This window comes from Sulfurimonas sediminis (assembly GCF_014905115.1).
Lineage (GTDB): Bacteria > Campylobacterota > Campylobacteria > Campylobacterales > Sulfurimonadaceae > Sulfurimonas > Sulfurimonas sediminis.
In genome coordinates, this window is sequence record NZ_CP041235.1 from 2,067,693 (window position 1) to 2,183,035 (window position 115,343).

Below are 115,343 nucleotides of genomic sequence, written 5' to 3' on the forward strand. Positions count from 1 at the left end.
GTTTTACCGGTTAGGAGTACCTTTTTATCTTTGTTCTCATTTAAAAACAACTGATAAAGATTAACAGTAAAACTTCTAAGAATAGCTATAGAGAAAGGCTCTTTATATGCTATATGGTCATCTTCTTCAGTAAGCATATCTAAGTGATAGTGATATGTTTCCACTCTCCAATGTTGCAGTATCTTTTGAAGAAACTCTTTTGCAGTTGTTTTAAAGTTAGCCATTAAATATTGAGTTGAAATTGTAACTTCACCAGTCTGTGCATTTGTTAATGTTTTCGTCACTTTAATGAGTGATTGAATATTTTGAAAGTTCTCATGATACATAACTAAATCAGCACTTTTATTTTGAAAAACTTCTACTTTTCGAGAGACTCTTTTGTTGTTTTCAGTTAAATAGCTATCTTCATCATCAACTCTATCTGTAGGCTGATTAAACTCTTCTATGGTCTTTATAGCTTTCTCTTTGAGGTGTTTCTGGTTATCTTTGAGTTTTGCTATATATCTGTTACCTTGCTCATCAATAGTGTTGAGAATCTCTGATTGAGTAAGCAGTGCATCAAAGGAAAATATCTGTCCTTCATTGCTAAAAATATTATCGTTTAAAACCTCTTTGAGTGCAGTAATTTCGCTACTCTTATTTTTATCTAAAAACTTGTGAGCAAACACTATTTTTATATCTTTATCCAAGATATTTAGTATTGCTTTATGTCTTTCCTGTGTGTATTGACCATTCACGTCGCTACCTCTCAGCCACTTCCCGTCAATAGCAATATTTTCTTGTGCAATGAATGGAAAAAAGAACTCTCTAAATACTTTTTCCAAAGCATTATTATCTGTGTTTATCAATAAACGATGATATGTTGATTTGGAAGGAATCGTTATCTCTTCTTTATCAAAAATCTCTTTGAGTATTGCATTGTCTTTGTTATATATCATCCATGAAAATATATCCTTAAAAGTTGTATTTCCTTTGATAAGTGCAAAAAGTGTCATGAAAAGAACTTCGTGCAATGAATATTCTATCTTCCCTGTATCTACTCTATAGTCTGGGATACTTTTTAGCGATTCAAGTAAGGCTTTTGTGCGTGTTAATTTGATGGTAAACTCCTTGTTTTAGGAGTCTAAGCAATATTTCTTCCAGTTCTTTTGAATCTATTGATTAAGATTTATTTTATTTTTCGTGGGATTTACCTAAGCTTTGTCGATTAGGGTTTCTCTGCTATAATCTTGGAATGAAAAATTATCTTATTATACTTTTATTCTCCTTTACAACTGTTTTGGCAGGCACTCTCAACATTGCAACTGCGGCAAATGTCAGCTATGCCCTTCCTCAGTTGATAAAAGAGTTTCAAAAAACACATCCGCAAACAAAAATACAAATGACCATCGGCAGCAGTGGAAAACTCACAGCACAGATAATGCACGGCGCACCTTATGACATTTTTCTCTCTGCAAATATGGCCTATCCAAAAAAATTATACGAAAAAGGCTTTGCTCTGAGTAAACCTATTGTGTATGCCCGGGGCGCGCTTGCTCTTTTTAGCACAAAAAAAAGAGACTTTTCTCAGGGAATTGCGCTGGTTCTTGACAAAAACATCAAAACTATAGCCATAGCCAATCCGCAAACCGCACCTTACGGAATAGCAGCGCGTCAGGCACTGCAAAATGCCTCTTTATACAGTAAAATCAAAAAGAAACTGATTTACGGAGAGTCTGTCGGACAGACTGTTGCCTATGCAGTTACGGCAGCTGATTTGGGCTTTATCGCCAAGTCTGCACTCTTTTCTCCCAAAATGAAACAGTATAAAGAAGCTGTCAATTTTAAAGATGTCGATCCTAAACTCTACACACCTATTGCACAGGGCATAGTTTTGCTCAAGCATGCCACAGACAATGCAGACGCACAATCTTTTTACACCTTTTTACTCTCACAACAGGCAAAAGAGATTTTCAAAGCCTACGGATACAGTGTACAATGAGTACAATTACAGCAAAAGTAGCAGCAATCCAAACAGTACAAAACTTACATGTAGTACACTTTACATGTAATGAGAGCACTCTGGGTATGATGAGCCTTGAATTACCAAAAGCACTCACACGCAACACAGAAGTTCTCCTTACATGTAAACCCACAGCCATCGCCATCGCAAAAAATCTCCAGGGAGAGTTGAGCCATGCAAACCAGTTACATGTAATGGTACACTCCATTGAAGTCGGAGAGCTCTTGTCTGTTGTAGTGTTACAATTTCATGACGATATTTTAGAATCCATCATCACAAGTGATTCTTTGAAAAGAATGCAGTTACATGTAGGGGAATCTGTCATCGCTCTGATAAAATCAAGTGATCTGTCACTCAAGGAGATACTCTCATGAGTTTTGAGCCCTTTATACTCTCCTTCAAACTTGCAGCTTTGACAGCTTTTATACTCTTTTGTATTGCCCTGCCGCTTGCCTGGTTTCTCTCGCAGACAAAATCACGAACAAAACCTTTTTTAGAAGCCCTCACTGCTCTGCCTATTGTATTGCCCCCTTCTGTTTTGGGATTTTATCTGCTTTGGGCATTTGCATACAGTTCCCCAATCGGTCACTTTTTTGAAGAGACTTTTGGTGTCAAACTTGTTTTTTCTTTTACAGGGCTTGTTGTGGCAAGCTGTTTTTATTCTTTGCCCTTTATGGTCCAGCCTCTGCAAAACGGTTTTGAGAGTCTTAACAAAAATATACTTGATGCCAGTTACATTGCCGGTAAAAGCAAACTCCAAACGCTGTTTTTTGTCGCCCTGCCAAATATGAAACCGGCGGTACTGACTGCCGTCATTGTCACTTTTGCCCACACGGTCGGAGAGTTCGGCGTTGTCTTGATGGTAGGCGGCAGCATACCGGGTGAGACAAAGGTAGCCTCTGTTGCCATTTATGAAATGGTGGAAAATATGGACTACACTGCCGCACATATCTACAGCGCCATAATGGTGGGCATCTCTTTTATAGTGCTTCTGAGCGTTTACATCTTCAATGCCAGACACAACAGAAGGTTTGGATTATGATACATATAGATGTCACAAAAACACTCCACGGAGCCGAGGGCATTATGCCTTTACATGTAAAGCTTAGCATAAAAGAGGGCGAATTTGTAGCACTTGGAGGAAAAAGCGGCAGCGGAAAAACAACACTGCTTCGCATCCTCGCAGGACTCGAAGAAGCACAAGGGAAGATAAAAGTACATAACACATTTTGGTTGCAAAAAAACAGATCACTTCCAGTGCAACAAAGAGAAATTGGTTTTGTCTTTCAGGATTATGCCCTTTTTGAAAATATGAGTGTAGAAAAAAATCTGCTTTTTGTCAACAATGACAAAAAATTAGCCGAGCATCTTTTAGGACTCACCGAACTCTCCAGTCTCAAAGAACGCTATCCAAACAGCCTCAGCGGCGGCCAAAAACAAAGAGTCAGCATCTGCCGTGCCTTGATGAAAAAACCAAAAATATTACTGCTTGACGAACCACTCTCTGCACTTGACCCCGCCATGCGGACAAAACTGCAAAACGAACTGCTTGTGCTGCATAAAGAGTTTGGCACGACATCCATTATGGTCAGTCATGACCCGAGCGAAATATACCGCCTTGCCTCTCGTGTCATAATGTTACAAAACGGAAAAATTATCAATGACGGCGCACCAAAAGAGGTTTTACTCAAAACACAGGGCAGCCAAAAGTTTTCTTTTGAGGGAGAACTGCTCGATATTAAAAAAGCAGATGTCATCTACATTGCCATTGTAGCTATAGGACAGCAACTCGTCGAGGTTGTCGTCAGCTCCGCAGAAGCCAAAAATCTCCAAATCGGACAAAGTATCAGACTCAGTACAAAGGCTTTTGCTCCGACTCTCACACAAAACTAGAATTTTTCTGCAGTGCAAACACCAGCCGGCACTGAAGTACCGGTTCCGAATTTGTTTTTTCAAAAAGCCCATATTTCAATATTAATTTTGTTGAGTTGGACAGTTTTTCGGAACCGGTACTTCAGTGCCGGCTTTGCGTCTGTAAAGCCTAAAACCTAAATTACAGCAAAAAATTTAGTTTTTCTCACAAGTCACGCTTTAGCATAGAAAGTAGCGGTTATTACACAATATTAATAATTCTACCCCCCCCCGCAACGCCATTAAGTTAAGCCTACAACCACCTAATTTACGAACTTCCTGCTGATTAGTTTCCAACATTTTTCTTCTTCATTTTAAGATAATTTATCGAATTGGTGGCTATGGTGGACTTTTGTATATCTTTATCCAGCCGTGGTTTTGATTTCCTATTTGGTCGAATTACTATTGTATTTGTCAGAAAAAGTTTCTCCATCTGCTCAAGCATATCTTCTATTGGTTCATCCAAATAAAAAAGGTCAAATACCTTATGTTTGATGATATTAAAAGAGACTGCTTTATTTACTTTTTGGATATATTTATTCTCTTTGGTTTTCTCTTTTAGGTCTTGGTTTATGTCGTATGTCATGGCAGATTCATAGTTTGTCAAAAAGATAGTTGCAAAGAAATCTTGTTTTACTGATAATGCACTTTGACCTGTAAAGTTTTCTAAAGAGAGTCTATTTTTTATCAAATCAAAGTATGTCTCAATTCCCCATCTAAGAGAGTATAACTCTTTAAACTCTGATGTTTTAAGTACTTCTCTATCAAGTACATTTGTTGCCAACACTTCTACAGTACCGTTATCTAAAATTACCTGTACAAATCGTATTTTTAACTTTGTAGGTAAATTCAGACTTTTTAGATCATCTCTTATGATTTTAGGAGCATTTATCTCAAGTATCACATCTTTTTTTTCACTATGTGGAGCAAAAAGAAACTTAGCTTTTGAGAAGCTATTTGTTCTAATACGACAAACTATTTTTGTTTTATTATAAGCAACTGCAAAGAGTTCAAATGATGGATAACCTCTATCCATAAGCACTAAATCATCCTCTTTACAATACTCAAAGTGATTCATCGCTAGAGTTCGCTCATCATAAGCTATAAGCTCATTTATTTGACTACTATTTTTATTCTCAATACAAGAATCAAGTGCAATATTATTAAGCACATCAAAGAGGCAAGATACTCGTGCTTGAGAGACATCTTTAGCATAATCTTTTATCTGACATTTAACCTTCATAGGATTAAACTCTTTTTTTACATCCTCTGTATTTGGAAGTGTTACAATAGAACCATCTACAGCTAAGATTCTATATCCTTTATAGGTTTCATAATCTCCATCTTTGTAAAAGATTTCAGCTGCCATCTGTGCAAACTCTTCAAATGCTGTATAGTTAAGTTTCGCTCGTGCTTGCGTATATGCACTATTAGAGATAGTGACATCTTCACCTAAAGCAAGTTGTGTATCATTAATGCTGTTTTGTAAAGATTTATTACTCTTTTTAATCATCATAGTCATAATTTTAGCAAACCCTAGCTTTCTATCCCTTGTAAAAGAATTTATTCCAATTTTATGTTTCATCTGGAAAGATTCTTCTCTTTTTTTGTCTTTAAAAACTCCCGAAATTTCGATAGTTTTTTTTAACATAACCAACCCTTAATATATAAATATATTATACTCAAATAACACTTTCAGATAGCTTTGAAATCCCTATATTAAGTGGTTTGTAAAGATTTTACAAAATGTTTTTTATAGTTTTTTTTAAAACTTCAAGCTATTTTTTAGTTCTTCTCATTGCTTAACTTAATGGCGTTGACCCCCCCCCGTTTATTATAAATAAATATTAATTATATATATGCTAAGCTATATTCAATCAAGATTAGGAAGTATAATGATGTCTGAAAAATATTGGGAAATTTTAGTCGTTGATGATGATGTTGCTGTGCATAATGTGATCAAAAAAGAACTGCAAAATATTTCAATTCAAAACAAACCTGTAAAAATCCTCCATGCACATAATGCTCAAGAAGCCAAAGAACTCTTAAAAGACAACTCCGATACTTCAATCGCTTTTATAGACATATCTATGGAAACACCAGATGCTGGGCTGAAGCTTGTAGAACACATAAGAAATGTTTTGCACAATACAAACTTAAGAATCATTATGATAGACAGCGGAAACTCCCCTGTTCCTGCAAATAAAATTTTTGATTTTTATGATATTAACGGGTACAAAGAGAGAGCAGAGATACTGAGTGACAAATTCTATCTGATTGTCAGAACTGCCCTCAAACAGTACGAGCAGTACAAAGAGATAAAATCCAGCAGAGATGAAATCTACAAGAAAATGACAACCAATAATGTCACCAATCTGCCAAACAGAATCAAACTCTCAGAATATCTCGACACAATGGGAGAAAAATCTCTTATACTCATCAATATAGATGACTTCAGTCTCATCAATGAACATAACGGATTTGACTTCGGCAATGAAGTACTGCGTGCTTTTGCAAAATTTCTGGAGAAAAAATACGGCAGATATGCCCAGGTTTTTCATCTGCATTCCGATAATTTCGCACTCTTGTGTGTTAAACTCGAAAATGAAACAACCGAAGAGAATATTTTACGCATCAAAGACGATATTGCAAAATATATTTTTACCGTCAACGATATAAAAACACGCCTTACCGCAAGCATAGGGATTGCACTCTATGAACGGGGCAATATCATCCAAAAAGCGGAGTTTGCCCTCAAAGAGGCACGCCGTTACGGCAAGAACAGTATTCAAAAATATACAGATAATTTAAACATACTCCGGACAATTCATACCAATTCATTATGGAGCACACGAGTACGCGATGCCCTGCACAACCATAAAATGCATACCTATTTTCAGCCTATTTTGGAAGTAAAAACCGGTAAAATCATTAAATACGAAGCCCTTGTCAGACTTGAATACGAGAATGAAATCTACTCTCCTTTTCATTTTTTGGATGCGGCACTCTACAGCGGGCAGATATTTAAAATATTTCAGTTTGTCCTTGAAGAGGCCTGTAAAAAAGCCACCCAAAGCACTTGCTTTTTTACGGTAAATATCAGCCAGTATGATATGCAGTACCCTGATTTTTTGCAAACAGCAAAAAGAATACTCAAAAAGTACAATCTGCCACACTCCAGAATAACATTTGAAATTCTCGAAAATGACAGTATTGCCCACAATAAAAACATTCAGGCACTTTTAAATGAACTCCATACAGAAGGCTTCCGTCTTGCCATAGATGACTTTGGTGCCCAGTGTTCAAACTTTGGACAGCTGAACAACCTGCCCATAGATTTTATTAAAATTGACGGAGCCTACATCAAAAATATCGTAACAGATGAAAACTCTCAGATAGTTACTACCACTATTATTGACTTTGCCCACAAAAAAGGCATTCCGGTGATTGCCGAGTATGTCTGTTCCAAAGAAGTGTATGATTATGTAAAAGCTTTGGGTGTAGAATATGTGCAGGGGTATGAAATAGCAGAACCGAAACCTGAGTTACAGGAATCAGACTCCTTGTCTCCTTAGTACAGACAAAAAGCCTTTCCTTCTGACAATCCTCATTTAATTGATTAATAAAAGTTTTATGAGCAGCGATATATAATAGTTACTAACGCATGGAGTTCATAATGTCTACAAAATTTTGGGAAATACTACTGGTTGGCAATGATGCTTTTGTCCACGATATTTTAAAGGAAAAGTTGGGAGATGCCGTCATTTTCCATAAAAAACTCAAAGTACTCCATGCACACAACGCAGAAGAAGCACGAAAAATCATTCAAGACAATAAAGATATCGCTGTTGCCTTTATAGATATCAATATAGAAAAGCTGAGCGGCGGACTGCAGTTAATCAACTACATTCGGGCACAAATCAGTACTACTATGCGCATAGTCATTATAGACAGTGTAGACTCAGCTGTTCCAACTGATGAAATTCTTGAGCATTATGATATAAATGACTACAGATCACGCGCCTGCATAGAGTCTCAAAAATTCTTTCTGACTGTACGCGCAGCCATCAAACAGTACCAGCAGTTTAAAGATATCCAAGACAAAAAAGATGAAATTTACACGAAGATGACTACAAACGAGGTGACAAAACTGCCAAATCGGCTCAAACTCTCTGAAAATCTCAGCAGTACAGGAAAGAAATCTCTCATCCTTATCAATATTGATGATTTCAGTGTTATTAACAACCACAACGGATTTGATTTTGGAGACAAGGTTCTGCGGGCTTTTTCCCGATTTTTATTGGAAAAATATACACAGGATGCCCAGATTTTTCACCTTGAAGCAGATGTTTTTGCCATGCTCTATACACAGGGGGACACGCTCACAACCGAGCAGAGAATTACAAAAGTAAAAGATGACATCTACAACCATCTTTTCTCCATCAACGGTATTAAAATACACCTGACTGCCAGTATCGGCGTGGTACTTGATGACTATGGAAACATTATACAAAAAGCAGAATTTGCCTTAAAAGAGGCCCGTCTGTATGGAAAGAACAACCTGAAGAAATACAGTGATGACTTGACAATTCTTCGAACCATTCATTCAAATTCCCTGTGGACAGGAAGAATCCGGGATGCCCTGAGTGAGCATAGGATTCTTACCTATTTTCAGCCTATAAAAAATCTTAAAACAGATAAAATTGAAAAATATGAAAGTCTGGTCCGCATAGAGTATGAGGGTGAAATCTATTCTCCCTACCATTTTTTGGATGCCGCCCGCTACAGCGGACAGCTCTTTGAAATATTTAAAATAATCCTTGAAGAGGCCTGTAAAAAAATTCAGACCAGTGTTTATAATTTTACTGTCAACATCAGTGACTATGACTTGAAACATCCGCAGTTTATGGCAGTTGTGAAAAAAAATATCGAAAAATACAGCATCAGTCCGGAACGACTGACCTTTGAAATTTTGGAAAACAACAGTATCGCAAAACACAAAGAGATTCAAAAAACGCTTAATATTTTGCATGATCTCGGGTGTAAACTAGCCATTGATGATTTCGGTGCAGAATGTTCAAATTTCGGACAACTCAACAACCTAAAAATTGATTTTATAAAAATAGACGGGGTATTTATAAAAAATATCGTTGCAGACAAAAACTCTCAAATCACTGCAAAAACAATACTCGACTATGCTCACCAGAAAAATATTCCTGTAATTGCCGAATTTGTCTGTTCCTTGGAAGTTTATAACTATGTAAAAAAAATGGGTATAGATTATGCCCAGGGTTATGAGATATCGGAACCTAAACCTGAACTGTCTTAATGGCAGTGAACTTCCAGGTCATACTAACACTCAAATGGTACCAGTTTTTAAATATCGTTTTGAAAGTTTGTTAAATAGGGGATTATGGTGCGCAGAGGGGGATTTGAACCCCCACACCCGAAGGCACAACGACCTCAACGTTGCGTGTCTACCGTTCCACCACCTGCGCTTATATTATGCTATTTTTAACAGTTATCACACCCACCTCAACGTTGCGTGTCTACCGTTCCACCACCTGCGCATTTGTGTGGTATAAAAGTGACCTGACTCGTAAAGAGTCAAGTCTGAGGTATATTTAGTAATCTTTAAAGATTATCCTAAATACGGGTTAGCATAAAGTGCGATTAACGCAATTACCAATGCATAAATAACCTGTGCTTCGATCATTGCAAGAGCGATGAACATTGTAGTCATAAGTTTAGCACCAAGACCTGGGTTACGTGCAGTACCAGCGATAGTTGCAGCAGCAGTGTGACCCATACCGATAGCTCCACCTAATGCAGCAAGACCAAGACCGAGACCGGCAGCGATCATTGAGTATGCTTTAAGAGTTTGGTTGGCAACCTCACCGTCATTTGCGAATGCAGCAGCAGAAAAAGCTACTAAAAGAAAAAGAATTTTTTTCATAATATATTCCTTGAAATAATTACAATCCGTTCGGATAGCGTAACCTCATTATATGTAATGAAGCAACCTAAACATAAATGCCCAGATTTCCCTACTAGAAATTGATAAGCGCATTATATGAAAGTTTTGCTAAATATTCTCTTATGCAAGACCTAAAGATATTTTATTTCCTTTAAATTCTAAAATTTCCACCTTCACTTTATCGCCTTCGCTTAAAATATCGCTTACATTGTCCACACGTTTGTCTTTTGAAAGTTTGGATATGTGCAACAGGCCGTCTGTTCCGTCAGGCAACTCTATAAAAGCACCAAAGTCAACGATTTTTTTCACAGTCCCTTCGTATTTTCCGCCTACTTCATATTTTATTTTTTCTTTTTTCGGTGCATTGACAATTTTTTGAATATGCTCTTTTGCTCCCTCTACACCATTTTTGTTTTTACCGGTAATTTTAACTTTTCCCTCTTTTTTATCTATATCTATCGCCACTTCAAATTTTTCAATCATTTCACGGATTGTCTTTCCTGCCTGACCTATAATTTCACCGATAAATCCCGGATCAATATGAAAAAATTCTGTAACAGGGAGTACACCGTCATTAAATTCTATTTTAGCCTCTGCATCAAGCATAATATCAATAATATGCGCACGTCCCTCTTTTGCCTGATACAGTGCTTCTTTTAAAATGTTCAGACTTACACCACCGAGTTTGATATCCATCTGCATAGCGGTAATGCCCTCTTTTGAACCGGTAACCTTGAAATCCATATCTCCATCATGATCTTCAAGACCCATAATGTCAGAAAGAATGGCATAACGCTCTCCATCACTTATCATACCCATGGCAATACCTGCAACCGTATCACTTGTCTCAAGCCCTGCAGCTTTAAGCGCGAGATACCCGCCACACACAGTTGCCATTGAAGAAGAACCGTTTGACTCCAGTATTTCAGACACCAGACGCACTGTCTGTCCATCAAGGTTGAGTATCGGCTCAAGCGCACGTTTTGCTAAATTTCCGTGTCCGAGTTCACGTCTTTTTGTTCCCATAACAGGAGAAGCTTCCCCTACCGAAAATCCCGGAAAGTTATAATGCACCATAAAGTTTTCATTTTGGGTGCCCGAATCTGTCAAGCCTTCAAACATTTGTGCATCTTTTGGTCCGCCCATTGTTAAAACAACAAGAGCCTGTGTCTGTCCACGGGTGAAAAGACAAGAGGCATGCGCAGCAGGCAATACATTTGTGTCAATACTGATAGGGCGTATTTCTGTCAGAGTACGTCCGTCGGCTCTTACTTTCTCATTGAGTATCTGTGCACGTACCTGTTCTTTTTTGACTGCTTCTATGGCTGCTTTGAGCTCAAGCTCATCCCATTCCAGATTATTGGTAAGAATTCTTTTTCTCAGGTTTCGCAAAGCAGTTGAACGCTCGGATTTTGCCATTTGATTCATAGCATCTATGATATCTTGCATATGACGTTCTTTCACAAAAGCCACCATCTCTTCATTTAAACCGTCTGTTTTGAGTTCCAGAGGTTTTATCTCTTTTTGGTACGGTCCAAAGGCCACTTCATATTCAACATTTGAAGCAAAAAGAATTTTTTCTGTTTTATCAAGCACTTCTATCAGTTCATCTTCAGGCATTGCATTGGATACATGTGTATCTACCACTATTGTACCGAGACTCGGGTCCATCATCGGGTCAAGCATCGGCTCGTAGGTCTCTTCAACCTCAACCTTTTCACTGCCGATAGAACGCATCTCTATCATCAGTAAATCTTTCTTCGTTCCTGAAAGGTACAAATCCAGTGTAGAGTTCTTCAGCTGTGAGAGTGTTGGATTCAATACAAGCTCCCCGTCTACTTTTGCTGCGCGAACCGCACATACACTGCTGTTTATATCTATGTCCGAAGTAAAAAGTGCAGCCGAAGCGGCATTAAGAGCAAGGACCTGCATATCAGACTCTGCATCTGCCGAAAATACCATAATGGTAATTTGTGTCGGGTGCCCGAATCCTTTTGGAAACAGGGGACGCAGACTTCTGTCCACTATTCGTGATGTCAGGGTCTCAAAATCACTCGGCTTTGTTTCACGTTTAAAAAATCCTCCCGGAATTTTTCCGGCTGCATATGTTTTTTCTATATACTGTACAGTCAGAGGCAAAAAATCGTCTTTGACAATTTCAGTCTCATCAATCACTACTGTCGCAAGTATTACAGTTTTACCTGATTTAAGCCATGCCGAACCGTTTGCCTGTTTGGCAACATCACCAAAGGAGTATTCTTCCACTCTGTTTTCTAATTCTAATTTTACATCATACGTCATCTGTTATCCTTTAAATCTTTACTGAGTATTTCTTCTATTTCTTCATCGTCCATTATTGTTAAATTCTTATAATATAATGATGTTTCTACATAATCATCTATGTCATACAGAAAAAATATATCATCTACGAATGTTTCTAACAACTCCAAAACATCTCTTGGCAGTACAGGACTGGCAATATAAACTGCTTTTGGTTTCTGGGCCAAAACTGTTTTGAGTGCAGTCATAAACTTGCTTCCTGTCTCACTTCCCTCATCTACAAGTAAAACAATCTTGTTTTTCATAGGAGGAAACGGTCTTCCTTTGCGATACTTGTATATATAGCTAAGTATATCTTCTTCATGCTTTCTATGAGCTTCTCCGTAGATATAATCATACTGTATTCCAAAGGCATTAATCAACTCTTCATTAAGAACAATCTCCTCTGTTTCACTGACTCTGGCAACTTCACATTCAGGATTGTTTGGTGCCATAATTGCTTCTGAAAAAAGAATTTCCAGGTTGTTTTTCAACTTGCCTTTTATCAGTGAAGCCAATTCAAGTCCGCCTTTTGACACTGCAACAATATTCCACGCTTCTTCTTTTAATTTTTGCATAGGCAGTATATCACGAAGCTTTTGTGCTGCATCTTCTCTGTCTTGTAAAATATGCTTATACTTTTGCATCTTTTTGCATCCTATTTTGTATCATCCGGCAATTTATACGATAAAAAAGAGCTGCCGGCATTTGCTTTCATTAAAGGTTTCAATACAACAGTCAAGTATATAAACCTGTCATACACAGAGGAACTTGTACTCCCGACTGTAGTCAAAACAGGTCTGTTGTTTTCGGTATACTGCACTCCAAAATCCCAACATCGCTTTGTGTACAAAAATCCGAAAGAGAAACTTTTTCTCTCTTTTGATTCTAAATCATAATTATAGCTTGTATTGTAGGAATAGTGTTTGTTGTAAGTATATTTTATATTTGATGTGAGATAACTTGTATAGGGTGTATAGGTGGCTGTTTTTGGCAAAAAAGTATTTTTATACAAATGTGAGAGTGCAATTTTCACGCCATACCTGTTGAATGACACCTGATTCAAAATCTTTGAAAACTTCTTTTCTTTATAATTATAAAACATGTTATTGTAATAGGACAAAAAACTTGTTATTTTATAGTCGAGCTCATTTTCCAAATCTCCATACCGTTCTTTTGTATTTTCGTAAGAGATGTTTTGGGAGAGTCTGTGATAAGCAATCTCCCGTGCAGAACTGTCATAAAAATATTGCTGAAAGTTTATCTGTGTATCATTCTCAATTGTTGCTATATTATAAAACTCACATCTTTGTGCATAATTTGGATCTGCCTTATTTGTAAAATCTGAACAGTACTCCATATTATCCTGATAAAAACCATCTTTTTTACTCCAGCCTTTTGCGTTATAACGCACTTCCAGTCCTACAACATGACTAAAGTTTTCGTATCCCTTTGTCAACTGTGTTGAAACAGCAACAGTATGGTAGTTACTTGCATAAAAACCGTCATGATATTCAAAACCAGGAATTGGATTTTGTTCATGTCCGCTAAATTGAGAATGCTGCAGATACAGATTTGCCTTGTATGAAAGATTGATATATTCACCAAACAATGGCGTCTGAAGTGTTACAGGCAGGTTTACATCTGTTTGAATTACTTTTTTGTTTATGATTCTTTGAATATTATTACTCTGCACATCAAATGAGTACAGCATATGATCTTTAAAAAAAGTATCTACATAATGATGGTATTGAACGGTTGGAAGTTTTTGCAGTGTATTGTCATTTGTCTGGAGTGTCAAATCTTCATAATATTTAAAATAGGTGCCTATATAGTTGTCGTTTGTATTGTAAAAAATGTTTACTCTTGAGAGTACCTGTGTTGCGGTTGCCTGCTGCAGGGCATTGTTGTTTTGCGCAAGGTTAATGTAGTCAACATCATTCATATGGTTAATATCTGCATATATGCCGGACTGTCCCGGCAAGTCCAGTCCAAGCCATTGATTCAGAGGATTTGTATTGTCATACTTAAAATTAAATCCGTAATGGGATTGGTTTTGCAGATTATATCTTAAATAATAGTCCTCGTTTTCTTTAAAATATCCTGCTTTGAATTCTCCGTGTGAAACAGCAGAATCCACAAACCTGAAAGTAGTATAGAGTCCCTTTCCTCTTGTGGTTCTGATTTGTGGATTGATTTCCAAATCCCACCAGTTTTGTTCGGCAATGTAAATCGGCTGTTCATAATAAAATCCTTCAGTTGAAGATATGCCAAATGATGGTTTGAGAAGCCCAGTTCTTCGTGTTGTATCTAAAGAATAACCGAAATATGGCGTGTAAAATACCGGGATATCATAAATATAAAGCCGTGCGTTGTATAAATTAATCCATTTGGAATCTGTATTGTAGTCTGATGAGGAAAACTCCATTGTCCATAAAGGGTCTACAGGGTCACATCCACTGACTGAACCTGAAGTGATATCCAGAAATACCCCTTTTGATTCACCCTCATTTGCACTGATCCAGACATCAGATTTGTTCTCAAGCAGATAAAGCGGTTTAAAATACCGCTCTTTTTTTGCCAAATTGAGTTTTGCATATTTTCCGAGTATCTTGTACTTTTTGTTATGATTGAGCCGTACCTTTGTAAAGAGTTCCAAATCTTGCGTCTTTTGATTATACACCGCTCTTTGGGCAGTTAAAAAATAATCTTTGTAAACAACAGTGACTCCTCCGTCCGCATACACAATATTGTTTTTTGATTTGACAGAGGATGCGTATATTTCAATCTTGTCATCTGCAGTCAGAATGCTCATACAGGCAAGCAGGAAAAAAAGAAAATATTTAAGCATCTATCACCAAAGTTTTTGCGGTTTTATCATGCCATGCCTGGCGCTGCGGATCAAACATCCCCCATACAAAACCAAGATAAAAAATCATTTCACTTATAATCCTGAAAACTGCTCTGTTAAGGGCCACTGCAAAGTTCGGATTGTCCAATGTGCGTATATCAATAACCTTTATTTTCATTGCCAGTTTCCCCAGAGTAGCCCCGTACTGCATTACAAAAAAAGTCTGATAGACTATTTTCATCGCAATATACTGCATAACATAGGTATTTGTCAGAATAATAATATCTTCAACCGTCTGTGCATTGGCAAATGAATCAGACATTGCGATAATAAGCAAAAAAGAGAGAAGCATTTCATCTATAAAAAATGCCATTGCCCTTTTTTTAACAGAGGCGAGCTGTAAATGTTCTCGGTTAAGAAGTTTTTCAATCTCTTCATTCAAAATTCAAATTCCTAAAGAGCTTGGTAGGCGATATCTGTACGAAGTTTTTTTCCTGCAAAATGAACCTGTCCACATCTCATGTAGGCTCTGTCACGGGCCTCTTTGATACTCTCACCCAAACCGACACATACCAGGACACGTCCACCCGTTGCGTAGAGTTTCCCGTCCTCCATTGTAACACCGGCAAAAGAGATATGTGTATTTTCTTCTATTTCTTTATGCTTGACATCATCCAAAATAATTTCAGCAGGTGTTGATGGTCCGTAGGGATAATTTTCACTCGCCATAACCACACCGACAGCATACTGGTCTGAAAATTCTACTTTGATCTCGCCCAAACGCTTTGTTGCCGCTTTGTAAAACATGTCAGAGACACTTGAGGTCATTAACGGCATAAGAATTTCACATTCAGGATCTCCAAAACGTACATTAAACTCCAGAGTAACCGGCTCACCGTTTACCACCATAATACCGATAAAAAGCACACCCTCAAAAGGGGCACCCTCTTTTTGCATTCCCTCAAGCGTCGGACGGATAATACGCTCTCGTACTTTTTGGTACAGTGCTTCATCTACAAGCGGAGTCGGGGCATAGGCACCCATTCCCCCTGTATTTGGACCTTTGTCGCCGTCAAGCAGGCGTTTATGGTCCTGTGCAGCCGGAAGTAAAATATAATCTTTCCCGTCACATACTGCAAACATAGAAAGTTCATATCCGTCTAAAAACTCTTCCACGATTACTTTTTTACCCGCATCACCAAAACTTTTTCCGCTGAGCATTTCAGAAATTGCTTTTTTTGCCTCATCATGGGATTGTGCAATAATAACACCCTTTCCTCCACACAGACCATCTGCTTTTACAACGATCGGTGTCTGCAGTCTGTTTGTAAACGCAAACAGCTCTTCAATCGAATCGCTCTCTATGTATTTTGCTGTAGGAATGTCATATTTTGCCAAAAAGTTTTTCATATAAACCTTTGAACCCTCAAGCTGTGCGGCTTCTTTGCCTGGTCCGAAAATTGTCAATCCCTCTGCCTTAAATATATCAACAACACCATCCACCAAAGGCGCTTCAGGACCTACTATAGTCAAATCAATCTCATTTTCTTTAGCAAATGCTGCCAAATCATTGTAATCTTTGATATCGAGATTTGTTCCCAGATTGTTTGTTGCACCGTTTCCAGGCTGAAAAAAAAGCTCATGTTCTGCTTCTTCATTTTTTATAGCACGGGCAATAGAGTACTCTCGTCCACCGCTCCCCAATATCAATATTTTCATTTGTATCTCCATAAGTTGTTAAAAAATTTATTTGTCTCACCGTAATAAAACAAATAAATTTTTTTGCATTAACCCGAGCAGCCGTCGCACTATTGGCTTGGTTCTAAAAGCCGAATTTGGGTGAAGAGAGGGTTGTCTAACGGCGGCAATTTCATCGGCAGAGTCAACATACCTCAAGCGAAACCACCGACACACAACAACCCTACTGGTTCACGTTGTGAATATGTAGAACCCGCATATATGTGCTGACACGAACTACTCAGATTAACAGAATAATTATACTAAAAATATGCTTGTTTTTATTTTAGGATACCTCTAAATATAGGTAAATCCCACGAAAAATAAAATAAATCTTAATCAATAGATTCAAAAGAACTGGAAGAAATATTGCTTAGACTCCTAAAACAAGGAGTTTACCATCAAATTAACACGCACAAAAGCCTTACTTGAATCGCTAAAAAGTATCCCAGACTATAGAGTAGATACAGGGAAGATAGAATATCCATTGCACGAAGTTCTTTTCATGACACTTTTTGCACTTATCAAAGGAAATACAACTTTTAAGGATATATTTTCATGGATGATATATAACAAAGACAATGCAATACTCAAAGAGATTTTTGATAAAGAAGAGATAACGATTCCTTCCAAATCAACATATCATCGTTTATTGATAAACACAGATAATAATGCTTTGGAAAAAGTATTTAGAGAGTTCTTTTTTCCATTCATTGCACAAGAAAATATTGCTATTGACGGGAAGTGGCTGAGAGGTAGCGACGTGAATGGTCAATACACACAGGAAAGACATAAAGCAATACTAAATATCTTGGATAAAGATATAAAAATAGTGTTTGCTCACAAGTTTTTAGATAAAAATAAGAGTAGCGAAATTACTGCACTCAAAGAGGTTTTAAACGATAATATTTTTAGCAATGAAGGACAGATATTTTCCTTTGATGCACTGCTTACTCAATCAGAGATTCTCAACACTATTGATGAGCAAGGTAACAGATATATAGCAAAACTCAAAGATAACCAGAAACACCTCAAAGAGAAAGCTATAAAGACCATAGAAGAGTTTAATCAGCCTACAGATAGAGTTGATGATGAAGATAGCTATTTAACTGAAAACAACAAAAGAGTCTCTCGAAAAGTAGAAGTTTTTCAAAATAAAAGTGCTGATTTAGTTATGTATCATGAGAACTTTCAAAATATTCAATCACTCATTAAAGTGACGAAAACATTAACAAATGCACAGACTGGTGAAGTTACAATTTCAACTCAATATTTAATGGCTAACTTTAAAACAACTGCAAAAGAGTTTCTTCAAAAGATACTGCAACATTGGAGAGTGGAAACATATCACTATCACTTAGATATGCTTACTGAAGAAGATGACCATATAGCATATAAAGAGCCTTTCTCTATAGCTATTCTTAGAAGTTTTACTGTTAATCTTTATCAGTTGTTTTTAAATGAGAACAAAGATAAAAAGGTACTCCTAACCGGTAAAACTACAATGGCAGATATTAAAAGAAATGCTCTTTATCGTGATGATTTTAGTGTTCAATTGATTGAATCAAACTATATTGATTAAGATTTGTTTTATTTTTCGTGGGATTTACCTACTATTTGCATACAACTCTCGATAGTTGTCTCATCAGAAAGAGTATAGGAGCAGTTTTTTGGCAGTGCTTTTGCCGTCGTTTTGCCAATAACTATTATTTTGTGTGTGTGCAGCAAAGTATGCCTGCTTAAAAAACACTCTACACTTGAAGGAGAGGTAAAAATAAGTATAGCCTCCTGCGGCACTGTTACATGTAACAACGCTTCACTGCATTTGCTTGCATAGACAATTTTTTCATCTATGCAGTATCCCTCTTCTTTACATGTAAGGACAAAATCAGAGGCAACAAGTTCAGCACGCAGATAAAGCCATTTTGTCTCTTTTGGGTATTGTTTGATTTTTTCCACAAGAGTATCGCCATATCCTTTACCGACAGCCAGAACCTGCCCCCCTAAATCTTCAAAACTCTTTGCACTCTGTTTTGAAATACAGAGCGCCGGCTTCTTTATATACTCTTTTTTCTCATACTGTTGCAACGCTTTTGATGCCTGCTTTGAGGTAATAATAAAATAATCATATTTGGAAAAATCAATTTCAGGCTGAAAAAAAGTAATATCCAAAGAGTTTACATGTACAGCGTCAGGATGAGAAGATACAGAAAAAAGGTAAATGGGCTTATTATGCATTGAAATTTCCTCGTTTATGGAAATCGTAAAAAGTTTGATGTAATTTTGAATGTTTTTAGGTTGAGGCATAGTTAATCTATGCCGATGCCTAAATCATTTCAAAGTGCATTGAAATTTTTCTCGATTTTATTCCCATTCGATTGTTGCAGGTGGTTTTGAAGATATATCATAAACTACACGGTTTATCCCATCCACTTCATTGATAATACGTCTTGAAATTCGCTCCAGCAGATCATGTGGCAGATGTGCGAATGTTGCTGTCATCCCGTCAACCGCCTCTACAACTCTGATACATACCGTGTTGTCATAGGTACGGTTGTCACCCATTACACCTACTGATTTTACATTTAAAAGCACGGCAAAAGCCTGCCATGTTTTTGCATAATATCCGCTTGCTTTGAGTTCATCGAGTAAAATAACATCTGCTTCGCGCAGAAGATCCAAATCAGGAACATTTACATCTCCCATGATTCTAATGGCAAGACCAGGGCCAGGGAAAGGATGACGGTTAATCATACTCTCCGGAAGTCCCAGTTCCAGTCCGATTTTACGCACTTCGTCTTTAAAAAGTTCACGCAGCGGCTCAATCAGTTCAAAATCCATCCAGTCAGGAAGACCGCCGACATTATGGTGAGATTTAATCACTTCTGAGGGACCGTTGACAGAGATAGATTCGATAACATCCGGATAGAGTGTTCCTTGTGCCAAAAACTTAATACCGTCATGCTTTTTCGCCTCTTTTTCAAACTCTTCTATAAACGTATGCCCGATAATTTTACGTTTTTGTTCAGGGTCACTCACTCCTGCCAGTTTTGTCAGGAAATTATCCGCTGCATCCACAGTAACAAGAGGCGCTTTGAGATTTACTTTGAAAACTTCTTCAACCTGTTCTCTCTCACCTTTGCGTAACAGTCCGTTATCTACAAACACAGGAATAAGCTGATCACCGATTGCTTCATACAGCATTGCTGCCACAACAGAACTGTCAACGCCTCCGCTTAATCCGCAAAGCACTTTGGCATCGCCGACACGTTCACGGATGGATTCAATCTGCTGCTTGAGAAAATGCTCCATTTTCCATTTTTCTGTCACTCCGCAGATATTTTTTGCAAAGTTACGAAGCATCAGGTAGCCTTCTTCAGAGTGCTGTACTTCCGGGTGAAACTGAAGCGCATAGACACGTTTTTCATCATTTGCAATGGCCGCATACGGTGAATTGTCAGATGTGGCGATTACCTTAAAACCCTCAGGAAGTGTTTCGACTCTGTCCGAGTGGCTCATCCAGACTGTAGTGTGATTGTCACAATCTTTAAAAAGAGGGGAAACATTGTCAGGGTAGCCGACTATGCCAAGTTCTGCTTTTCCGTATTCATGGTGGTCAGAACGTATAACCGAACCGCCAAAATCTACCGCAATTCTTTGCATTCCATAACAGATACCAAGAATCGGAATACCCATTTTATAAACCTCTTTGTCAACTTCATAGGCATCTTTGTTGTATACAGAAGATGGGCCTCCGCTGAGTATGATTCCCTGAGGATTTTTCGCTGCAATATCCTGGGCTTTTGTATGAAAAGGAAGGATTTCACAGTATATTTTATCTTCACGAAGACGACGAGCGATGAGTTGTGTGTATTGAGAGCCAAAGTCTAAAACTATAATGCTAACATTTGTCATTGAAATGCCTTTTTACTTTTATAAATAATTATGAAAGGATACAATAAATAAGATTAATGTTTGATTTGTTCTTTGAAATCCAGACCTTGGTCATAAAAGAGACAAAGCCCGCACTGAAGTACGGGTTACAAAAATTTGGATTCGAACTGTGATTTGTTTAAAACTATTTTTAATAAAGCCCCATAATTTCAAACTGAACGTACCAGATTATAATAGAAACCGCATATCCTACCAAAATGGTCCAGGCATGCTTCATGTGTGAACCAAAAGTATAAATACCGCGAAGTTTTCCCATAACTCCGACACCGGCTGCTGAACCAAAAGAGATCAGGCTGCCACCGATACCCGCTGTCATGGTGACAAGCATCCACTGGTCTATTCCCATACTTGGAGAAGATTTTAAAATGGCACTCATCACCGGTACATTGTCTACAATTGCAGAAAGGAATCCGACACCGATATTGGCTGTAGTTGAGCCAAGCAACTCATACAGGTGATGAATATATTCCAAAAAGCCTAAAAAGTGTAATGCACCTACGGCAGAAAGAATACCAAAGAAGAAAAGAAGTGTGTCATTTTCCACTTTTTCCATATTGACATAGATATTGAAGCTATGCTGTCCTGATCTTTCCAATTGAAAGGCATAAAGTTTTAAAATTGCCAAACCAAACATCATACCCCACATTGCCGGAAAATGGAAAAAAGTATGTCCAAGAACAGCAATTGCAATGGTCAAAACTCCCAAATAGGCAACCATCATTCCTCCATCTTGCACTTGTGGTTTCTTTTCAGTCGCTGCATCAAATGGCGGTTCTCCCGAGGGAACAGACAAAGAGAGTAAAAATGCCGTAACAACCCAGCCGACAACAGAAGCAGGAAAGAGAAAGAGAAAGTCTACAAATTCCCCTTTGCCGGCAGTCCATGCCATGAGTGTTGTAATATCACCAAACGGAGACCATGCACCGCCTGCATTGGCAGCTACGACAATATTTATGGCACCCGGAACCAAAAATGCAAGATTTTTCTTATCGATTGTAAAAAGCACGGTGGAAAGAATCAAGGCAGTTGTCAGGTTATCTGCGACTGGGGAGATAAAAAACGCCAACAGGCCAGTCAGCCAAAAAAGCTTTTTATAGGTGTACCCTTTTGAAACAAGTTTATACTTTAGCAAATCAAAAACACCGCGTTCTAAAAGCGTCTCAATAAAAGTCATTGCAACAAGCAGGAAAAAGAAAATTTCAGCTATCTCCAAAATCAGCTTTTCCAGTTCATCATGCAGCGGATCAGGATCCAATCCGTTAATAGCATAATAAATACCGATCAGCATAAACATAAATGTACCGGCAAAAAGTGCCGGTTTTGCTTTGTTTATCTCATATTTTTCTTCTGTAGCGATAAAATAATACGCTATAACAAAGACAGCTAAGCTCAGCCATCCTACCCAGGTTGTTGCAAGATTTATTGCTTCGTGTTCCATTAATTCTCCTCTTGTATTGTATGAACCCCTATGGATTCATGCCTGTTTAATGCAGATATTACTATCTCTTTTGCCGTTAGTAAACGAAATTTTAGTAGTTTACCAATATTTTCATTTAAAAGTGCATTAATTGTGGATAAAGCATCGTTTAATCCGCTTTTTGTACGAATTATAGAAACATTTTCCCACATTATTCGTCTGAGTTGGTCTTTTTTCGCCTTGTCATCTTTGAGACTCATCACCTCATCGTGCAATTCAAATGTTTTCATATTTTTTGGCGTGTCAATGTTTTTTAAAATATCATCTACTGCCCTTTTTGCAAAAACCAAACCTTCCAGCAGTGAGTTCGATGCCAGTCTGTTTGCACCATGCACTCTTGTTGAAGCAACTTCACCGACAGCATACAAATTTTTCACATTTGGCACTCTGGCATTCAGGTCGGTGCGAATACCCCCGATGGCATAATGAAAAGCAGGCGATATCGGAACCCTTTTCGCAGGAACATTAAAGCCCAGTTCCCTCAGATTCTTGCAAATATTTGGAAATCTGTGTTCAAAATACTCTTTATCAAAATTTTCACAGTTGAGATACACATGCATACCTGTCTTCTTTTTGTATTTGTATATTGCCTTGCTGACAATATCGCGTGAGGCCAACTCGCCTCTCTCATCATAATCAAACAGGAATCTTCTTCCGGTTTCATCCTCTATAGTTGCTCCCTCTCCGCGAAGGGCCTCTGTCAAGAGCATTTTTTGGGCATTGTTAGAGTTTACAAATACAGTGGGATGAAACTGCAGCATTTCCATTCTGTCAAGGGCTACGCCTTTCATCACACAAAGTCCTTGTATATCAGCACTGATGCAAGGTGCATTTGTATGGTATTCATACAAAGAACCAACACCTCCGCTTGCAATAATGACATTTTTTGCATATATGTTTCTGCGTTGTCTGTGATCAAGTACGGTAACGCCGTAACATTCGCCATTATCAATCAGCAGATCAACGACTCTTGCATCACTGAGCATCGCATGGGCAGTATGTTCAAGAAGAAAATGGTGCAGATACCTTCCCGTCGCATCACCGCCTGCATGCAGTATCCGTTCACAGGAGTGTGCCGCTTCTTTTGTATAAAGAAGTTCTCCTTCTTCATTAGTATCAAAACAAAAGCCCTGTTCTATCAAATCATCAATCGCCTGACGTGAATTCTGGCTCAGAACATCCACAGCTTCCGGATCACACAGCCCGTCACCGGCGGCAAGTGTGTCTTTGATATGCATCGGAATATCCGCTTCATCACGGGCCAACGCCACTCCACCCTGTGCATAAAATGTATTGCATTTAAAAGTTTCCCGCTTATTAATAATAAGCACTTTTTTCTCGGCAGGAATATTCATACTTGCATAGAGTCCTGCCACACCTGCGCCTATTATTACTACATCATATTCAGTCATTACGGTGCACAGCTTTCATTTGTATCATTACCAAACTCTTTTTTTTGAATAATAAACTTCACATTTTTATCCTCTTTGGGTACACTCTGTTCATAATAAGGGGGTGCTTTATAGCCGCACCCGCTTACGCTTAATAAAAAGCTTGCTATAATTAGCCTATGAAAAACAGCAGTGATATTCTCAACTCTCTTCAAAATAAACCTCAATTTTCTAAACTCTCTCAATACAAATGTATCCATAAAATACAATCGGCATTCAGCCCCCCTTTGCAAAAGATGATTAAGTTTTCATATATAAAAAACAAAATACTTTTTTTCGTTCTCAATCATCCCGGTGCCAAACAAGAATTTGATAATAGTATACAAAGCATTAAAAGTGCTTTAAAGTTTCACACTCCCGCAGAATGCGAAAATGAAACCATAACAGATATAAAGGCTTTTGTTACACACAAACCTACTTTACACAGAGACACAGAAACATTGACACACCCCAGAAAAATTGTATCTTACAGGGAAAGAGCAACGGGAAACTTTGACATTCCTGTTCATGATGAAAAACTCAGAGAACTTATTCTCTCTATTCAAAAAATTATAAAAGAAAAAAATGACACTTAAAGAAAAAATCCAACAACTGCCGGACAAACCAGGGGTCTATCAGTATTTTGACAAAAACGGCCATCTCCTGTATGTGGGCAAAGCCAAGAACCTTGCCAAGCGGGTAAAAAGCTACTGGCAGTTTACTCCAAAGCTTTGTGCAAATCCGCAGCTCTCTTTGCGCATTTCAAAAATGATCAAGCAAACAGTTTCCATGGATTATATCATCGTAAATTCCGAACATGATGCGCTCATACTTGAAAATTCACTGATCAAACAGCTGGGTCCGAAATACAATATTTTACTCCGTGATGACAAAACCTACCCCTACATTTACATAGACAACTCTCAGGAGTACCCTCGGTTCGACATTACAAGAAAGGTGATCAACTCCAAAGATATCACCTACTATGGTCCCTACTCTGTCGGTGCGAGAGATATTCTCAACTCCATTTATGATATTTGCAAACTTGTGCAGAAAAAATCCTGTCTGAAGTCAAAAAAACTTTGTCTCTACTATCAGATAGACAAGTGTCTCGGTCCCTGTGAACTGCCAATCTCCAAAGAGCGTTATCAGCAGGAAGTAACACTTGCATCGCAGCTGATTAAAAACAAAAAACTGCTTCTTGGCAGACTGGAAGAAAAAATGGAGTTTTATGCCCAGGAGTTACGCTTTGAAGAAGCCGCCGAGCTCAGAGACACTATAGAGAGGATAGAACGCTCCCAGATTAAAAGCGAAATTGATTTTGCCACAAATGAACATTATGATATTTTTGCGATAGAAAGCTCTGAAAAAAGAGCGGTTGTTGTGAAAATATTTATGCGCCACGGCAAAATCATCTCTTCTTCCCATGAGTATCTGCAGCTGCATGAAGGCTTGGATTTGAATGAGCTCTATTCAAGAGCGCTGCTTGGATTTTACAAAGATGAAAAGCCTCCCATCACTGCTCCGATTCTTCTTCCTCAGAGTTTTGAGGACAAAGAACTCATAGCGCATCACCTCACAAAAGTATTTGGTCAAAAAGCACACATTCTCATCCCTCAAAGAGGAAAGAAAAAAGATTTAATCGCTTTGGCAAAATTAAATGCAAGGGAGTTGTTGAAAAAAGACAGAGAAACACTGAATGTCAAAATACTCGAAGAACTCCAGGAACTGTGTCAACTGCAAAAAATTCCAAACAGGGTGGAAATATTTGACAATTCACATATGTCCGGTGTCGCAACAGTCGGGGCTATGGTCGTATATGAAAATGCAAAGTTTGACAAAAAATCCTACAGAACCTATCATCTCGAAGCAAAAGACGAATACTCCCAAATGCGCGAAACACTTACAAAAAGAGTGGAGAGTTTTTCTAAAAATTCACCGCCGGACCTGTGGATACTCGACGGAGGAGCAACACTGCTTAAACTTGCACTTGACATACTTGAATCAAACGGTATCAACCTTGATGTCATAGCCATTTCAAAAGAAAAAGTTGATGCAAAAGCACACCGAGCCAAAGGAAACGCTCAGGATATTCTCTATACAAAAGAGCAAATTTTCAGACTCAAAACAAGTGACAAACGTCTGCAGTGGGTCCAAAATTTACGGGATGAAGCACACAGAGCAGCGATCACATTTCACAAAAAAACAAAACTCAAACTTGATCAAGAAAGCAGACTTTTAAGTTTACATGGAATATCAGCTGCAAAAATTCAAAAACTGCTCAACCATTACGGTACTTTTGAAGCACTCAAAAGTGCCACATTTGATGATATTCGTTCACTTTTAAATACAAAAGATGCAAAAACAATCAAAAATTTTTATAAATAAGTTTTTTTTTCACTCCTTTATGATATATTTGTGATAATGCTAGTAAGTAACTAATTATAAGGTTTTTTAATGAGTAAGATTATCCCTGTAGACGAAGAGTATTTTTTTGACGGAAATGTCATTATTTCTCAAACAGATTTAAAAGGTGTTATTACCTATGCAAACAAACTGTTTTGCAGTGTATCCGGCTATAAAGCCGATGAACTGGTAGGACAACCCCACAACATACTCAGACATCCGGATATGCCACGCAGTATATTTGCAAAAATGTGGGAAACTATTCAAAGTGGACAGGCTTGGAACGGACTTGTAAAAAACCTTAGAAAAGACGGTTTGTACTACTGGGTAGAGACAGAAATTCTGCCAATCAGAGATAATGATGAAAATATAACAGGTTATATTGCTGCCAGAAAAGCAGCCTCTCGCAAAGATATTCAAGAAACAGAAGAAACATACAAAAAAATGCTTGAGACAGAAGAGGAATAAGGGATGGAAGAATGCTAATTTATAATTTTCAAAAAGAGTTTTTGGGTATTGACGAAAAAAACCTGCGTACACTGGGGTATAAAGATTTGGCTGATCTGCGCGCAGAAGTGACGGATTTCGCAGATTTGTTTGTAAAAACACCAGGATATATACATAATTTTCAGCATGTGCACTGGATTGACTATATTACATGCGCAGAGTCAAATGAAGAATCCAAAGTCATCATTCATGCCAATTCAAAAAATTACAAAGCAATAATTACAATTACAAATGCCTATCTTGTGGACAATCCGACTCAAAAAGCCTATATAGTACACTTAAACAATTTGCGAACACTGACAGCACAGGAATATGATGCTATTTCAGGAGATATTACGCAAAGAACAATACCGGAAACAGTATCTCCGCAGCAGTCGCAACCAATCCTCCAAACAGAAGAAACAACAGTTATACAAGATGAGTATGACACTCCGTTACATGTGGAAACCAAAGAGAAAGAAGACCTGGATGCACTACTGGATGTAGGTGACTTGAGTATCGAAACCCAGGAAGTAAAAAAGAGAGAGCCTTTGGTCCAAGAATCTCCTCAAAAACCGAAAAGCACCTATGTTTTTGACCCCAATATTGCATCCAAAGAGCTTGGTCTGCCGCTTGATTTGATTGAAGAGTTTATACAGGATTTTATAACCCAGGCAAACGACTTTAAAGATGAACTTTACAGATCACTTGAAGAAGGAGATACAGACAATGTTAAAACTCTTTCGCATAAGCTTAAAGGAGTTGCAGCGAATCTTCGCATTGAAGATGCACATGAAGTACTTTCAATTATAAATGCCACTTCTGATGTCGATATTATAAAGACAAACCTGGATGATTTTTACAGGATTATTGCAAAATTAGCCGGGGAAGAAGATCTTGGAACCATAAAAGACGATGAAGTGCCTCAAAAAATTGAGATTCCGGAACTTTATGATGATGATTTTGTTGCACCACAGGAATCTGAAGAAATTCTGACTTTTAAAGATGATGAGCCTGAACTGACTTTGGAATTTAAAGAAGAGCCGCAGCCCCAACTTGAAACAGAGCCGGAAATTCAAGAAGAACAGGAAATTCAGGAAGAGACAGAGCAGCAGGAAGAATCACAAACGCAGGAAGAATCAGAAAATGAGAAAAAATATTCTAAAGAAAAAATTGCCAATGAAATAGGCCTGGATTTAGAGAGTTTCAATGAACTCTTTGAAGACTTTATAAAAGAAGCACATGCTATAATTGCAAAAATAAATGATGCTCTCGCCACCCAAGACTATCCTGCACTGAAGCGGCAAGCCTTAAAATTAAAAGGAATGAGTGACAATATGAGAATGCACACTTTTACAAATGAACTTGAAACACTAACACACTCTACAGATAAAGAGACACTGACACAAACTGTAAAAGAGATAGAAAATATACTGACAGCAATTTCAAAAGAAGAGGAATAGGCAATGCAAATAGGACTAAAAAACAGACTTCGACTTATTAGTTTATTACCGATTATTATTTTAATTTCTATTACAAGTTATTTTGTATATAACTCATACGAAAACTATAAAGCGGCGCAACTTCTCCAGGATAAGCTTTCCACAAACAGGCAACTCAACAACCTTCTGAGAAATGTTTCCCGGGAAAGAGGTATGACCGTAATGTACCTTGGTAATTCCTCACCAAATACATTAAAATCACTCTTAAAGCAGAGAAAGATTGTTGACAAACAGGAAAAACTCTATTTTCAACAGCTACAGGCACTTTCACAAAAAGACACGGCATTAAAAAATGCGATGCAAAGTATAAAACATGCCAGAACATTGGTTGACGCACATAAAATAAACTTTGAAGATATATATACCAAAGTATACGGCAAAGCAGAGCAGATAATTATTAAACAACTCGAAACCATTACATCCCACCAACTTGATAATAAAATCAACACATATGCATCGATTTATATTTCACTGGTCCGTGCAAATGCCTACACCGCAGATGAACGTGACTTCATCTCTTATACACTTGCCCGCTCAACAGAAATGGACGAAGAAGAGATTAATCAATGGCTCTCCTTAATAGCAAAAGCAGATGCCATCGATTTCTATAACATTAAAGACAAAAAACTTGAAACCAAGCTGAATGAATTGTTTAAAAGTGATGATGCTCTTGAACTCTTTGATGACCTTAACTCAGAACGTGCTTCCATTTTAATTGCTGCAGCAAGCGGAGAGTATGAAACAAACCCGGGTGTCTGGTTTGCCATGCTTTCAGAAAAAAGCAACCTTATTTCAGAGGGAGAAAATGTTGTTCTGAGTGCCATGGACAGCAGAGCCGTTCAGGTAAAAACAGAAGCTTTACAGTTTTTGACCATTACATTGACAATTTGGCTGATTTCAATCATATTGGCAGTTTTAGGCTTTTTGCTCTCTAATGAAATTGCCAGAAATATTCACAACCTTGAAGGTGTCCTCAGAAAAGTGGCAGAAGACACAAATGAGAGTGACAAAGCAATTGAGATCAATCTTCATACAGCCAAAGGAACAGAAGAGGCCTACAGTCTTTTGGAAAAAATTATTGAGCAGACGAAAAGAGATAAAGAAGCAGCACAGGAAGCAAGTGAAGCAAAATCAATGTTCCTTGCAAACATGTCACATGAAATTCGTACACCGCTCAACGGAATCGTTGGTTTTACAGAACTTCTTAAAGATACAGGACTCAAAGAAGAGCAACAGGAGTTTGTTGAAATTATCGAAAAATCTTCAGAAAACCTCCTTGAAATTATCAACAATATTCTTGACCTTTCAAAAATCGAGAGTAATAAACTTGAAATTGAAGATGTTATCTTTAATCCTATAGAAGAGTTTGAAAGTGCCGTTGATGTATATGCTGTCCGTGCAAGTGAAAAGCATATTGATCTGGGATGTTTTATTGACCCTGAACTTGAGCAGCCACTCAAAGGTGACCCGACAAAAATCAAAGAAGTTCTCATCAACCTGCTCTCAAATGCAGTGAAGTTTACAAGCAGTTCCGGAGCTATCAATGTCGATATCAGAAAACTGCAATCACCGCAGGAAGGAACAACACGTATCAGATTTGAAGTGCAAGACAGCGGTATCGGTGTTACAAGCGAACAAAAATCCAGAATTTTTGAAGCTTTTTCACAAGCAGATACATCCATTACACGTAAATACGGCGGTACAGGTCTTGGTCTTACAATTTCTGCGCGTTTTATTGAACTGATGGGAGGACAGCTTGATCTGCACAGTGAGCCGGGAGAAGGAACAACTTTCTTCTTTACACTTGATTTTGAAGAGATAGAAGTAATCAGTGAAAGTGCCAAAGAACAATATCTGGGAATCAATGCTTTAATTTTAGAGTCTACTCATAAAACAAAAAGACAAGACACCTATCTCAAAGAGTATCTTGATTTCTATGGAGTAAGTTATACAACATTTAAAAATAAAAATGAAATTGAAACGCTCCAGCGACAAATAAATTATGATATGCTTTTTGTAGATTATGAATATGCAAATGAAGAAGAGTTAAAAGCATACAGCACTCTTCCGCAAAAGCTGATACTTCTTACAAAATCTTATTTTATGAGAAAAATCGACTCTATGGGTATAGAGATATTTAAAACCATATATGAGCCATTAAACAATACCAAACTAAAAGCAGCACTTGAAAATTACCAAAGTCAAAATTTTACAGCACCAAAAGTAAAACCAACTTCAAACAAAGTCTTTACAGTCGGTTCATCTAAATTTGCGGCAAAAGTACTTGTTGCAGAAGACAATATAATCAACCAGAAGCTGATAAAACGGACACTTGAAGACCTGGGGCTCACTGTTGGTATCGCATCCAATGGGCTTGAAGCATTCCAAAAACGCAAAGACAATAACTATGATCTGATTTTTATGGATATCCAGATGCCTTTCCTTGATGGTATAGAAGCGACACAGGAGATTCTTGAATATGAAGAGGTATACAACCAGCCCCATGTTCCGATAATCGCTTTAACGGCAAATGCACTCAAGGGGGACCGTGAAAGATTTTTAGCAGCCGGACTTGACGAATATACAACAAAACCATTAGTACGTGAAGAGATCATAACACTGCTGAATCATTTTTTAGCAGACCACATTGTGGATGTAGATGAAGCAAAGGCAGAAGAAGAGAAAACAAAAAAAGTAGAGCAGCAGAAAGAAGAAGCAAAAGAGCAGAAAAAAGAAGAAAAAGCGGTGCAGGAAGAAGTTCCGGTAAAATACAAAGCTGATATTCTTCTTGCTAAAAAAAGTCCCTTTGAAACAAAGCTTTTTACAAAAATTCTCAGTTCGCTTGGATATACTTACGAAGTCATAGACAACATAGATGAATTGCAAAAGAAAATTGAAGAGGAGAGCTATAAACTTATTTTATTTGACAAAGAGACTGAAACTTTAGACTTGAAAGATTTCGCCCACTCAGTCAAAGAGAAAAGTCAGAAAAACAATCTTTCCAGCTACCTGGTAATGATTGTAGATCCTGCTGTACCTGTAAGTGAAGAAGATTCGAAATATGTAGATGAAACGATTAAAAACATTATAAACAAAGACTTGCTGAGACTTGTTATAGAAAAATTTATTTAAGGAAATAACTATGAAAAAAACTGATTTGGTTGTGCTTGCAGTTGATGATGATCTCATTAATTTGAAGCTTTTAAAATCTATGCTGATGAAAAGCGGAAATGTAAAAGAGGTTGTCGAAGCAAAAAACGGCTCAGATGCCATAGGCATTTTAAAAAGCCGTGATGATATTGACCTGATTCTCTTGGATATCATTATGCCTATCATGGGTGGTATCGATATGCTTAAAGTCGTGCGTGCCGATGAAAGTTTGCGTCAACTCCCTATTTTGGTTCTTACAACAGATGAAACAAAAAAGGCAGAAGCTTTGGAGTGCGGCGCAAATGGGTTTTTAATGAAACCTATACGCAATGACGATTTGATTGCGAAAATAAAAACAGTCATCGTCTAAAATATAAACAGGTTCTACCCGTTTAAACGGTCTCTATCTTAATGGTATCTGCCAAGATATAGCAGATATAGCCACGCACTTCATCTCCCGTTATCTCTTTGACTGCTTTTACATAGTATCGAACCTGCTTGCGATGCTCTTCGGTAAAATGCATCGCACTTTTATAGTCTATCACACTCCACTCTCCTTTTTCATGCTTGACCAACAAATCAAGATAACGCAGATTGTTTTTATAGCGCAGGGCCTTTTCTTTGTAACATACTCCCCGGGTCAAAGTCAAAAACTCCGGTGTAGTGACAAGCCTCTCTATTCTCTGCTGTATATCATCGACCTCTGATTCTGTGAGCATAAAGCCATATTTGTTCAGCATCATATCTTTGGCATCCAGCAGTGCTTCTTGTGTAAACTCCTGCATCATTTCCAGGGTATAGTGCAAGGCAATACCAAAATTAATAGCTTGCAAATCCTCTTCATTTTGTCTTTCTAATGCCAACAAATCACTCTGTGTCCCGTAATAGATATTTTCAAACGAAAGTTTTTTATGCACCTGCGGTACATTTCTGGCTTTACATGTAGAGCGTAGTTCTCCGAAGCTTTGAGGTTGCAAATCCAGCAGTGCAAACATGGAATCTTTTGGTTTTGCAAGTATGATCAGATTTTCTCTTGCTCTGGTAAAAGCAACATACAGAGCATTTAAACTGTCTTCTCGTATAAGCTCTTTTTCTTTGGCAAGAGCATAGGCATAATCATGGTCAATAAGCTCTCTGTTTTTTGTTCTCAGGTAAAGATTTTGCAGTTTGATACCGTCATAATTGTAAATAATGGCATCTCTTGGGGCAGGAGCTTTCTTCAGTCTGTCCATGACAATGACATGCTCATACTCCAGACCTTTTGATTTATGTACCGTTAAAACCCTCACTCCGCTGATGTCAGCTGCCGCTGCAGAAGTATCAAGTCTTTCATATTCAAACAAAAGCGCTTCAATATCTGCATATTTGGATACAGCACTTAAAAAGCGAATAAGATGAAAATCATCCTGAAAAAGCCGGTACTCCTCTATACATCTCTTCACAACATCCACAAGTCTGACACTGTTAAAATCTACATTGGCAACAGCCCTGACCTCCTGATTTATCAAAGCAAAAAAATTCTGTCTATAAATCTCTTCTCTGAAATAGAGATATTTCAAGTACTCCAAAACAGCCTTGACACTTCTTTGGTTGATGAGCTTCGTGGTTGTTTCTGTGACAACCTCTATATTTTGTGCGTCAAGTCTGTTTTTAATGACCTGTCCGTCGCTGTTGGTTGCACATAAAACGGCAATGTCATTCACATCTGCGCCCAGATCTATCAAGCGCTTTACCTGCTCAACCAGTGCATCCAGAAGCTCCTCGTCTGCAATCACTTCGACAAAACCGCCCTGTGCCTCTTTGCGAACAAGCTGAGGGGTGTAGTTTTTTATTTTATCCGCAAAGACTCTGTTGACAAACTCTATGACCTCTTTTTGCGAACGGTAATTTGTCAAGAGTTTCTTCACCTCGGTACGGTGCTCTTTTGCCACCTCCCCAAAAAGTGCCGACACACCTCCTCTAAAACGGTAAATAGACTGTTTCACATCCCCCACAAAGAAAAAACTTCCCTCACTGCAGACACCCGCACCCGAAGTTATCTCTGTAATAAGCGGTTTTAAAATCTCATACTGCAGCACGCTGGTATCTTGAAACTCATCAAGCAGCATGTGCTCTATCGTTGCATCGAGGCGAAAGTATAAAAATTCACTTTCATTAAGACGGTGCAAAATTTCATACACCAGAAGCGTCACATCAGAAAAGCTGAGTTCCCCCTCATCAACATAGAGTGCTTTTTTTGCTTTTTTGTAAAGTTCTACAAGTTCATTCAAAGCATAAAAGAAGTTCTGCTCTTTTGCCTTTGCATGTGCTTTGATGGCATTTTGGATTACATGTAACTGTGCATCCATCTCAGGTGTAAAACATTTTTTAAAGACCCAGTAGTTCAGACTCTCTTTATAGACCCATGTTTTTGCTTTGAGTGCTTCAAAATTTTGAGCAACAACGGCTTTTTGCAGTGTCGCCGATGCCTCTTTGCAGTTTTTTACAATATTTTGCAACAAAGAGAGCCCCTGCATCGCCTCCTCTTCATACGCCTGTGTCGATTTTTTTTGAAACTTCAGATGAGAAAGTTCCTCTTTTTTAAGATAAAAATCATCCAGCAGTGCAAAAATATCACTGACACGTTTGTTTGATTCCAAAGAGAGATTGATAAGCGTCTTGCGTTTGTTGGCAACACTCACCTCTTTTAAAAAACGAGACATCAGTTTGACTTCATGCTGGGCATTCGCCGTTGAAAAATCGGGCATCAAAGAGGCATACAGAGAAAATTTTCTCAAAATCTGCGCAAAAAAGCTGTCTATGGTCATAATCTTTGTATGGGCATTCAAAAACTCGGCCAAAATTTGCGACCGTTTTGCCAGAATCTCTTTTTCGGACATCCCGCACTCTTTGGCAATCTCATACAGTTCCATACGTGATTCCAAGGCCTGCAGTGTCTCAACAATCCGCTCACTCATCTCGGCAGCCGCTTTGTTTGTAAAAGTAAGCGCCAAAACCTTCGCAGGCTCCGCCCCTTTAAAAAGCAGAGCAAGATAGCGCACAACAAGCATAAAAGTCTTCCCACTCCCCGCACTTGCTTCGTAGGCAAGATTATTTATAAACTTAGACATGAAGATCTTTTATTATTTCAACAGTTGCTTCTAAAAGATTTTGTATGTCATTTTGACAAATTTCAAATATTACCTCCGCATCCAAATCAAAATAGTGATGAGATAAGACATCTCGCACCCCCTTTACCTGTCTCCACGGAATATTTGGATACTGAGGCAATATTTTTCCCTCAGACAATTTATCAATATTTTTAAAGCCCTCTCCAATAGCAATTAGTCTCATTGAGATACTATCAAGTTTTAAAAGTCCCTCATCGTTTTTTAAAAAATCATCACTTGAATTTATTCTTTGGCATCTTTGAATAATGAGTTCTAATGATATTCGTATATCATCAAGTGTGGACAAAATCATTCTTTGTTTATCACTAAGCATAAATCAAATCTTTTTGAATCATTTCTAAGAAAAAAGGTTTCATATTTTTATGTTCACGGACAATATCAACTTTTGTATGCAAATCATCTTCTATCTGCTCTTTTATAGCAATCATATCAAACATATTAGGTCTCATTTTTACAAAAATATCTATATCACTCTGCGGTGTTGCTTCATCTCTTGCATAACTTCCGAACAACCCAATTTTTTCAACCGCATATTGTTTATGAAACTCGGGATAATGTTCTTTTAAATAATTAAGTACATCACGTTTTGTCATAATAATATACCTCTTTTTGCTTTCTTAAGTGTATTATAGCATTTCTGTAAATAACAAACTTAGCCATTATTTTTCTCTCAAGACCTCTTTCATTATCTCATCTGCACTTTTTTCATCGGCATAAAAATACTCTTCTAAAAGCGGTTTTATTTTATACTCTTTTACAAATATTAAATCTTCATCATTTTGTACATTCATAAAATAACTATGCCCAAGTTGGTAATCTTCACTTAACTTTGCAGTAATGTAATTGTTTAGTTCCTGCATACATTCTCTAGCACTGTCGTTTTTAACTAATTCAAGATTTGGTTTCATCTTTAAAAATGTAAATCTTCGTCTCAGTGCTATATCTATTGTCGCTATTGATTTATCAGTTGAATTCATCGTTGCAATAATATAAAGATTTGAAGGCACTTTAAATTTCTCCTTAGAGTATGGAAGTGTCACTTCATAAATATCTCTCTTATCTTCTTCTATAAGCGTGATAAGTTCACCAAAAATTTTAGATATATTCCCTCTGTTTATTTCGTCTATTACTATGTAAAAATTCTTTTCATTTTTTACATCAACTCGATTTTTCTTAATTATCTCAACAATTTTTTTGGCTAATGGATAATAAAAATCTGATAAAGAAATAGTATCTTTTTTTACATCTAAATTTTTAATATCTACTGGTTTATGAATCTTATCCCGCAACATTGCATTCACCACGGTTCCTAAATCATTCTTTTTAACATATTGAGAATCTTTAGCATTTTCAGATTGAAGTAAAATTGTTTTTTCTTTTACATCATGAATGATAATACTAGCACCCGTCACTTTTTTTAATGTTTCTAATTCTTCATTTATAAAACTCGTTCTAAATATATCGTACGCTTCATCAAAAGAGATATGTTTAAGCTCTTTTTCTTTCACTTGATTTATAGCTTTAGCTGACACTCTTTTAAATATTCCATCTTCTAACTCAATATTTCCATTTTCATTCGGTCGGAAACCTTCTATAAAATCTTCATAAGAATAACTCTGATGAAATGTTACAAATTCTACTCTTTTTTCGTCTTGTATGGTTTGAAAAATTTCATCATTTAAACTCACTTTTTCATTTTGTGAAATAGTGTCAAATATCTCTTTTTGACTTTTTCCCTCTTCAATCATAGAAATTAGATTTTGGTAATTATGAGTTTTACCAACACCTGGAGCACCATAAAGGATTATGTTTTTAATATTTAATATATTTTTATCTTCTCTAATTAAATCTTTTTCTTCCTCATTAATACTGTCTATTTCTATCTCATAGTGCAATTCATTTTTTGCAAATTCTAAAAATCTTTTTTTATTTCCTTCTTTAATTTTTCCACTCTTGGAATCTTGCCAATCTCCACCCCAACCTTGATTTATATATACTTCATCATTTGCTAGCTTAACAATCTCATTATCTTTTATAAAAAATCTTTTTTCAGGATCTTTAATATTTTGTTTCCAAATCTCAAAATCTTGTTTATTTTTAATAATTCCTCTTGATCCACCTATTTCATCTCGAAATACTTTTTTTAAATCAATATATGAAATATTTGGATGTTCACTTACATATTTTTTAACAATTTCTATAACCAATCTATTTAACGCATTAATGCGTTTTCCATTAAAATAATATGCCATCTAAAATATCCTTTACTCTCAATTTAATTTCTTTTATATACTCACCATACCCACACCCATCAAACCCTAAATCCAAACTTTTTATCTTCATATTAATCCCGTTTTCATTGACACCCAGAACCAAATCATTATCAAAATTCTTTAAATGTTTTGGATACAATAGCATTGTATTTTTTATTTTATAATTATTGCCATAAACATACATCTGAAACTTATCATCTCTTTTAATGTCTCTTAGTGCGTTTAACTTCTTATATTTTGTATCTATTATCAAGTTACCTACAATGATGTCAGGTTTTAAAGTCAAATCTTTATAGACATCATAACTTTGTAATTGTGTGTTTAGCTCACGCGCTTTTATCATTTTACCAACAAATCGTTCAAAAAGTATATTCATATCAAATAAAAAGGCAAAACTTTTTTTATCTTTTTCAAAAAGTGGAATTAATTGGCGTAATAATAAAAGTGCAAACTCAAAATTCGCTTTAAACCTGTTATTGAGTCGATTAAAGTTTATATCTAATCTATTTATATCAAACTGTTTCACTTGAACTTCGTCAAGTACAAGTTCACACTGTTTTAGCAACTTTTTATTTTTAGCAAATGATAGTAAACTTTTAATGGCATACAAGAAAAATTGATTAAGTCTGTTGTCCATACTAAACTCATCATATTCACAATAAATTTTGTTTTTTACAAAGTTATATTTCAGATTTTCATTTATGAGATACTTTCCCCGTAATGTCGTTAAGTTCTCTTTTTCGGTAACATACTCCTTATAAATCCCTGCCTGAAATTCTTTAAATAGCCCTCGTGCAAAGAGTTGTATAAAAACTTCTAAAATATTGTGTTTTTCATTTTTACAAGAAGCAATATTTTCATTTTCTAACTTTATATCATACACATACATCAACATATAAATAAAAATATCTAAATTAATTTCATCATCTTTTTTGATAATTTTAGGCAATAAATAAAAATCTTCATCCCCAAAATTCAGTATCCCGCAATATTGTTGTGATTTTAAGATATTCCAATCAAGTTTAAAATATTTATGAAGTTTAGTGGTATTAACGATGTGGCTTTTCAGTTCTTTATTTTCAATTTCACTATATTCATAAATAATATTTTGCATTGTACTTACAATTAATCTCTATTGCACATAATGGCATATTCACAAAACTGGCAGGGTTTTGTCTCTTCACATTTTTCAAAGTTGACGGACTCTATGGCAAGGAGATCTTTGATGTGAGATTTTAGTATTTCTGTTTTTTCTTGCAAAAATGCTTCCGGGATGATTTGGCACTCTTTCAAATCATAAAAACCGCAACGCTCGACATTTCCAAAACCACCGGCTAAAAGAGCATAAAATTCAAGCTGAAAGTCCGTTGCCTCTGTATAGTTGTTTTTATTGTAAAGCGTGTAGGCACCTGTTTTGTAGTCAAGGACCTCGATAAGATTCTCTTTTTTGTCTATTCTGTCGATTTGACCGACAATTTTCATGCCTGCAAAATTCGTTTCCAAAAGCTCTTCTGTTTTAAATACTCTCCAGCCTTTTTCAAACCGTTCTGTTTCAGCCTCTGCAAAAGGCTCCAGACGCTTTTTTTGCATCGCAACAAGATACTTGTCAAGCTCACTCTCCCCGCAAAATTCATCCAGAGCTTTGTTGATATCTTTTTTGAGTTTTTCGGCATCCGTGTAAAAATTCTGTTTTTCATAGACTGCTTTTAGGGCACTGTGCACAACATTGCCTATTTCGTACTCCTGAGGCATATCTTTTGGAATTTCATGGTTTTTTATATGTTGAATGTATTTATAATAATATTTACGCTTACATGTAAGGAAGGTTTTCAGCCTGCTGGCAGAGAGTGCTACATTTTTAAAACTGTACTCTTGCACTATCTCCTCTTCTTTTAGCAAACCTGATTCTCTTCGCTGAAAGAGAATTTCAGCGTAGTCCAGCTCGCTGTGCTCGTTTTTCTGTGTAATGCCGAGTTGTTTTAAAAACCTCGAACCGCTGCTCTCACTTGAGTTGACATAGGCGATTGCCACCTCTTTTGAGCGTGATATCAGCATTTGGTAGTAATGTTTTTGCAGGCTTTCTCTGTCTCCCATCGTCGGCAAAGAGGCGGCTTTTCGTATCTGTGTATTTAAAAACATATCTTTGTCACTGCGTTTTGGGACATTTTTATCATCAAAATCTATAATAATCACCGCATCAAAATGGACACTTCTTGTCTCAAGTACCCCCATTACCGTCACTTTGCCCCCACGGACATCATCCACAGTTCTCAAAGCCAGACGCTGCATAAAAATATTTAAGAGTGATTTTACGCCCATATCCTGCATAAAAGGCAAAAGTTTTTCTATTTTATGCAACTCCTCGTTCAATATTTTCTTCTCCTGTCTGTTGGTAAAAAAACCAGCCACTTCCTGCATTTTTTGTATAAAATCAATCTCTGAAACTTTTTTATAATAGAGTCCGTGCAGAAGTAAAAAAAGTTCATCCCCCACTCTTTGCATACGCGCCTCATTCTCTTTGGAGTCCTGTTCTATGGCGTTTAATGTTGCTTCGATTTTTTTATAGACTCCGGAGTGACGAAACGACTCTCCCATTGCAAAGTTCAGATTACATTTTTGATCAAAACTTTTGAGTATCGGTGCTGCGGTTTCATTGGGCAAAATAACGGCTATGTTTTGGGGGTTGTAGCCTTTTTGTACAAATTCATAAATTTTCTGCTGCACGAAGGCAACCTGCAAAAGAGATTCGCTGAAACTGTTACATGTAAGCTGATAATTTGTAGGGATTTTTTCTTTTGTGAGTGTTTTGATGCTGTTGAAATCGAGTTCATATATGAATCCGGCTTCCAGTGCAAACCCAAGTTCACCCAGTTTGTTTTGCATCTTTTCATTAAAACGCGTCGCCCAGAAACGAAGTTTTATGGACATAAACGACTTCGCCTTTTGCAGCAGTTCAAGCTCAAAGTTTGTCAGATGCCCGTCTAAATAAATCGTCACATTTTGATGTGTTTTTGCATAGCTAGCATTAAATTCATAAAGTTTGGGCAGAAATATTCTATCGAGCAGTTTTTTTTCATTGCACAGCTTTTCATAGCGTTTGTAAAGCTCTTGCAAAATGGCAATATGCTCTTCATACTCTGCATAAACATCGGCACTGCTTAACAGATTGATATCATAAAGTTCTGCACTCAGTTCTTCGTAAAATTTAAAGATATACGAAGAATTTTTGGTAAAGGTAAAAAAATTACGCTCAATCTGAAGATTTGCAAAGCCTTTAAAATCCGATGCTTCAAGCAAAAGCAGTATTCTGCTCTCATCATCTATAAATTTATAGCCTTTGACAAGCGTAAGTTTGGCGATAAAATCGCTCATGGTAATGTAGTTGGGTAAAAAGAGCGTCTGCTCCTGTGTAGCAAGCTGCTCGTGACGAATAGCACGAGCAGTCGGAAGGACTATGGTTGTCTCCTCCATATTTAGTACTGTGAAGCTTCCTGGATGCTTCTGTCGTTTATGATGCGGGTATCTGTTTTGATAGCATAAAATCTACTCTTGTCACCGACATCAACTTTTAACAGCAGGTTCCAAACACCTGTTTTTGGAAATTTCACATCATGAAACACATAAAGACCCTCTTCAAAGAGAGGATCTTTGAGCGTTTTTGTGTAGGTCTCAACTTCAGGACGGCTGATTTCCAAAATCATTTTTGCGCCCTTGACGGCTTTGCCCTCTTTCGTTGTAAGGGCATACTTCACATCCGAACCATTTTCTGAAATCCTGTCTGAAACAAATTTCAGTTTATATGCTTTGTCAAAAGCTATTCTCTGTTTAATCAGTTTGTTTGCATTTGCATCTGCATCCTGGTATTTTGTCATATAATCATCACTTGGCTGTATGTCGGCCTTGCTTGTTTCTATAATTGTCCATACGCATAAGCCAAAAACACCTGTAATTGCCAGCCCTATTGCATAAGGCCAGAGTCTACCACTTTTTATAATGCTCATTTTTATGCCTCATTTTATAAATTCTTCTTTTAAAAAGCATTACTATACCATATAAAATAAAACCGTAGAATAATACTCTTACATAAAACAGAGACGTTTGATTTGCATCACTGTCAAACCCGTGTCCCAACTTGACACCTTTTGCTTTGGCTATCTGCTGCGCTATATCCAGATAACCGTTAAACATTGCGGCAGAGTATTTGTCGGCAATCATGCCTTTTTTTGCTTTTCCGCCTAAAAGAGGCAAAATAGTACCTCCCGTATTGCTCATTATACTGACAAAATCATCCCAGCTTTTGGCATAAAAGGCCGCCATCATAAAAGCCTGTACATAGGAGGTAACCGGACTCAGAACCTGCTTTTTGTCAAAATATTTATATAAAGATTCGTCGTTTGCTTCTATATCTACCTGTGAATTCATCTCTGAAAATGTCAACACTACTGTAGGTTCGCTAAACTGCTCCAGTATTTTTTTTTCATATTCATACATGGTCACATTTTTTGGAAGTTCTTTGAGCATCATCAGGCGTAAAGAAATCCCTGTTTTCTTATAAAGTGCACTTCCCAAAGTTTCCACCTCTTCGGTAAATTTCGGGTTATGAACTACTTCATCTTTATATAAATACTCTGCAAATAATTGGGTTTGAAATAACAGTGTGAGGGTGAGGGCAAAAAGCCCTCTTCTTAAAAGTTTCAAATAGAGTTCCTAACCAACGTAAAGATGATTCGGAGTTACTACAGCCCAAAGAGTGTATGCGGCCATGATTACAAGGCCCCAAGAAATAATTTTTTCCATTCTGAACTCCTTACTTCACATCAACAACATGCTTAGCATTCTCAGTGCTAAACATTTTGATTGATTTTTCATCTTTTATCTGATAAAAGTTTTCAGCATTTGCATGTTGTACGCTTAAGGCATTTACAGTTAAAAAAACTAATATGCTGAGCAGTAAAACAGTTGCAATCAGCATACCCGTTACACCGTCAAGAGCAAAAACACTTCTATTTTCATTCATGCTATTCTCCTTCACTCAAGCTCATTACATATGCTGCAATTGCTTCTTTTTGTTTAGGGTTCAGTCTGTCCATTGCAGGCATTTTTCCGATTGCACCTTTTTTACCATAGTCTAACACATTGATAATAAGCTGTTGGTTCCAAGTCGCAATATCCGGAGCAACATAAGCCATACCTTTACCGTCAGGACCATGACAAGCCGCACATACATTGGCAAACACTTTTGCCCCTGCACTGTTTGCATCTTTTAATCCGCCTGCAACATAATCAGCCACTTCATCAATCTCTTTATCAGTGATTAATGCACCTGTTGCCGCATTGAAAAGACCGTTACGATCCGGCATTGGCATTTCAGTTCCTAAAAGTTTGTTGTTAGAACCGTGGTTTATTACATACTTGACACTTTTAGCAGATATTCTGCGATTTAAATCTGCAGCATCCACTTCACTGTTCCCGTCGGCATTAAGACCGTGACAGGCAACACACTCAACCAGATACACAGATTCACCCATGTTTACAAGTTGTTCACCCTTGATGTTTGCATATTTCTTTTCAAATGCAGCATCTTTTTCTTTTACTTCTTCATTGTACTGACCGATTTGAGAAAATGCATTTACCGGATACCCTATTGTAAAATACCACATACCCCAAATCATTGTGCCTAAGAACATAATTGCCCAACCAAAAGGTACCGGGTTTTTATATTCACCTATATTGTCCCATGACTCATCTGCCAATTCACCAGTTGCCTGATCAACCTGCATCTGACGAACATACTTGATTACAACAAATACTGTAATGATTACAAGCGCCACAGCCCCTGCAATCGCAAGCATATTGACGATATCATCATTGAGACCGCCTTTTTGGTATCCAACTGTTGCATATGTTGCACCCAACATTGCAGCTGTTATGATAATTCCCCAAAGATAAAGCTTATTCATATATCTCTCCTATTTTTCTTCTGTCTTTGACACAGGTTTTACCGGGGTATCCCCTATGTCATCCTTCAGTGCCATATCACTATAGTGTTCATAATCAACTCCGCTCGAGTCTTTCTTTTTTGTATAAAGATGGTAAATATATGAGTATGTCACTACCACCAAAAATACTACTAAAAAGAAATACGCATACGCTGCAAATTCATTAAAGTCCACTATTTACGCCTTTGCTATTTAAGACTGTTTAAATATGCAATTAAAGCAACTATTTCAGGTATTTTACCTGCAGCCACTGCATCTTTAACGTCTTGATCTTTCATTTTTGCTGTAATCTTTTTCGCTTCTTCCAATGCCATAGCATGAGCTTCAGCAAGAGAATCAGCCATTTTTACAACTGTTGTTGACCCGTCTTTCATAGGAACAGGCTTGTTGTACGGTACACCAAAAAACTGTGCATTTGTCAACTGTGTCGCATATGCAGTGTCTATATCCGCACTGTTTGTAAACATCCATGGATATCCAGGCATGATACTTGAAGGCATTACAGACTTTGGATCCTTCATGTGGTTTTCATGCCACTCTGTTGTTCTGTAGCTCCCTACTCTGTGTAAATCCGGACCTGTTCTTTTAGAACCCCAAAGGAATGGTCTGTCATACGCATACTCACCACTTAAAGAGTAGTGACCGTAACGGTCAGTCTCCGCTTTAAACGGACGAATCAGCTGTGAATGACAGGCATTACAACTGTTTTTGATATAAACATCACGACCGGCCTGCTCTAACAGACTAATCGGTTTTGTTCCGATAACAGGACGAGAAGCCTGTGCAAAGTTTGGGATTATTTCAATCAAACCCGCAAACGCAATTACTACAAATACACCTACCGCAAAAAAGAACGGGTGTTTTTCTAACCAATGAAACATAATTTAATCCTCCCTTTCTTAAGCGCCCATAGGCGAAGCATTTTGTAATTCAGACTCTTCCACAGGACGAGACGACATAGTTTTGTAAATATTGTAAGCAAACATAAAGAAACCGACAAGGTATAACAAACCACCAACACCACGAAGTGCATAGTACGGATGTAATACATCAACAGTATCCATGAATGAATATGCCAGGTTACCGAACTCATCGTGAGCACGCCACATCATACCCTGTGTAATCCCTGCAATCCACATAGAAGTAAAGTAAAGAACAATACCTAAAGTTTGAATCCAGAATTGTGCAGCCATAAGACCTTTAGAGTATAACTCGCGCTTAAATACACGCGGAGCCATATGGTAAAGTGCCGCAATAATCATAAAGCCGACCCAACCAAGCGTACCATCATGTACGTGACCGACAATCCAGTCAGTAAAGTGCGCAATCGCATTTACAGATTTAATCGCTTGAATAGGACCTTCCAATGTAGAGAACATATAGAATGTTGAAGCAAGAACCATAAACTTAATCAATGGAGACGCAGCAACCTGTTGCCATTCACCCTTCATTGTAAGAAGCATATTGATCGCTGAACCCCATGATGGCAAGATAAGAATTACCGAAAAGACAGAACCCATAGTCTGCATCCAGTCAGGAACAGTCGAGTAGAGCAAGTGGTGACCACCGGCCCATAGATATACAAACATTAAACCCCAAAAGGAAAGTAAAGACAATTTATAAGAATAGATCGCTTGCCCAGACTCTTTTGGTAAAAAGTAGTAAATCATAGCAACAATAGGTACTGTAAAACCAAATGCAACCGCATTGTGTCCATACCACCACTGCACAAGTGCATCATTTGTTCCTGCATACATAGAAATAGAGTGATACCATGCACCGATTCCTGTTTCCCCTGCAGGCGATGTTGCAAGCATTGTAGGTATTTCCATATTGTTAAACAGGTAAAGCATTGCAATACCTAAAAATGTTGCAATATAATACCATACAGAAATATAAAGTGATTTTTCACGACGAATACCGATAAGTCCAAAAACACTCACTCCCCACAGTACCCATACAACAACAATGGCAATATCAATAGGCCATTCAAATTCAGCATACTCTTTTGAAGTTGTGACGCCGGCAAAAAGTGAAACAACAACTGCTGCTACACCAATAATGTAAAGCCAAAAATGTAATTTACCAATTAACATCAAAAACTTAGATTCTGCCATCGATACTTTCAGTACCCTCTGACCAACATAATACCAAGTAGCAAATATACCACTTAACGTAAAACCAAAAATAACTGCATCTGTATGCAGTGGACGAAGACGACTAAAATTAGTATATTCCGCTAAGCCACTTCCAAGTATAGTATTTACACTAGGAAAAGCAAGTTCAAATGCTAAAATCACACCGATAGTCATGCCTACAATTCCTAAAACAATTGTAGTAAACATGAACATCTTTGCAACCGTATAGTCGTACTCTAATGGACGATTCTCCATATATAGCCTCCTTAAGATTCAAAGCAATTAAGTCTTTTAAATGCATAAATACACTCAAAAGACTAATCAACATTTGTATATTAACAATAGATTTGTTTAATCTATCTTAAAAGTGACATAAAAATGACACTTTTTTTAATATCATTCTAAAAGGAAGCAATTAATTACGAATTATGTGTTTTATATAAGAAAATTACGAAAAAAGAGAGAGTTTTATCTTTTTATCAAAGATAAAAACTCACTGAATATATAGCGGCTCTCTTTGGGACCCGGGGAAGCTTCCGGGTGATGCTGGACTGAAAATACAGGTGCATCATTATAACGCAGACCTTCAATGGTTCCGTCAAAAAGATTTGTATGCGTCACCTCTGCTATTTCAACAATATTATCAGGAACATTGTAGTTATGGTTTTGCGCTGTAATCTCTACCAGCCCTGTTTTTTCATTTTTTACAGGATGGTTGCCGCCGTGATGTCCGAATTTGAGTTTGAATGTATCATAACCGTGAGAAATTGATAAGAGCTGATGTCCCAGACAGATTCCAAACATCGGTACTTTTGCCTTTATAAGCTTTTTTAATCTGCTCCTGTTCACGTTTAAGAACCAACGGATCACCGGGACCGTTTGACAAAAAGACACCATCAATCAATTTTGCCTGATATTTTTCTATCAAATCTTCGGCGATAAAATCATTCGGTATGACTTCTACTGCTATGCCTGCACTGACAAGCTCATTGAGTATATTGCGTTTGACACCAAAATCTATGGCAACAATTTTTGCCTCTGCTTTTGGTGCCTCATCATATTTGAATGCTCTGTAGGAAAAAGTGCTTGAAGTATGCTGATACGGCTCTTTTGTACTGACCTGCTCGATGTAGTTTACTTCTTCTATACGAGGTGCGCTTTGGAGAATTTTTTTCAGCTCTTCTTTGTCACTTATCTGTGTAGAGGCAACCATCATCATAGATCCTTCACTTCGAAGCATTTTGGTCAAATAGCGTGTGTCAATGTCACAAATGCCCATCACATCATTTTCAACTAAAAAATTGTGCAGTGAGTCTTGTGCGCGAAAATTTGAATAACGCCCCTGATATTTTCTTACTATCATTCCCTTGGCGTGAGCTTTTGCACTTTCCATATCCTGCTCATTTACACCGACATTTCCGATTTCCGGCATTGTAAAAGTAACAAACTGTCCTGCATACGAAGGATCACTCATAATTTCCTGATACCCGCTCATAGAGGTGTTAAAAACGATTTCACCGACTTCTGTTTTGTCTGCGCCAAAACTGTTTGCTTCCAAAAAAGTGCCGTTTTGTAAATATATCCAAGCTTTTTTCAATGAACTCTCCATGCGTTTACTCCATTCCTCTTTTCATTAATTCTTCCCTGTAAAGTTTTTCATGCAAGATGTCAAATTCGTCAGTACCCGGAATAAATTTTCTCTTATACGAACGTATCTTATCCATTACGGCATCTTCAATTTCCGACGCATCCGCTATAAAAGAGGTAATGGCATTGTAAATAATGTTTTTAATACGATTTTCCGTTACTTCAAAATGAATCAAATCTTCTTCATAAAGTTCATCAAGAATTTTGTGCGATATATCCGAATACCGCTCTTCATAATCCAAAATCACTCCGTACTCTGGAGCCAGTTTTTTCTTAATCATAAAGAAAAGCTGTCTCTCATCTGCAAGCATAAACTCAATCTCTTCTTCATTGTCCACACAAATCTCATCTACTTTTTTCTCAAGAGCCATCTCCTGTTTGACATTCTCTTCCAAAACTTTCTGTGCCTCAAGTGCGACACTTTCAAGCCCTTTTGTCATTGTAACAGCACCACTTTTGTTTAAATCAACAGCAATTTTATTTGCTATATGGGGAATAGTTTTAAGAGATATTTTCATAGATTCAGCCTGCTTATAAATTAAATTTAAGTATTTTACAATTATTTAGCTAATAGTTGCGTTAACTTTGATGCTTTTTTTGGATCCATCTTGGTTAATATTTTTCCTACTACTTTTGGTTTAAGTGATTGCAAGATAGTCGCTGCTTCTTTTTCGTCCATGTCCGAGAGTACATTTGCCGCAGCCCCAGCTTTCATCTTTGCAAATGTTTGCGATATTTTATTCATCTTTGTCGATTTCAGCTCTTTGAGTATTTGCGCATCTTTCTCAAGCATTGCTTTTATTTTCTTCTCTTTTTCGCTGATCTGCTCCAGTTTGGCATTTACTTCTTCTTCTTTCAAAGAAAGTTTTGCCTCTTTTTGTTTCAACAACTCTTCAGTAGCCGTTTTCAAGGCATTTAATGCCTGTTTTTGCTCATCTATACGTTCAAGTTCAACCAAAAGTTCATTTTTTCTTTCATTGAATATCTGGGTACATTCAAAAAGTTTGTCACTGTTTTGTATCGAAAAAAGCGAAGAGCAGAGAAATGCGGTAAGTAAAAGATATTTCAAGAGGCTTCCTCGCTTTTGTTTGTATAGGTCATCAGAGCAATTTCATCCAAATCTTTTGCCTCTTTTATTTTTATTTTTTTGAGTGCTTTTTGTATCTCTTCATACTCTAAATATTTATACTTTTCATACTCTATCATGTTTTTTTTCAACGCCTCTTTTGCCTGTTCTACTTCGTTTTTTGCATACTGCAGCCATGCCTGATTATGCTGTATCACGGCTCTTTGTGCATCCAAAAGTGCCCTTCCTGCCATAAATTCTGCTATTTTTCCATGTGAGGGGAGAGAAATTTCCTGTAAAAACGCCAGAGAGTCTTCCAGCGCTTTTTTTGCTTTTTGCAGATTTGTGTTTGTCTCTTGCAAAACACGTTCACTCTTTTGCATAATGTTTTTCTTTACATGTACCAAAGAGGTAAAGCGTGTTTTCACGGCGTATCCTTATAAAATTATTGTATCTTCTCTTTCGGGTGATGTGGAAATTATACCGACTTTTGTTTTACTTATCTCTTCAATAAGTTTCACATAGTCCTGCGCAGATGCCGGCAACTCTTCAAAAGTTCTCACGCCCACTGAATTGTCCCAGCCTTTAAAAGTTTTGTAAACCGGTGTAACATTTTCCAGATCAATCGGTACATAATCTATAGTCTTGCCCTTGTATTCATAGGCAACGCAGACTTTTACCTCATCAAAACCGTCAAGAACATCAAGTTTCATCAGTGCAAGTTCATCACATCCGTTCAAACGGCTTGCATAACGGGTTGCAACCGCATCAAACCAGCCACAGCGTCTGGCCCGGCCTGTAGTCGTTCCAAATTCATTCCCCTGTTCCCCAAGACGTCTGCCGGCTTCACCGAGGTCTTCACTCGGAAAAGGACCGTTACCCACACGGGTACAGTAGGCTTTGACTATCCCTGTCACTTTACCGATATCTTTGGCATTGAGCCCCAAACCGGTACAGGCTCCTGCGCTCACTGTTGAAGAAGAAGTCACATACGGATAGGTTCCATGGTCGATATCAAGCATCGTTCCCTGGGCCCCCTCAAGCAAAACACGTTTGCCTTCACTGTCCAGTGCGCGCCATACCATCTGTGTTGTATCCGTAAATATACGGTGCCAGTTTTTCTTTATAGCCTTGAAGTTCTGCCAAAAGTTCCTCTTTTTTTGGTGCATGCAGATCCATAACATCAAAAATAGGCTTGTTGAGCGCAAAATAGTCCAAAATAGTCTGGCATAACTTCTCAGGGTCCAGCAGTTCACCCACACGGTGTCCGATGCGGTTGATTTTGTCAGAGTAGGCAGGTCCTATCCCTTTTCCTGTTGTTCCAATCGCTTTGTCCCCTTTGAGTTTCTCTTTTGCCTGGTCAATCTCTGCATGGTATGCAAGATTGAGATGCGCTTTATCTGAGATATAAAGACGTCCCTCAAGGTTTTCAAACTGTTCCATCTCTTTGATAATAGAAACAGGAGAAAGGACAACACCGTTACCTACCACATTGACTGCTTTTGGATTTAAAACACCTGAAGGGATGAGATGCAGTGCATACTTGACTCCGTCCACCCAAATCGTATGTCCCGCATTGTGCCCGCCCTGGGAGCGACAAACCATATCATATTCCATTGCAAGTTTATCTACAATCTTGCCTTTGCCTTCGTCTCCCCACTGGATTCCGACAATCACATCTGCTTTATTTGTATACATATTTTCTTTTCCTCTTTTTCTATTGCTCTAATGCTTCACACAAAGTATCTGTATAAATTGCAAACCCTACAGATGTCAAATCTGAATCTTTATATCTTCCGCCCCGTGCATAGACTTCATTGCCCACTATACATCTGAAAAACAGCTCATCATAATAGAGCATTTTTGCATAATACATTGGTGCCAAAACAGCATTTTCACAGGCAATTTCCGCGCACAGTTCTTTCATCTTCAAGAGTTCTTTTTTGATTGCTTCAGGTACCTTGTGAAGCACATCATCTATCTGCTCCACATACTGCAGATAAACAAGTTCACTCAGCCATTCGACTTTGAGATTCAAAAACTTGTCAATGTTGATATGCCTGAAGTCATCTATAGTCAGTTCATCAAACATCGCAACCAGCAACTCGGGTATTTTAATATTTGAAATCTGCATCAGAGGCTTTACATGTAAGCGCTCAAAAATCTCTATTGCCAGTGTTGCCACACAAGAGAGTTTTTTCTCCCCCATAAATTCTACACCGACCTGATACTGCTCGTTTGTCGGGTAGGTAAACACAGGCTGAATATAGAACCACTTTTTCTGTTTCGTATTGCTTCCGAGTCTTTTTTTTATAATGCGTACAACATCTATTGTCGAGTCCGCACGCAAAGAAAGCGCATTGTTTTTTTCATCATTTATACGAATCAGCTCTCTTTGATCAGCAATACTTTGATGCTGATGGTAGGAAAAAACAGGAGTTACTATCTCTTCATAGCCGTTGGCATCAAGAATATCACTTGCAGTTTTTTCTATCTGGCGTTTTATCTTGGCGGATTTGCCAAAATAAAGTTTTGAACCATTCGGTATTTCATGTTCAAGTATCATTTATATCTCTTTTTTTTCTAATGCGGTTTTAAAGTAGACTTCATTATAGACTTTTGAAGCAATGCCAGCATACTCCAAACGGCCCAAACGGTGTAAAATCAACTCTATTGCATTGACGACCCAGACAGATTCATAAGGAGCAATAAGCCCCATCTGATTAATTCTGAAAATTTTACCTTTTAAATGGTCCTGTCCACCGGCTACATTTACCCCATACTCCTCTTTTAAAGCGGAGCGGATTTTTGCCGCATCTTTGTCATCAATGGTTGTCATACTTTTTGCAGGTACTTTCGGGTAAGAGTGCAGGCCTATCGCTTCAAGTGCGGCTCTTGTCGCTTTGGCGCGTCTTGCGGTGTTGCAATAGAGCACACCGAAACCGCCCTCTTTTTTTATTGTCTCCAGAACTTCCAAAAGCCCGATAACAAGTGTCGTGGCAGCAGTATAGGCTGTTGTGTTCTGGCGCTGCTTTTTGATTTCGGACGCAAGATTAAAATAGTAGCCTCTGCCCTCACCGATTTTTTCTATTGCAGCATTTGAAAGGCCTATAATTGCAAGTCCCGGAGGCAGCATAAGTGCTTTTTGACTGCCTGCTATCAACGCATCAATATTTGTCACATCTATACGTTCGACACCGACAGCGGTAATCCCATCTGCAATAACCATAATATCTGGATTTATTGCCTTGAGCGCCTCTGCTATCTCTTCCACGGGATGTCTCAGTCCGCCCGCACTTTCAGAAATCTGCACAGCCACAGCATCAATGTCGCTGTTGGATTTTACAGCGGCAACAACATCTTCAACACTGACAGGTGTGTCCCACTCATTTTTTATCTCAATATTTTTGAGTCCGTGTGCTTTGGCAATTTTTCCAAAACGCTCGCCGAATTTTCCTGAATTGACACTTAAAAGTGTGTTTTTACACAGGTTGACCACTGTTGCTTCCATAGCGCCTGTTCCGCTTGATGCAATCATAACAACTTCATCAGTAGCAAAAAGTTCAAAAAGATGTTCGCGTGTTTTTTCAAAAATAGCTTCAAATTCAGGGGTGCGATGGTGCATTGTCTCATCAGCCATGGCATTTCTAACATTTTGCGGTACTGGTGTAGGACCGGGTGTAAAAAGTAACATATGTAATTTCCTGTGAGTTTTAGGTTGTTTAAAAATAAAACCTCGTATTATATCGAAATAAGTTTAAATTTTAAAAAAGAAGGTTCTTTCATGACATTGTCTGACTCTGTTTTACTAGGTATAATTGAAGGTTTTACCGAATTTCTTCCCATATCTTCAACCGGTCATCTGATTGTAGCGAGTCAATTTTTGGGCATAGACCAGACAAATGTCACCAAAGCGTATGAAGTCATCATCCAGTTTGCAGCCATTTTGGCTGTTGTTCTCAACTACAGAGAAAAATTTACATTTAAACATATTTCTTTATGGACAAAAGTTTTGCTTGCCTTTTTGCCTATCGGTATTGTCGGTTTCATTTTTTCACATCAGATCAAAGCACTTTTCAGTATCAATATTGTTGCGATTATGTTTATCATAGGCGGAATTATATTTTTAATTGTCGAAAAGTTTTATATTCCCAAAGAAAAAAAACTTACAGAAGATGTCGAAGATGTTACACTCAGGCAGTCTTTGTGGATCGGTATTGCGCAGATTTTTGCACTCATCCCCGGAACTTCACGTGCGGGAGCCACCATTATCGGAGCACTTTTAGTCGGTTTGGACAGAAAAGCCAGTGCGGAGTTTAGTTTTTTGCTTGCTTTTCCTGTCATGGGTGCTGTCAGCGGATACGACCTGCTTAAACATTACCATGAATTTTCCTCTGCAAACATCGAGGCTTTGGCTGTCGGCTTTTTTGTTGCTTTTGTTGTTGCCTATCTGACAATCAAGCTATTTTTGAAATTTTTGGAAAAATTCACCTTTGTTGCCTTTGGTGTATACAGAATTCTTTTTGGTGTGATACTTTTAACGCTATTTAACTAATGGCACACTTTTTGCTATAACTCTTTTGTTAGACATTTTAAATCTACAAGGAGATATCATGCAAAGAATCAGCAGATACAGCGATCGCTTACATGTATTACTCAGCAAATTAGAAAAAACCTTCTATCTGGCAAGCCGTAAGTTCTTATAGACTTTTTAAAATTTTACCCGCCAGTTTTAAAGCCTGGGAGCGGTGAGAAAGCTCTTTTTTGACTTTTTCATCCAACTCGCCCAGTGTTTTTTCATAACCGAGCGGTACAAACATCGGGTCATATCCAAAACCGCCTTCCCCTTTTGCCTCAGTCAAAGCCTCTCCGTGCATCCATCCGTGTACTGTTTTTTCAATCCCTTTTGTCACAATGGCAATGGCTGCCGTATAGTGTGCAGGAGAGCTCGTCACACCTTTTGCTTTGATATCCTGCATAAGCTTTTGCAGATTCTCTTTGTCATCTGCCCCTTCTCCTGTGTATCTGGCACTGTAAATTCCCGGTGCCCCTTCGAGCACATCCACACTTATGCCACTGTCATCAGCCAGTACAATTGCATTTTCATCACCCAGGGCCTTGTAAACCGCACGCGCTTTAATCAGTGCATTCTCCTGAAATGTATCGGCATCTTCTATGATTTCAAAAGCATCGATTAAATCTGTATAGGGCACTACTTCATATTCACTGCAAAGTTCTTTGATCTCTCTGACTTTTCCCTTGTTTGATGTTGCTAAAACCAGTTTTTTCAATTTTATTCCTTAAATTATCTTTTAATTTATATTATTTATCTTTTGCAAATCATTTATAAATCATAGTTGTTCTATAATTACAAAATTATACACTAAATTACAAAAGGATTTATATGTTTAAAAAAGTTTTACCTCTCTCCAGTATTCTTTTTCTCAGATTTTTAGGACTTTTTCTCGTTTTACCGGTTCTTTCCGTTTATGCTCTTGACCTGGAAGGAGCCACGCCTTTTCTTGTCGGTGTTGTTGTCGGTGGCTATGCCCTGACACAAGCTGTTTTTCAGGTTCCTTTTGGAAGCATGAGTGACAAAATCGGAAGAAAACCGACAATACTCTTCGGTCTGCTCATCTTTTTGGTCGGTTCACTTATCTGTGCCTACTCAACAGATATATATACCTTGATGATTGGACGTTTTTTACAAGGTGCAGGCGCTATCGGTTCTGTTGTTACGGCAATGATTGCCGACCTGGTTGAAGAGAAGCAGCGTGGTCATGCAATGGCAATCATGGGCGGTTTTATCGCTATGAGTTTTGCCGCTGCTATGGCACTCGGTCCGGTTATTGCCGCAGAATTCGGCATCAGTGTTATCTTTGTTATTACGGCAATTTTATCACTTGTTGCTATTGTTATTCTGTTTACAAAGGTACCGACACCGCCAAAGATAAAACACATCTACCACGGAAAAACCAAAACAGCAGACATTTTAAAAGATCCGAATCTCTTAAGTATGATTATCATCAATGCCATGCAAAAAGGTCTGATGACTGCCGCGTTTGTCATCATTCCCGTCTTTTTGACCAAACCGGAATACGGTTTTGGCTGGGAAAAGAGTGATCTGTGGATGGTCTATGTACCTGCCATGATTGCAGGACTTGTTGCGATGGGACCGGCTGCTGTATTTGGAGAAAAAAGAAACATTCCAAAACAGATCTTTTTAGTCTCTATCGTACTGTTTATCGCTTCCTTTGTGATGATGGGAACAACCTCATCGAGTGCTGTTTTTGTTACTGCCGTTATCTTCTTTTTTGTGGCCTTTAACATGATGGAACCGCTTGTGCAGTCTATGATCAGCAAGTTTGCAAAAGTACACCAAAAGGGTGCCGCTTTGGGTATAGCAAACTCTGCGGCATATTTTGCAACCTTTTTGGGCGGTACCTTTGCAGGACTCTACCTTGATGCCAGTTCCAGAGAGACTTTGGGACTTACCATCGGTGCCATTGGTCTTTTATGGCTTATATGGACACTCTTGAAGATGAAAAATCCTACAAGATATTCTCATTTGATTATTCCCCAGAATGAAGTGGACTTTGATAAACTCAATGCCCTGGAAAGCGAACATATTGCGGAGTGGTTCATCAATGAAACAGAGCATGTCGTCGTCATAAAATATGCAACGGAAAAACTCGAAGAAGAGACACTCAAAGCGCAGATAATTAAATAATACTTGACCTATATCATCTTCTAAAGAATAAGAATAAGTTAGAATAATCAAAAAGGGATTTGCCTATGCGATTATTCTTCTTATCAGTCACGCTTGTTTTGAGCCTGCTGAGTACAACCGGATGTGAAAAAAAGTCTGCCGTGCAGGCTCACGAAGTCCATTTTGACAGAGATATGTGTGCACGCTGTGCAATGGTTATCAGTGACCGGAAAAACACAGTCCAGGTCATCAACCCCTCAAACGGAAAATATTACCCATTTGATGACATAGGCTGTATGGTTCTTTGGTTTCATGATGAACAGATTCCCTGGAAAGACAAAGCTGTTATCTGGGTGACAGATGCAAAAACAGGAAAATGGATCAATGCCAGAACCGCCTACTATGACACTGAAAACATCACCCCGATGGCATACGGATTTTCTGCTCATGCTTCCAAAAATGATATAGCCAAAGATCAGGAGATTATAGATTTCAATGAAGTGCTCAGACGTGTCAAAAAGATCGGAAGATAGGTTTTTTGTCCTCCATAATTAAATCCGGTTCTATAAAAGGGGCTAGTTTAAGCAAAAAATCAAGCAGACTCATCACCGGAGCCGCATAAAAGAACTTGACTTTATGGTTCTCCTGCCACAGCAGATCAGCATGCTGATAAACACGGTAGGGAGTATCACCGATTCCGTCACCGTTTGCATCAAAACCGTCATATCTGTCCCAGTAATTATACTCCACCACATTCGAAGCATCAAAATCACCTCCGATATCTTTGAGAACATCATCAATATTTCCAAAAAATTTGTTATGCACAATCGTGTTGTCTCTGATGGAGGCATGAAAATGCAGTGCTTCGGCATTATAGGCTATTTCATTGTTTCTAAAGAAGCGTTTCATTCCCCGTGCTTTTTCAGCCCCTTGAATATAGATACCTTTGGCATTGTAACGCACACTGTTGCCTGTAAATACAAAATCAGAGACATCTCCTATCATGACACCGATACCTGCGGCTCCAGTGGAACTGTAAATTTTGTTTGCAAGAACCTTTGTCTCTTTTACCCCCATAAACATCATGCCTACGGAGTTGTACATGTAACGGTTGTGTTGCAACACATTTGCATTGCTTAATTCCAAATGTGTTGCAAATCTGTTGTGTGTAAAGGTATTGTCCTGCAAAAGATTATGGTGTGAGTAGTTCAGGGTTACATCTCTGGTGTGGTGGATGCTGTTGCCTCTGATGGTATTATAATGGGAATAATAGAGTTTCAGTCCATTCCCGCGAAGGGCAATGTCATTTTTTGCCACTGTAATATCATTATGCAAAATGGAACTCCGCTCTACTCTGTCCATGTCAATTCCATATAAAACATTTTGCACTCTGCAATTGCTGATCTCGCAATGTTTTACCTGTTTCAGGGCAACAGCAGCATCAATTTTTTGCATATTTTTTCCGCTGTTGCTGATAAGAAGATTTTTTAGACAGACTCTCGAACTGTGTATGGTGATGACCGAAGCATTTCCATCGCCCCTAATTTCGACATCTTCCCCAATTCCAACAAGTGTAACAGGTTTGTCAATGACAAGATTGCCATAATATATGCCGTTATGCAGCTTGATGACAGCATCCGGTTTGGCTTTGTTCAGAGCATCCTGCAAAGGATTTGCAAACAAAGAAGAGACAAAAGCCAGGAAAAATATACTAATAAAATTTATGAATCTCTTCCATAATGTTTGCAAACTCTATACTCTCACCTTTTTCTTTTAAAAATGCAACAAGGTACTTTTCACTTGCGGCAATTCCCTCTTTTTTTTCAATTTCCAAAAGTTTGGCATAGAGATCTGCCAAAATCTCTATCACATGCCTCGAAATTTTTTTTCGTGAAGCATGGTAGCCTATAATTTTCCCCGTGTCTGTGTCTTTTCTGATTTCAAACTCGGTAAATATCCAATAATAGCGCCCGTCTTTTGCCAAATTTTTCACAACGGCATTAATGTTTTTTCCCTGCTGAATAGTCTCCCATAAAAGTTTAAAGACCACTTTTGGCATATCAGGATGGCGGACTATACTGTGAGGCTGTCCTATAAGTTCTTCTTGTGTATATCCTGAAACTTCGCAAAAATAGTCATTGGCAAAAGTAATCTTGCCTTTTTCATCTGTTTCACTGACAATATATCTTTTTGGATCCAGTACAATCTCTTCGTCTTTTGGTATGGGTTTTTTCATTTTTCTCTCCTACAGGCTGTCGTTGAGCCAGTTAATAAGTCCTCTATTAATCTCTCTAAAACCTAAAATGCGTTTTCCTTTATGCCTTTTTGCAAACTCTTCTGCTCTTTTGTACGAGTCAAAGGGTACGAGGTCATCACCCAAAGGAGAGGTCGTATCGCTTCCGTACACATAAAAAGCCCCCTTGGCTTTGATGGGTTCTGCCGTTGCAAAATCAGTCACATAAATGTTTTTGAAATCACTCTCGTGTCTGATATTGTATTCCGGCCATGCGGCAGGTCTGAAATAAAATTCAAACATGGATTTTGGAGAAACAAAAAATATTTTCTTTCCGTTTGCCAGCTCTATCTTCGCGACCCATGTCGAATATTTATAGACTTTCATCTGTCTTATCAACCCTGTCGTATTTTTGTCATAATTCATCTCATACGAAAACAACAGCGTTGCAAACAGGATCATACTCATAATTTTTTTCATAACAGCTCCTAGACCAAATCTTTTTTCTCAAATATTTTATATCCGAGATACGCAAACCCAATCCCCAAAACAAGAGGATACCCAATCGCAAGCAGCACAAAAGTTGTCTGACTTACAGAGTCAAGTATATAATAGGCAACCGGACCCATCACTGTCAACTGTGGATCAAACAGTGATATGGCTGCCACCCGGAAAATCTCCATAGGGTTTAACAGCGCTATGGTGATAATCAAACCTTCACTAAAACGTTCCTGCATCATCAGTGAAATAAGAGCAATGTCTATAAATGCCAGTAAAAATATCCAGATAAAAAAGGCAATCCCCAAAGCCACTTCGGACGACTTTACAAAAGAGGAGATAAAAAAGGCAATACCAAGAAATGTGGCACTCATCGCAAACAAAAGTCCGGTATACAAAAAGAAAATACCCCAGGGAATTTCGGCTCCCTTAAAAGCACCGTAGACAACGGCAATCACCATCGCAAAAACAACAGGCAGATAGACGGTAATAAACCGCCCAATAATCTTCCCCCAGTAATACTGTTTCAAAGAGATAGGAAAAGAGAGCATATACTCCAAAATATGACTGTCTCTGTCCCCCGAAATTGAACGAACCGTCGTAATTAAAATAAATATAGGCAAAATAACAATTGTTATCTGAATATACATTAACAGCAGACGGCTCAGCCCGCTAAAACCCATTACCTGCGATTCGGTAACACCTGCAATAAAAAACAGAGCAATCAGCCCGCCAAACACAAGCGAATAGACTAAAAACCATTTCGCCCGGATTGACTCTTTTAAGTCCAGGTATGCAATTAAATATAAATTTTTCATTTAAAATCTCTCATCTGATACAATTTTTCCCATATCCATATAGATCTGCCTGTTGACCAACTCCTGTACCTCTTCAAGCCTGTGCGTTACAAAGAGCAAAACCTTCTCCTGCTCGTTTTGCTTGAGCAGTCTGTAAAAATCATCTCTGGCTTTTGGATCAAGGTTTGCCGTCGGTTCATCATAAATGATAATGTCACTCTTTTTTGCCAAAGAGATTGCGATAAGAAGCTTCTGTTTCATTCCTCCGCTGAGCTTGAAAAATGATTTGTTCAAATTGGCATTTATGTCGAGTTTCATTTCATTTGCATAATGTTTCACCAACTCTTTGTCCACCTCGGCACTCACACAGACATACTGAATCAGTTCGTCAATACTGAGCTTGATAGGCGGCGGAAGCTGCGGCACAAAACTGATATGGGACAAAACATCGACTCTCTTTTTTACAGGATTCAACCCGTTAATCAGCACCTCTCCGGCATCAGGATGGTAGTACCCCAAAATCGAACGGATGAGTGTTGTTTTTCCTGCACCGTTTGCGCCCATAAGTGCTATGGACTCGTTTTTTCTAAATTCACAGCTGACATTGTCAAGAGAAATGTTCTGTCCGAATTTTTTTGTTACATGGGATATCTGAATCATAATTTACACCAAACTTTTTAATCGAAAATCGAAATTGAGCGCATCTTCATGGCAAACATCTATGCATCTTCCGCATAAAGTACAGTCCGCACCCGTAATGTACTCTCTTGTGATGCCCTCTTCTTCTCTTTGTTTGTCATATTTTGCTTTTGTAATTTCCAAAACCTGATTTTCAAAACAGACATCATGGCAGACCATACAGTGATCACAGTTGTCATTCCATTCGACGCGTAATGCGGAGACTTTTCCTATCATGCCGTAGGTTGTGCCTATCGGACAGATATATGTACACCAGGCGCGTGAAAAAAAGACCTCAAAAGCAAGCACCACCAAAACCCAGACGAGTGCCAGACTCCAGCCGTACGCAATTGCACGGGAGAGTATTCCTACAACATTAAAGGTTTCAAAAACAAGATAGCCGCTTGTAAATGAGAGTATAAGAAAAATTACCCAAAAAGCATAACGGATTCGATGGTCAAACCTTCTCTCTTTTATAATTTTTTTTGTGCACCAGCGTATCATGCCACTTTTCGCCTATTTCACTCAATATTCCATATGGACAGACCCAGGCACAATAGCTCCTGCCCCCAACCAAAATATAAAAAAGCACAATTGTACTGACACCGATAATGATGTTTATATGCAAATGGTGTTCTGCCATCAACATCTCTAAAGTTGTAAAAGGATCAATCAGATGAAAGCCTAAAAAACGTGAACCGTTTAATGTTCCTTCGAGCATTTGAATATCCACAGCAAAAGATAAAAAGAACATCAGATGAATTACTATGACAAGAATCCATCTTTTGGCTCTGTAGCTCAGAACCTTTTTTCCCTCTTTTGTCGTGTTGTAGAATGTTGACCAGAAAGTTGTTCTTTTTATCGTCTCTCTATTATGATACTTATCCATTTTTATTCCTGTTTCACTGCTTGTGCTCTTGCCGGAAACTCACCTATTTCATTGGCAAACCTGCGTAAATCCTCTTGTGTCATATGAATTAAAAGCCCTTTCATCACCAGGTTTTCTTTTCTTCCCGATTTAAAGTCTTCAAGTTTTTTATAAATTGTCTCTGCACTTTGTCCAAAGAGCTTCGGTCCCATCAGTTTTTTTCCATACTGCATACCGCTGCCGTCTACACCGTGACAGGAAGCACATTTGCTTTTGTATGCATCACTTACTTTAAAACCTGCAACATTCCCGGCCTTTTCCCGCAGTGCGCTTAATGCTTCGTTCTCTTTTTCTCTGTCACTCTTTTCCTGCGGTTGGCTCTCTTGCACAGCAGCTGTTCTGTTGCCGATATCTGCAATAATTTTTCCATGTTCGCCTCCGTTGTATGCCCCTCCGTTCATAGCCGTCCATGCCATCAGCCCAAAAATCACCAAGGTTAAAATTCCTACTGTTATATTTTTCATTCTCTGCCCCTCATCTTGTTAATCTCTTTGTTAAAGGCATATATTTCATCTGCCATAGCTCTAATCTGTTCGTCACTCATCATCTGGATAAGATCATTCATCAAAGGATTGGACTTCTTCCCGGTTTTAAAATCCTGAATTCTATTGTATATATAGTCCGCTTTTCTCTCCAGGAGCGACGGCCCGATAACCCCGTTTGCATAATCATTGTGACAAGGTGCACACCTGACAATAAAGTTTTTGCTTAGTTTTTTTACCAGCATCGTGACCTGAATCTGTTCATAAGGGCTGCGTACATGTAAATTGGCATCAATGTCTGTGCGTTTTTTTGTATTGACTTCCTGCACACTCTCTTTCTCTCCGTAATCATAATAAAACGAGTTATTCTGTGTTTTTCCATTTTCCTGCCGGGCCACTTTCACCGCATGCGCATTTTTATTTTCAACTATTTCAATCTTTGGACTGCTCTTTTGATTTTTAGCAGACACAGATTGCTCTTTTTGTGATCTGTCCTCTTTTGAGTCACTGCATGCGCTTAAAAGTGTCAGCAAGACCAACGACGAAGTAAGAACAAAACCCTTCATACTCTTTTTTCTTTTATCTGTTTTCATGGGATTTCCTATGTTGTTTTTTCATAATACTGCTCGTATGTTACTCTTGGTTTGACGACTATCGAAGGTTTTTGCGTCGGGCAGACCTCCTGACAGGCTCCGCATCCTATACACCCGTCATATATTTCGGGGCGCTTCCCTCCCTGCGCATCCGGAACCATGGCGATGGCACTTAAAGGATTGGGAACCGGGCACATATCGGCACACAGCGTACACTCTTTCCCCTCGTACCCGTCAAATTTTTCAAGAAGCTGCAACTCCTGACTTGTCACATTGTTGACAGAGGCGGTAAAGGCTTTCATCTTGTCATTGTAGCCTTTTGGTACCGGAGTATTTGTCATTGCCAGACAGGTATCCGGAAATTCCAGTACGGCAACTCCCATCTGAATATCTTCGGGTTTTGAGCAACTGTGGTCCAAAGCACCACTTGGACAGGCCAGCACACAGGGAACGGCATCACAGGCATAGCATCCTCGGATATTTGCATCTATGTAAGGCGTCCCCTCGCCTGCTCCCTTGGTAATATCTGCCAGTTCTATAGAGTGGTACGGGCATACCTGCAGACACTGCCCGCATTTAATACATAAACCTAAAAACTCTTTTTCAGGAACCGCCCCCGGCGGACGAAGCCGATTTTCTTTTGCCTGTAAATACGGGCTGAAAACAATACCTCCTCCAAGAACCAGTCCCAAAACACCCAATGTAGAGTATTTTATAAATTCTCTTCTGTCTGTTTTTACTTGCTTTGCCATAGTGTTCCTTTTTTGTTAACTTGAGTCATAATGGTTTTACCACTCTAGGTTTTTTGTCTTCCATCAAAAAAAGCGGTTTCGTAAAAGGTGCCAGTTTTGCCAAAAAATTAAGAAGTGAGATAACCGGTGAAGCATAAAAAAACTTCACATTAGAGTTATAAACCCATAGTTGGTCAGCATACTGATACACTTTGTGCGGTGTATCGCCTATGCCGTCGTGATTTTTATCAAAACCTTCATATTTGTCCCAGTAATTTCCCGATATCTCATTTTCATTTGTCTTGCTGCCTCTGCTGTCATTGACGATATCCTCTATATTTCCCTGTATGATATTGTTTTTAATAATATTATTCTCACTGAGCGAGTGAAAATGCATTGCCTCTGCATTGTACAAAATCTTATTGTCCACTATTGTATTGTGTGTTCCAGGCTCAAAAGGGGATCTGTCTATATAAAGTCCCTGCGCACAGTAGATGACAGTATTGTCTTTTATCGTAAAATTGGAGGCATCTTTTAAGCCTATGCCCATTCCTGTGGCACCCTGAGAGCTTTTAATCACATTGCCCACAGCTATGGAGTCTTGCGAATACATAAAAAATATACCCACAGAATTGAGTTCGTAGTAATTGTTTTTTATAATATTTTTCCCCGCATACATAAAATGCAAAGAGTATCTGCCGTCTTTTCCAAAGTTCTCCTCAATCAGATTTCCGTGAGAATACCAGACAACCATATCCCGTGATTTGATCAGTCTGTTGCCCCGGACAATATTGTCATTGGAATACCACAGCTTTAAGCCATCTCCTCTGAGCCCCAAAGCAAAAGGTTTTGAACTGATAGTGTTGTTTTGGATGATAGAGTTGTTAACCATTTGCAGATCGATGCCAAACAGACAGTTTTTGATTGTACAGTTGCTTATCTCACACTGTTTGGACTCACTCATTGCAATGGCTGCATCAACATTCTCATGCCTGTCTCCACTGTTGATGATTGTTAAATTTTTCAATGTCACATAGGAGCTTTTGCTTGTTATAACCGTCCCGTTGTTTTCTCCGTCTATAATCACGCCCTCTTCCTGTCCTATAATAGAGAGCGGTTTGTTAATGACAACAGATCCTTTGTATATACCTTTTGGAAGTTTCAGAATTGAGCCTGCAGGAGCTTTGTCTATAGCCTCTTGCAGAATATTTGCATTTAATCCGTTACAATACAAAAACAATACAAATATTCTTAGAAGCATTTTATTTCTCTTCCATCTCTTTAAAAGCTTTCTGTTTTGCAAAGAAAGCTAAAATACTGAAAAAACTGATAAGCAACAGCATGTAAAAACCGATAGTTGGATAGGAGTGTGTCGTAAACTGCGCTATTTTTCCGTCACCAAAAACAGTCGGCATAAAAGGTTTGATTTTAAAAGCGCCCCAGTCATGCAAACTGTGACCAAAATGGTACAGCCAGTAGGAGTAGTCCGCTATAAATATAAGAGGCAGCGCGGCAGGAATCAACATAATATAGTTAAAGATTTTTTTATCATAGGCTATAAACAAAATAATTCCCAAAGAAAGAAATAAAAGAGCATAAATTCCGATTGCACGTTCTATATGACCGCCTGCCCACATAGGGTCCATACCCACATAGTGGTTGATTGTGTTCATTTCATGTACTTCTCCGCTGTATCCGTCAAAATGAAAAAAGACAGGTATTCCCTCTGGAAACGCTTCTTTCGGATAATTTGGAGCTTCGAGAGAAACTGCCCAGATAGGCAGAGATGCCGGACCGATTTCAGCCCCTTCTTCTATCATCTTCTCTAAATTGTTACGGGCGTCTTTGGGTGTTGCAACGCTTTTATATCTTCCTTTGTTATATAGATTCCATACACTTTTACTGACCGATGAGACTTCATTTGCCTTTCCTTCTTCTATCTTATTCAAGGTTCCGTGAAAAGCTATCATTGGCAGTGTAAATGAAAATGTTAAAATCAGTAAAGCTATTGTGGCAAATATTTTCGCTTTTATGAGACTTGGATGCATATTTTATTCCTTTCATACGCTTTTGTATATATTTATAAGTGATTATAAACTTAAATATAGACTTAGTTAATTGTATCTAATTGTTTGGGGTAAATTTAATGATATATATCAATTTTTCATTGTGGAGGAGGAAAAAAGTATTCCTCCTCCCTGTTGACATACTGTTGTGTTTAGAACAGATTTGCATTCTCATCGACCCATTTCAGGTATTCAATGATATTTTTGACTTCTTCTTCACTCATATGCTGATTTGGCATTTTTAGATTAAAATAATCTATCATGCTTTTCACATACGGATCATTATATTTTGAAGCAGGGTTCATGATAAAATCTTTTACCCATTTTTCAGCATTTTCATGACGGAGTAAAACACCTGTGAGGTCTGGTCCCGAAGATACTTTACCGATAACGTGACAACCGCCACATCCGCCTTCGCCAAATGCCCGTTCACCCGCCGCCGCTGCAGGAGACTGTTTTGTTGCAACTTTTTTCACCAACAGATCTTTGGCACGAATACCGACATCTGCCGTCTTGACCATATACTGCCAAATCATATTTTCAAAAAGAATTGCTTTTTCGTAATCACCTTTTTTGACTGCTTCGTCAGCTTTTTTCTTCTGCTCAGCAATTTTTCCGTACTGGTCAAGTGCATCTTCTACAAGTGCTTTGACTGTAGGATATTTTTCGTAATGGTTTTCCTTTAAAAATTTCACAACGGACTGAATAACCGCATCTGTTGCATTGTTCACAGCTACAGTTTTTTCATACTCCGCTTTCAACTCGGCTTTAGACATTTTTTTCATCTTAAGTTTTTGTGCGCTGACATATTTCTTGTTTGGATCTTTGACCATCAGATAACCCATCATTTCTAAGTGAAGGGCAGAACAAAACTCTGTACAGTAGTAAGGGAAGACACCCTCTCTGTCCGCTTTGAATTTAAGTTCTACAGTCTCTCCAGGTTCCAATGATCCGTGCACATTGTAGTTATCCACTGTAAAACCGTGTGTCTCATCTTCTGCTCTTTCAAGATTTGTCAGATAAAAGATTACAGTATCTCCTTTGTTCACAGTAACCCGTTCAGGATTAATATGCGAACGCACCAATGTGCCGTAAATATATACTTTATTGCCTTTTCTTACAATTTTTTCCTGTCCTGCAAGCGTTTTTCCTACATGCATTTTACCCGTTTTCGGATTTGTACCCATTTTGTAACGTACTTCAGGATGCAGTTTACTCGCACGAATTGCAACAGCCTGGTGCGGTTCACCCAACGGAATCGGCATATCATACAAAAGATCCATTTTCTTTCCGCGAATATCAATCAACTGATGATTTTGCGGATGCAAAGGACCAACCGGATTAAATCTGTCAATAGCAAGTTTGTTTAAAGAAATAACATACTCTCCCTGCGGATCAGCCGATTTTCCTTCCATACTACACAGGTGACCGACGTTATAATGGACATTCACCTTATCAAGCACTTTCAATGTTTTGTAGTTCCATTTCACAATTTGTGAATCCACATACAGCGATGTATAAATTTCACCGTTTTTCCAGTCTTTACCATACTGGTTGTGCAATGGCCCCAGTCCCAGCTCAACTTGACCGTGTAAAGATTTTTTCATATCCAGAATAGGAATTCCGTAAGGATCTTTTCCCGCATATTCATGGTTATCAATCAGTTTTTTGATTTTACTCCATTTAAAAACAGAAGCATGTGTATCAAGTTTTCCACAGATAGTGATGTATTCACCATCAGGAGAGACATCAACACCATGCGGAGATTTTGGTTCAGGAATCAAAAAAAGCGCATTGTTTGCAACGGCTACACTCATAGGAATAACTTTCATTCCGTTGACAACTTTTACATTTTTTTTGTTTTTTGAGAGTTGATAGAGCTTTTTCCAATTGTATACATGTAAAAAGTCAGTATCATTTCTACTCATACCTGCCTCAAACGGTGGCATTCCGACTTCTATACCGCCTGTGTACATCTCTGTATTGAAAGAGTTTGTAAAACCCCATCCAAAAGAGGCGCCTTTTCCGGCATCACTCAAATCCTGCATATAAGGAGGCATCTCAATCGTAAATGAATCTTTTGGTTTGATACGACCGATTTTTGGATCAAAACTCCATACAGTCACACCGCCTCGATATGTCTCTTTATACTCTTCTATCGGATGATAGTTATTGTCATACGGCGCAGCGTACTGACATGCTTCTAAAATATGTTTTGAGTTTGGCGTGAAAAAAGAGCCGCCGTGTTCTGATTTGAAAACGGGATTCACAACAATCTGTTTGGTTTCAAAATCGTTTAAATCAATCACAGCCAGACGAGGATTTGCCTTATCGTTGATAATAAGCCATTTTCCGTCATACACCCCTTTTGTCTCAGAGAGTGCCGGGTGGTGTGTGTCTCCCCAGGTGATTGATTTTCCCCGGATTTTTCCCTGTGCCAGGATTTTTTTGGAATCCTCGTCATATCCGTATCCCTGCCATGGTTCCGGCGTAAATACGGCAATATATTTTAATATTTTCATAGATGGAACACCGTAGACAATTATCTGTCCGGACTGTCCACCAGAACTAAATACAATAAATTCATCTCTGCCACCGCTTGGTGTGTATGTTTTTGCAGCATGAATAATATCGTTTTCCGTAAGTCCCCTTGCCTTCATTACTTTTTGCAGTTCACCGCCGATAGCTGCCGATGCAACAGTCGCCATCAGTGAAGTGCCTAAAATAAGTGAAGTCAGCTTACTTAAATGAGTAGCCATTGTATTCTCCTTTTTTTTCATTTTGAGAGATTTTCCCAAATGATAGAAAAATCTTAATACACAAAGGCATCTAATAATTTGACCTTGGTCAAATTATAGAATTAATTTTATTTTTTAAAGTTGTCCAAATGTATTTTCAGAGAATGAAGTTTCTGCAGAGATGTAGTAAGTTCTTCCAAAGATTCAATAAGAATATCCTCCTTTTTTACCAAATTTTTGTCAAGTCTGTTTTCTTCATCCATCACAGCAATTAATTCCAGCAAATCTTCTATACTTTTTTCTGTCTCTTCCAGTGATTTCGAAGCAGCCTGGATGGACTTGCTCGAATTTTCAATTGATTTGTCTATCTTTTGGACAAGAAAATTAAAAGCATCTGCGGCCTGTGTCACATCAGCAATACTGCTCTTCTCTTCTATCGGCTCCACATCAAGTACCGTTGATTTTTGTACAATTTTTTTAGAAGTACGGAGAAATTTCTGAATAAACCCAAGCAAAGATTTTAACTGGGAAAAAAGGTATAAAAGCAAAAGAAGCAAAACAACAAACAGTGTAATTTGAATAGTTTTATTTTTATGCTGCAGTGTGTCAAAATATTTTTTATGCATTTTTATCAGCTTGTTAAACTCTACTACAAGCTGCAGGTTTGTATCATAGATATCTTTGACCAGTTTGTCAATAACAATGTTTGTATAGCCGTTTTGTACCCGGGAGGCATCTCTGAATTTTTGCACAAGCAGATAAAAATTATTCCACAGGGAAATAATTTTTTCTGATTCCTGTTTGATGTCTTTTGAAAATATCTTATCGAGTATCTCATCCTTGTTGTTCATATTCTCAACAAAAGACTGTATATATTTGTTTAACTCTTCCACCGAAGCATCTTTGTTTTTATACATAAAAAAGATATTTTTCGCAATCTCCTGTGTAAATGCTTTTTGTTCATTAATCACTTTCAAAAGTCTCAAATTTGCTTCATTATGCGCAGCAATATGTTTGGAGTACAAGGCAAGCACTATGGAAAGAAAAAAAATCAATGCCCCTAGAAATTTTATTTTAGTCATCAATTTTATCCTTGTATATATTTTGCAAAGCTCTTTGACTGATGATTTTTACCTGCCCGTGTATTATATCAATAATATTATTTCGTTTTAATCTCTTCAGTACACGGGAGAGCGTTGCCGGTTGAATATGCAGCATAAGAGATATCTCATGGCGCTTGAGTTTGTTAAACATTTGCAAATCATCATGAAGCATCATACTGACCTTCGAAACGGCATCAAAGATAAATTCCCGATTGATTAAAGATTGCAACTGTAATGATCTTTTTACAATTTCCCCCGTAAATTCTTTTTGCAACAGATGTGTTTCTAAAAAATATTTCTTGAACTTTTGATAATTTATACTTAAAACCTGTGAATCTTCAATCAGCTGAATATTTGAAAAAGACCGGAGTTTTTCAGCATCAGTATCCGAAATTTCCGATATCATTGAGTCTGCATATATGTAGTGCAGCACAACTTCATTGTTGTGTTTGTCAATTTTATAGGCTTTTGCCATACCCTCGCACAGAAAAAACAGCTCATTGCACTCTTCATTTTCATACTGAAGCATATACTCTTTTTTATAATGATGCACGAAGGATATAGATGCGAGTCGCTCAAGGTCTTCTTCTTTCAAAGAGGAAAAAAAATTCTGAGACCGTATAATATTTTTAATCGGCATAAGAGACTTATCGACTGGTTAGATTCGGGCATTTCTCTTGAGTGATTTTAAACCTGAACAAGACCCTGCCTGTTTTTTCACTTTTATAGATATAAAGAGTGTCAATTCCGGCAAGCAAAAACTTTTCTGAGGTTTTACAGACACCTGTTGTGATTGCTTTTTGCATTCTGCTGTGGTCTTCTTTTTGAACAGTTGCATCACTTTTTTTGCCGGTATCAATAACAAATGTATATACCAGTGTGTTCTTGTCATTGATGATGCTTGTGACAGTGGTATATCTGTCGACTTTTTGAGGCAGTGTTTTGGACATCTCTTTTGCCGCGAGTGCGGCTATTTGAATATTTTGTTTTTTCAATTCTTTTAAAGGAAATTCCTGTGTATCCAATTTTGGTGTCTGTGCAGCCAAAAATTGAAACAAAACTCCAAGCAGTATTATCATTGTGTGTATATGTCTCATATTTCTTCCCTTTTTTAGGAAATATTATACACAAGAAAATCCGGTGAAAAGATGATATTTATCAATAAAAACTATGACTCTTTGAGCTGTTGCAGATCAGCCTCATCAAACTCCTGACGCAGGGGAATGACAATACTTACAATAATTAAAATAATACCAAAAACAAAGACACTTAAATTTTCATGTCCGTTAAAATATGAAACCAATGTGGTTTTGCCCAGGCTCTCCCCCATAATACTTTTAAAAAAATCATAATAAAGAGTAAAAACGAGTCCGCCGAATATACCGCCTATTGCCCCTACAAGAACATCTATTCGTCCCTCGGCTATAGAAACAGGTCCTGTTCCCGGACATTTTCCGAGAATCGCCATAGAAATACCAAAAATCGTACCGCCTATAATCAAGCCGCCCAGAATAATAGGTTTCGGATGATACGAAGCATACCCCGCTTCCACCATAAAATAGAGTCCAATAGAAGCCAGACCAATTGCCAAAAAGAGCATTTTAGGCACTACCGTATCTCTGAGCATTGCAAAACCGGCAATTTTCTCAAACTTGTCTACCCTGCTGTACTGAATCAGTACACCAAACACCAGACCTATCATAAAGACGACAAATACCGAACCGTGCGCTTCATTGGAGACGGTCGTGAACATATTTAATATTCTCTCAAACATCATTTGCCTCGCTTTTATAAAATATTTTACCCGTAATAATCAGACTCAGTAAAACAACTCCACCAAAAATCATACTGCTGATAGCTGTCTGTGCCATCCCGCTTAAAAAGTGACCACTTGTACATCCGCCTGCCAGTCGTGCACCGATTATAAGAAAAAAACCACTGACAAAACTCCAGACAAGCCGCGATATGACTGAAGTATTTTTATATTTTTTCCAGCCTGTAGGCATAATACTCAAACGAAAACTTTTTGTAATAAATACCGAAGTCAAAAAACCGCCTGTCAATGCACCTAAAAGCATCACACCTTCCCAGGCACCGGCAAAATGTACTTCTTTAAGATAAGGGTATTTTTCGGGACTTAAATCAAAAAGTATTCCTGCAAAATAAGGCACATAAGTTGATGCCCCAAAAGGTCTGTTTGCTCCAAATACCGAAAATGTAAACAGTACCAACAACGCCATTAAAATCCCGGCTAACCACCATGGCATACGTCTAATCATAATAATCCTTATATAATAAATTACATGTAATTATAATACTATTTTTGTTAATTGATTGTTATCTTACTTATAAGAGAAGAAAATAATAAAGCCTTTAGGCTTTATTATGAAGAAAATTGAAAAAAAGTTACTTCTTCGGAACGACATACATATTGTAATAGCGTCCTTCAAATTTTGGAGGTTTTTCCATTACTGCAATGTCTTCAACCATAGGCCAAACCTGCATAAGGACCTCTTTTGCCGCTTCAGGGTGTGCCATTTCTCGACCGCGTAAAAAGACTCTGAATTTTACATGATAGCCTTTTTCAAGGAACTCTCTTGCATGCTTAACCTTATAGGCAATGTCATTTTCTGCAATTTTCACCGAGAGTTTAATCTCTTTTACAACAATTTTTACCTGATTTTTTCGCTGTTCTTTAAGTTTTTTCTCTTCTTGGTATCTAAACTTGCCATAATCCATGATTTTCGCAACAGGCGGCTTAGCATTTGGAGCAATCAGCACAAGGTCTAAGCCCAACTCATTTGCTTTTGTCATAGCTTCATCAGTAGAGACAACGCCTAAGGATTCGCCTCCATCTACATTACATCTCACCTCTGGAACACGGATGTCATCATTCATGATGACGCGGTCTTTGTTTTTACTCAAAAATTTACCTCATTTATTTTAGTTTGTATAAGCTTCAAGAATTCCTCTTCACTTAAATTGTACTGCTCTCTAGTTCGTCTGTCACGAATGGCTACAGTTTTGTTTTTAATCTCTTCATCCCCGATGACTACTATCATAGGAACACGGGTTTTTTCTGCAGTTCTGATTCTTTTATTTAAAGAATCATTCTTCGCATAGATTTCACTATCGGCATTAATATCAATAAGTTTATCTGATAAAAGCTTAGCATATTCTTTATGTGTTTCTGCAACCGGCACAATTGCTACCTGTGTAGGGGCTATAAACATCGGAAATTCCCCTGCATAATGCTCTGTCAAAATCCCGATAAAACGCTCAAAAGAGCCTAAAATTGCACGGTGAATCATAACAGGCTGGATTTTTTCATTCTCTTCCCCGTTATACTCCAACTTAAATCGCTCAGGCAGATTAAAATCCAACTGAATTGTGCCACACTGCCACTCGCGTCCGATGGCATCAGTAATTTTAATGTCAATTTTCGGGCCGTAAAAGGCTCCGCCGCCTTCATCTATCTCATAAGCAAGCTCATTTTTGTCCATAGCATTTTTGAGTGCCTGTGTAGAAATTTCCCACACTTCATCACTTCCTACAGCTTTTTCAGGTTTTGTAGAGATCATCATTTTGTAGTCAAATTCAAAAGTTGACATGATTTTATCTACAAAATCAACCACTTCGATAATCTGCTCTTCAATCTGATCAGCACGACAGAAAATATGGGCATCATCCTGGGTAAATTCACGCACACGAAAAAGCCCGTGTAAAGCCCCGCTTGCTTCATGGCGATGTACAACACCGTATTCAAAATACTTAATTGGTAAATCACGATAAGAGTGCAGTTCATCCTCATATACTTTAATATGACCCACGCAATTCATCGGTTTTACCCCAAATTCCAGTTCATCAATATGGGTAAAGTACATATTTTCACCATAGTTTTGATAGTGCCCTGATGTTTTCCATAAATCAGAACGGAGCATTTCAGGACCGCGTACAGGCTCGTATCCGCGTTTTCTGTGTGCTTTAAACAGAAGTGATTCAAGTCTTGCTCTTAAACGTCCTCCTGCAGGCAGCCATATAGGAAAACCCGCACCGACTTCTTCACGGAAGGTAAAAAGTTTCATCTCGTTGCCAAGCTTACGGTGGTCACGTTTTTCAGCCTCTGCCAGCATTGTCATATGCTCTTTGAGGGCCTCTTTTGTTGCAAATGCTATACCGTATATACGTGTAAGCATCTCGTTTTTAGAGTCTCCACCAAGATAGGCACCGGAGATTTTTGTCAGTTTGAAGTAACGAATCAATCCGATATTTGGTAGGTGTGGCCCACGGCATAAGTCTTCGAATTCTCCCTGTTTATAGATACTTACCGTATCACTTGGAATACGTTTCATCACTTCAAGCTTTAAGTGGTCATCTTTAAACTTCTCTTTTGCCTCATCCATAGAGATTTCATACTTCTCTATCGGGTACTTTTTCTTTGCAAAAGAGAGCATCTGCTTTTCAATTTTCTTTAAATCACCCTCACCTATTTCAGCAGATGTTTTAAAGTCATAGTAAAAGCCCTCTTTGACAACAGGTCCGACATAAAACTCTGCATCAGGGTAGAGTGACTTGATGGCTTGCGCCATTAGGTGTGCTGTTGAGTGGCGCAGAACTTCCAAAGATTCAGGGGAATTATCCAAAAGAATCTGTTCGCCCTCAAAACCGCGCTCTTTTGCTGTTTGCGTATCTATAATTTCACCATCTCTTTTTATAGCAATTTCATTCAAAATATATTTTCCTTTTTATAATTCTGTTTTTAATACAGCGCCGTTTGATGCGTTGGATACCAAAAGCTGATAACGTTTCAACCATTTTGATTTGACTTCATTTTTATAAGGAACATAATGTTCTTTTCTTCTTGCCAGCTCTTCACCGTCAACATTTAACTGCAATATATGTCTATCAACATCAAGTTCTATCTCATCACCGTCTTCTATCAATGCAATCAATCCGCCCTCGGCAGCTTCAGGAGAAACATGCCCGATGGAAGCCCCTTTGGTAGCACCAGAAAAACGCCCGTCTGTAATAAGCGCAACACTCTCGCCAAGTCCCATTCCCTGAATTAATGCCGTAGGTGCCAGCATTTCCTGCATACCCGGACCGCCTTTTGGACCTTCATAGCGAATTACGACAATATTGCCCGGTTTCACTTTATGTGCCATTATCCCGTCTATTGCTTCTTGTTGCGAGTTAAAGCAGATTGCCCTTCCTTTAAAATGTCTCATAGAGTCAACAATACCCGCAGCTTTAATAACCGCACCCTCTGTTGCAAGATTTCCAAAAAGAATAGAGAGTCCGCCAACAGGAGAATAGGCATTTTCATTTTTATGAATAATATTTGTATCTTTTATCTCGGCATCTTTGATTCTTTCACCCAGCGTCTCCCCTGTTATAGTAAGTGCATCAAGGCGCAGTACATCATTGCCTCTGTTGGATACCTCTTTCATTACGGCATTTACTCCGCCTGCATCATCAATATCTTTCATATGAACAGTTGTTAATGACGGAGAAATTTTCGCAATGTGGGAAACTTTCTCCGCTATTGCATTGATGTTTTCAATTTTAAAATCAACATCAGCCTCTTTGGCAATGGCCAGCATATGTAGGACTGTATTTGAACTTCCACCCATTGCCATATCTACAACAAAGGCGTTATGCACCGCTTTTTCATTCAGAATATTTTTGAAATTGTATTTTTCGTTATTTTCCATTTTTGCAAGCTCGACAATACGTTTTGCCGCTTTTTTCACCATTGCAATCCGCTCAGGTGTCATGGCTAAAACAGTTCCGTTACCAGGCAATGCGATTCCCATTGCCTCACAAAGCGTATTCATTGAGTTTGCTGTAAACATACCAGAACAGCTTCCCCCCGACGGACAGGCTTCGCACTCTATCTCATACAGTTCCTCATCTGTCATATTACCCTCGGCATGCTGACCGACTGCCTCAAATGCAGTTGCAAGGTCAATCGGTGTACCGTCTTTTTTATGTCCCGCAGCCATAGGCCCGCCCGAAACAAAAATAGTAGGCACATTCACACGCAGTGCCCCTATAATCATACCCGGAACAATTTTGTCACAGTTAGGGATACAAATCATCGCATCAAGTTTGTGTGCATTCATAACAGTTTCAATAGAATCCGCAATAATTTCACGTGACGGCAAAGAGTAAAGCATACCGTCATGCCCCATGGCAATACCGTCGTCAACACCGATCGTGTTAAACACAAACGGCACACCGCCTGCTTCACGGATGGCTTCTTTTACAATTTCGCCATATTCATGCAAGAAAAAGTGTCCTGGAATAATGTCAATGTAAGAGTTTGCAATCCCGATAAACGGTTTGTCAAAGTCTTCGTCTTTTAGACCGGTAGCACGCAACAATGAACGGTGAGGCGCTTTATCAAAGCCCTTTTTGATTATATCACTTCTCATAAAAAATCCCTGTATAGTAGTTTACATCTTAAAATATGAATGCGATTATAGCACTTTTTTACTATTTTTTACTAAAAACTCTTTACAAAGTAAAAAAAACAAGCTATAATTCCGGCTCACTTACAAATTGTAAACTGAAACTGCGGGAATAGCTCAGTGGTAGAGCACAACCTTGCCAAGGTTGGGGTCGCGAGTTCGAACCTCGTTTCCCGCTCCATTTAATTTAAGATTGTTAAACTGTGATACACTCACGATGATGCCCGGGTGGCGAAATCGGTAGACGCAGGGGACTTAAAATCCCCCGGTAGCAATACTGTGCCGGTTCAAGTCCGGCCCCGGGCACCACTGATAATTAACTGAAACTGGTGCCATCGCCAAGTGGTAAGGCCGCAGCCTGCAAAGCTGCTATCCCCAGTTCAAATCTGGGTGGCACCTCCAGTTTTTAAATCAATTTTTTTAACTACAAATGTGGATCTTTGGCAGAGTTGGTCGAATGCACCGGTCTTGAAAACCGGCGAGGGTAACACCTCCCAGGGTTCGAATCCCTGAGGGTCCACCATTTATAAAATCAAAAAAACTTTTACAATACTTACCAATATGTATGGGGCATTAGCTCAGCTGGGAGAGCGCTTCGCTGGCAGCGAAGAGGTCAGCGGTTCGATCCCGCTATGCTCCACCATCATATATTCTTTTTCTCCATCAAATTCCTTATTTATCATTTTATGCTAAAATAAAAATATGAATTTTTATAAGAAACTATTATTATTGCCATTACTGTCAATTTCTCTGTATGCCAACTATTGGGATGATTATAATCTTTTTGCAGAGTATATGGGATATGAAAGAGATTACAACAAAGCTGTTAACATTGCCAAAAAGGAGAATAAAGACCTTCTTGTAATTCTTGTAAGTGACGGATGTCCTTTTTGTCATCGTTTAGTGGACACAATTTTAATAAAAAAAGATATCCGAGACTATATCAACAAAAAGTATATAAAGCTTATAATAAATCGCGATACAGATAAAAATATTCCAAAAAAACTTATCAGACCTTTTTCACCGGTTACCTATATTATAGATGCACCCAGTGAACAGATTATTGATGAAATTGACGGTTGGCAGGAAGAGGAAAACTACTTATGGCATCTTTAATAAAAAATTTTACTCTCAGTATAATTACTTTAGTTGTACTTTTTAGCGGATGTACCCAGCCAAAAAACCTTTCTTATGCACAACAGATAAAAGAAAGAACAAAGTATTACTCTTCTTTAAGTGAAGAAGAACAAATCAAAGCAGTCTCGCAGTACTGGTGGAAAATACAATTTATAAAAGCTCCTTCGTATAAGGTACAAAAAGCAGCATTAGAAACCTCTCCAAGAGCTATTGAAGAGATTGAAAATCCAACAAAAGAGATTCAGATTCTTGCAGTAAACAAGATTATGAAAGACGGCAGCTTTAACATAGCATTAACAAAACTGATTGAATCATTTGATGAAGAAGCACAAATAGTCGCAGTGAGACATAATCCGCAAATTATTCAATTTATCACCTACCCTTCAGAAAGAGTGCAACTTGAAGCAGTCAAAATCAATCCCTTTGTTATCAAAAACATCATTAATGCGTCACCAAAAGCAAAAGAAGAAGCAGTCAAACGCAATCCGAGAGTTGCAAAATTTTTACGCTGAAAAATCTCCCTATCCATGACGTCTTAGAAGATGTAAAAAGCTCTCTGCAAACGAACAATACCCTTATTTTACAAGCGCCTCCGGGTGCCGGAAAGAGTACTGTTGTGCCTGTTTCTTTGCTTGATGAAGCTTGGCTAGGTAATAGAATAATCATTATGCTCGAGCCACGGCGTGTGGCTGCCCGTATGGTTGCTGCGCAAATGGCAAAGCTTCTGGGGGAACCACTGGGAGAGCGCGTGGGCTACCAGATAAAAATGGACAGTGTTTACTCAAAAAAGACCAAAATATTAGTGGTGACTGAGGCCATTTTGGTCCGTAAACTCCAGAGTAACCAAACCTTGGATGATGTGGCTATGATTATTTTTGATGAGTTTCACGAACGCAGTATTCACACTGATTTGTCCCTTGCACTCTCTTTGCAGGTACAGGAATTCTTACGTGATGACTTGAAAATCCTCATTATGTCCGCCACACTCAATGCAAACGAAATCTCCTCCCTGCTCGGTGATGTTCCCGTGATAACTTCAAAAGGCAAGATGTTTGATGTGCAAAATATATATCTTGACATCAAAACAAAACAGCCTGATGCACGCTCTTTAAACGCTTTGCTGCTCAAAACGACACTGCAGGCACTCAAGAAGCATACAGGAGATATTTTACTCTTTTTGCCAGGAGTCAAAGAGATAAAAAATTTGCAAAACGCACTTCTGGGTGCCATTACACATAAAGATCTCCTCGTTTTACCGCTCTACTCTTCACTCTCAAAAAAAGAACAGGACAGAGCACTCTCTCCCTCCTCAAAACGAAAAATCATACTCAGCACAAACATTGCACAGACATCTCTGACCATAGAGGGTGTGACAGTCGTGATAGACTCGGGGCTGGAAAAGCTCTCACGCTACAACCATGCCAATACGATGAATCATTTGGAAATGTCCTTTATCTCAAAAGATGCCGCCGTACAAAGAGCAGGCAGAGCCGGAAGGCTCTCAAACGGAGTCTGCTACAGGCTGTGGCATGCATCAAAAATACTGCAACCGTCCACAAAACCCGAAATACTCCGAACGGATTTAAGCTCACTGATGCTGGATTTGGCTTTATGGGGTGTTGATGACTTCTGCGAACTGAAATTTTTGGACATTCCCCATCCCGACACTATTCAAAAAACAAAAAAAATTTTACAAGAGCTTGCCATGCTTGATGCCTCTTTCAAAATCACCTCTTTTGGCAAAGATGCTCTGAGTCTGGGACTGCATCCAAGACTTGCCTATATGATTTTAAAAGCCAATGAGTTGGGTTTTGCCTATGAAGCCTGTCTGCTGGCCTCGCTTTTGGGAGAAAAAGATATTTTTAAAAATGCATCAAAAGAGAGTGACATACTGCCGCGATATATACATCTTTTTGAGCAAGACTTCAACAGTAGCTATATCCATACATACAGAGCCAAAGAGGTACTCCGAGAAGCAGCGCTTTTTTATAAAAAACTCAAAAATATCAAACAGGTGCCAAAGAAAAACAGTTCACTTGACAAAGATATACTCGGAGTGCTGCTCCTTTTTGCCTACCCTGACAGACTCGCCAGACGACGAGACCCCAACAGTAACAAATACATACTCAGCAACGCAAAAGGTGCCCTGCTTCATGAAGAAGAGACTTTGCGCAATGAAGAGTATCTGGTTGTGGCAAATCTACATGCTCATGCCAAAGACTCGCTTATAAATCTGGCATTGAGTATAACAATGGCACAGATTGAGCAGTACTTCTCTTCCTTTATGCACATCAAACAGACAATAAACTACAACAAAGAGAGTAAAAAATTTGAGATAAAAGAAGAGACTTACTTTTTAAAACTCCTCCTTTTTGCAAAACCCGTGCAAGTGGCAAAAGGGCAAGATTTTCAAAAACTGCTTACAGCGTTAATAAAAAAAGAGGGGCTGGAACTTTTGACATGGAGCAAAAAAGCTCTAAGATTCAAAGAACGAGTCAATTTTTTGCACCGGCATCAAGAGTTTGCAGACTTTAGTGATGCAGCACTGCTTGAAAAACTTGACCTTTGGCTGGAGCCGCATCTTGACAACATTACAAGCATAAAAGAGTTGGAAAGCTTAGATATTTATACGCTCTTACGCGCACTCTTGACATGGGAGCAGCAGCAGCTTTTGGACACCCAGGCACCCCAAAGCATTACAGTACCGAGCGGCTCAAATATTCAGATTGATTACACCGACGTGCACAAACCCTCTTTACATGTAAAGATACAAGAGGTGTTCGGACTCCATGAAACACCAAAAGTATTAAACGGTACACTCCCTTTGCAGATGCATCTCCTTACACCGGCTATGCAACCCATACAAATCACTTATGATTTAAAAAGCTTTTGGGAGAACTCTTATGCCGAGGTTGCAAAAGAGTTACGGGGGAAATACAAAAGGCATTATTGGCCACAAAATCCTTTTGAAGCTGTTGCAACAAGTAAAACGAAAAAACGTATGCTGAAGTAAAATTATTTTAGGTTATTTGTGATAAAATTACAGTATGTACAAAATAATAATTCTCCTCTTCACTTTTTATGCTACTTTGATAACGGCAAATGAGCCTGTCACGCCATTACCACAAAGTGTACAAGTCAATCAGGCAAAGGCGAAACTCGGGCAGGCACTCTTTTTTGACCCTATTCTTTCACATGACGGGACTGTCAACTGTGCTACATGTCATGACTTACACAGTGGCGGAGATGACGGGCTCAAATTCTCTTTTGGTATCAGAGGACAAGAAGGCTCAGTGAATGCACCTACTGTTTATAATGCTGTTTTTAATTTTCGGCAGTTTTGGGACGGTCGGGCAAAAGATTTGCAAGACCAAGCTGCAGGACCTATACAAAACCCTGTAGAAATGGGGGCTACATTTGAAGAAATCATTCCCAAACTCAAAAAAAGCAAATATAAAAAACTTTTTGATGCTATTTATGATGAGGGTATTACCAAAAATACTATTACCGATGCCATCGCGGAATATGAAAAAACACTCATTACCCCAAATTCCCGATTTGACAAATATCTCAGAGGCGATAAAAATGCCCTCACACAAAATGAAAAAGAGGGATATGAACTTTTTAAGTCAAAAGGATGTGTAAGCTGCCACCACGGAGAGAACATTGGCGGCAATCTTTATAACAAATTTGGTATTTTCAATGAATCTAATTCAGAGTGGCTGGGAAGATACAATATTACCCATAAAGAGCGGGACAAATACTTTTTTAAAGTCCCCTCGCTTCGCAATATTGCAAGAACGGCACCCTATTTTCATGACGGGCGTACCTATGATTTGAAAAAAGCGGTAGAAATTATGTCTCAGTATCAACTCGGTCGTCATATTACAAAAGAAGAGATTTCAAAAATAACTGCTTTTTTACAATCTCTCAACGGTGAACTTCCTAAAAATATTGAGCCCCAATGACAGAAAAATTAAAGCATACCGATAAAACTACATTCATACTCTTTGTTTTCATCCTTTTTGTTTTTATAATGTTTGTAAACGGCTATAAAATCAAAGAAAACATGAGTCATTTTTCCCTCCAAAACAATAAAATAACCCAACTGCAACTTATAGACAGAGAACTGAATGACTTTACATTCACTGCAAATAAATTTACAAATTATGATGCAATTGACCAACAGAAAAAACAATTTGAGGAAATTTTAAAAAGCCTGCGTCAGGATATGCAAAAATACAATAAAAACACTGCACATCTTTTAGAAAAAATTGCAAAAAACTTTCAAAAAAAAGCTGATGATTTGGAATACTTCAAAGCACAAAACTCTGCTCTTATAAACAGCTCACACTTTCTTTTTGATCTGCATACGACAATTTCCAATGCAGCAGATATATCACTCCGGGCAAAAAACCTTACAAATGAGGCTCTTTTTTATATCTTGCGATATGCTTCAAGTGAATATATAGATAAAAAAACCATACAACAAAAACTTCATGAACTTAAAATAATTGCCAACAATGAAAAGAGTCAATATCTTTATACTTTTTATATGCACGCAAAAGTAATGCTCCAAACACTCCAATCACTCAAAGAGGTTTCACAGGAAGTACAGACAAATCCGCTTTACAGGCAACTCGAAGCACTCAAGCGTCATATAACACTTGACTATGAAAGAGACTTGCAGCACCAGACATGGCTGATGATAGTATTTTTCCTTGTCACTGTTTCTATTTTATTTGTACTTATTTTTTCACATCTCAAATCAAACAAAACAAAAAAAGAACTTTTGGCATTTAAATATGCCATAGAACACAGTGACAACATTGTAGTCATCACGGATGCACAAAGAAATATCGTCTATGTCAACGAAACATTTGAAAAAACAACAAAATACAAAGCAGAGGAAGTACTGGGACAAAATCCAAGAATATTAAAATCAGATATTCAGGACCCGGCTCTTTATGAAGAGCTCAATGCCAAACTTGCCAAAGGAGAAAAATGGGAGGGCCAGTTTATCAACAAACGAAAAGACGGCTCACTGTTATATGAAAAGGCTTCTATCGTTCCGATTTTTCTTCAGGGAAAACTGGTGAACTATATTGCGCTTAAGCTTGATATCACAGAATATATAGAAAAAAACAAACAGCTCGCCCAGGCTGCCAGTGTTTTTGAAAACACAGAAGAGTCCATCATCATAACAGATGCAGAGGGAAAAATCATCTCTGTCAACCGTGCTTTTACAAATATATACGGCTACTCTTTAGCTGAAGTAAAAGGCAAAAGTCTCAAGTTTCTCCATTCGGGAGTACAGGATGCAAGTTTTTACAAAGATCTCTGGAACCAACTGATAGAACACGGTATTTGGAAAGGAAAATTTGTCAATAAAACCAAAAACGGAGAGCTCATTCCCCTTTGGTCAACAATTAAAAAAATCACAAACTCCAGAGGCGATGTGCTCAACTATACCGCAGTACAGACCGACCTCAGAGAAATAGAAACTTCACAGGCAAAAGCGGATTTTCTTGCTTACCATGATGCGCTTACGGGGCTTTCCAATCGTGTAAACTTTGAAGAGTATTTGCAACATGCCCTCATAATAAGCAAAAGGAACAAAGATATTTTAGCTGTATTGTTTATAGACCTGGACCGCTTTAAAATCATCAATGATACACTCGGGCATGACATAGGAGATGAAGTCCTGAAAACTGTTGCTTCAAGACTGAAAACGACACTGAGAGAAAGTGACTTTATTTCCCGTTGGGGTGGTGATGAGTTTGTTATAATTTTGGAAAACCTGACATTGGCAAGTGATGCGGCAATAGTTGCTGCGAACATTATAAAAAATCTTGAAGAACCCATACATGTAAATGAGCACTCGCTTATCACTACGGCAAGTATCGGTATAGCCGTTTATCCGCAAAACGGAGAAGATTCCCAGACACTCATAAAACATGCCGACAGTGCGATGTATCTTGCCAAAGAGTCAGGAAAAAACAACTTTCGCTACTACACACAAGAACTTTCACGCAACATACAGCACAGACTCGACATTGACATGGCACTGCGAAACGCTTTGCAAAATAATGAACTCTTTATGGTTTTTCAACCGCAATACAAGCTAAAAACAAAAACCATCCACTCTGCTGAAGCCCTTGTTCGATGGAAAAATCCAAAACTGGGCAATGTTAGCCCTGACAAGTTTATTCCTGTCGCCGAAGAAAACGGTACGATTATCCCACTTGGATACTTCGTCTTTGAAGAATCCTGCAAGGCATTCAAACAGATGCAAAAAGCAGGCATTGCCATAGAATATATCGCCGTTAATGTTTCGAGCCTGCAGTTTAAAGAGAGAAATCTTTTAGATAATTTTTTAAAGATTGCAAACAAATATGATGTGAAACCCTCAGAAATAGAAATTGAAATTACCGAACGTTTTATCATGGAACATACTGTTTCCAATATGAATATTTTACAAAACTTCAGAGACCATGGCTTTAAAATTTCTATTGATGATTTCGGTACAGGATATTCTTCTATGTCCTACCTCAAACAACTCCCTACCGATACCATTAAAATAGACAAATCTTTTGTCGATGACATAGCCAACGGCAGTTCGGACAATGTCATTATTGAAGCCATTATAGCGCTGTCAAAAACACTCGGGTATATGATAGTTGCCGAAGGCATAGAAACACAAGAACAGGAAACTTTTCTTGCTCAAGCCAACTGCGATCTCGGACAAGGCTATCTTTTTTCTAAGCCGATTACATGTAAAGAGATTATTGAGAAATTTCGTAATTAAAAAGTTATAAAAAAGGTAAGCCCCAAAAAAGGGCCAGAGAGATTATTTTGCCAGTGCAGTTTTTGAAGCTGTAGAAAATGCAACCGCATCTGATAAGCAAATTAATATAAATTTCTAAACGGTCTCAAAATTTTCTATTAAATTTTAAAAGTTGTTAATTTCATATGAAGTTCATCTGTCATTACATTGAGATGTTCTGCCGCAGCAGCTATTTCTTCCACACTGTGTGCATTTGTTGATGATATTTCATTGATTTCTTCGACTTTTCCTACAATTTCACCTACATTTCTACCTGTATCTTCAAAATCTTTAACAGTTCTATCACTTGCATCCACCGCTTTATTCACAGTTGTCACAGTAGAATTAATTCTTTCTTCCACATCTTGAGCAATTGTTACCAACTCCTGAATTTCATCAGAGTTCGAAATCATCTTATTTGAAGCATCAACTATAGACTGGACAACAACATTTATTGTCGCATTAATTTCAGAGAGTGTTTTTTGAGTTCTCTCTGCCAGTTTTCTAACTTCATCAGCTACAACAGCAAATCCACGTCCATGTTCACCCGCTCGCGCTGCTTCTATAGCAGCATTTAAAGCAAGCAGATTTGTCTGATCTGCTATATCAGAAATAATTGTTAATACATTTTTCACTTCACTCGCGTCATGAGAAAGAGTCTCCATATTTTGTGCTAAATCTGACTCAGATTCTGCTGTTGTTTGAATTTTTGATGCTAAAGAAATAATATTGTTTTTCGCCGTTTCTAAATTTTCATTTGCATTTATAATATCATTTTTTGATTCTTGGGCCTCTGTGATTGCCGTAGCTATTTCATTTTGTATCTCTTTTGCATTTGATGTTGTTTCTTTTACTATTGCCACTGAACTTTCAACATTTTTGCCCACACTTATGGCCCTTTGTGAAAGTTCTTGTGAAATTGAAGCATTTTCTTCGGATGTTACTTTAACCTCAGAAAGTAAATCTCTTAACTGTGACATTACACGAGAAAGGTTTTGTGCGATAATCGAAACCTCATCATTCCCTTGCATTTTCAACTCTTTTGTCAAATCAATATTTTTACCATTGGATATATGCTGAATATATTGCACAATTTTATTTAAAGGATTAATAATAATTTTATAAATCATAAACAGTAATATTCCAACAGAAATAATAATGATAATTAAAGATATAATTAAAAGATAATTTCTTAACTTGTAGGCAGGAGCAAAGGCTTCTGCTTCATCAATCTCAGCCACAACTACCCATTTTCCCTGCCCATTAAAAATACTTAATTCTTCGTAAACACTAAGAACCGAAATACCTCTGTAATCTTTTATAACCCCTTGTCCGCGTTTGCGTTCTCCAGTTATTACTGCCTCAGTTGAAGGTGTTTTTACTTTCCATACTCCTATTGTAGTCCCTAATTCCTGTACTACTTTATCTTTTATCTCTTTTTGAAACCTGGAATTACTTCGCATATAGTAATCACTGCCAACGAGATAACACTCCCCACTTTTTCCTAATCCTGCTTTTTCAAAATCATCATTAAACCGCATAATAGAATTTATAACATCTACAGGCATTTGAAAAATCAGAACACCTTTTTTGATACCGTTTATAAAAATTGGTGTTGCTATGAAAGATGCCGGTGAATTGTAACTTGGCTCATAAGGAGCAAAATCATCAAATGCGATTTCACCTTCTTTCATCCCTAAGGCTTTTTTGTACGCTCTGGCAAGTCCTGTATCGGCATAAACACCCTCTTTAAGATTTGTTGCAAAATCTTTTTCTTTAAAATCTGTATAAACAACATCTCCTCTCATGTTGACCATAAAGATATCATACAGGCTAAAAGAGTTTAAAAACTTATCAAAAGAAGTATGATATTTTTTATGGGCGCGCATATAACTGCTGTCATATTTTGGATTAAAAACCATTTTATTTTTTTCACCCAATTTTGCAGGATTTTTTACAATAAAAATATATTGTGCAACCAATGCATCATCTTTATGCGGTAAATACTCTTCTAACGGTTTAGGTTTTGCTGAATTTGGTACATTATAATTTACTGCATTCAAATACTCATTTTTATAATTTTTCTTTAATGCAGATTTTACTTTTTCTATATCCAGATGCAGTTCATTTTCAAGCTTATAAAAACTATTGTCTAAAGAGACAAAAGCTTCTTTTGTTCCTTCTTGTCCTGCCAAAGAAGTAAGAAGACCGCCAAGATAATCAAAATAATTTGCAATTTCCCCATGCTTAGACACTTCTACACTGCTAAGCTTGTCAAATTCACTTTTATCTATAGCCTCTTTTGACTTCGTAATAGATATATAGGTAATAGCTGATGCCAATACAATAATAACCGCTATAACAACAGATACCAACTTCGTTTTGATTGTCATAAATTTATCCTTTTGTTTTACAGTTAAAAATTATATCAAAAAAAAATTTAGTTTACAATAAAATTAAACAGTATTTGATAATAACAATCACTATTAAAAATACTTAGTGTTTAAAAATATAGTATTTTATTATACTGACTTAAAAATTGAAATGTGATGGAGAGAAGTTATAGGTAACAACAAAAGCCCGAAAGGCTTTTGAAATAGAAGATTATTTTGCCAATGCAGCTTTAGAAGCGTCAACAACTGCACTAAATGCCGCTGCATCGTTCATAGCCATATCAGCAAGAATTTTACGATCAAGTTCGATACCGGATTTATGAAGTCCGTTCATAAAAGTTGAGTAGTTCATACCGTTTAAACGACATGCAGCATTGATACGGATAATCCATAGTTTACGGAATTCACGTTTTTTCTGCTTTCTGTCACGGAACGCATACATTAATGAGCGTTCTATCTGCTCTTTAGCTTTTCTAAAGTGTTTACGACGACCGCTGTAAAAACCTTTCGCTAATTTTAATATTTTTTTGTGTCTTCTTCTGCGAACAACACCTGTTTTAACTCTTGGCATATTTTTCCTTTTATTTCTTTACCTAGCTACTTTTCATATAGTCAAGGTGCCACTCTTTGTGGTGGACTTGCCCAATTACCTAAAATTGGAGATTAATGATACTCTTAGCTTAGCTAACGATCATTTCCTTAATGTTTTTTGCATCTGACTTGGCAACTACTTTTGGAGCATGTTGCTTACGACGTGTTTTTGCATCCTGTTTTGTAAGAATGTGGCTTCTAAACGCTGTTCCGCGTTTAATCTGACCGTTTTTCTTCACTTTAAAACGCTTTACAGCGCCTTTTACCGATTTCATTTTTGGCATCGATAATCCTTTTCGTAAAATTTTGGAAGTGCAATTATACCAAAACTTTTCTAAAATTTTGCTATACTTCTGCCATGATGATAGATAATTCCATAAAACACATACAAAATGCCCTCAAAGAACTTGACGATGCAGTCCAAAAAATCTTACTTGACTGGAGTATTCCTCTCAATGAAAAAGACAATCTGATGCTGCCGATTTTACAGCAAAAAAGAGTTTTAGACCAGACACTCGAAGATTTAATCTACCTCAAAGAGCATCCCCCGACACCAAATCAGCCCTGCGGGATTTCTAAATATAGAGAAGATTAATAAGTAAATATTGTATTTCTTCTTTAACTATGCTATAATATTTTATTATAGCTCTAAAAGGAGAATCCAATGCAACGCAGAAAATTCTTACACTTGAGTGTTGCAGCAGCTGTTGTCTTACAAAATTCATTTACACTCACGGGCTGCGGTAGTGGGAACAGTGACAAAGCAGTAACAGAACCTCAAAATAGCGTTGATGCCCAAGTAGGACTTAATGAAAAATATGGGGGTCTAAAAAGTGCTTGAAAGTATGCTATATTGGTAGTAAACAAAGGTTTATTTATAAATGGCTGTAAAAAACTGCAAAAATATGTCCAAGTTGTCAAAAAAACAATACTAAAAAGATAGGCATAAGACGAGGGATTCAGAGATATAAATGTAATGATTGCAATAAGAAATTTCAATCTAAAAGAAGACCAAAAAACCTACAAGAAATCATTTTTAAAAAGTATATTTATAGAAGACAGATTCTTCTCCATTTAGCCGAAGATTATAATCGTAGTATCCCATGGGTTAGAAAACAAATATTCGAGTATGAACCAATAGAAAAAGTGCACAATCCAAGGCAAGTAGTCATTGTCTGCTATGCTACTTTTTATGGCAAGAAAAGGGACAAGTTAGGCACACTAGTTTTCAAAGATATTTTATCTGGTGAAGTTCTTATATGGAAACATGTTCAAAGTGAGTTAGTAAAAGATTACAAACAACTACTTCAAAGACTTTTAGACTTAGAATATGAGATTAAAGCCATCATTATTGATGGGAAGAGAGGCTTGTATAAGGCTTTCAAGGATTATCCTGTACAAATGTGCCACTTTCATCAAAAGAAAGTTATACAGAGATATATAACGATGCATCCAAGGTTAGAAGCTGGTAAAGATCTACAGAAAATTATGTATAACCTGGCATCAACAACTCAAACTATTTTTACAAAAAAACTAAATGAGTGGTATGAAAAGCACAGAGAGTTTTTAGCAGAAAAAACAATAAATCCAGATACTTTACAAGAAGCATATACTCATCAAAAACTAGTCTCAGCTTATAAAAGTTTAGTTACACATTTACCTTATCTCTTTACGTACAAAAATGAGAAAAATATCAAGATTCATAACACTACAAATGCAATTGATGGTGGAGTATTTTCTCCAATGAAAAAGTTACTCAAAATACACAATGGATTTAGCAAAAGTTTGAAGCTGAAAATGGTTGATGATTATCTGGTGAGTTATAAGAAAAAATGATTATTTAGACCCCCATATTTTTCATTAAGCCATATTTTGTATATACGAACTACTTTGATCTTCAGTCAACATTTTTTCTAAATCTTCATCCGTAAGTATTTTGCAATACACTGTTTCTGTAGATAATATCCAAACCGTAAAGAAAAAAACAAACAGACATGTTTTCATGTACCTAAGCCTCTTTTGCTATAATATATTATTATACTATAAAAAAACTTTGGAAGATAAAAGTGAGAAAATGAGTTAATATATCTTTTTTATAATTATTACAATACTAAAACCTAACACCAAAAGTCAAACCCAGTGTTGATGGCTGAAACAAATCATTAGTTTGTATGCCCAATAATAAGCCTCTGTATCGACTCGTTATACTAAAACTTCTATACCTTGTCTCATAACTGACATCAATACTCGTGCTTTGGTTCAAACGATATCCCGCAGTGACAAAAGGCAGGGCAAAATTATTCATATACTGGCTTCCTGCACTGTAAAAAAATTTATGCCTGTAAATGTATGAAATTTCTGCACTGTACTTTTTTACCAGTTGTTGTTTATATGTAGAACACCCCTCTTTTCCCCATACTGTAGGATTGTATTTTGCGTATCCATTTTCATCGTAGACTTTGTTGCTTGATTGTAAGTTTACCTCACTATAAGGGTTTTCTTTCCAGTTTAATTCAGAAAAAAGATCATTTGCCAGTAAAGCAAGTGTCATATTTTTCTTTTTTACCACACATGAAAAATGTGTACTGAAACCATAAGCAGTGGAGGGATTGACAGTTAAGTCATATAAATAATTATATGTATATCTGTAATGAGAAACACCTGAAAATGAATAATCTTTTTTTGATGTTGCAAGAGCATATCCTTTTATATAACCATCTTGCATTTGTGTCGCACATAATCCTTCTATCCCCATACCTACATCAACACTCCATTCACTGTTTTGATACAGTGTCAGATGATTCGCATAGATGATACCTTGCATTTTGTAAGCTTTTATGTGTAAAGAAAGATTAAATTGTTTCCCAATAGGCAAATCTTTTTTATTTGTTGCAAGATAAATCAAATCAACCGTGTCCTTAGAAGCATCCATAAAAATTTCTTCCCGAAATGTATATCCGATATAGCCATATTTGTGATGAGTATAACCGATATCAAGGCGTTCTATTGCTACAGCTGTATTATTACCAGAGCGAGGATGAGCATTTCCTTCTAATTCACTTAGAAGCAAGGTTTTTAATGAAAATGGATCATTAGCTAAAAATGTCGCTGTTTTCAAAGAAAAATTATTTTTCTTTATCATAGAAGAAGGATTAAAAAGAGGAATTACACCGGCATATGCCGGTGTCAAAAAGCCAATACAAAGTGCTATGGCTGTTGTAAATCTACGGAAGTGTTTCAAACGTACCATCTATGTATTTAATACGAGGAACACCTGAGAAATCTTCATAATTTCCAATAGTTTTGCCCTCTGTATTTGTTAGTGTACTATTTGTATAATCGATATTTCCATTAACAAGTTTAATCGTTGATTTTATACCTGTTGACGCAGTGATATTAATTGTACCGCTTTCGTTGTTGTCAAGTGAAGTATTTGTAGTTACTGATAGTGTATCATAAACATATGTTGCGCCAATGAGAGTATTTTCTGAACTATTATTAAATGTTACTGTTACGCGCATTAATGATGTTTCAGGCATCTGTAATGCACCATTCATGGTAACATCCAACTGTGGTGTATAAGTCCCTCTACTCAAGTTTGCATCTGATATGTCTAACCATTTTGCTGTTATCTTACCTTCAAAATAACTACTATCCGCAGTATTGGAAAGTTTTCCGTCAAAAGCGATATCTGATGGTAGCCAACCACTGTTATTTGGTTCAGTTTCTGTCCATGAATCATTCCACGAATTGACCATTAATGATGCATTAGTGTCTGAACAGCTTACAGTAAAATTATAGTTATTTATATCTTGAATATAGCTATCAGTAACATTACCTTCAATCTCATAATTCAAGTTAATGCTATTATTAGAATAGATATTTACGTATTGTGGATTATATACCTGTCCATTTGGAGCAATAAATCCATAGCCAATACTTGTTTGAGGAATAATTAAATCTCCTTGACTACAATAAACATTAATACCAATCCACGAATTTACAATATTAGTTTCAATGCCACCGGCAGCTGCCATTATAGTATTTTGCGCATAAGCATTCACATCCAGCTTACCGTTAAGAGTATAGTTACCGACTGTTCCATCAACATAAAGATGATTGAGTTTAATATATGTAGGATTTGGTTCCCCTGTTATGGCATCTGTAGTATATGCCACACTTGCACTTGCATCAGTAAGTGCCAAAGAATCCCCATTGCTAGAGATTGATCCACTAAGCGCAAAATCAGCGCCAGTAGTAGTTTTTGTGATGGTTGCATCTAAGTTTACACTCTGTTTATCTTCAACACCAGTTGTCGTAACCGGGGCATAATCAAGTGGCAAATCTCCATTTAGCGTAGCACGAAGTGTTGCAAAACTGCTTGGGTCAAATGTATCAGGGTCAATATCTGGAAATGAAACAGTACCTGTCCAGTGTGTTTCTGTATTATCCACTGTCTGGTTAATATCATAGGCCCATGTAATATCATCTGTTGATGATGTCTGCATCAAAGAAAGAGTACGAATTCCGGCAGTACCAAGTGGGTGTACTGTAGATGTTTCATTTCTATCCATTAGTGTCATTATACCAGTTGTCAGTCCGTCAAGAAAATTAGTGGCCAATTCTATATTTACAGCTATATTTTGGAGTGCTGTATTGATATTTTCACTCTCCTTGTCAGCATACCCTGTTAAACTTGAGTTAGTTACGCTGTTAGCCTGTGTTCTTATACTTGTAAACAGATCTTTTGCTTTTTGTACATCACTCACTGATGCCAAATCTGCCGGTGGATTCATTTTCAATGCCAATGTCATAAGTTCGGTAATATTATTCGTATTGCCATAATCATAAATCATAGTTGCAAAATCTGTCACACTCATATCTTTACTAAAAGCATATGTTCCATCACTCTTTTTTATCTCAGCAATCTTACCTGGTAAATCTTTTTCAGTGAACAAATAACCTTTTGACTCAACATAATCTTGTACAAGCTTTGCTCTATAATAATGAAGAAGTCCATACTCCTGCGTATTCCCAACAATGTAAACCGGATCATTTAACTCACTGCTCAAAGCTATTATACTCTCTGCTGTCACATCGGAAGATTTGCTAAAATAACCTGCAATAGTACCGGTTACATTATTATCATTTGCTACAGTATTCATATCATAGCTACTAAAAACATTTGCAATTGCCAACTGAACAGGATCTGCAGCTGCAGCTACAGTTGTTGCATTGTCTTCAACTTCACCAATAAAAGTATCATCAATTGTTTCATTATTATCCAGTGCATCTTCTACAAGTGTTTGAACTGTTTCTACGGCAGCATCCAGTGTAAGTGCGGCGTCTTCTATTGAATCGTTATTTTCAACAGCTGTTGTTATGGCTAAATCTACCTGATTTTGAATAACAGTAGCAGTTTTTGCTGCTTCTTTTACGCGATCGGGAAGCGTTGAATTTGCATTCTTTGCTGCAGCTTCAACAATTGCTGCGATACCCTTTGTGGTATTTGTATCAGCTGCAGCCACCTCTTCAATTGCATCTACAAGATTTTTATAAATATCATCAGATGAAGTATTATTATCAACCGCTGCCATTGTCTGAATAATGCGATGCGTAGCCATTGCTGCTGCTAAAACAGTCGGATCTTTGTCTTCTTTTGCAAGCTTTACAGGGTCTTCTTTTATTTTATTTGCAGGAATACCAAGTGCATCAGCAACTTTTGTATATGCCGTATCAATTGATACATTATTCTCTACCATAGCAGTAACCAAGGTCGTTAATGGTGTTATGTGCAAAGAAGTATCCCCATCAAAAGGTGCTTTTAAGCTTCCTGTCAATAGCGCTTTAGTATCAATATCGATACCTCCTACAAGGAGTAAAGGCGCATTAGGCGATGCTTCTGCTTTTTGTGCTGTTGTTATGGTTAAAGAGTAGGAGCCGTTGGCATCTGTAATAGCAAATGGTTCTTCAATATCACACACGTCATTCTTGTCCATATCAAAACAGACTTTCCCTCCTTTAATATATCCATCTGATGCCGTACCTGTTGTTACTGATGTTGGTGTAGGCTCTGTTGTTGTGCTATCACCACCGCTACTACTACATCCGGCCATGCTTAGAACAATAGCAGCAGAAACAGAAATAAGTGAAATTTTTCTTACTCTTTTATTCATCTTTGTATCCTTATAAATTATATTTAAGTGTGTAATATTTTTAAATAAATAAAAATATTGCTTTCCCTTCTCGATAGTATATACTTATAAAAATAAAAAACTCTTTAATTTTGTTAGAACAAAATAATTTTGTAAATGTTAAAAATTATTAAAAACATTAAAAATGATAAATGATAATAGTATTTTTATAGCTAAAAAAGCGAAATAAAAGAAAATTGTGTATATTTGTTTATAAAGAAGGTGCCTCTCTCCAGATGGCTGCGGCACATAAGTGCTTGAAGTGTGCTGCTGTATTCCTACCCTGACACGTTACCTCAGACACCCATTGCACAGGTCTAAAGAGAAGCGATGAAATTATAACAGCTTTTTCTTAAAAATGGTATAATTCTTACTATGATATACATAGTAACCGCTCTCAAACCCGAAGCTCAGGCCTTCGTTGACAAATACAAACTCAAAAAATCAAAACTGCAAAACTATACGCTTTTTACAAACACAGACATCAGACTCATTATCAGCGGTATCGGAGTTGACAATGCCAGACTTGCTACGCAGACACTTATTGACAATTTTGACATTACAAAAGAAGACATTTATCTCAATGTCGGCATCTGTGCGGCACCCCAGCAGCATAAAATCGGAGACCTTTTAAAAATAGGCGCTGTAATGTATCACAATTCCCTTTATACTTTTAGTGCTGACAAACATACGCTTACATGTAAAGACGAAGCCGCCGCAATACAACACGATACACCCGTTGATATGGAAAGTTTTGGTTTTTATGAGGCAGTTGTTCACAATCCCGCCATTGAAAAATTTCATATTTTAAAAGTTGTCAGTGACCATTTTGCACCCCATACTATTACAAAAGAAAATACAAAATCACTTTTGTTTAATGTTATTCATGATATAAATAGAGTATTGCAAAGGCATATCTAAATCAGGATTACTTATAATGCGAATCTTTTTACTTCTTTTAAGCCTCTTCTTAACGCTTCATGCCACAGTGCCTACAGATGCGCAACTCAAAAAAATGATAGGGCGCATGCTGATTGTCGGCTTTGATGAAACTTATGTAGAACCGACGTCACAGATAGTTTCAGATATACAAAAGTATGATTTGGGCGGTGTGATTCTTTTTGACCGGTTTTATACAGACAAACAAAGAGTTAAAAATATCCTCTCACCCTATCAGCTGAAAAAACTTACCCGGCATTTACAATATTTTGCACACAAACCGCTTTTTATAGCCGTCGATCAGGAAGGCGGCAAGGTAAGCAGGCTCAAAGCAAAATACGGATTTTTAGAAATCCCCTCTGCTGCTGCCGTTTCGTGTATGCCTTTACAAAAGGCACAGCAAATTTACAACGCTCAGGCGCAGATGCTCCAAAACAGCGGTATCAATGTAAATTTTGCTCCGGTAGTCGATTTAAGCACCAACCCAAAAAACAAAGTCATAGCAGGCTTGGAGCGTTCTTACGGAAGTGATCCCAAAGAAGTTGCAAAATATGCACAAACAATGATAGACGCCCAGACACGCCACAATGTTCTCTCTGTTTTAAAACATTTTCCCGGGCACGGTTCATCACTCGGCGATTCGCATAAAGGGTTTGTTGATATCACAAATACCTGGGATAAAAAAGAGTTAGAGCCCTATAAAATCCTCATCAATGCCCATAAAGCAGATGCAATTATGACCGCACATGTCTTTAATGCAAATTTAGATGACACCTATCCAGCCACGCTTTCTTACAAAATAAACACAGAACTTTTACGCAAACAGCTCCATTTTCAAGGTGTTATCATCAGTGACGATATGCAGATGAAGGCAATCTCGGCAAACTATTCACTCAAAGATGCCGTCACTTTGGCAATCAATGCGGGGGTAAATATTTTACTCTTTGGCAATCAGCTTGCATATAATTCTACCAAAGAAATAGTTGAGACCATCTTCAAACAGGTAAAAAGCAAAAAAATCCCGCTCAGCAAAATTATAGAATCCAATGCACGCATAGAGACCTTACATGTAAAGAGCGCCATCATTCAAAAGCCCATTATATTTGGTAAAAAACGCAAAGAATTGACACGAGCATACATCCAAAAACATTACGGCTTACATGTAAAGAACATACAGATACAACCTAAAATCATTGTCCTGCATTGGACGGCTGTGATGGATGTCAATAACAGTTTTGCCAGACTCAAGCCGCAAAAACTCCTCTCTGACAGAAAAGAGATCGCCAAGGCTTCGGCTTTGAATGTTTCGGCGCATTTTTTGGTTGACCGTGAGGGGACTGTGTATCAGCTTATGCCGGACAATGTCATGGCACGCCACGTCATCGGACTCAACTACTCAAGTATCGGCATAGAAAATGTCGGAGGCGAAGCAAACAAAAAAGAGGATTTGACTCCTGCACAGGTACGTGCAAATATTTCTCTCATCAAGTATCTCAAACAAAAATATCCCGACATTCGCTACCTTATCGGACATTACGAATATACAAAAATGCAAAACAATCCCCTCTGGTTGGAACGTGATGCCGGGTATAGAACTCAAAAAGCCGACCCCGGAGAACTTTTTATGCAAGAAGTAAGAGCAGGTGTGCAGGATTTGCATCTCAGAGGTGCCGATGAGTAGCGGGTTTTCTTCTCTTGACTGGTTTGTTTTTGGCGCTTATTTTCTGATACTTGCCATCAGTTCATACCTCTTTTCCCAGTTTAAAATCCGCTCTTCAAGAGACTACTTTGTCAGCTCAAATACTATGCCAATGTTCGCTGTTGCCGTCTCCATCGTCGCCACTTCTCAGTCTGCTGCAACTTTTTTGGGTGTTCCGGAGTTTGCCTATGTGTATGATTTTACCTTTATAGGCTTCTACTTTTCTGCGCTTGTAGCTGTTGTGTTTATCAGCATTGTTTTTGTCCCGAAGTTTTACAAATACAGGGTCGTCACCGTCTATGAACTTTTACAAACACGCTACGGAGAACGTGCAAAAAAGCAGGCAGGATTGATGTTTTTGTTCGGACGGATTATGGCAAGCGGAGCCAGACTCTACATCGGTGCACTGGCTGTGAGCATGATACTGTTTTTGGACATCAGCTTTTTACATATGCTTGTTGCTATCATTCTGCTACTCACTGGAGCCTTGGCATACACCTATTTCGGCGGCATTAAGTCCATCATCTTCAGTGATGTTATTCAAGCCCTTACCTATGTCGGTGCCGGTCTTTTAGTCTTTTGGTATTTGTATGTCTCTTTGCACAATGTAGATATTTTAGCAATTTTACAAACACATAACAAGTTACATGTAATAGATAATTCACTTGATGGGAAGTTCAGCATTGTAGCACTTTTTAGTGGCTGGCTGCTTTTAAACATAGCTGCTTTCGGACTTGATCAGGACATGACCCAGCGCGTACTCAGCTGTAAAAACAAAAACGAAGCTGCACAGTCGCTCATTCTCTCCATTGTTTTGAGTATTCCCATCGTCATGCTTTTTCTTGGCATCGGAGCACTCCTTTTTGTGCATTACCAGACAAGTGCGGTAAGTCAGAATTTTCAAGGCGAGAGCATTACCATTTTTATGTATTACATCCTCAATGAAATGCCTTCGGGATTAAGAGGGCTTGTAACAGTCGGTGCCATTGCCGCAGCACTTTCAAGTACAAACTCTGTTTTGGGTGCCATGGCTTCTGTCGCCGTTGAAGATTTGTACCGACCGTGGAAATTGCAAAAAGATCCCCACACCAAAGAAATCCACTTTTTAAAAGCCTCCCGAACAGCCGTACTTCTTTTTGCCTTAATTCTCTTCTTGATGGCAGTTGCAAGTTATTTTTGGCAAAGAGAAAGTGAGCTTTCACTGGTGAGTTTTGCCCTGGGTGTGATGACCTTTGCCTATACCGGACTTCTTGGGGTCTTCTTTTGTGCAATTTTTACCACAAGAGGAAGTGCCACAACCGTTCCTTTTGCCTTAGTCGGAGGCTTTGTGAGTGTTTTGGCACTGCAGCCCTACATCTTTGGAATGCATATAGGTTTTGCCTGGCAGATGGTGACAGGGACTCTGGTCTCATTTTTAATTATGGGCACCTCTAAAAACCCTGATATACCTTAAACACGGATTATGCAATAGAAAACTCAAGAAAGTCTCTATCATTGCACCCAAGGCACATTCATAAAATTATTGACCAACCAAAAAGGTTGGCACAACAATTTTCTAAACATCCCTTGAGCACAAGCATAGAACCTACTTATTGTTTTCTATTGCATAACCCGGGTTAAAGCCAAAAAGATGTTTGACTAAATTATATAAATAATATATAATATTGCTATACAACCATATAAGGAATTATCATGCATAGTTTATCAGAACTTCAAAAACAACAGGTAGGGCTTCGCCTTCCTAAATACTTGCTTGATGAAATAGATGAATTTACCAAAGAGTATTCATTAAACCGAACCGACATTATTGTTGAAGCTATAGCATCTTATGTACGTGAGCAAAAAGCAAAAAAATATTATGCTGCATTTGAGGATTCTGTACAAGAACTCAAAGAGGTTTTGACATCAAATACACAGAACAAGCAACAAACCCTCGATGAATTAATCAATGAACTGTAACATAATCAGTCTTGAAAATTTTTCACGGGAAGTAAAAAAACTTTTTAAAAAGTATAAAAAGATAACAGCTGATTTGCAGGAGTTGCAAAAAATCCTCCAGAAAAATCCTCAAGCCGGCATAGAACTCGGACACGGCTGTTATAAAATCAGACTTGCCAACTCCTCAATACCCACAGGCAAAAGTAGTGGTTTTCGTGTGATTTACTACTATCTTGACACACAGAACAATATATATCTTATGAGTATCTATTCCAAAACAGAACTTGAAAATATAAGTGATCAAAAAATCATTGCCATACTCAAAGAAAACGGGCTGTAAAAGATGAAAGAGTACTACCTCGGCGTTATGAGCGGAACGAGTCTTGACGGTATCGACATTGCACTGTGTGAAATCGACGACACCCACTGTAAGCTTTTTGCTTCTGCCGAGTACCCTTTCCCGGGCGTATTAAAAGAAGAGATTCTCAAACTTACAGCCGGTTTTGGCACACTCAGACACATCGGTGAATGCCACACAAAACTCGGGCTTCTTTTTGCAGAGTGTATCAATGATTTTCTTACAACAAATGCCTTACATGTAAAGAGTATACACGCCATAGGCCTGCACGGACAGACACTTTGGCATGCCCCTGATTCGCTTTACCCCTTTTCCATGCAGCTTGGAAATCCCAACATCGTTGCCGCCAAAACAGGCATCACAACCGTGGCGGATTTTAGAGGCAAAGATATAGCCAACGGCGGAGAGGGCGCGCCTTTTGCGCCTGCTTTTCATCAGTTTTTATTTGCCGATACACAGGAAAACACAGCGGTGCTAAACATCGGAGGCATGGCAAACATCTCTTTGCTTTTTGATACTTTTTGCGGTTGGGATGTCGGTTGTGGGAATGTTTTGATGGATATGTGGATGCAAAAAACAGAGTCACAAAACTATGACACAGAAGGAGCCTTTGCAAAAAGCGGCGAACCGCATGAAGCCCTCCTTGCACAGATGCTTGCTGATGAGTATTTTGACAAAAAAGCGCCAAAAAGTACCGGCAGAGAGTATTTTAATGCCGCATGGCTTGAAAAAAATCTTCGAGGCTTTGAACATCTCAGCGATACACAGGTACAAAGAACCCTGCTCGAACTCACCGCACACTCCATAGCCAATGACGTCAATGCCACACAGGCAACACAGCTCATCGTTTGTGGCGGCGGAACAAAAAACAGCTTTTTGATGCAAAGACTCAATGTGCTGTGCCATGCCAAAGTGTTGCCAAGTGACGCACTCGGTATAAACAGTGATTTTTTAGAAGCGATGGCATTTGCCTGGTTTGCAAAAAAACGCATCCATCAAGAACCTCTTCTTCTCAAAAAAGTTACCGGTGCAAAAAAAGATTCCATAGCAGGAGCTATTTATGCAGCAGATTAAAGCATGGTTGCAAACCACTCCCTATAAAGAGTATGCCATTGCAGTTGCCTCCGCTGATGCAAGTTTTAAAAAATATTATCGGCTTTCACACAAAAATCATTCTGTTGTTTTGATGGATGCCTCTTTGGAAAAGCACTCTTTAACGCCCTTTGTAGACATCACTGCAAGACTTTTACATGTAAAGGTCAAAGCACCTAAAATTCTTGCGCAAAACCTCTCGCTCGGGTATTTGATTTTGGAAGATTTCGGCTCTACCAATCTGCTGGATGTTTTAAACAAAGAAACCTTCAATAAATTCTATGCAAAAGCGATTGATGAAATTATAAAGATACAAAAAGCCGATACAACTAACCTGCCTCTGTATGACAAAGCCTTTCTCCATAGAGAGATGGACCTGATGCAAGAGTGGTATCTGGAAAAAAAACTTGCGTTACATGTAAACAAAGAAGAAAAAGAGTGCATCGCTTCTGCCCTTGAGGCAATATCGACAGTCGTCTTATCACAGCCGCAAAACATTTTTGTGCATCGTGATTTTCACTCGCGAAATATTATGCTTACATCGCAAAACGAACTCGGTATTATTGATTATCAGGATGCCATGAACGGGGCACTCACCTATGATTTGGTTTCGCTTTTAAAAGACTGTTATATTGCTTTTTCGCGTGAAGACATAGAAGCATTGGCACTTTTGTTTGCCCGCAAAAAGGATTTACATGTAAAGGATGAAATATTTTTAAAGTGGTTCGATTTTATGGGACTGCAGCGACATATAAAAGTGTTGGGAATTTTTTCGCGTTTGTATTTGCGTGACGCCAAAGAGGGATATTTAAAAGATATTCCACTGACACTGCGTTATGTGATTGAAACGGCTTTGCGGTATGATGAGACAAAAGAGTTTGGGAAACTTCTGCGGCAACTCAGCCCAGACTGAAGTCTGGGTTCCAAAGAGCGTAAGCATTTGGGCGGCTTTTCGGAACCCGGACTTCAGTCCGGGCTTTGTGGCTTACAAGCCTGAGGAGAATATAAAACTGTTTAAAAAGGAGATGTCTTTATGAAAGCTATGATACTTGCAGCAGGACGGGGAGAGCGTATGCGTCCGCTGAGTGACACTGTGCCAAAACCCTTGTTACATGTAAAGGGAAAAGCGCTCATAGAGTGGCATATAGAAAAACTGGCGCATAAGGGTTTTGATGAGATTATAATCAATATTGGGCATTTGGGCTTTAAAATTCCGGCATATCTTGGAGACGGCTCCAAATGGGGTGTACGTATTCTCTACTCGGATGAACAAAAAAGCGGCGCCCTTGAGAGTGCCGGCGGTATCAAAATAGCACTGCCGCTTTTAGGAGATGCTCCTTTTTTGGTTGTAAACGGCGATATATTTTGTGAATATGACTACAACCCGAATTTCAAACTCACCGATACACTTGCCCATCTTGTTTTAGTACCCAATCCTGCGCACAATCCGAAAGGAGATTTTGGGCTTAAAAACGGACTTGTAACAAATGAAGCCAAAACAATGTACACCTTTTCGGGTATAGGCTACTACCATCCGAAACTCTTTGAAAATGAAGCGTTACAAAAAAGCCCGCTTGCTCCGCTTTTGAGAAAAAACATTGACAAAAGTCTTGTCAGTGGCGAACTATTTAACAAAATGTGGCATGATATAGGCACACCACAAAGGCTTCAAGAAATCAATGAAAACTAAATTTATATTTTTACTGCTCCTAGGCAGTGTACTTTTTGCAAAATATGACAACTGCAATTTTACAAACAAACATTATGAAGATATTTGCAAAAAAGTCGTCAAACACGGCGTCAGTTACAAATATGCCAATGAATTTCTGCTTTCGTATTTTAAAACACAAAAGTATGATGAAATAACCTGGAAATACATACAGCCTTCAAAAATAAAATACCATAAAGAAAAAGAGAAACAGGCAAACAATGTACTGGTAAAATATGTTCCGAAGATGGTACAAAATCTTCAAAAATACAAAGATGTTTACGACTATGCTGAAAAAAAATATCATGTCAATCGTGAAGTTATTGCCGCTATTTTACTCAAAGAGACAAAGCTAGGCAAAATAAAACCGACGCATGATGCCTTCATCGTTTTTAACACTATAGTGACACGCACAAAGCCCGATACCCACCGAAATAAATGGCTCTTACAAATGGGCAAAACAAATATGGCCTCGATTATAGAGCACTGCTATAAAAAGGGGGTCAAACCTGAACAGTGTAATCTGCCTAGCTCTTACGCCGGTGCCATAGGCATACCGCAGTTTATGCCAAATAGTTTCATCTATACAGACTCTTACAAAGGCAAGGTCGCAGATCTAACAAAAATGGAAGATGCCATTCTCTCCGCTGCGAAGTTCTTACATGTAAAGGCAAAATTTGACACCCTCATTGAGTGGAAAAAAATGCCAGATATTCCAAAAGTAGAACAGGAGTGGTACGCCTATGCCTACAAATACGACAATGCCTCATTTTGTTATGAAAGAAGCAAAAAAAGCAAAAAAGTGTACAAATGTTTTACAAAAGAGAAAAAAAATCTCCAGTATATGAGAAAATATGTACAAAAAATTATGCGCTACAACAACTCTTCAAACTATGCCGTCGGTGTTATCCGTTTGGCTTATGAGGCTCATATTTTACTAAAAACTGAATAATTTGCTACATAAGTCGCATTTAAAAAAATCAAAAGCTGTCATAATTCCTTCACGTTAAACAAAAAAACAAAAGGAGTCAGAAATGGCAGTAGTAGGATTTACAAAATTACAAGAGATTTTTAGAAAAAGTGCATCTTTGGATATTCATAAAGGACATGCAAAAGAGGTAACAGATATCGTTGAACAAAAATTATATGATATGCTCACTATCGCTCAAAAAAATGCAAAATACAATGGTCGTGATGTTATCTGGGTGGCAGATATGCCAATTACAAAAGGGTTTGAGGAGACTGTCGAAATCTTTAAAAAACTTGAATCAGAAATAGATGCAAAAGATGTTGCGCAAATGCTTACATTTTATCCACCGGTTTTAGCCCTCGAAACAGAACTTGAAGAGAGACTTCCTGAAATAGCTGGAGCACTTTTAGTCACCCTTGCAAAAACAATGAAAGCAATTGATCCTGCAGACAGAGCTGTTGATCACGAACTTATCAGTAAAGCACACAAAGTTCTCAATATTACAATGTAATATTGAAAAAATACAAGGCCTTTATTTCCCGCCTTGTATCTGTGTTATCAGTGCAAGCTCCAGACTTCCACTCACATAGTTGGCAAAAAAAGTAAGTGTTCCCAGATCCTGCGGAGTAAAATCTGTTTCTTTGTTAAGCAGTTGCATCACTCCCATTACATTTCTCTTCGAATCAAATACAGGAACCGTTAACATATTTTCGGTCAGATACCCACTTTTTTTATCTATATGCTGTAAAAATCTTTCATCTTCATAAGGTTTGTTCACTATCTGCGGTGCCTTGCTTTTATATGTGGCACCAACTATCCCCGCGTCCGCACTGACAACGATTTTTCCCATTCCGTCACTGTGTGTCGTCCAGAGTATTTCATCATCACTGTCCACGATAAATATAGAACATCTTTGTGCCTCTACAAGAGATTTTGCTTCATCACCAATAAGGACGATGGCATCCTCTATCGCACTGGTTGTCATCAGTTTTTTACCGAATTCGGCAATTCTGTTTAATTGTTTCATATTAATCCACTCTCTTTTCTTGATCTAAATAGGTATGCAGCAGTTCTAAAAATCCGCTGACATAATGTGCAAAAAATATCATAAAACGGACATCTTCTTCATCAAACCCTTCTTCTTTGTTTAAAAGTTCCATCACCCCGATAATCTCTCTTTTGGAGCTGAATATTGGTGCTGTTATAATATTTTTTGTGATGTAACCTGTCGCGGAATCAATTTCGGGCAAAAACTCCGGATGGGCATAGGCATCATTTGCTACAACAGGTTTCTTTGCCTTGAGCGTATACCCCACCAATCCTTTGTCTGCACGAAGTGTTATTTTTTTTACTCCGTCCGCCAAGGTTGTCCACACCTCATTTGCGGCAGCATCATATATAAATATAGAACACCGCTCGGCACCTATGACATCTTTGACATATTTTGCAATCAGAGGCAGACCATCTTCAAGAGAATGTTTTGTCAACAACTCTCTTGCAAACTCGGCAAGTTTGAGTGATTTGTTTTTATATTTCATCGTAAAATCCTCTTTATTAATCAATTGCAACTATTATAGTGTAAAATTCTACTAAAAAAAAGGAAAGAGAATGAGTAAATACACTATTTTACACAATCCACGCTGTTCAAAATCAAGAGAGGCACTTAAAATATTAGAAGAAAACGGTATTGCTGCTGATGTTGTCAAGTACCTTGACGAACGTCCGAGTGCCGCGCAACTCAAAAACATTATAAAAATGCTCGGACTGCAAAGTGCAAGAGAGATGATGCGTACCAAAGAGGCCATTTACAAAGAGCTTGATTTAAAAAATGAGACAGATGAGGAAAAACTTATAGAAGCGATGGTGGAACATCCAAAACTTATAGAACGCCCTATCATCATAAAAGACGACAAAGAGGCGATTATTGCCCGTCCGCCTGAAAAAGCAAAAGAGTTTTTAGAGGCTTAGTTTTTCTATACTCACTCCGTTATCTTCCAAAAACTTCGAGATGGTTTTGGAGTGTGTATGTTCATACTCTTTGGCATAGACGATACGTTTGATACCACTCGCAATCAAATTTTTACTGCATTCGCTACACGGTTCAAGCGTCACATAAATCGTCCCGCCTTCGATGGAGATGCCTTTTCTCGCCGCCCAGATAATTGCATTCATCTCCGCATGAATTTCATATGTTTTACTCCACTCATGATGCTCTGCGGTATACTCGCCGTCCCAGTGGTCACAGCAGTTGGTAAACCCTGCCGGCGTTCCGTTGTAGCCCGTACTTAAAATACGCCCGTCTTTGACGATAACCGCCCCAACCTGTTTGGAGACGCATTTGGATGCCAAAGCTATTTCTGAAGCTATATTTATAAAGTTTTTATCGCTGAGCATGGTTTATTTTGGGAGTCTAATAATGTTGATGTCAGCATTGTCACGCAGACGTGCAAAATAGTCACTTAAGACCGCCTCACGTTTTTCAGCCATAATCGCATTGACAATCTGTGGCTTGAGTTTTTCAAAATCCACTTTTGTTGGTTTTGTTGTCGACTTTACATAACAACACATAAAACCGCCTCTGCCGTCAGGCAGAACAGGTGTGAAATGGTCTGGGGGTGTCTTTTCCAGTATCGCCGCAAGCTGTGGCGAAATTTTATTATAAGGAAGAACCTGTTCTTGTGTTTTAACATCCGGTGAATAGAACATCGGATTGTCTATTTTTTCCTGCAGTCGGCTTTTGTCTTTTGATTCGTTTATGATGACGGAAAAAGATTCAGGATGGTTAAATTCTTTTTTATGCAGTTCATAATACTCTTTTAACTCTTCATCAGTCGGTTCGGAGAGAGATGACATTGCAATGGCTGCATAAAGTTTTTGGCTTAAAATCTTCTGTTTTATTTTTTCTTTGAACTCTGTAGAGCTCAAGCCGCTTTGCTCTCTCACAGCATCATACAACTGGCTGATTGTCAATCCGTTTGCTTCGGCCATTTTTTTAATATCATCATACACTTCCGTACTCGAAACCGAAATATCTCTTTTGGCAATTTCAAGCGCTTCAAGTTTTTTACGGATAAGGATGTCGGACGCTTTTTTTGCATCTATATGCGCCTGCTGCATCTCTTTTTCAATATCGAGCAGAGTAATTGCTTTATCCTCTACAACAATTGCGACACCGTCATAGACTTCTGCATTTACCAGGCTTGAAAGCATCAGTAATACGAGTAATTTAAACATAAAAATCCATTTTGTTAATTTTAATAGAGTATTTTACCAACCTTTAACCAACAATTGCCTAAAATTGTAAGAAACTTCTTACATAAGGCACAATCATGGTTGTTACTCGTTTTGCTCCATCTCCTACAGGCTATCTGCATATCGGCGGTTTACGCACGGCTCTTTTTTCTTATCTGTGGGCAAGAAAAAACAATGGAAAGTTTCTTCTTCGCATTGAAGATACCGACAAAGCAAGAAATTCGCAAGAGGCAACAGAAGCAATTTTAAAAGCATTCCAATGGCTCGGGCTTGAAGCTGACGGAGAAATCACTTACCAGAGCAAACGCGAAGATATATACAAAAAATACATACAGCAGCTGCTTGATGAGGGCAAAGCCTACAAATGTTACATGAGCAAAGAAGAGTTAGACGCACTTAGGGAAACACAAATGGCAAATAAAGAGCGCACAAAATATGACGGAAGATACCGTGATTTTACAGGAACTCCACCAGAGGGAGTCGAGCCTGTTATACGCATAAAAGCACCTCTAAGCGGTGAAATAATCGTGCATGACGGTGTCAAAGGAGATATCTCTTTTCAAGCAGAAGATATTTTGGATGATTTTGTCATTGCCCGTGCTGACGGTTCTCCTACCTATAACTTTGTCGTGGCAATAGACGATGCTTTAATGGGTGTCAATGAAGTGATTCGAGGCGATGACCACCTCTCAAATACCCCCAAACAAATCGTCGTTTATGAAGCGCTCGGATTTGATGTTCCGAAATTTTATCATGTGCCTATGATTCACAATGCCCAGGGCAAAAAGCTCTCAAAACGTGACGGTGCGACAGATGTTATGGCATACAAAGAGATGGGGTATCTGCCACAGGCACTGCTCAATTTTCTTGTGCGTCTTGGCTGGAGCCACGGAGATCAGGAAATTTTTTCGATGGATGAAATGAAAGAGCTGTTTGATCCAAAAGACATCAACAAATCAGCCTCTATTTACAATACGGAAAAACTCGATTGGCTCAACGCCCACTACATCAAAAACACACCCAATGAGGAACTCACAGAACTGCTCACTGATTTTGGCGTAGTATTAAGTTCACACGATAAAAAAGAGATTTTACTCGATGCCCTTAAAGAGCGGGCAAAAACCCTCAAAGAACTGTCAACACTTATCAATGAGATAGTGACAACACCTCAGTCATATGATGAAAAAGCTGTCAAAAAAGCCTTCAAAGGCAATGCGATTGAAATTCTTGAAACATTTGCCAACAAGCTTGATGCAGCAAAAGAGCTGCACCTGCCAAGTGATTATCATCATGTGATGGAAACAGTTGTCAATGAAATGGAAATCGGGTTTGGCAAGATAGGCAATCCTCTGCGTGTCGCACTGCTGGGTAAAATGAGCGGTCCGGGACTTGATGTCGTTATGTCTGTCATCGGAAAAGATGAAACCATCTTGCGTATTGCAAGAGCCATAGAAGCCAATATATAATGGCTTCTATATTTTAGTTTGTCTCCGGTAAAAGAGGTACTGTTACGATATCTTGCGATAATTTTCCGGTTAGAGACTCTAAAAAAAGATAAATACTTTGCGTTTCCTCTTGTGATAAATCTACCCCTAACTGTACCTTTGCCATTATTTTGACAGCTTCTTTCAATGATGTGACACTGCCATCATGAAAGTAAGGGGAAGTCATGGCAATATTTCTGAGTTGTGGCACTTTAAAGACATATTTGTCTCCTTCTTTTTTCGTGACATTGTAGCGTCCTTCATCAATCTTCTTGCTTTTTGTATATTCCCAGTAAGGCGCAACCATACCGAATTTTTGATTCATTGTTCCGCCAAGCAATGCACCTGAGTGGCAAGAGGCACAGCCTGTTTTTATAAATGTTTTGAGACCTGCTTTTTCCTCTTGTGTCAAAGCATTTGATCTGCCCTCTAAAAATTCGTCAAACCGTGAAGGTGTTGAAAGCATCCGCTCCCATGCCCCAATCGCCTTTGCATAATTGGCAACACTTATCGGCTTTGCATCATTTGGAAATGCTTTTTTAAACAAAACAGTATATTGTTCAATACTTTGCAGCTTTTTTTCCACCCATTCATTAGAAGGTGCGCCAAAAGAGCCTTTGCCCAACAATGCCTTTCTTGCCTGTTCTTCAACATCTTTTCTGTCTCCGCGCCAATGCTGAGAAATCTGACCTGCGGCATTAAGGACCGTTGGGGCATTTCTTGGATTCAGTTTTCCAAAGTTTCCACGTGATTTTTCAAGATTGTCTGCTCCGTAATAACTAAAAGGGTGGCATTTCGCACAACTCGTTGTTCCGTCTATGGAAACTCTTTTCTCATGAAAAAGCATCTTTCCAAGCTTTATTTTTGCCTGCGTTAATGTATTTGTCTCAGAGGGAAATGTTTTTGGCAATGGCCCAAAATTTTGTTTTGCCTCTTGTAACAGCAAGCCCTCAGAAGCATATGCACATGATATCGCAACAGATATCGACAGTATAGTTTTTTTCACAGTTTATTCCTTGTATTGTATTGTTTCTTATTTATAACTAATGTTTTCCCGGTGCCAATTTAACACCTTTTCTCTCATGCGTAATATATGCGATAAGAGCTGTCATTTTTGGATTATCCAGCGCCATTTTCTTCCCTTCAAGAGGGTTTGCAATACACCAGTTTATCATCTCGCCCATTGTCGCTACTTTGCCTAATTGTTTTTGAAACTTGGGATATGTCTCCGGATGCGTGTTAGTTGCATTTGGATGGCATTCATTACATGTAACGGTGTTCGTTCCCAGCTTTGTATCTGTAAATACTTTTCTTCCCTCTTTGACAACACTTTTATACTCAGCACTCCCGAAGTCAAGATCCTTTTGTGTAAACTGGTCTGCATAGAGTCCGTTTTGTATAAATACAGCAGCACTTAACAGTATAATTGATTTTAATACTTTTTTCATAATTAACTCCTTAATAATGTCTCTGTGAAGGTATTTTCTGATGTTGATATTTTATATCTTCAGGCTCTTGCGTTTTTTCATTGTATGCTACCGTTCTGTTCTCATTATTTGGAAGTTGAAAATGTAAGTCAACTCTTCCAGAGTGCACATCAATCATCTCCCAGCCAGTTGCATCACGCTCAAAAAATGGATCGGCACGATTCATCTCAATGGTAAGTTTTGGCATATAACTTGTACCTTGTGTATAAGTTTTCGGATACGGCCACGGCCATGCTGTTGACATTACAGAATTAAAAGCTATATTGCCGATTTTATTATATTGAATCTGATGGACATGACCATAAATAACATTTACTTTTTTAAAAGGTTTTAAAATCGCTTGAATCTGTTCTGCATCATCAGTCCAGAAATTCCAACCCTTATATATCTTTTGTAAAGGAGAGTGAGAAAAAACAATAATAGGCGTCTCGTTAGAAATTGTACTCAAATCCTCTTTCAGCCATTGTCTTTGTTTCTCTCCAACCATAAATGCAGAACCGTTAGGATCATCCAAACCTGCCATGGTTTGCATTCTATCCATTGGATTTTTCCATTTATGTGTCCATTTTTCATCGACTAATATAGAATTAAGAACAACAATATGAACACCTTTATGATCAAAACTATAATATGGATCACCAAAACGATTCATCCAGTGTTCACCTAAATCAAGATAGTAATCATGCTCGCCCAGCATCATTTTCACAGGTGCTCTTAAAGCCGAAAGAATTTCCGCTCCGTGATCAATCTCTGCTGCTTTGCCAAGTTGTCCTAAATCCCCACCAAACAAAACAAAATCTGGTTTTGGATTCATTAAATTACACTCTGCAATCGCTTTTTTTAGTCCCATATCCCAGTTTCTGACAAATTTTGCCCCTTTAATTTGTTGCAAATGTGCATCAGAAATGACAGCAAAAGTAAAATTTTTACCTGATTTGCTACCATCTATATTATCAGCAAAAGCCACTTCAATGATGCTCATAGGTAAAATAGTACCCGCTGCTACAACGCTTGCCTTTTTAATAAAATCTCTTCTTTTCATTTTTCATCCTTTACATTCTCAAATTCCGAACTTGTAAGTGCTTTTAGAAAAGCAACTAAATCTGCCATCTGTTCTCCATTTAAATGAAGCGGTCGAATTCCCCCATCTAAAAATGGTGAATCCGGAGCATCTGGATTCAGTTTACCTCCAAAGTTGTAAAATGCAACAACTTCTTCAAGCGTACTCAAGCTTCCATCATGCATATAAGGCCAAGTCTTCTCTATATTTCGTAGTGAAGGTGTTTTAAAGGCACCTATCTCATCTACTTCATTTGTTACAACAAAGCGTCCAAGTTCAGAGAATTTTTTTTCAGCAAGAATAAGTTCATCACTTGCAAGGTTCTTTTTGTTCTTTCCTACCTGCTCTTTTTGTTGTGCAAGAATTTTTATATATTCAGAAGCAACTTCAGCTGTTTTCCCCTGGAGTGATTTAAATCCTACACCAATGTTGTAAAAACGGTTGTCAGTAAAGAGTGCCTGTGTTTGGCTGATTACATGGCAAGAAACACATCTGCCTTGACCGAGATAAATTTTCAGCCCCCTTTTTTCCTGTTCATTTAAAGCATTTTTATCACCCCCATACATGTAACGATCAAATTTTGAATTGCCAGATATAACTGTTCTCTCAAAACTTGCTATTGCCTTGGAAAAATGCTCTATCGAAATCTCTGAGGGCTTCACACCAAAAACTTTCTTGAACTCTTGTTTATAATATGCATCTTTTTTGAGCATATCGACTAAATCCTTCCATGAATGCAAGCCCCCTTCTACGGGATTAATCGGTGGGAGCTTAGATTGTTCTTCCAAACTAGCTACTCTTCCATCCCAAAACTGTGATGTATAGTAAGCAGAATTTATGACCGTAGGCGCATTCCTGGTCCCCACTCTTGTACCGTCTTTGTCTGTAAAGCCTTTTGAAACACTCAAGTGGTCCGTAAAAGCTTTTTCCCTTGCATGACAAGTAGCACAGCTCACTTTGCCATCAGCACTAAACCTTGGGTCATGAAATAATACATCCCCCAATTTTATTTTTGCCTCTGTTTGTGGATTATCTGCCGGAACTGGCACATCAGGCAGTCCCAACGGTGCAGCTTCTGCAATAACAGCAAAACCAGCATACACACAGATTTTTTTCCATAACTTCATCTTTTCCCCCTTTTTTCACATTGTTTTATACAACTCTTTATGAGCAACTTGAAAACCTCTTCCTATAAAAGAAAATAATTTTCTTTTAGTAATTATTATATTTTAATGCTTAAAAAGAACTGTAATGTAATAAAAAATTTTAAATAATTCATTGTGTGCCATGAATGGGAAAAAAATGAATAATTTATATAAGAAAAACATATAAATATAAAAGTGTTGAGGGGTAAGTACCTGTTGCTTAACAGGTATTGATGATACACATGACGTTTAGAAACTTAACAAGTTGTTTGTCATGTGCATGGATGAACGTTTATTTTACTATTTAAATATCATCTCTGTAGACATCCGTCATATCAAAATCATTTTCTGGTTCAATGGTAGGGATTGCATCCAAATCACTTGGATCCACTTCCACTGCTGAGAGATTATAATCTTTGCCCTGATAAAACTTTTGTTCTTTGGCATATTTTTGTTCTCTTTGCATCTGCTCCTGAATGTGTTTTTTCACCACATCACTCTTTTTTTCTACCGCAGAATTCTCTGCATTTGCTGCCATTACATGTAACGCTGTAAAGGCAAGACTCAACAATAGTTTTTTCATAACTTCCCCTTATTATTATTTTCACAATATATTATACCTGAAATAAATAGAAAAATAAATATGTTAATTTTTGGCTCTTTCTTTTTGAGATATAATTGCATTATGAATAACAATTCCATAACCATAAAATCTATTTTTCGCCTTGCCTGGCATAAAAAATCTGCACTGATAAAGGGGCAGATTTTTACTCTTTTGTCCATCATCGTCAGTGTACCGATTCCTCTGATGCTCCCTGTCATGGTTGATGAAGTTCTTTTGCACAAGCCGGAGTACATCGTTCCTGCCATTGACAGGCTTTTTGGCAGCGGTTCTGCTTTTTACTATATTGCGCTTGTTGCTTTTGCCGTTATCTTTTTGCGTTTTTTATACTATTTTTTAGGCGTTGTCAGTACAAAAATATTTACCGAAATTTCAAAATATGTTACCTTTATGGTCCGTTTTCGTCTCTTAAAACATCTCCAAAAAACCTCTATGAATGCCTATGAAACACTGGGAAGCGGTGCTATTTCTGCAAACCTTATTACCGATGTAAACACCCTTGATGCTTTTATAATGAGCAGTGCCTCACGCTTTGTAGCATCGGTTTTAACCCTCATTGCCGTTGGCATTGTGATGATAATCATCAATCCTGTTTTGGGCATACTCATACTTTTTGTGCAGCCGCTTATCATGTTTGTCAGCAAGAAAATGTCCGCACGCGTGGGAGAGCTCAAAAAAGAAGAAAACCAGGCAATTGCACAATTTCAGGAAAATATCGGCGAGACTCTGGAACTTTTTGGACAAATCAAAGCAAGTAACAAAGAGCAGCATTTTTTTGCCAAAGCGCTAGAACAGGCAAAAAAAATTCAGGATACTTCCAATGAATTTGGCTTTAAAAGTGTCGCCTATGAAAAGCTCTCTTATACAATCTTTTTAAGTGTTTTTGAACTCATCCGTGCTTCAGGACTGCTGCTTGTAGCCTACAGTGATCTGAGTATCGGTATGATGTTTGCCATGTTTGGCTACATCTGGTTTATTATGACACCGGTACAGGACATTCTCTCCATGCAGTACAGTTACGCCTCCGCCAAAGCTGCTTTAGAGCGTATAAACAAAGTTTTAACGCTCAAAACAGAAACAAGCGGGGAGAAAAAACTCACAGCAAACAGTGTTGATATTTCTGTGAAAAATTTATGTTTCAGTTATGCCTCAAGTGACAAACTCATTCTTAAAGGGATAACTTTTGATGTAGTATACGGCTCAAAAATAGCGCTTATCGGAGCAAGCGGCAGCGGCAAGACAACCCTTGCGCAGATAATTGCCGGTTTTTATGAAAAAACATCCGGTGAACTCCGGTACAATAACATACCAACAGAAGAACTCGACAAACACTCCGTGCGTCAAAAAATCTTTTTAGTCCTGCAGATGCCTATACTTTTCAATGCTTCACTGCGTTTTAATATTACAATGGGACATGAAGATGTCAGTGATGATGAAATTTACAAAGCCCTTGAAATCGCACAGCTGCAAGACATGCTCAAAAGTATGCCTAGTGGACTTGAGACCATAGTAGGACATCACGGCATCAGACTCTCAGGCGGGCAGAGACAAAGGCTGAGCATCGCCAGAATGATAATCGCGAATCCGAGTGTCGTCATTTTTGATGAATCAACCTCCGCCCTTGATGTGCATACCGAAGCCAAACTCTTTAGAGCACTCGCTCCCCTGCTTGAGCAAAAAACAGTCATCACCATTGCCCATCGTCTCAGCACCGTTAAAAATGCCGATATGATTTATGTCCTCAATGAGGGTGAAATAGTCCAACGGGGCACACATAAAGAACTTGAAGAACAAGAAGGACACTACAGCGAATTTCTCAAGGAGCAGTTGTTATAAAAAAGATAAAACAGGCACAAAAAGAACTTTTGGCATGGTATGAAAAAGCAGGCAGGCATGAACTTCCCTGGCGAAACACACAGGACATTTACCGTATATATCTCAGTGAAATTATGCTCCAACAAACACAGGTCAGCCGTGTACGGGATGAATACTATCCCCGGTTTTTGGAGAAATTTCCCACGCTGCAAAGCCTGGCAAATGCGTCGCTTGATGATGTTTTAGCAGCCTGGAGCGGATTGGGCTACTATTCGCGTGCAAGAAATCTTCATAAAACAGCCTATCTTGCACAGAAATCTCTGCCGACAGACTACAAAGAGCTGCTCTCTCTGCCCGGCATAGGGCAGTACACCGCAAGTGCCGTTTGCAGTTTCGGCTACAATCAAAGTATTCCCGTTGTCGATACAAACATAGCAAGAGTGCTCAAGCGTTATTTTGCTCTTTTACATGTAAAGGATAAAACCGTTTGGGAATATGCCCAAAAACTGCTTAATCACAAAGACCCAAAAAATCACAATCTTGCTCTTATGGATTTAGGTTCGCTTATCTGCCTACCAAAAAATCCAAAATGTGAAGAGTGTCCACTCCAACAAGAGTGTCAGGGAAAAACAGAAGCGGAATTATATACACAGACCAAGAAAAAAGAGTATGAATCCCTCGAACTTTTTTACGGTATTTGCATACAAAACGAAAAAATAGCACTTACCCCGGCTACAGGAAACATGTACAAAGGTATGCTTGAACTTCCCGCCGTCGATCCGATTGAAGAGGATTTTTTAGGTAGTTTCAAACACTCCTATACAAAATACCGCTTACATGTAAAGCTTTATCATCTAGACTCTTTTGAAAAAGCCATCTGGGTTAGCACGGATGCCTTACATGTAACACCAATTTCTTCTTTGACAAAAAAAGCACTCTCAACTGCTTTGAACAAAAAAACTATGTAATAGCAATATAGACTCTTACATACTCGCGATTAAAACTACTATCAACGACGGAATGGCAATATGTAAGATCAGTTAATAATTCGTTAACAAAAAATTAATACTTAGTTTATACATTTCTTTTATACTGTTAAAACAATTTCGTAATTCTCCATTACAAAATTTCAAATACACAGCATAACTTTCTTAAAGCTATGCAAAATACAAAGGAATTAAATATGAAAAAAATTCTCATTTTATGTTTGTTGAGTTTATCACTCTGGTCTACCGCTCTGACAAATGTATATTCTGTCACGTACAAAGGTTCTATTGATACAATAGAAGAAAATATTCTAGAACACTTCAAAGAAGTAAAACTGGTTGTTCCTTGGAAACTTGACATTTTAAATGAATTTAAGAGAAAGGGGCTTGAAAAAAAATTTGGTAAAAACTTCAACACATCTCATCTTTCAAGTGTCAGGACTATCGTCGCCTGTAATGGTAAGTTCGGTAACATGATTATAAATGCTGATCCAACAATGATGGCATTCTGTCCTATTAGAATAACACTTATAGAAAAAGATGGAAAAACCACTGTTTTGTATGTAAGACCAACAAGTGCGCCAAAAGATTCTAAAGCATACCCAATATTAAAAAAACTTGAGAAAAAAGTAATCAAAGCAATTGAGGATGCTAATGATTTTGAAAATAAAAGTTAATTAAAGTGGGTGTTAACATTAAATTAACACCCGTCTTGTAATATATGCTAAATTTATAAATGTGAGCATATAAAATATGAAAAAAATAAGTATACTTATGATCGAAGATGATCTTGTGTTAGCTGAGCTAATTTCTGACTATCTTCGCAATGCAGATATGGACATTCTTATACAAGGTGACCCAACTACAATACTCTCTTTGCTAAAAAATAAAAAATTTGACATCATTATATTGGACTTAACCCTTCCAAAGATGGATGGTTTATTTTTATGTGAACAAATTTCCACCTTATACAAAACACCTATTATTATTTCATCCGCACGGGGAGGTGTGAGTGACAAAGTACTTGGCTTGGAAAAAGGAGCTGATGATTACATTGCAAAACCATATGATCCACGAGAACTAGTCGCAAGAATTCATGCACACTTAAGACAAAAAAAAAGCAATGTTATTGTAGGACAAAAAATTCAATTTGGAGAGTTCAGTGTTGATAAAGCACGGATGCTTATATTTCAAAATGAAAATGAACTATCTTTAACTATAGCTGAATACGGTATTCTACTTCTATTTTTAGAAGAAAGAGGTCGAGTCCTTTCTCGTGGCACCATTCTTGACAGTGTTGATGGCATGAGTTGGGAAAGCGATGAAAGAAGTATTGATGTCATTATTAGCCGGCTACGATGCAAACTTGGTGATACTCCAAGAAATTCAAAGTATATAGAATCTATTCGTGGCATAGGATACAGGATGAAAGAATGAACAGACATTCTATATTATTTAAAATAATAATTTTTTTTATTGTCGCACTTGTAGCTACAACAGCTTTATTTAAAGTAATGTATACTCATGAATTTACTTCGGCAAAAGCAAATTTAAGAACACATTATCATCATGTCGCTATGTCTATTATGCGATGGAAGTTCGCAGGCGGAAGTAAAAATCAACTTCTTAAAGATTTAAAAACTATGAATATAGAAATAGTAAAGGACGCATCTCTTAAAAAATCAATATTACAAACAAAAAGTATAGACAGAGTTTCTTGTGCGAGAGGGCATTTTGACCTTTATGAACTTGGTGATTATCGTTATATTGTAACACCAAAAGCAACAGGAAGTATTATACTGAAAGATTTAAAAACAGAATTTATTAATGTTAATTATGTATGGGTTCTTTATGGATTCTTTATCGTTATCTTATGTATTTTATTTATTTCTATTGCAATTAGTATTTATCCTTTAAAACAGCTTCAAAGAAAAATAAAAAAGTTTGGTGAAGGAAATAATGAAATAGATTTTTCCACAACAAGAAAAGATGAAATTGCTGATGTAGCAAATGAATTTGACCACACATTAAAAAAAATACAAAATATGATTGATGCACGTGTTATTTTTTTAAGAAATGTGACACATGAATTAAAAACACCAATTACAAAAGGACAATTATCCTTAGAGTTTTTAGAAGATTCACGGACAAAAACAATATTATCAAATGTTTTTGTGAGATTAACCATACTTGTACAAGAATTCCTACATATAGAAAATGTTACAGCCTGTGACTGTGTTATCAATAAAAAAAGCTACCATATCGCAGATATTTTAAACAATGCCTGTGATTTACTTTTTTTAGAACCAGATAGCATAACCCACAATCTAGATAATGAAATGATTGAAGTTGATTTTAATCTTGCCAGTATTGTATTTAAAAATCTTATTGATAATGGAATAAAGTATGCAGATGATGCTGCTATTTTTCTATATTATGAAAATAACACATTGGCTTTTTGTTCCCGTGGTGAAAAAATGGATAAACCTCTTGAGCATTATACCAAAGCATTCACAAAAGAAAGTATAAAAAATATAAATCACAGTTTTGGATCACCACAATCCTCTAAAAACTCAATTTTAATATTTGAGCGATAGAGTCATCCAAATCCCATCTATTGTTGATGAGTTGTTCTTGTATAGATTTTGCACCATTAAGGTGTAAAATATTCAAAATCATACTTCTAAGAATAGTCATTAAAAATGGATTTAAATGACAATTATGAGCATCTTCTAAAAGTGAATTATCTTTGTATTGATGCATGGTTTCCACTTTCCAATGGTGTAAAATTTTATTGTGAAAGAATTCTGCACTTTCATGAAAATTTGCAATACAGAATTGAATTCTAGTGCTATTAGTAATCTCGCCAGTTTTATGATTTGTTGACTCTACTTTTTTTATAACTTTTATTATTGAGCGAATATGAGTTATGCCATTATGATAAAAAGTAGTTGGTTGATATACAAACACCTTCCTATTAATCCATTCATTAGATTGTTGGACAGGTTTAGCCTTGTAAATATTTGTCGGTTTTATATCTCTTGAAATTTCATCTATTTTATCAAGTAAGGTTTTTTGATTATCTTTTACCTTGGCAATATATTTTGAACCACTATTTTCGATAGCATCAAGAGTTTTTTTGGGTATTCATTGCATCAAAAGTAAAGATAAATTCATCTCCCAATTCCCCTATCATAGCCTGAAGGGCAGGTATTTCATTCGACTTCTCTGCTATTTGTTGATGAGCAATTATTACCCCTATCTCAGATAAAACAGCACCAACTACTTCTATTGATCTCTTATCTTTGTATTTGCTGCCATTCATAACCTTGCCATCTACGCTCAGGTGCTTTCCTCTTGTATCGACATAGGTTCTTATCCATTTCCTAAAAACAACTTCAACTTCTTGGCTATCAACTTTCGCTAACACATCAGAAACCAAACTTTTCTTTGGTGTTAATATAAACTCTACACCTAATAATCTTTTAACTTGTTCTTTTTGAATATGCTTCTCTATCCAAATAGATATTTGCTTATAGTCAGTTGCTCCCATCAATCCAGCCAATACTGAAAGATATAAAATATGTTCTAGTCGGTGTCTTTTACCTTGAGGTTTCCGATAGTCTGTCACCTCTGAAAACAATTTTAAAAGTTGATTTGATTGGGCTTGATCTGCATACCCTCTTATAGAACGCTTTTTCGCTAATTTTTCTCTTGTTTTTGTTGCCATATGTAATCACTTTAGTTTTTTAGAGTTTAAGCAATTATTGTTCTTCTTTTAAATTCCTGTTTTTTTAGGATTGGGGTGGTTTTGGATTAGGCTTATATATTGTTGATTATATTATAAAAAAGCATGGTTATAATTTTTTATATGTACATGAGAACAACTATAATAAATTTATTTTAGACTTTACAACTGTTAACATTCAATTAATAAAAAATTAACAACTAATTTATATAAAACTCTTATAATACTTTCATAGCATAAATATAAAAAAGGGGTAAAAATGAAAACGGAATTAAAAAAATCAATCGTAGTTCTAATGACCTGTGCGAGTGTCAGCCAAATAAATGCAGCAGAGGTTACAATAGATGGCTACAGAGGAGGGAATATCGAATTGCA

The 115,343-nt window shown here is 37.8% G+C and carries 108 protein-coding genes, 6 tRNA genes, 1 other RNA gene and 3 pseudogenes (2 of these 118 cut by a window edge); 47 read left to right on the forward strand and 71 right to left on the reverse strand.

Annotated features, from left to right (window positions below):
- Window positions 1–1,100: the 5' portion of an ISAs1 family transposase gene (locus tag FJR45_RS11060; RefSeq protein WP_226966524.1), read on the reverse strand. It extends 82 nt beyond the left edge of the window; only the first 1,100 of its 1,182 coding nucleotides appear in the window; its start codon is at window positions 1,098–1,100; its stop codon lies off the left edge, out of view.
- A 134-nt stretch (window positions 1,101–1,234) separates the two neighbouring features.
- Here FJR45_RS11060 and modA point away from each other — a divergent pair, with 134 nt between their 5' ends.
- From modA to FJR45_RS11080, 4 genes are read left to right on the forward strand one after another with little or no spacing between them, the layout of a single operon-like run.
- Window positions 1,235–1,981: a molybdate ABC transporter substrate-binding protein gene (gene modA, locus FJR45_RS11065; protein WP_193150582.1), complete on the forward strand. Its 747-nt coding sequence runs from the start codon at window positions 1,235–1,237 to the stop codon at window positions 1,979–1,981.
- Window positions 1,978–2,376, forward strand: a complete 399-nt coding sequence (locus FJR45_RS11070; RefSeq protein WP_193150583.1) for a TOBE domain-containing protein — start codon at window positions 1,978–1,980, stop codon at window positions 2,374–2,376. Before modA ends, FJR45_RS11070 begins: the two co-directional genes overlap by 4 nt.
- A complete protein-coding gene (gene modB / locus FJR45_RS11075) occupies window positions 2,373–3,044 on the forward strand; it encodes a molybdate ABC transporter permease subunit (RefSeq protein WP_193150584.1) in 672 nt (223 codons plus the stop codon). Before FJR45_RS11070 ends, modB begins: the two co-directional genes overlap by 4 nt.
- Window positions 3,041–3,895 (forward strand): ABC transporter ATP-binding protein, encoded by an 855-nt coding sequence (locus tag FJR45_RS11080; RefSeq protein ID WP_193150585.1) that lies wholly within the window; start codon window positions 3,041–3,043, stop codon window positions 3,893–3,895. Before modB ends, FJR45_RS11080 begins: the two co-directional genes overlap by 4 nt.
- A gap of 304 nt (window positions 3,896–4,199) precedes the next feature.
- Here FJR45_RS11080 and FJR45_RS11085 read toward each other — a convergent pair whose 3' ends face one another.
- Window positions 4,200–5,564 (reverse strand): IS4 family transposase, encoded by a 1,365-nt coding sequence (locus FJR45_RS11085; RefSeq protein WP_193150409.1) that lies wholly within the window; start codon window positions 5,562–5,564, stop codon window positions 4,200–4,202.
- A 247-nt stretch (window positions 5,565–5,811) separates the two neighbouring features.
- Between FJR45_RS11085 and FJR45_RS11090 the strand changes: the two genes are divergently transcribed.
- Both FJR45_RS11090 and FJR45_RS11095 read left to right on the forward strand, forming a co-directional pair.
- Window positions 5,812–7,488, forward strand: coding sequence for a two-component system response regulator (locus FJR45_RS11090; protein ID WP_193150586.1), 1,677 nt, complete (start codon window positions 5,812–5,814; stop codon window positions 7,486–7,488).
- Between the two features lie 101 nt (window positions 7,489–7,589).
- Window positions 7,590–9,242 (forward strand): EAL domain-containing response regulator, encoded by a 1,653-nt coding sequence (locus FJR45_RS11095; protein WP_193150587.1) that lies wholly within the window; start codon window positions 7,590–7,592, stop codon window positions 9,240–9,242.
- A gap of 85 nt (window positions 9,243–9,327) precedes the next feature.
- Here FJR45_RS11095 and FJR45_RS11100 read toward each other — a convergent pair.
- From FJR45_RS11100 to purD, 7 genes are all read right to left on the reverse strand, one after another.
- Window positions 9,328–9,411 (reverse strand) — tRNA-Leu (locus FJR45_RS11100).
- A gap of 143 nt (window positions 9,412–9,554) precedes the next feature.
- Complete coding sequence (locus FJR45_RS11105) at window positions 9,555–9,869, reverse strand: F0F1 ATP synthase subunit C (protein ID WP_151899443.1); 315 nt, start codon at window positions 9,867–9,869, stop codon at window positions 9,555–9,557.
- 141 nt (window positions 9,870–10,010) lie between these two features.
- Window positions 10,011–12,191 (reverse strand): polyribonucleotide nucleotidyltransferase, encoded by a 2,181-nt coding sequence (locus FJR45_RS11110; protein ID WP_193150588.1) that lies wholly within the window; start codon window positions 12,189–12,191, stop codon window positions 10,011–10,013.
- Window positions 12,188–12,856, reverse strand: a complete 669-nt coding sequence (locus FJR45_RS11115) for a phosphoribosyltransferase (protein WP_193150589.1) — start codon at window positions 12,854–12,856, stop codon at window positions 12,188–12,190. Before FJR45_RS11115 ends, FJR45_RS11110 begins: the two co-directional genes overlap by 4 nt.
- A gap of 11 nt (window positions 12,857–12,867) precedes the next feature.
- Entirely contained in the window at window positions 12,868–15,060 is a 2,193-nt protein-coding gene (locus FJR45_RS11120; RefSeq protein WP_193150590.1) for an LPS-assembly protein LptD, read from the reverse strand.
- A complete protein-coding gene (locus FJR45_RS11125) occupies window positions 15,053–15,502 on the reverse strand; it encodes an RDD family protein (RefSeq protein WP_193150591.1) in 450 nt (149 codons plus the stop codon). Before FJR45_RS11125 ends, FJR45_RS11120 begins: the two co-directional genes overlap by 8 nt.
- Window positions 15,503–15,513: 11 nt before the next feature.
- Window positions 15,514–16,779, reverse strand: a complete 1,266-nt coding sequence (gene purD / locus FJR45_RS11130; protein WP_193150592.1) for a phosphoribosylamine--glycine ligase — start codon at window positions 16,777–16,779, stop codon at window positions 15,514–15,516.
- A 418-nt stretch (window positions 16,780–17,197) separates the two neighbouring features.
- On the opposite strand from purD, the gene FJR45_RS11135 reads away from it, so the two are divergent.
- Complete coding sequence (locus tag FJR45_RS11135) at window positions 17,198–18,379, forward strand: ISAs1 family transposase (protein WP_226966519.1); 1,182 nt, start codon at window positions 17,198–17,200, stop codon at window positions 18,377–18,379.
- Between the two features lie 8 nt (window positions 18,380–18,387).
- Here FJR45_RS11135 and FJR45_RS11140 read toward each other — a convergent pair whose 3' ends face one another.
- The 4 genes from FJR45_RS11140 to nadB all read right to left on the reverse strand — a co-directional run bounded on the left by FJR45_RS11140 (window position 18,388) and on the right by nadB (window position 23,640).
- Window positions 18,388–19,035 (reverse strand): uroporphyrinogen-III synthase, encoded by a 648-nt coding sequence (locus FJR45_RS11140; RefSeq protein WP_193150593.1) that lies wholly within the window; start codon window positions 19,033–19,035, stop codon window positions 18,388–18,390.
- Between the two features lie 126 nt (window positions 19,036–19,161).
- Entirely contained in the window at window positions 19,162–20,712 is a 1,551-nt protein-coding gene (gene guaA, locus FJR45_RS11145; protein ID WP_193150594.1) for a glutamine-hydrolyzing GMP synthase, read from the reverse strand.
- Between the two features lie 169 nt (window positions 20,713–20,881).
- Window positions 20,882–22,189, reverse strand: a complete 1,308-nt coding sequence (gene nhaD, locus FJR45_RS11150; RefSeq protein ID WP_193150595.1) for a sodium:proton antiporter NhaD — start codon at window positions 22,187–22,189, stop codon at window positions 20,882–20,884.
- Complete coding sequence (nadB, locus tag FJR45_RS11155) at window positions 22,189–23,640, reverse strand: L-aspartate oxidase (protein ID WP_193150596.1); 1,452 nt, start codon at window positions 23,638–23,640, stop codon at window positions 22,189–22,191. Before nadB ends, nhaD begins: the two co-directional genes overlap by 1 nt.
- 158 nt (window positions 23,641–23,798) lie before the next feature.
- Between nadB and FJR45_RS11160 the strand changes: the two genes are divergently transcribed.
- From FJR45_RS11160 to FJR45_RS11185, 6 genes are all read left to right on the forward strand, one after another.
- Window positions 23,799–24,254, forward strand: a complete 456-nt coding sequence (locus tag FJR45_RS11160; RefSeq protein ID WP_193150597.1) for a hypothetical protein — start codon at window positions 23,799–23,801, stop codon at window positions 24,252–24,254.
- Window positions 24,244–26,046, forward strand: a complete 1,803-nt coding sequence (gene uvrC, locus FJR45_RS11165) for an excinuclease ABC subunit UvrC (protein WP_193150598.1) — start codon at window positions 24,244–24,246, stop codon at window positions 26,044–26,046. The genes FJR45_RS11160 and uvrC overlap by 11 nt, the downstream gene beginning before the upstream one ends.
- Window positions 26,047–26,115: 69 nt before the next feature.
- Entirely contained in the window at window positions 26,116–26,532 is a 417-nt protein-coding gene (locus FJR45_RS11170; RefSeq protein WP_151899430.1) for a PAS domain-containing protein, read from the forward strand.
- 11 nt (window positions 26,533–26,543) lie between these two features.
- On the forward strand, window positions 26,544–28,013 hold the full coding sequence (locus tag FJR45_RS11175; RefSeq protein ID WP_193150599.1) for an Hpt domain-containing protein: 1,470 nt from the start codon (window positions 26,544–26,546) through the stop codon (window positions 28,011–28,013).
- Window positions 28,014–28,016: 3 nt separating this feature from the next.
- A complete protein-coding gene (locus tag FJR45_RS11180) occupies window positions 28,017–31,184 on the forward strand; it encodes an ATP-binding protein (protein ID WP_193150600.1) in 3,168 nt (1,055 codons plus the stop codon).
- Window positions 31,185–31,194: 10 nt separating this feature from the next.
- Window positions 31,195–31,572 (forward strand): response regulator, encoded by a 378-nt coding sequence (locus FJR45_RS11185; RefSeq protein ID WP_193150601.1) that lies wholly within the window; start codon window positions 31,195–31,197, stop codon window positions 31,570–31,572.
- Between the two features lie 22 nt (window positions 31,573–31,594).
- On the opposite strand, the gene FJR45_RS11190 is transcribed toward FJR45_RS11185, so the two are convergent.
- From FJR45_RS11190 to FJR45_RS11285, 20 genes and pseudogenes are all read right to left on the reverse strand, one after another.
- The gene (locus FJR45_RS11190) at window positions 31,595–34,312 is read right to left on the reverse strand and encodes a RecB-like helicase (protein WP_193150602.1); all 2,718 of its coding nucleotides are present in this window, start codon (window positions 34,310–34,312) and stop codon (window positions 31,595–31,597) included.
- A complete protein-coding gene (locus FJR45_RS11195) occupies window positions 34,305–34,685 on the reverse strand; it encodes a HepT-like ribonuclease domain-containing protein (protein WP_226966427.1) in 381 nt (126 codons plus the stop codon). Before FJR45_RS11195 ends, FJR45_RS11190 begins: the two co-directional genes overlap by 8 nt.
- Window positions 34,678–34,965, reverse strand: coding sequence for a nucleotidyltransferase family protein (locus FJR45_RS11200; protein WP_193150603.1), 288 nt, complete (start codon window positions 34,963–34,965; stop codon window positions 34,678–34,680). The genes FJR45_RS11195 and FJR45_RS11200 overlap by 8 nt, the downstream gene beginning before the upstream one ends.
- A gap of 66 nt (window positions 34,966–35,031) precedes the next feature.
- Window positions 35,032–36,624 carry an McrB family protein gene (locus tag FJR45_RS12610; RefSeq protein ID WP_193150604.1) on the reverse strand — a complete coding sequence of 531 codons (1,593 nt, stop codon included), beginning with the start codon at window positions 36,622–36,624 and terminating at the stop codon, window positions 35,032–35,034.
- Window positions 36,608–37,759: an McrC family protein gene (locus FJR45_RS11210; RefSeq protein WP_193150605.1), complete on the reverse strand. Its 1,152-nt coding sequence runs from the start codon at window positions 37,757–37,759 to the stop codon at window positions 36,608–36,610. Before FJR45_RS11210 ends, FJR45_RS12610 begins: the two co-directional genes overlap by 17 nt.
- An 11-nt stretch (window positions 37,760–37,770) precedes the next feature.
- Window positions 37,771–40,116, reverse strand: a complete 2,346-nt coding sequence (locus tag FJR45_RS11215) for a PD-(D/E)XK nuclease family protein (protein ID WP_193150606.1) — start codon at window positions 40,114–40,116, stop codon at window positions 37,771–37,773.
- Window positions 40,117–40,118: 2 nt separating this feature from the next.
- Window positions 40,119–40,646, reverse strand: coding sequence for a FixH family protein (locus tag FJR45_RS11220; protein ID WP_193150607.1), 528 nt, complete (start codon window positions 40,644–40,646; stop codon window positions 40,119–40,121).
- Window positions 40,624–41,343 carry a 3-dehydroquinate dehydratase gene (locus FJR45_RS11225; RefSeq protein ID WP_193150608.1) on the reverse strand — a complete coding sequence of 240 codons (720 nt, stop codon included), beginning with the start codon at window positions 41,341–41,343 and terminating at the stop codon, window positions 40,624–40,626. Before FJR45_RS11225 ends, FJR45_RS11220 begins: the two co-directional genes overlap by 23 nt.
- Before the next feature lie 109 nt (window positions 41,344–41,452).
- On the reverse strand, window positions 41,453–41,662 hold the full coding sequence (locus tag FJR45_RS11230) for a DUF4006 family protein (protein ID WP_151899421.1): 210 nt from the start codon (window positions 41,660–41,662) through the stop codon (window positions 41,453–41,455).
- A gap of 1 nt (window position 41,663) precedes the next feature.
- Window positions 41,664–42,605, reverse strand: a complete 942-nt coding sequence (locus FJR45_RS11235) for a c-type cytochrome (protein WP_193150609.1) — start codon at window positions 42,603–42,605, stop codon at window positions 41,664–41,666.
- Window positions 42,606–42,614: 9 nt separating this feature from the next.
- On the reverse strand, window positions 42,615–42,818 hold the full coding sequence (locus tag FJR45_RS11240; protein WP_193150610.1) for a cytochrome c oxidase, cbb3-type, CcoQ subunit: 204 nt from the start codon (window positions 42,816–42,818) through the stop codon (window positions 42,615–42,617).
- A 14-nt stretch (window positions 42,819–42,832) separates the two neighbouring features.
- Complete coding sequence (ccoO, locus tag FJR45_RS11245) at window positions 42,833–43,525, reverse strand: cytochrome-c oxidase, cbb3-type subunit II (RefSeq protein WP_193150611.1); 693 nt, start codon at window positions 43,523–43,525, stop codon at window positions 42,833–42,835.
- 18 nt (window positions 43,526–43,543) lie between these two features.
- Window positions 43,544–45,037: a cytochrome-c oxidase, cbb3-type subunit I gene (ccoN, locus tag FJR45_RS11250; RefSeq protein ID WP_193150612.1), complete on the reverse strand. Its 1,494-nt coding sequence runs from the start codon at window positions 45,035–45,037 to the stop codon at window positions 43,544–43,546.
- 213 nt (window positions 45,038–45,250) lie between these two features.
- A pseudogene (gene carA, locus FJR45_RS11255) lies at window positions 45,251–46,391 on the reverse strand (glutamine-hydrolyzing carbamoyl-phosphate synthase small subunit).
- 4 nt (window positions 46,392–46,395) lie between these two features.
- Window positions 46,396–46,947: a DUF507 family protein gene (locus tag FJR45_RS11260; RefSeq protein WP_193150613.1), complete on the reverse strand. Its 552-nt coding sequence runs from the start codon at window positions 46,945–46,947 to the stop codon at window positions 46,396–46,398.
- A gap of 41 nt (window positions 46,948–46,988) precedes the next feature.
- Window positions 46,989–47,498, reverse strand: coding sequence for a MotE family protein (locus FJR45_RS11265; RefSeq protein ID WP_193150614.1), 510 nt, complete (start codon window positions 47,496–47,498; stop codon window positions 46,989–46,991).
- Window positions 47,495–47,923 (reverse strand): flagellar export protein FliJ, encoded by a 429-nt coding sequence (locus tag FJR45_RS11270; protein ID WP_193150615.1) that lies wholly within the window; start codon window positions 47,921–47,923, stop codon window positions 47,495–47,497. The genes FJR45_RS11265 and FJR45_RS11270 overlap by 4 nt, the downstream gene beginning before the upstream one ends.
- A 9-nt stretch (window positions 47,924–47,932) precedes the next feature.
- Window positions 47,933–49,193, reverse strand: a pseudogene (locus FJR45_RS11275) (adenylosuccinate synthase).
- A 19-nt stretch (window positions 49,194–49,212) separates the two neighbouring features.
- Complete coding sequence (locus FJR45_RS11280) at window positions 49,213–50,061, reverse strand: ATP phosphoribosyltransferase regulatory subunit (RefSeq protein WP_151899412.1); 849 nt, start codon at window positions 50,059–50,061, stop codon at window positions 49,213–49,215.
- Window positions 50,062–51,189: a pyridoxal-phosphate-dependent aminotransferase family protein gene (locus FJR45_RS11285; protein ID WP_193150616.1), complete on the reverse strand. Its 1,128-nt coding sequence runs from the start codon at window positions 51,187–51,189 to the stop codon at window positions 50,062–50,064.
- 90 nt (window positions 51,190–51,279) lie between these two features.
- On the opposite strand from FJR45_RS11285, the gene FJR45_RS11290 reads away from it, so the two are divergent.
- Entirely contained in the window at window positions 51,280–52,050 is a 771-nt protein-coding gene (locus tag FJR45_RS11290) for an undecaprenyl-diphosphate phosphatase (RefSeq protein ID WP_193150617.1), read from the forward strand.
- 145 nt (window positions 52,051–52,195) lie between these two features.
- Here the strand turns inward: FJR45_RS11290 and rdgB are convergent, their stop codons facing one another.
- Complete coding sequence (gene rdgB, locus FJR45_RS11295; protein WP_193150618.1) at window positions 52,196–52,786, reverse strand: RdgB/HAM1 family non-canonical purine NTP pyrophosphatase; 591 nt, start codon at window positions 52,784–52,786, stop codon at window positions 52,196–52,198.
- A 113-nt stretch (window positions 52,787–52,899) separates the two neighbouring features.
- Here rdgB and FJR45_RS11300 point away from each other — a divergent pair, with 113 nt between their 5' ends.
- Together FJR45_RS11300 and FJR45_RS11305 are read left to right on the forward strand one after the other, a co-directional pair.
- Window positions 52,900–54,225, forward strand: a complete 1,326-nt coding sequence (locus tag FJR45_RS11300; RefSeq protein WP_193150619.1) for an MFS transporter — start codon at window positions 52,900–52,902, stop codon at window positions 54,223–54,225.
- A 65-nt stretch (window positions 54,226–54,290) separates the two neighbouring features.
- Entirely contained in the window at window positions 54,291–54,737 is a 447-nt protein-coding gene (locus tag FJR45_RS11305; RefSeq protein WP_193150620.1) for a hypothetical protein, read from the forward strand.
- Here FJR45_RS11305 and nosD read toward each other — a convergent pair.
- From nosD to ilvD, 20 genes and pseudogenes are all read right to left on the reverse strand, one after another.
- A complete protein-coding gene (gene nosD, locus FJR45_RS11310; RefSeq protein WP_226966428.1) occupies window positions 54,718–55,953 on the reverse strand; it encodes a nitrous oxide reductase family maturation protein NosD in 1,236 nt (411 codons plus the stop codon). The two genes, FJR45_RS11305 and nosD, sit on opposite strands and share 20 nt — an antisense overlap.
- Window positions 55,916–56,440, reverse strand: a complete 525-nt coding sequence (locus tag FJR45_RS11315) for a PAS domain-containing protein (protein ID WP_193150621.1) — start codon at window positions 56,438–56,440, stop codon at window positions 55,916–55,918. Before FJR45_RS11315 ends, nosD begins: the two co-directional genes overlap by 38 nt.
- Window positions 56,441–56,449: 9 nt before the next feature.
- Window positions 56,450–56,917, reverse strand: a complete 468-nt coding sequence (locus tag FJR45_RS11320) for a nitrous oxide reductase accessory protein NosL (RefSeq protein WP_193150622.1) — start codon at window positions 56,915–56,917, stop codon at window positions 56,450–56,452.
- Window positions 56,918–56,925: 8 nt separating this feature from the next.
- Window positions 56,926–57,753 carry an ABC transporter permease gene (locus FJR45_RS11325; protein WP_151899403.1) on the reverse strand — a complete coding sequence of 276 codons (828 nt, stop codon included), beginning with the start codon at window positions 57,751–57,753 and terminating at the stop codon, window positions 56,926–56,928.
- On the reverse strand, window positions 57,754–58,392 hold the full coding sequence (locus tag FJR45_RS11330) for an ABC transporter ATP-binding protein (protein ID WP_193150623.1): 639 nt from the start codon (window positions 58,390–58,392) through the stop codon (window positions 57,754–57,756). It abuts the gene before it with no gap.
- Window positions 58,393–58,395: 3 nt separating this feature from the next.
- Window positions 58,396–59,299 (reverse strand): annotated as a pseudogene (locus FJR45_RS11335) (NapH/MauN family ferredoxin-type protein).
- Between the two features lie 2 nt (window positions 59,300–59,301).
- Entirely contained in the window at window positions 59,302–59,802 is a 501-nt protein-coding gene (locus FJR45_RS11340; protein WP_193150624.1) for a c-type cytochrome, read from the reverse strand.
- On the reverse strand, window positions 59,799–60,413 hold the full coding sequence (locus tag FJR45_RS11345) for a c-type cytochrome (protein WP_226966429.1): 615 nt from the start codon (window positions 60,411–60,413) through the stop codon (window positions 59,799–59,801). The genes FJR45_RS11340 and FJR45_RS11345 overlap by 4 nt, the downstream gene beginning before the upstream one ends.
- Before the next feature lie 8 nt (window positions 60,414–60,421).
- The gene (locus tag FJR45_RS11350) at window positions 60,422–61,165 is read right to left on the reverse strand and encodes a 4Fe-4S dicluster domain-containing protein (protein WP_193150625.1); all 744 of its coding nucleotides are present in this window, start codon (window positions 61,163–61,165) and stop codon (window positions 60,422–60,424) included.
- Window positions 61,166–61,190: 25 nt separating this feature from the next.
- Complete coding sequence (locus tag FJR45_RS11355) at window positions 61,191–62,405, reverse strand: nitrous oxide reductase family maturation protein NosD (RefSeq protein ID WP_193150626.1); 1,215 nt, start codon at window positions 62,403–62,405, stop codon at window positions 61,191–61,193.
- A gap of 1 nt (window position 62,406) precedes the next feature.
- A complete protein-coding gene (locus FJR45_RS11360; protein WP_151899397.1) occupies window positions 62,407–63,192 on the reverse strand; it encodes a cytochrome C in 786 nt (261 codons plus the stop codon).
- Between the two features lie 170 nt (window positions 63,193–63,362).
- Window positions 63,363–65,969 (reverse strand): Sec-dependent nitrous-oxide reductase, encoded by a 2,607-nt coding sequence (gene nosZ / locus FJR45_RS11365; RefSeq protein WP_193150627.1) that lies wholly within the window; start codon window positions 65,967–65,969, stop codon window positions 63,363–63,365.
- Between the two features lie 107 nt (window positions 65,970–66,076).
- Window positions 66,077–67,030 (reverse strand): hypothetical protein, encoded by a 954-nt coding sequence (locus FJR45_RS11370; RefSeq protein WP_193151955.1) that lies wholly within the window; start codon window positions 67,028–67,030, stop codon window positions 66,077–66,079.
- Entirely contained in the window at window positions 67,023–67,646 is a 624-nt protein-coding gene (locus FJR45_RS11375) for a Crp/Fnr family transcriptional regulator (protein WP_226966430.1), read from the reverse strand. The genes FJR45_RS11370 and FJR45_RS11375 overlap by 8 nt, the downstream gene beginning before the upstream one ends.
- A 52-nt stretch (window positions 67,647–67,698) precedes the next feature.
- Window positions 67,699–68,148, reverse strand: coding sequence for a DUF8479 domain-containing protein (locus tag FJR45_RS11380; RefSeq protein WP_193150629.1), 450 nt, complete (start codon window positions 68,146–68,148; stop codon window positions 67,699–67,701).
- Between the two features lie 71 nt (window positions 68,149–68,219).
- Window positions 68,220–68,825 (reverse strand): YeeE/YedE thiosulfate transporter family protein, encoded by a 606-nt coding sequence (locus tag FJR45_RS11385; RefSeq protein WP_193150630.1) that lies wholly within the window; start codon window positions 68,823–68,825, stop codon window positions 68,220–68,222.
- Window positions 68,818–69,330: a YeeE/YedE thiosulfate transporter family protein gene (locus FJR45_RS11390; protein WP_193150631.1), complete on the reverse strand. Its 513-nt coding sequence runs from the start codon at window positions 69,328–69,330 to the stop codon at window positions 68,818–68,820. The genes FJR45_RS11385 and FJR45_RS11390 overlap by 8 nt, the downstream gene beginning before the upstream one ends.
- A gap of 127 nt (window positions 69,331–69,457) precedes the next feature.
- Window positions 69,458–69,976: a translation initiation factor IF-3 gene (infC, locus tag FJR45_RS11395; protein ID WP_193150632.1), complete on the reverse strand. Its 519-nt coding sequence runs from the start codon at window positions 69,974–69,976 to the stop codon at window positions 69,458–69,460.
- On the reverse strand, window positions 69,973–71,781 hold the full coding sequence (thrS, locus tag FJR45_RS11400) for a threonine--tRNA ligase (RefSeq protein ID WP_193150633.1): 1,809 nt from the start codon (window positions 71,779–71,781) through the stop codon (window positions 69,973–69,975). The genes infC and thrS overlap by 4 nt, the downstream gene beginning before the upstream one ends.
- Window positions 71,782–71,796: 15 nt before the next feature.
- A complete protein-coding gene (gene ilvD / locus FJR45_RS11405) occupies window positions 71,797–73,488 on the reverse strand; it encodes a dihydroxy-acid dehydratase (protein ID WP_193150634.1) in 1,692 nt (563 codons plus the stop codon).
- A 142-nt stretch (window positions 73,489–73,630) separates the two neighbouring features.
- Between ilvD and FJR45_RS11410 the strand changes: the two genes are divergently transcribed.
- From FJR45_RS11410 to FJR45_RS11455, 10 genes are all read left to right on the forward strand, one after another.
- A tRNA-Gly gene (locus tag FJR45_RS11410) sits at window positions 73,631–73,705 on the forward strand.
- Between the two features lie 41 nt (window positions 73,706–73,746).
- Window positions 73,747–73,833 (forward strand) — tRNA-Leu (locus FJR45_RS11415).
- A 19-nt stretch (window positions 73,834–73,852) separates the two neighbouring features.
- Window positions 73,853–73,926 (forward strand) — tRNA-Cys (locus FJR45_RS11420).
- A gap of 32 nt (window positions 73,927–73,958) precedes the next feature.
- A tRNA-Ser gene (locus tag FJR45_RS11425) sits at window positions 73,959–74,047 on the forward strand.
- Window positions 74,048–74,091: 44 nt separating this feature from the next.
- A tRNA-Ala gene (locus FJR45_RS11430) sits at window positions 74,092–74,167 on the forward strand.
- Between the two features lie 86 nt (window positions 74,168–74,253).
- On the forward strand, window positions 74,254–74,640 hold the full coding sequence (locus FJR45_RS11435) for a thioredoxin fold domain-containing protein (RefSeq protein WP_193150635.1): 387 nt from the start codon (window positions 74,254–74,256) through the stop codon (window positions 74,638–74,640).
- A complete protein-coding gene (locus FJR45_RS11440) occupies window positions 74,628–75,173 on the forward strand; it encodes a hypothetical protein (protein WP_193150636.1) in 546 nt (181 codons plus the stop codon). The genes FJR45_RS11435 and FJR45_RS11440 overlap by 13 nt, the downstream gene beginning before the upstream one ends.
- A gap of 11 nt (window positions 75,174–75,184) precedes the next feature.
- Window positions 75,185–77,674 carry an ATP-dependent helicase HrpB gene (gene hrpB / locus FJR45_RS11445; protein ID WP_226966526.1) on the forward strand — a complete coding sequence of 830 codons (2,490 nt, stop codon included), beginning with the start codon at window positions 75,185–75,187 and terminating at the stop codon, window positions 77,672–77,674.
- Between the two features lie 34 nt (window positions 77,675–77,708).
- Entirely contained in the window at window positions 77,709–78,629 is a 921-nt protein-coding gene (locus FJR45_RS11450) for a cytochrome-c peroxidase (RefSeq protein ID WP_193150637.1), read from the forward strand.
- 101 nt (window positions 78,630–78,730) lie between these two features.
- Window positions 78,731–81,469 (forward strand): EAL domain-containing protein, encoded by a 2,739-nt coding sequence (locus tag FJR45_RS11455; protein WP_193150638.1) that lies wholly within the window; start codon window positions 78,731–78,733, stop codon window positions 81,467–81,469.
- A 137-nt stretch (window positions 81,470–81,606) separates the two neighbouring features.
- On the opposite strand, the gene FJR45_RS11460 is transcribed toward FJR45_RS11455, so the two are convergent.
- The 3 genes from FJR45_RS11460 to rpmI all read right to left on the reverse strand — a co-directional run bounded on the left by FJR45_RS11460 (window position 81,607) and on the right by rpmI (window position 84,755).
- On the reverse strand, window positions 81,607–83,880 hold the full coding sequence (locus tag FJR45_RS11460) for a methyl-accepting chemotaxis protein (protein ID WP_193150639.1): 2,274 nt from the start codon (window positions 83,878–83,880) through the stop codon (window positions 81,607–81,609).
- A 211-nt stretch (window positions 83,881–84,091) separates the two neighbouring features.
- Entirely contained in the window at window positions 84,092–84,451 is a 360-nt protein-coding gene (gene rplT / locus FJR45_RS11465; RefSeq protein WP_193150640.1) for a 50S ribosomal protein L20, read from the reverse strand.
- A 109-nt stretch (window positions 84,452–84,560) separates the two neighbouring features.
- Window positions 84,561–84,755: a 50S ribosomal protein L35 gene (gene rpmI / locus FJR45_RS11470; protein WP_151899377.1), complete on the reverse strand. Its 195-nt coding sequence runs from the start codon at window positions 84,753–84,755 to the stop codon at window positions 84,561–84,563.
- 74 nt (window positions 84,756–84,829) lie between these two features.
- On the opposite strand from rpmI, the gene FJR45_RS11475 reads away from it, so the two are divergent.
- The 3 genes from FJR45_RS11475 to FJR45_RS11485 all read left to right on the forward strand — a co-directional run bounded on the left by FJR45_RS11475 (window position 84,830) and on the right by FJR45_RS11485 (window position 86,307).
- Window positions 84,830–85,066 (forward strand): hypothetical protein, encoded by a 237-nt coding sequence (locus FJR45_RS11475; RefSeq protein WP_226966431.1) that lies wholly within the window; start codon window positions 84,830–84,832, stop codon window positions 85,064–85,066.
- A 69-nt stretch (window positions 85,067–85,135) separates the two neighbouring features.
- Window positions 85,136–85,312 (forward strand): hypothetical protein, encoded by a 177-nt coding sequence (locus tag FJR45_RS11480; RefSeq protein ID WP_193150641.1) that lies wholly within the window; start codon window positions 85,136–85,138, stop codon window positions 85,310–85,312.
- 62 nt (window positions 85,313–85,374) lie between these two features.
- Window positions 85,375–86,307, forward strand: coding sequence for an IS256 family transposase, variant Zn-binding type (locus tag FJR45_RS11485; protein ID WP_430739313.1), 933 nt, complete (start codon window positions 85,375–85,377; stop codon window positions 86,305–86,307).
- A 274-nt stretch (window positions 86,308–86,581) separates the two neighbouring features.
- Here the strand turns inward: FJR45_RS11485 and FJR45_RS11490 are convergent, their stop codons facing one another.
- The 3 genes from FJR45_RS11490 to ffs form a co-directional block, all read right to left on the reverse strand.
- The gene (locus FJR45_RS11490) at window positions 86,582–87,721 is read right to left on the reverse strand and encodes a hypothetical protein (protein WP_193150643.1); all 1,140 of its coding nucleotides are present in this window, start codon (window positions 87,719–87,721) and stop codon (window positions 86,582–86,584) included.
- The gene (locus FJR45_RS11495; protein ID WP_193150644.1) at window positions 87,696–90,587 is read right to left on the reverse strand and encodes a hypothetical protein; all 2,892 of its coding nucleotides are present in this window, start codon (window positions 90,585–90,587) and stop codon (window positions 87,696–87,698) included. Before FJR45_RS11495 ends, FJR45_RS11490 begins: the two co-directional genes overlap by 26 nt.
- Before the next feature lie 304 nt (window positions 90,588–90,891).
- Window positions 90,892–90,989, reverse strand: an RNA gene (gene ffs / locus FJR45_RS11500) — signal recognition particle sRNA small type.
- A gap of 51 nt (window positions 90,990–91,040) precedes the next feature.
- Here ffs and FJR45_RS11505 point away from each other — a divergent pair.
- The 10 genes from FJR45_RS11505 (at window position 91,041) to FJR45_RS11550 (ending at window position 99,880) form a co-directional block, all read left to right on the forward strand.
- Complete coding sequence (locus tag FJR45_RS11505; protein WP_193150645.1) at window positions 91,041–91,586, forward strand: 5'-methylthioadenosine/S-adenosylhomocysteine nucleosidase family protein; 546 nt, start codon at window positions 91,041–91,043, stop codon at window positions 91,584–91,586.
- 16 nt (window positions 91,587–91,602) lie between these two features.
- Entirely contained in the window at window positions 91,603–93,285 is a 1,683-nt protein-coding gene (locus tag FJR45_RS11510; protein ID WP_193150646.1) for a glycoside hydrolase family 3 N-terminal domain-containing protein, read from the forward strand.
- Complete coding sequence (locus FJR45_RS11515; RefSeq protein ID WP_193150647.1) at window positions 93,278–94,756, forward strand: sodium:solute symporter; 1,479 nt, start codon at window positions 93,278–93,280, stop codon at window positions 94,754–94,756. Before FJR45_RS11510 ends, FJR45_RS11515 begins: the two co-directional genes overlap by 8 nt.
- Before the next feature lie 239 nt (window positions 94,757–94,995).
- Window positions 94,996–95,262, forward strand: a complete 267-nt coding sequence (locus tag FJR45_RS11520) for a ribbon-helix-helix domain-containing protein (RefSeq protein WP_193150648.1) — start codon at window positions 94,996–94,998, stop codon at window positions 95,260–95,262.
- The gene (locus tag FJR45_RS11525) at window positions 95,252–95,581 is read left to right on the forward strand and encodes a type II toxin-antitoxin system RelE/ParE family toxin (protein ID WP_193150649.1); all 330 of its coding nucleotides are present in this window, start codon (window positions 95,252–95,254) and stop codon (window positions 95,579–95,581) included. The genes FJR45_RS11520 and FJR45_RS11525 overlap by 11 nt, the downstream gene beginning before the upstream one ends.
- Before the next feature lie 3 nt (window positions 95,582–95,584).
- Window positions 95,585–96,673 (forward strand): anhydro-N-acetylmuramic acid kinase, encoded by a 1,089-nt coding sequence (locus tag FJR45_RS11530; protein WP_193150650.1) that lies wholly within the window; start codon window positions 95,585–95,587, stop codon window positions 96,671–96,673.
- Entirely contained in the window at window positions 96,660–97,604 is a 945-nt protein-coding gene (locus FJR45_RS11535) for an aminoglycoside phosphotransferase family protein (protein ID WP_193150651.1), read from the forward strand. The genes FJR45_RS11530 and FJR45_RS11535 overlap by 14 nt, the downstream gene beginning before the upstream one ends.
- 120 nt (window positions 97,605–97,724) lie before the next feature.
- Window positions 97,725–98,381 (forward strand): N-acetylmuramate alpha-1-phosphate uridylyltransferase MurU, encoded by a 657-nt coding sequence (gene murU / locus FJR45_RS11540; RefSeq protein WP_193150652.1) that lies wholly within the window; start codon window positions 97,725–97,727, stop codon window positions 98,379–98,381.
- Window positions 98,371–99,351, forward strand: a complete 981-nt coding sequence (locus FJR45_RS11545; protein ID WP_193150653.1) for a lytic murein transglycosylase — start codon at window positions 98,371–98,373, stop codon at window positions 99,349–99,351. Before murU ends, FJR45_RS11545 begins: the two co-directional genes overlap by 11 nt.
- A gap of 82 nt (window positions 99,352–99,433) precedes the next feature.
- A complete protein-coding gene (locus tag FJR45_RS11550; RefSeq protein ID WP_193150654.1) occupies window positions 99,434–99,880 on the forward strand; it encodes a DUF1931 family protein in 447 nt (148 codons plus the stop codon).
- A gap of 21 nt (window positions 99,881–99,901) precedes the next feature.
- Here FJR45_RS11550 and FJR45_RS11555 read toward each other — a convergent pair whose 3' ends face one another.
- Window positions 99,902–100,396, reverse strand: coding sequence for a GAF domain-containing protein (locus FJR45_RS11555; RefSeq protein WP_193150655.1), 495 nt, complete (start codon window positions 100,394–100,396; stop codon window positions 99,902–99,904).
- 1 nt (window position 100,397) lies between these two features.
- Window positions 100,398–100,907 (reverse strand): GAF domain-containing protein, encoded by a 510-nt coding sequence (locus FJR45_RS11560; RefSeq protein ID WP_193150656.1) that lies wholly within the window; start codon window positions 100,905–100,907, stop codon window positions 100,398–100,400.
- 70 nt (window positions 100,908–100,977) lie between these two features.
- Here FJR45_RS11560 and arsC point away from each other — a divergent pair, with 70 nt between their 5' ends.
- Window positions 100,978–101,337 (forward strand): arsenate reductase (glutaredoxin), encoded by a 360-nt coding sequence (gene arsC / locus FJR45_RS11565; protein ID WP_193150657.1) that lies wholly within the window; start codon window positions 100,978–100,980, stop codon window positions 101,335–101,337.
- Here the strand turns inward: arsC and FJR45_RS11570 are convergent.
- Both FJR45_RS11570 and FJR45_RS11575 read right to left on the reverse strand, forming a co-directional pair.
- Window positions 101,326–101,763, reverse strand: coding sequence for a deoxycytidylate deaminase (locus tag FJR45_RS11570; RefSeq protein WP_193150658.1), 438 nt, complete (start codon window positions 101,761–101,763; stop codon window positions 101,326–101,328). The two genes, arsC and FJR45_RS11570, sit on opposite strands and share 12 nt — an antisense overlap.
- A 3-nt stretch (window positions 101,764–101,766) precedes the next feature.
- On the reverse strand, window positions 101,767–102,603 hold the full coding sequence (locus FJR45_RS11575) for a peptidylprolyl isomerase (RefSeq protein ID WP_193150659.1): 837 nt from the start codon (window positions 102,601–102,603) through the stop codon (window positions 101,767–101,769).
- A gap of 95 nt (window positions 102,604–102,698) precedes the next feature.
- Here FJR45_RS11575 and gltX point away from each other — a divergent pair, with 95 nt between their 5' ends.
- Entirely contained in the window at window positions 102,699–104,087 is a 1,389-nt protein-coding gene (gltX, locus tag FJR45_RS11580; protein ID WP_193150660.1) for a glutamate--tRNA ligase, read from the forward strand.
- 13 nt (window positions 104,088–104,100) lie between these two features.
- On the opposite strand, the gene FJR45_RS11585 is transcribed toward gltX, so the two are convergent.
- From FJR45_RS11585 to FJR45_RS11605, 5 genes are all read right to left on the reverse strand, one after another.
- The gene (locus FJR45_RS11585) at window positions 104,101–105,111 is read right to left on the reverse strand and encodes a cytochrome-c peroxidase (RefSeq protein ID WP_193150661.1); all 1,011 of its coding nucleotides are present in this window, start codon (window positions 105,109–105,111) and stop codon (window positions 104,101–104,103) included.
- A 37-nt stretch (window positions 105,112–105,148) separates the two neighbouring features.
- Window positions 105,149–105,553: a c-type cytochrome gene (locus tag FJR45_RS11590; protein ID WP_193150662.1), complete on the reverse strand. Its 405-nt coding sequence runs from the start codon at window positions 105,551–105,553 to the stop codon at window positions 105,149–105,151.
- Between the two features lie 10 nt (window positions 105,554–105,563).
- Window positions 105,564–106,634, reverse strand: coding sequence for a metallophosphoesterase family protein (locus FJR45_RS11595; protein WP_193150663.1), 1,071 nt, complete (start codon window positions 106,632–106,634; stop codon window positions 105,564–105,566).
- Window positions 106,631–107,779, reverse strand: a complete 1,149-nt coding sequence (locus tag FJR45_RS12615) for a cytochrome-c peroxidase (protein WP_193150664.1) — start codon at window positions 107,777–107,779, stop codon at window positions 106,631–106,633. The genes FJR45_RS11595 and FJR45_RS12615 overlap by 4 nt, the downstream gene beginning before the upstream one ends.
- A gap of 322 nt (window positions 107,780–108,101) precedes the next feature.
- Window positions 108,102–108,380 carry a hypothetical protein gene (locus FJR45_RS11605; RefSeq protein WP_193150665.1) on the reverse strand — a complete coding sequence of 93 codons (279 nt, stop codon included), beginning with the start codon at window positions 108,378–108,380 and terminating at the stop codon, window positions 108,102–108,104.
- Window positions 108,381–108,482: 102 nt separating this feature from the next.
- On the opposite strand from FJR45_RS11605, the gene FJR45_RS11610 reads away from it, so the two are divergent.
- From FJR45_RS11610 to FJR45_RS11630, 5 genes are all read left to right on the forward strand, one after another.
- Entirely contained in the window at window positions 108,483–110,255 is a 1,773-nt protein-coding gene (locus FJR45_RS11610) for an ABC transporter ATP-binding protein (protein WP_193150666.1), read from the forward strand.
- Between the two features lie 29 nt (window positions 110,256–110,284).
- Window positions 110,285–111,202: an A/G-specific adenine glycosylase gene (gene mutY, locus FJR45_RS11615; RefSeq protein ID WP_193150667.1), complete on the forward strand. Its 918-nt coding sequence runs from the start codon at window positions 110,285–110,287 to the stop codon at window positions 111,200–111,202.
- A 215-nt stretch (window positions 111,203–111,417) separates the two neighbouring features.
- Window positions 111,418–111,897, forward strand: coding sequence for a DUF302 domain-containing protein (locus FJR45_RS11620; RefSeq protein ID WP_193150668.1), 480 nt, complete (start codon window positions 111,418–111,420; stop codon window positions 111,895–111,897).
- Between the two features lie 76 nt (window positions 111,898–111,973).
- Window positions 111,974–112,657: a response regulator transcription factor gene (locus FJR45_RS11625; RefSeq protein WP_226966432.1), complete on the forward strand. Its 684-nt coding sequence runs from the start codon at window positions 111,974–111,976 to the stop codon at window positions 112,655–112,657.
- Window positions 112,654–113,817, forward strand: a complete 1,164-nt coding sequence (locus FJR45_RS11630; protein ID WP_193150669.1) for an ArsS family sensor histidine kinase — start codon at window positions 112,654–112,656, stop codon at window positions 113,815–113,817. The genes FJR45_RS11625 and FJR45_RS11630 overlap by 4 nt, the downstream gene beginning before the upstream one ends.
- On the opposite strand, the gene FJR45_RS11635 is transcribed toward FJR45_RS11630, so the two are convergent.
- Together FJR45_RS11635 and FJR45_RS11640 are read right to left on the reverse strand one after the other, a co-directional pair.
- On the reverse strand, window positions 113,786–114,367 hold the full coding sequence (locus tag FJR45_RS11635) for a transposase (RefSeq protein WP_347402233.1): 582 nt from the start codon (window positions 114,365–114,367) through the stop codon (window positions 113,786–113,788). The genes FJR45_RS11630 and FJR45_RS11635 overlap by 32 nt on opposite strands.
- Window positions 114,348–114,950 (reverse strand): ISAs1 family transposase, encoded by a 603-nt coding sequence (locus FJR45_RS11640; RefSeq protein ID WP_193149934.1) that lies wholly within the window; start codon window positions 114,948–114,950, stop codon window positions 114,348–114,350. Before FJR45_RS11640 ends, FJR45_RS11635 begins: the two co-directional genes overlap by 20 nt.
- 277 nt (window positions 114,951–115,227) lie before the next feature.
- Here FJR45_RS11640 and FJR45_RS11645 point away from each other — a divergent pair, with 277 nt between their 5' ends.
- Window positions 115,228–115,343, forward strand: the start of a protein-coding gene (locus FJR45_RS11645; RefSeq protein WP_193150670.1) for an OprD family outer membrane porin. The gene runs 1,276 nt beyond the window's last position; 116 of the gene's 1,392 nt are visible here — the first part of the coding sequence; the start codon lies at window positions 115,228–115,230; its stop codon lies beyond the right edge, outside the window.

Bases quoted from the DNA above. Each gene is read 5' to 3' on its own strand.
- FJR45_RS11315 (WP_193150621.1), bottom strand. From the start codon at position 56,440: ATGAAAAAACCCATACCAAAAGACGAAGAGATTGTACTGGATCCAAAA.
- arsC (WP_193150657.1), top strand. From the start codon at position 100,978: ATGAGTAAATACACTATTTTACACAATCCACGCTGTTCAAAATCAAGA.
- FJR45_RS11640 (WP_193149934.1), bottom strand. From the start codon at position 114,950: ATGGCAACAAAAACAAGAGAAAAATTAGCGAAAAAGCGTTCTATAAGA.
- FJR45_RS11370 (WP_193151955.1), bottom strand. From the start codon at position 67,030: ATGACTAAAATAAAATTTCTAGGGGCATTGATTTTTTTTCTTTCCATA.
- FJR45_RS11330 (WP_193150623.1), bottom strand. From the start codon at position 58,392: ATGATTCAGATATCCCATGTAACAAAAAAATTCGGACAGAACATTTCT.
- FJR45_RS11185 (WP_193150601.1), top strand. From the start codon at position 31,195: ATGAAAAAAACTGATTTGGTTGTGCTTGCAGTTGATGATGATCTCATT.
- FJR45_RS11260 (WP_193150613.1), bottom strand. From the start codon at position 46,947: ATGAAAATATCTCTTAAAACTATTCCCCATATAGCAAATAAAATTGCT.
- FJR45_RS11575 (WP_193150659.1), bottom strand. From the start codon at position 102,603: ATGTTTAAATTACTCGTATTACTGATGCTTTCAAGCCTGGTAAATGCA.
- FJR45_RS11545 (WP_193150653.1), top strand. From the start codon at position 98,371: ATGAAAACTAAATTTATATTTTTACTGCTCCTAGGCAGTGTACTTTTT.
- FJR45_RS11280 (WP_151899412.1), bottom strand. From the start codon at position 50,061: ATGATACTTGAACATGAAATACCGAATGGTTCAAAACTTTATTTTGGC.
- FJR45_RS11305 (WP_193150620.1), top strand. From the start codon at position 54,291: ATGCGATTATTCTTCTTATCAGTCACGCTTGTTTTGAGCCTGCTGAGT.
- FJR45_RS11195 (WP_226966427.1), bottom strand. From the start codon at position 34,685: ATGCTTAGTGATAAACAAAGAATGATTTTGTCCACACTTGATGATATA.
- FJR45_RS11285 (WP_193150616.1), bottom strand. From the start codon at position 51,189: ATGTTACTTTTTACACCCGGTCCTACACCAGTACCGCAAAATGTTAGA.
- FJR45_RS11495 (WP_193150644.1), bottom strand. From the start codon at position 90,587: ATGGCCGGATGTAGTAGTAGCGGTGGTGATAGCACAACAACAGAGCCT.
- ccoN (WP_193150612.1), bottom strand. From the start codon at position 45,037: ATGGAGAATCGTCCATTAGAGTACGACTATACGGTTGCAAAGATGTTC.
- FJR45_RS11610 (WP_193150666.1), top strand. From the start codon at position 108,483: ATGAATAACAATTCCATAACCATAAAATCTATTTTTCGCCTTGCCTGG.
- FJR45_RS11475 (WP_226966431.1), top strand. From the start codon at position 84,830: ATGATGATAGATAATTCCATAAAACACATACAAAATGCCCTCAAAGAA.
- FJR45_RS11115 (WP_193150589.1), bottom strand. From the start codon at position 12,856: ATGCAAAAGTATAAGCATATTTTACAAGACAGAGAAGATGCAGCACAA.
- FJR45_RS11550 (WP_193150654.1), top strand. From the start codon at position 99,434: ATGGCAGTAGTAGGATTTACAAAATTACAAGAGATTTTTAGAAAAAGT.
- FJR45_RS11180 (WP_193150600.1), top strand. From the start codon at position 28,017: ATGCAAATAGGACTAAAAAACAGACTTCGACTTATTAGTTTATTACCG.
- FJR45_RS11595 (WP_193150663.1), bottom strand. From the start codon at position 106,634: ATGAAAAGAAGAGATTTTATTAAAAAGGCAAGCGTTGTAGCAGCGGGT.
- FJR45_RS11290 (WP_193150617.1), top strand. From the start codon at position 51,280: ATGACATTGTCTGACTCTGTTTTACTAGGTATAATTGAAGGTTTTACC.
- FJR45_RS11520 (WP_193150648.1), top strand. From the start codon at position 94,996: ATGCATAGTTTATCAGAACTTCAAAAACAACAGGTAGGGCTTCGCCTT.
- FJR45_RS11450 (WP_193150637.1), top strand. From the start codon at position 77,709: ATGTACAAAATAATAATTCTCCTCTTCACTTTTTATGCTACTTTGATA.
- FJR45_RS11215 (WP_193150606.1), bottom strand. From the start codon at position 40,116: ATGGAGGAGACAACCATAGTCCTTCCGACTGCTCGTGCTATTCGTCAC.
- FJR45_RS11460 (WP_193150639.1), bottom strand. From the start codon at position 83,880: ATGACAATCAAAACGAAGTTGGTATCTGTTGTTATAGCGGTTATTATT.
- FJR45_RS11530 (WP_193150650.1), top strand. From the start codon at position 95,585: ATGAAAGAGTACTACCTCGGCGTTATGAGCGGAACGAGTCTTGACGGT.
- FJR45_RS11505 (WP_193150645.1), top strand. From the start codon at position 91,041: ATGATATACATAGTAACCGCTCTCAAACCCGAAGCTCAGGCCTTCGTT.
- FJR45_RS11490 (WP_193150643.1), bottom strand. From the start codon at position 87,721: ATGGTACGTTTGAAACACTTCCGTAGATTTACAACAGCCATAGCACTT.
- FJR45_RS11345 (WP_226966429.1), bottom strand. From the start codon at position 60,413: ATGAAAACAGATAAAAGAAAAAAGAGTATGAAGGGTTTTGTTCTTACT.
- FJR45_RS11515 (WP_193150647.1), top strand. From the start codon at position 93,278: ATGAGTAGCGGGTTTTCTTCTCTTGACTGGTTTGTTTTTGGCGCTTAT.
- FJR45_RS11620 (WP_193150668.1), top strand. From the start codon at position 111,418: ATGAAAAAAATTCTCATTTTATGTTTGTTGAGTTTATCACTCTGGTCT.
- FJR45_RS11630 (WP_193150669.1), top strand. From the start codon at position 112,654: ATGAACAGACATTCTATATTATTTAAAATAATAATTTTTTTTATTGTC.
- FJR45_RS11190 (WP_193150602.1), bottom strand. From the start codon at position 34,312: ATGTCTAAGTTTATAAATAATCTTGCCTACGAAGCAAGTGCGGGGAGT.
- FJR45_RS11300 (WP_193150619.1), top strand. From the start codon at position 52,900: ATGTTTAAAAAAGTTTTACCTCTCTCCAGTATTCTTTTTCTCAGATTT.
- FJR45_RS11140 (WP_193150593.1), bottom strand. From the start codon at position 19,035: ATGCATAATAAGCCCATTTACCTTTTTTCTGTATCTTCTCATCCTGAC.
- FJR45_RS11080 (WP_193150585.1), top strand. From the start codon at position 3,041: ATGATACATATAGATGTCACAAAAACACTCCACGGAGCCGAGGGCATT.
- FJR45_RS11095 (WP_193150587.1), top strand. From the start codon at position 7,590: ATGTCTACAAAATTTTGGGAAATACTACTGGTTGGCAATGATGCTTTT.
- FJR45_RS11360 (WP_151899397.1), bottom strand. From the start codon at position 63,192: ATGCATCCAAGTCTCATAAAAGCGAAAATATTTGCCACAATAGCTTTA.
- nhaD (WP_193150595.1), bottom strand. From the start codon at position 22,189: ATGGAACACGAAGCAATAAATCTTGCAACAACCTGGGTAGGATGGCTG.
- FJR45_RS11070 (WP_193150583.1), top strand. From the start codon at position 1,978: ATGAGTACAATTACAGCAAAAGTAGCAGCAATCCAAACAGTACAAAAC.
- FJR45_RS11440 (WP_193150636.1), top strand. From the start codon at position 74,628: ATGGCATCTTTAATAAAAAATTTTACTCTCAGTATAATTACTTTAGTT.
- FJR45_RS11340 (WP_193150624.1), bottom strand. From the start codon at position 59,802: ATGAAAAATATAACAGTAGGAATTTTAACCTTGGTGATTTTTGGGCTG.
- FJR45_RS11605 (WP_193150665.1), bottom strand. From the start codon at position 108,380: ATGAAAAAACTATTGTTGAGTCTTGCCTTTACAGCGTTACATGTAATG.
- ilvD (WP_193150634.1), bottom strand. From the start codon at position 73,488: ATGAGAAGTGATATAATCAAAAAGGGCTTTGATAAAGCGCCTCACCGT.
- FJR45_RS11120 (WP_193150590.1), bottom strand. From the start codon at position 15,060: ATGCTTAAATATTTTCTTTTTTTCCTGCTTGCCTGTATGAGCATTCTG.
- modB (WP_193150584.1), top strand. From the start codon at position 2,373: ATGAGTTTTGAGCCCTTTATACTCTCCTTCAAACTTGCAGCTTTGACA.
- FJR45_RS11085 (WP_193150409.1), bottom strand. From the start codon at position 5,564: ATGTTAAAAAAAACTATCGAAATTTCGGGAGTTTTTAAAGACAAAAAA.
- FJR45_RS11170 (WP_151899430.1), top strand. From the start codon at position 26,116: ATGAGTAAGATTATCCCTGTAGACGAAGAGTATTTTTTTGACGGAAAT.
- FJR45_RS11160 (WP_193150597.1), top strand. From the start codon at position 23,799: ATGAAAAACAGCAGTGATATTCTCAACTCTCTTCAAAATAAACCTCAA.
- rplT (WP_193150640.1), bottom strand. From the start codon at position 84,451: ATGCCAAGAGTTAAAACAGGTGTTGTTCGCAGAAGAAGACACAAAAAA.
- FJR45_RS11555 (WP_193150655.1), bottom strand. From the start codon at position 100,396: ATGAAACAATTAAACAGAATTGCCGAATTCGGTAAAAAACTGATGACA.
- modA (WP_193150582.1), top strand. From the start codon at position 1,235: ATGAAAAATTATCTTATTATACTTTTATTCTCCTTTACAACTGTTTTG.
- purD (WP_193150592.1), bottom strand. From the start codon at position 16,779: ATGAAAATATTGATATTGGGGAGCGGTGGACGAGAGTACTCTATTGCC.
- FJR45_RS11560 (WP_193150656.1), bottom strand. From the start codon at position 100,907: ATGAAATATAAAAACAAATCACTCAAACTTGCCGAGTTTGCAAGAGAG.
- FJR45_RS11325 (WP_151899403.1), bottom strand. From the start codon at position 57,753: ATGAAAAATTTATATTTAATTGCATACCTGGACTTAAAAGAGTCAATC.
- FJR45_RS12615 (WP_193150664.1), bottom strand. From the start codon at position 107,779: ATGAAGTTATGGAAAAAAATCTGTGTGTATGCTGGTTTTGCTGTTATT.
- guaA (WP_193150594.1), bottom strand. From the start codon at position 20,712: ATGACAAATGTTAGCATTATAGTTTTAGACTTTGGCTCTCAATACACA.
- FJR45_RS11320 (WP_193150622.1), bottom strand. From the start codon at position 56,917: ATGAAAAAAATTATGAGTATGATCCTGTTTGCAACGCTGTTGTTTTCG.
- FJR45_RS11590 (WP_193150662.1), bottom strand. From the start codon at position 105,553: ATGAAAAAAGTATTAAAATCAATTATACTGTTAAGTGCTGCTGTATTT.
- FJR45_RS11235 (WP_193150609.1), bottom strand. From the start codon at position 42,605: ATGAATAAGCTTTATCTTTGGGGAATTATCATAACAGCTGCAATGTTG.
- FJR45_RS11570 (WP_193150658.1), bottom strand. From the start codon at position 101,763: ATGCTCAGCGATAAAAACTTTATAAATATAGCTTCAGAAATAGCTTTG.
- FJR45_RS11110 (WP_193150588.1), bottom strand. From the start codon at position 12,191: ATGACGTATGATGTAAAATTAGAATTAGAAAACAGAGTGGAAGAATAC.
- nadB (WP_193150596.1), bottom strand. From the start codon at position 23,640: ATGACTGAATATGATGTAGTAATAATAGGCGCAGGTGTGGCAGGACTC.
- FJR45_RS12610 (WP_193150604.1), bottom strand. From the start codon at position 36,624: ATGGCATATTATTTTAATGGAAAACGCATTAATGCGTTAAATAGATTG.
- gltX (WP_193150660.1), top strand. From the start codon at position 102,699: ATGGTTGTTACTCGTTTTGCTCCATCTCCTACAGGCTATCTGCATATC.
- FJR45_RS11220 (WP_193150607.1), bottom strand. From the start codon at position 40,646: ATGAGCATTATAAAAAGTGGTAGACTCTGGCCTTATGCAATAGGGCTG.
- FJR45_RS11535 (WP_193150651.1), top strand. From the start codon at position 96,660: ATGCAGCAGATTAAAGCATGGTTGCAAACCACTCCCTATAAAGAGTAT.
- FJR45_RS11105 (WP_151899443.1), bottom strand. From the start codon at position 9,869: ATGAAAAAAATTCTTTTTCTTTTAGTAGCTTTTTCTGCTGCTGCATTC.
- FJR45_RS11480 (WP_193150641.1), top strand. From the start codon at position 85,136: ATGCAACGCAGAAAATTCTTACACTTGAGTGTTGCAGCAGCTGTTGTC.
- ccoO (WP_193150611.1), bottom strand. From the start codon at position 43,525: ATGTTTCATTGGTTAGAAAAACACCCGTTCTTTTTTGCGGTAGGTGTA.
- FJR45_RS11525 (WP_193150649.1), top strand. From the start codon at position 95,252: ATGAACTGTAACATAATCAGTCTTGAAAATTTTTCACGGGAAGTAAAA.
- FJR45_RS11350 (WP_193150625.1), bottom strand. From the start codon at position 61,165: ATGGCAAAGCAAGTAAAAACAGACAGAAGAGAATTTATAAAATACTCT.
- FJR45_RS11355 (WP_193150626.1), bottom strand. From the start codon at position 62,405: ATGCTTCTAAGAATATTTGTATTGTTTTTGTATTGTAACGGATTAAAT.
- FJR45_RS11625 (WP_226966432.1), top strand. From the start codon at position 111,974: ATGAAAAAAATAAGTATACTTATGATCGAAGATGATCTTGTGTTAGCT.
- FJR45_RS11510 (WP_193150646.1), top strand. From the start codon at position 91,603: ATGCGAATCTTTTTACTTCTTTTAAGCCTCTTCTTAACGCTTCATGCC.
- FJR45_RS11390 (WP_193150631.1), bottom strand. From the start codon at position 69,330: ATGATTAGACGTATGCCATGGTGGTTAGCCGGGATTTTAATGGCGTTG.
- uvrC (WP_193150598.1), top strand. From the start codon at position 24,244: ATGACACTTAAAGAAAAAATCCAACAACTGCCGGACAAACCAGGGGTC.
- murU (WP_193150652.1), top strand. From the start codon at position 97,725: ATGAAAGCTATGATACTTGCAGCAGGACGGGGAGAGCGTATGCGTCCG.
- FJR45_RS11380 (WP_193150629.1), bottom strand. From the start codon at position 68,148: ATGAGACATATACACACAATGATAATACTGCTTGGAGTTTTGTTTCAA.
- FJR45_RS11385 (WP_193150630.1), bottom strand. From the start codon at position 68,825: ATGTTTGAGAGAATATTAAATATGTTCACGACCGTCTCCAATGAAGCG.
- FJR45_RS11210 (WP_193150605.1), bottom strand. From the start codon at position 37,759: ATGCAAAATATTATTTATGAATATAGTGAAATTGAAAATAAAGAACTG.
- nosZ (WP_193150627.1), bottom strand. From the start codon at position 65,969: ATGGCTACTCATTTAAGTAAGCTGACTTCACTTATTTTAGGCACTTCA.
- FJR45_RS11175 (WP_193150599.1), top strand. From the start codon at position 26,544: ATGCTAATTTATAATTTTCAAAAAGAGTTTTTGGGTATTGACGAAAAA.
- FJR45_RS11090 (WP_193150586.1), top strand. From the start codon at position 5,812: ATGTCTGAAAAATATTGGGAAATTTTAGTCGTTGATGATGATGTTGCT.
- FJR45_RS11455 (WP_193150638.1), top strand. From the start codon at position 78,731: ATGAGTCATTTTTCCCTCCAAAACAATAAAATAACCCAACTGCAACTT.
- FJR45_RS11200 (WP_193150603.1), bottom strand. From the start codon at position 34,965: ATGACAAAACGTGATGTACTTAATTATTTAAAAGAACATTATCCCGAG.
- rpmI (WP_151899377.1), bottom strand. From the start codon at position 84,755: ATGCCAAAAATGAAATCGGTAAAAGGCGCTGTAAAGCGTTTTAAAGTG.
- FJR45_RS11230 (WP_151899421.1), bottom strand. From the start codon at position 41,662: ATGAATGAAAATAGAAGTGTTTTTGCTCTTGACGGTGTAACGGGTATG.